The 107,921-nt window shown below is 66.5% G+C and carries 97 protein-coding genes and 2 tRNA genes; 52 read left to right on the top strand and 47 right to left on the bottom strand.

Annotation, left to right across the window (positions count from 1 at the left end; translation table 11 throughout):
- Positions 1–256 precede the first annotated feature (256 nt).
- Genes LCI23_RS02860 through LCI23_RS02785 form a run of 17 tightly spaced genes read left to right on the top strand, consistent with a single transcriptional unit; the run spans position 257 to position 20,834 of the window.
- Positions 257–1,789, top strand: coding sequence for an XrtA system polysaccharide chain length determinant (locus LCI23_RS02860; protein ID WP_224943725.1), 1,533 nt, complete (start codon positions 257–259; stop codon positions 1,787–1,789).
- A gap of 18 nt (positions 1,790–1,807) precedes the next feature.
- Complete coding sequence (locus tag LCI23_RS02855) at positions 1,808–2,797, top strand: XrtA-associated tyrosine autokinase (protein ID WP_224943719.1); 990 nt, start codon at positions 1,808–1,810, stop codon at positions 2,795–2,797.
- The gene (locus LCI23_RS02850; protein ID WP_224943714.1) at positions 2,778–4,364 is read left to right on the top strand and encodes a TIGR03016 family PEP-CTERM system-associated outer membrane protein; all 1,587 of its coding nucleotides are present in this window, start codon (positions 2,778–2,780) and stop codon (positions 4,362–4,364) included. The genes LCI23_RS02855 and LCI23_RS02850 overlap by 20 nt, the downstream gene beginning before the upstream one ends.
- A gap of 14 nt (positions 4,365–4,378) precedes the next feature.
- Positions 4,379–5,410, top strand: coding sequence for an XrtA/PEP-CTERM system-associated ATPase (locus LCI23_RS02845; RefSeq protein WP_224943711.1), 1,032 nt, complete (start codon positions 4,379–4,381; stop codon positions 5,408–5,410).
- On the top strand, positions 5,407–6,291 hold the full coding sequence (locus tag LCI23_RS02840; protein ID WP_224943708.1) for an XrtA system polysaccharide deacetylase: 885 nt from the start codon (positions 5,407–5,409) through the stop codon (positions 6,289–6,291). Before LCI23_RS02845 ends, LCI23_RS02840 begins: the two co-directional genes overlap by 4 nt.
- 19 nt (positions 6,292–6,310) lie before the next feature.
- Positions 6,311–7,408, top strand: a complete 1,098-nt coding sequence (locus tag LCI23_RS02835; protein ID WP_224943705.1) for a FemAB family XrtA/PEP-CTERM system-associated protein — start codon at positions 6,311–6,313, stop codon at positions 7,406–7,408.
- 3 nt (positions 7,409–7,411) lie between these two features.
- Positions 7,412–8,605, top strand: a complete 1,194-nt coding sequence (locus LCI23_RS02830) for a TIGR03087 family PEP-CTERM/XrtA system glycosyltransferase (protein WP_224943702.1) — start codon at positions 7,412–7,414, stop codon at positions 8,603–8,605.
- Positions 8,596–10,164: an exosortase A gene (gene xrtA, locus LCI23_RS02825; protein WP_224943699.1), complete on the top strand. Its 1,569-nt coding sequence runs from the start codon at positions 8,596–8,598 to the stop codon at positions 10,162–10,164. The genes LCI23_RS02830 and xrtA overlap by 10 nt, the downstream gene beginning before the upstream one ends.
- 1 nt (position 10,165) lies before the next feature.
- Positions 10,166–11,368, top strand: coding sequence for a TIGR03088 family PEP-CTERM/XrtA system glycosyltransferase (locus tag LCI23_RS02820; protein ID WP_224943696.1), 1,203 nt, complete (start codon positions 10,166–10,168; stop codon positions 11,366–11,368).
- On the top strand, positions 11,356–13,287 hold the full coding sequence (locus LCI23_RS02815) for an XrtA/PEP-CTERM system amidotransferase (protein WP_224943693.1): 1,932 nt from the start codon (positions 11,356–11,358) through the stop codon (positions 13,285–13,287). The genes LCI23_RS02820 and LCI23_RS02815 overlap by 13 nt, the downstream gene beginning before the upstream one ends.
- Positions 13,288–13,327: 40 nt before the next feature.
- Positions 13,328–14,566, top strand: a complete 1,239-nt coding sequence (locus tag LCI23_RS02810; RefSeq protein WP_224943690.1) for a TIGR04063 family PEP-CTERM/XrtA system glycosyltransferase — start codon at positions 13,328–13,330, stop codon at positions 14,564–14,566.
- Positions 14,563–15,747: a glycosyltransferase family 4 protein gene (locus LCI23_RS02805; RefSeq protein WP_224943687.1), complete on the top strand. Its 1,185-nt coding sequence runs from the start codon at positions 14,563–14,565 to the stop codon at positions 15,745–15,747. The genes LCI23_RS02810 and LCI23_RS02805 overlap by 4 nt, the downstream gene beginning before the upstream one ends.
- A gap of 20 nt (positions 15,748–15,767) precedes the next feature.
- The gene (locus LCI23_RS20560) at positions 15,768–15,890 is read left to right on the top strand and encodes a hypothetical protein (protein WP_268824693.1); all 123 of its coding nucleotides are present in this window, start codon (positions 15,768–15,770) and stop codon (positions 15,888–15,890) included.
- A 3-nt stretch (positions 15,891–15,893) separates the two neighbouring features.
- Positions 15,894–17,204, top strand: a complete 1,311-nt coding sequence (locus tag LCI23_RS02800) for a putative O-glycosylation ligase, exosortase A system-associated (protein WP_224943684.1) — start codon at positions 15,894–15,896, stop codon at positions 17,202–17,204.
- Positions 17,201–18,283 carry an acyltransferase gene (locus LCI23_RS02795; protein WP_224943681.1) on the top strand — a complete coding sequence of 361 codons (1,083 nt, stop codon included), beginning with the start codon at positions 17,201–17,203 and terminating at the stop codon, positions 18,281–18,283. The genes LCI23_RS02800 and LCI23_RS02795 overlap by 4 nt, the downstream gene beginning before the upstream one ends.
- Before the next feature lie 32 nt (positions 18,284–18,315).
- Positions 18,316–19,257, top strand: coding sequence for a polysaccharide deacetylase family protein (locus LCI23_RS02790; protein ID WP_224943672.1), 942 nt, complete (start codon positions 18,316–18,318; stop codon positions 19,255–19,257).
- On the top strand, positions 19,254–20,834 hold the full coding sequence (locus LCI23_RS02785) for a lipopolysaccharide biosynthesis protein (protein WP_224943671.1): 1,581 nt from the start codon (positions 19,254–19,256) through the stop codon (positions 20,832–20,834). Before LCI23_RS02790 ends, LCI23_RS02785 begins: the two co-directional genes overlap by 4 nt.
- Positions 20,835–20,847: 13 nt before the next feature.
- On the opposite strand, the gene LCI23_RS02780 is transcribed toward LCI23_RS02785, so the two are convergent.
- The 6 genes from LCI23_RS02780 to LCI23_RS02755 form a co-directional block, all read right to left on the bottom strand.
- Positions 20,848–21,918: a sugar-transfer associated ATP-grasp domain-containing protein gene (locus tag LCI23_RS02780; protein WP_224943670.1), complete on the bottom strand. Its 1,071-nt coding sequence runs from the start codon at positions 21,916–21,918 to the stop codon at positions 20,848–20,850.
- Between the two features lie 32 nt (positions 21,919–21,950).
- Positions 21,951–23,189, bottom strand: a complete 1,239-nt coding sequence (locus LCI23_RS02775) for a glycosyltransferase (RefSeq protein ID WP_224943663.1) — start codon at positions 23,187–23,189, stop codon at positions 21,951–21,953.
- A gap of 165 nt (positions 23,190–23,354) precedes the next feature.
- Positions 23,355–24,398: a polysaccharide deacetylase family protein gene (locus tag LCI23_RS02770; protein WP_224943662.1), complete on the bottom strand. Its 1,044-nt coding sequence runs from the start codon at positions 24,396–24,398 to the stop codon at positions 23,355–23,357.
- The gene (locus LCI23_RS02765; protein WP_224943661.1) at positions 24,395–25,339 is read right to left on the bottom strand and encodes a hypothetical protein; all 945 of its coding nucleotides are present in this window, start codon (positions 25,337–25,339) and stop codon (positions 24,395–24,397) included. The genes LCI23_RS02770 and LCI23_RS02765 overlap by 4 nt, the downstream gene beginning before the upstream one ends.
- Positions 25,340–25,447: 108 nt before the next feature.
- Entirely contained in the window at positions 25,448–26,683 is a 1,236-nt protein-coding gene (locus LCI23_RS02760; RefSeq protein ID WP_224943660.1) for a pyridoxal-dependent decarboxylase, exosortase A system-associated, read from the bottom strand.
- On the bottom strand, positions 26,680–28,281 hold the full coding sequence (locus tag LCI23_RS02755; protein ID WP_224943659.1) for an acyl-CoA ligase (AMP-forming), exosortase A system-associated: 1,602 nt from the start codon (positions 28,279–28,281) through the stop codon (positions 26,680–26,682). Before LCI23_RS02755 ends, LCI23_RS02760 begins: the two co-directional genes overlap by 4 nt.
- A gap of 153 nt (positions 28,282–28,434) precedes the next feature.
- Between LCI23_RS02755 and LCI23_RS02750 the strand changes: the two genes are divergently transcribed.
- Genes LCI23_RS02750 through LCI23_RS02735 form a run of 4 tightly spaced genes read left to right on the top strand, consistent with a single transcriptional unit; the run spans position 28,435 to position 32,736 of the window.
- Positions 28,435–29,640: a DegT/DnrJ/EryC1/StrS family aminotransferase gene (locus LCI23_RS02750; protein ID WP_224943658.1), complete on the top strand. Its 1,206-nt coding sequence runs from the start codon at positions 28,435–28,437 to the stop codon at positions 29,638–29,640.
- Complete coding sequence (locus LCI23_RS02745; protein ID WP_224943656.1) at positions 29,637–30,683, top strand: GNAT family N-acetyltransferase; 1,047 nt, start codon at positions 29,637–29,639, stop codon at positions 30,681–30,683. Before LCI23_RS02750 ends, LCI23_RS02745 begins: the two co-directional genes overlap by 4 nt.
- Before the next feature lie 14 nt (positions 30,684–30,697).
- Positions 30,698–30,943, top strand: a complete 246-nt coding sequence (locus tag LCI23_RS02740) for an acyl carrier protein (RefSeq protein ID WP_224943651.1) — start codon at positions 30,698–30,700, stop codon at positions 30,941–30,943.
- Positions 30,944–30,948: 5 nt separating this feature from the next.
- On the top strand, positions 30,949–32,736 hold the full coding sequence (locus tag LCI23_RS02735) for a hydrolase 1, exosortase A system-associated (RefSeq protein WP_224943649.1): 1,788 nt from the start codon (positions 30,949–30,951) through the stop codon (positions 32,734–32,736).
- Here the strand turns inward: LCI23_RS02735 and LCI23_RS02730 are convergent.
- From LCI23_RS02730 to LCI23_RS02700, 7 genes are all read right to left on the bottom strand, one after another.
- Complete coding sequence (locus LCI23_RS02730) at positions 32,691–34,133, bottom strand: right-handed parallel beta-helix repeat-containing protein (protein ID WP_224943646.1); 1,443 nt, start codon at positions 34,131–34,133, stop codon at positions 32,691–32,693. The genes LCI23_RS02735 and LCI23_RS02730 overlap by 46 nt on opposite strands.
- Entirely contained in the window at positions 34,130–35,491 is a 1,362-nt protein-coding gene (prsR, locus tag LCI23_RS02725) for a PEP-CTERM-box response regulator transcription factor (protein WP_224943644.1), read from the bottom strand. The genes LCI23_RS02730 and prsR overlap by 4 nt, the downstream gene beginning before the upstream one ends.
- Before the next feature lie 13 nt (positions 35,492–35,504).
- Entirely contained in the window at positions 35,505–37,616 is a 2,112-nt protein-coding gene (prsK, locus tag LCI23_RS02720) for an XrtA/PEP-CTERM system histidine kinase PrsK (RefSeq protein WP_224943643.1), read from the bottom strand.
- 69 nt (positions 37,617–37,685) lie between these two features.
- Positions 37,686–39,089, bottom strand: a complete 1,404-nt coding sequence (locus tag LCI23_RS02715; protein ID WP_224943640.1) for a TIGR03013 family XrtA/PEP-CTERM system glycosyltransferase — start codon at positions 39,087–39,089, stop codon at positions 37,686–37,688.
- A 52-nt stretch (positions 39,090–39,141) separates the two neighbouring features.
- Positions 39,142–40,170 (bottom strand): SDR family oxidoreductase, encoded by a 1,029-nt coding sequence (locus LCI23_RS02710; RefSeq protein WP_224943636.1) that lies wholly within the window; start codon positions 40,168–40,170, stop codon positions 39,142–39,144.
- 79 nt (positions 40,171–40,249) lie between these two features.
- The gene (locus LCI23_RS02705; protein ID WP_224943634.1) at positions 40,250–41,539 is read right to left on the bottom strand and encodes a nucleotide sugar dehydrogenase; all 1,290 of its coding nucleotides are present in this window, start codon (positions 41,537–41,539) and stop codon (positions 40,250–40,252) included.
- 991 nt (positions 41,540–42,530) lie between these two features.
- Positions 42,531–42,606 (bottom strand) — tRNA-Arg (locus LCI23_RS02700).
- A 196-nt stretch (positions 42,607–42,802) separates the two neighbouring features.
- On the opposite strand from LCI23_RS02700, the gene LCI23_RS02695 reads away from it, so the two are divergent.
- Together LCI23_RS02695 and LCI23_RS02690 are read left to right on the top strand one after the other, a co-directional pair.
- On the top strand, positions 42,803–43,675 hold the full coding sequence (locus tag LCI23_RS02695) for a cytochrome c5 family protein (RefSeq protein ID WP_224943624.1): 873 nt from the start codon (positions 42,803–42,805) through the stop codon (positions 43,673–43,675).
- Between the two features lie 361 nt (positions 43,676–44,036).
- Entirely contained in the window at positions 44,037–46,229 is a 2,193-nt protein-coding gene (locus LCI23_RS02690) for a hypothetical protein (RefSeq protein ID WP_224943623.1), read from the top strand.
- A 134-nt stretch (positions 46,230–46,363) separates the two neighbouring features.
- Here LCI23_RS02690 and LCI23_RS02685 read toward each other — a convergent pair whose 3' ends face one another.
- Together LCI23_RS02685 and LCI23_RS02680 are read right to left on the bottom strand one after the other, a co-directional pair.
- The gene (locus tag LCI23_RS02685; protein WP_224943620.1) at positions 46,364–48,415 is read right to left on the bottom strand and encodes an acyltransferase family protein; all 2,052 of its coding nucleotides are present in this window, start codon (positions 48,413–48,415) and stop codon (positions 46,364–46,366) included.
- 26 nt (positions 48,416–48,441) lie between these two features.
- Positions 48,442–49,455 (bottom strand): glycosyltransferase family 2 protein, encoded by a 1,014-nt coding sequence (locus LCI23_RS02680; protein ID WP_224943618.1) that lies wholly within the window; start codon positions 49,453–49,455, stop codon positions 48,442–48,444.
- Between the two features lie 253 nt (positions 49,456–49,708).
- On the opposite strand from LCI23_RS02680, the gene LCI23_RS02675 reads away from it, so the two are divergent.
- Positions 49,709–50,881, top strand: a complete 1,173-nt coding sequence (locus tag LCI23_RS02675; protein WP_224943615.1) for a hypothetical protein — start codon at positions 49,709–49,711, stop codon at positions 50,879–50,881.
- An 82-nt stretch (positions 50,882–50,963) separates the two neighbouring features.
- Here the strand turns inward: LCI23_RS02675 and LCI23_RS02670 are convergent, their stop codons facing one another.
- A complete protein-coding gene (locus tag LCI23_RS02670; protein WP_307727693.1) occupies positions 50,964–53,024 on the bottom strand; it encodes a M13-type metalloendopeptidase in 2,061 nt (686 codons plus the stop codon).
- A gap of 87 nt (positions 53,025–53,111) precedes the next feature.
- Positions 53,112–55,160: a M13 family metallopeptidase gene (locus LCI23_RS02665; protein WP_374041137.1), complete on the bottom strand. Its 2,049-nt coding sequence runs from the start codon at positions 55,158–55,160 to the stop codon at positions 53,112–53,114.
- Positions 55,161–55,692: 532 nt separating this feature from the next.
- On the opposite strand from LCI23_RS02665, the gene LCI23_RS02660 reads away from it, so the two are divergent.
- Both LCI23_RS02660 and LCI23_RS02655 read left to right on the top strand, forming a co-directional pair.
- The gene (locus LCI23_RS02660) at positions 55,693–57,126 is read left to right on the top strand and encodes a S41 family peptidase (protein ID WP_224943612.1); all 1,434 of its coding nucleotides are present in this window, start codon (positions 55,693–55,695) and stop codon (positions 57,124–57,126) included.
- 114 nt (positions 57,127–57,240) lie between these two features.
- Positions 57,241–58,362: a beta-ketoacyl-ACP synthase III gene (locus LCI23_RS02655; protein WP_224943609.1), complete on the top strand. Its 1,122-nt coding sequence runs from the start codon at positions 57,241–57,243 to the stop codon at positions 58,360–58,362.
- Between the two features lie 88 nt (positions 58,363–58,450).
- On the opposite strand, the gene LCI23_RS02650 is transcribed toward LCI23_RS02655, so the two are convergent.
- The 7 genes from LCI23_RS02650 to LCI23_RS02620 form a co-directional block, all read right to left on the bottom strand.
- Positions 58,451–60,493: an NADPH-dependent 2,4-dienoyl-CoA reductase gene (locus LCI23_RS02650; protein ID WP_224943607.1), complete on the bottom strand. Its 2,043-nt coding sequence runs from the start codon at positions 60,491–60,493 to the stop codon at positions 58,451–58,453.
- Positions 60,494–60,564: 71 nt separating this feature from the next.
- Positions 60,565–61,017, bottom strand: a complete 453-nt coding sequence (locus LCI23_RS02645) for a hypothetical protein (protein WP_224943604.1) — start codon at positions 61,015–61,017, stop codon at positions 60,565–60,567.
- Between the two features lie 11 nt (positions 61,018–61,028).
- Positions 61,029–61,496 (bottom strand): DUF2721 domain-containing protein, encoded by a 468-nt coding sequence (locus LCI23_RS02640; RefSeq protein ID WP_224943601.1) that lies wholly within the window; start codon positions 61,494–61,496, stop codon positions 61,029–61,031.
- Positions 61,497–61,550: 54 nt separating this feature from the next.
- Entirely contained in the window at positions 61,551–62,507 is a 957-nt protein-coding gene (pip, locus tag LCI23_RS02635; RefSeq protein ID WP_224943598.1) for a prolyl aminopeptidase, read from the bottom strand.
- A gap of 55 nt (positions 62,508–62,562) precedes the next feature.
- Entirely contained in the window at positions 62,563–63,882 is a 1,320-nt protein-coding gene (locus LCI23_RS02630; protein WP_224943595.1) for an amino acid deaminase, read from the bottom strand.
- 102 nt (positions 63,883–63,984) lie between these two features.
- Positions 63,985–64,725 (bottom strand): acetoacetyl-CoA reductase, encoded by a 741-nt coding sequence (gene phbB, locus LCI23_RS02625; RefSeq protein ID WP_224943591.1) that lies wholly within the window; start codon positions 64,723–64,725, stop codon positions 63,985–63,987.
- A gap of 45 nt (positions 64,726–64,770) precedes the next feature.
- Positions 64,771–65,949 (bottom strand): acetyl-CoA C-acetyltransferase, encoded by a 1,179-nt coding sequence (locus tag LCI23_RS02620; protein WP_224943587.1) that lies wholly within the window; start codon positions 65,947–65,949, stop codon positions 64,771–64,773.
- Between the two features lie 287 nt (positions 65,950–66,236).
- On the opposite strand from LCI23_RS02620, the gene minC reads away from it, so the two are divergent.
- The 3 genes from minC to minE are packed head-to-tail and all read left to right on the top strand — an operon-like array spanning position 66,237 to position 68,145.
- Positions 66,237–67,031, top strand: coding sequence for a septum site-determining protein MinC (gene minC, locus LCI23_RS02615; RefSeq protein ID WP_224943585.1), 795 nt, complete (start codon positions 66,237–66,239; stop codon positions 67,029–67,031).
- Positions 67,032–67,076: 45 nt separating this feature from the next.
- On the top strand, positions 67,077–67,892 hold the full coding sequence (gene minD, locus LCI23_RS02610) for a septum site-determining protein MinD (protein ID WP_224943583.1): 816 nt from the start codon (positions 67,077–67,079) through the stop codon (positions 67,890–67,892).
- Between the two features lies 1 nt (position 67,893).
- A complete protein-coding gene (gene minE, locus LCI23_RS02605; RefSeq protein WP_224943581.1) occupies positions 67,894–68,145 on the top strand; it encodes a cell division topological specificity factor MinE in 252 nt (83 codons plus the stop codon).
- A 71-nt stretch (positions 68,146–68,216) separates the two neighbouring features.
- On the opposite strand, the gene LCI23_RS02600 is transcribed toward minE, so the two are convergent.
- Positions 68,217–68,765 (bottom strand): hypothetical protein, encoded by a 549-nt coding sequence (locus tag LCI23_RS02600; protein ID WP_224943579.1) that lies wholly within the window; start codon positions 68,763–68,765, stop codon positions 68,217–68,219.
- 188 nt (positions 68,766–68,953) lie between these two features.
- Between LCI23_RS02600 and LCI23_RS02595 the strand changes: the two genes are divergently transcribed.
- The 9 genes from LCI23_RS02595 to LCI23_RS02555 all read left to right on the top strand — a co-directional run bounded on the left by LCI23_RS02595 (position 68,954) and on the right by LCI23_RS02555 (position 78,625).
- Positions 68,954–69,643 (top strand): response regulator transcription factor, encoded by a 690-nt coding sequence (locus LCI23_RS02595; RefSeq protein ID WP_224943576.1) that lies wholly within the window; start codon positions 68,954–68,956, stop codon positions 69,641–69,643.
- A gap of 104 nt (positions 69,644–69,747) precedes the next feature.
- Positions 69,748–71,037, top strand: coding sequence for a glutamyl-tRNA reductase (gene hemA, locus LCI23_RS02590; RefSeq protein WP_224943574.1), 1,290 nt, complete (start codon positions 69,748–69,750; stop codon positions 71,035–71,037).
- A 79-nt stretch (positions 71,038–71,116) separates the two neighbouring features.
- Entirely contained in the window at positions 71,117–72,193 is a 1,077-nt protein-coding gene (gene prfA / locus LCI23_RS02585; protein ID WP_224943566.1) for a peptide chain release factor 1, read from the top strand.
- Between the two features lie 93 nt (positions 72,194–72,286).
- Entirely contained in the window at positions 72,287–72,760 is a 474-nt protein-coding gene (locus tag LCI23_RS02580) for a disulfide bond formation protein B (protein WP_224943733.1), read from the top strand.
- The gene (gene prmC, locus LCI23_RS02575; RefSeq protein WP_224943565.1) at positions 72,757–73,584 is read left to right on the top strand and encodes a peptide chain release factor N(5)-glutamine methyltransferase; all 828 of its coding nucleotides are present in this window, start codon (positions 72,757–72,759) and stop codon (positions 73,582–73,584) included. Before LCI23_RS02580 ends, prmC begins: the two co-directional genes overlap by 4 nt.
- Before the next feature lie 62 nt (positions 73,585–73,646).
- Positions 73,647–75,401 carry a DUF885 family protein gene (locus tag LCI23_RS02570; protein ID WP_224943562.1) on the top strand — a complete coding sequence of 585 codons (1,755 nt, stop codon included), beginning with the start codon at positions 73,647–73,649 and terminating at the stop codon, positions 75,399–75,401.
- Positions 75,402–75,495: 94 nt separating this feature from the next.
- Positions 75,496–77,094: a glutamate--cysteine ligase gene (gshA, locus tag LCI23_RS02565; RefSeq protein ID WP_224943729.1), complete on the top strand. Its 1,599-nt coding sequence runs from the start codon at positions 75,496–75,498 to the stop codon at positions 77,092–77,094.
- Positions 77,095–77,131: 37 nt separating this feature from the next.
- Complete coding sequence (locus LCI23_RS02560) at positions 77,132–78,139, top strand: histone deacetylase family protein (RefSeq protein WP_224943559.1); 1,008 nt, start codon at positions 77,132–77,134, stop codon at positions 78,137–78,139.
- A gap of 33 nt (positions 78,140–78,172) precedes the next feature.
- On the top strand, positions 78,173–78,625 hold the full coding sequence (locus LCI23_RS02555; protein ID WP_224943727.1) for a GNAT family N-acetyltransferase: 453 nt from the start codon (positions 78,173–78,175) through the stop codon (positions 78,623–78,625).
- A 7-nt stretch (positions 78,626–78,632) separates the two neighbouring features.
- On the opposite strand, the gene LCI23_RS02550 is transcribed toward LCI23_RS02555, so the two are convergent.
- The 3 genes from LCI23_RS02550 to LCI23_RS02540 form a co-directional block, all read right to left on the bottom strand.
- Positions 78,633–78,797 (bottom strand): hypothetical protein, encoded by a 165-nt coding sequence (locus tag LCI23_RS02550; RefSeq protein WP_224943556.1) that lies wholly within the window; start codon positions 78,795–78,797, stop codon positions 78,633–78,635.
- A 116-nt stretch (positions 78,798–78,913) separates the two neighbouring features.
- Entirely contained in the window at positions 78,914–79,375 is a 462-nt protein-coding gene (locus LCI23_RS02545; protein ID WP_224943553.1) for an FKBP-type peptidyl-prolyl cis-trans isomerase, read from the bottom strand.
- Between the two features lie 113 nt (positions 79,376–79,488).
- Entirely contained in the window at positions 79,489–81,366 is a 1,878-nt protein-coding gene (locus LCI23_RS02540) for a potassium transporter Kup (RefSeq protein ID WP_224943547.1), read from the bottom strand.
- Between the two features lie 167 nt (positions 81,367–81,533).
- Here LCI23_RS02540 and rarD point away from each other — a divergent pair, with 167 nt between their 5' ends.
- The 3 genes from rarD to LCI23_RS02525 all read left to right on the top strand — a co-directional run bounded on the left by rarD (position 81,534) and on the right by LCI23_RS02525 (position 84,870).
- Complete coding sequence (gene rarD / locus LCI23_RS02535) at positions 81,534–82,418, top strand: EamA family transporter RarD (protein WP_224943544.1); 885 nt, start codon at positions 81,534–81,536, stop codon at positions 82,416–82,418.
- A gap of 84 nt (positions 82,419–82,502) precedes the next feature.
- Positions 82,503–84,170, top strand: coding sequence for an energy-dependent translational throttle protein EttA (gene ettA, locus LCI23_RS02530; protein WP_224943535.1), 1,668 nt, complete (start codon positions 82,503–82,505; stop codon positions 84,168–84,170).
- Positions 84,171–84,336: 166 nt separating this feature from the next.
- Positions 84,337–84,870 carry a transposase gene (locus LCI23_RS02525; RefSeq protein ID WP_224943531.1) on the top strand — a complete coding sequence of 178 codons (534 nt, stop codon included), beginning with the start codon at positions 84,337–84,339 and terminating at the stop codon, positions 84,868–84,870.
- A gap of 256 nt (positions 84,871–85,126) precedes the next feature.
- Here LCI23_RS02525 and LCI23_RS02520 read toward each other — a convergent pair whose 3' ends face one another.
- Complete coding sequence (locus LCI23_RS02520; protein ID WP_224943527.1) at positions 85,127–85,699, bottom strand: outer membrane beta-barrel protein; 573 nt, start codon at positions 85,697–85,699, stop codon at positions 85,127–85,129.
- 177 nt (positions 85,700–85,876) lie between these two features.
- Positions 85,877–86,473 carry an alpha-ketoglutarate-dependent dioxygenase AlkB gene (locus LCI23_RS02515; protein ID WP_224943524.1) on the bottom strand — a complete coding sequence of 199 codons (597 nt, stop codon included), beginning with the start codon at positions 86,471–86,473 and terminating at the stop codon, positions 85,877–85,879.
- 51 nt (positions 86,474–86,524) lie between these two features.
- On the opposite strand from LCI23_RS02515, the gene LCI23_RS02510 reads away from it, so the two are divergent.
- Positions 86,525–87,103: a molybdopterin-dependent oxidoreductase gene (locus LCI23_RS02510; protein WP_224943523.1), complete on the top strand. Its 579-nt coding sequence runs from the start codon at positions 86,525–86,527 to the stop codon at positions 87,101–87,103.
- Between the two features lie 7 nt (positions 87,104–87,110).
- Here LCI23_RS02510 and LCI23_RS02505 read toward each other — a convergent pair whose 3' ends face one another.
- The 7 genes from LCI23_RS02505 to LCI23_RS02475 form a co-directional block, all read right to left on the bottom strand.
- Positions 87,111–87,473 carry a hypothetical protein gene (locus LCI23_RS02505; RefSeq protein WP_224943522.1) on the bottom strand — a complete coding sequence of 121 codons (363 nt, stop codon included), beginning with the start codon at positions 87,471–87,473 and terminating at the stop codon, positions 87,111–87,113.
- Between the two features lie 117 nt (positions 87,474–87,590).
- Complete coding sequence (locus LCI23_RS02500) at positions 87,591–87,968, bottom strand: MAPEG family protein (protein ID WP_224943521.1); 378 nt, start codon at positions 87,966–87,968, stop codon at positions 87,591–87,593.
- A 25-nt stretch (positions 87,969–87,993) separates the two neighbouring features.
- Positions 87,994–88,824: a Rossmann-like and DUF2520 domain-containing protein gene (locus LCI23_RS02495; protein WP_224943520.1), complete on the bottom strand. Its 831-nt coding sequence runs from the start codon at positions 88,822–88,824 to the stop codon at positions 87,994–87,996.
- A 1-nt stretch (position 88,825) separates the two neighbouring features.
- Positions 88,826–89,404: a DUF924 family protein gene (locus tag LCI23_RS02490; RefSeq protein ID WP_224943519.1), complete on the bottom strand. Its 579-nt coding sequence runs from the start codon at positions 89,402–89,404 to the stop codon at positions 88,826–88,828.
- Between the two features lie 52 nt (positions 89,405–89,456).
- Positions 89,457–90,200: an MgtC/SapB family protein gene (locus LCI23_RS02485; RefSeq protein ID WP_224943518.1), complete on the bottom strand. Its 744-nt coding sequence runs from the start codon at positions 90,198–90,200 to the stop codon at positions 89,457–89,459.
- A gap of 10 nt (positions 90,201–90,210) precedes the next feature.
- Positions 90,211–90,477, bottom strand: a complete 267-nt coding sequence (locus LCI23_RS02480; protein WP_224943517.1) for a hypothetical protein — start codon at positions 90,475–90,477, stop codon at positions 90,211–90,213.
- Positions 90,477–92,321, bottom strand: a complete 1,845-nt coding sequence (locus LCI23_RS02475) for an aminopeptidase P family protein (RefSeq protein WP_224943514.1) — start codon at positions 92,319–92,321, stop codon at positions 90,477–90,479. The genes LCI23_RS02480 and LCI23_RS02475 overlap by 1 nt, the downstream gene beginning before the upstream one ends.
- A 143-nt stretch (positions 92,322–92,464) precedes the next feature.
- On the opposite strand from LCI23_RS02475, the gene LCI23_RS02470 reads away from it, so the two are divergent.
- Positions 92,465–92,845 (top strand): MmcQ/YjbR family DNA-binding protein, encoded by a 381-nt coding sequence (locus tag LCI23_RS02470; protein ID WP_224943509.1) that lies wholly within the window; start codon positions 92,465–92,467, stop codon positions 92,843–92,845.
- A 79-nt stretch (positions 92,846–92,924) separates the two neighbouring features.
- Positions 92,925–93,551, top strand: a complete 627-nt coding sequence (locus LCI23_RS02465) for a hypoxanthine-guanine phosphoribosyltransferase (RefSeq protein ID WP_224943506.1) — start codon at positions 92,925–92,927, stop codon at positions 93,549–93,551.
- Between the two features lie 40 nt (positions 93,552–93,591).
- Here LCI23_RS02465 and LCI23_RS02460 read toward each other — a convergent pair whose 3' ends face one another.
- The 5 genes from LCI23_RS02460 to LCI23_RS02440 all read right to left on the bottom strand — a co-directional run bounded on the left by LCI23_RS02460 (position 93,592) and on the right by LCI23_RS02440 (position 97,671).
- Positions 93,592–94,548: a nitronate monooxygenase family protein gene (locus LCI23_RS02460; RefSeq protein ID WP_224943503.1), complete on the bottom strand. Its 957-nt coding sequence runs from the start codon at positions 94,546–94,548 to the stop codon at positions 93,592–93,594.
- Between the two features lie 75 nt (positions 94,549–94,623).
- Positions 94,624–95,535 carry an MBL fold metallo-hydrolase gene (locus LCI23_RS02455; RefSeq protein ID WP_224943500.1) on the bottom strand — a complete coding sequence of 304 codons (912 nt, stop codon included), beginning with the start codon at positions 95,533–95,535 and terminating at the stop codon, positions 94,624–94,626.
- Position 95,536: 1 nt separating this feature from the next.
- Complete coding sequence (locus LCI23_RS02450) at positions 95,537–95,731, bottom strand: DUF1289 domain-containing protein (RefSeq protein WP_224943497.1); 195 nt, start codon at positions 95,729–95,731, stop codon at positions 95,537–95,539.
- 8 nt (positions 95,732–95,739) lie between these two features.
- Positions 95,740–97,206 carry a UbiA family prenyltransferase gene (locus LCI23_RS02445; RefSeq protein ID WP_224943494.1) on the bottom strand — a complete coding sequence of 489 codons (1,467 nt, stop codon included), beginning with the start codon at positions 97,204–97,206 and terminating at the stop codon, positions 95,740–95,742.
- An 87-nt stretch (positions 97,207–97,293) separates the two neighbouring features.
- Positions 97,294–97,671: a thioesterase family protein gene (locus LCI23_RS02440; RefSeq protein WP_224943491.1), complete on the bottom strand. Its 378-nt coding sequence runs from the start codon at positions 97,669–97,671 to the stop codon at positions 97,294–97,296.
- 191 nt (positions 97,672–97,862) lie between these two features.
- Here LCI23_RS02440 and LCI23_RS02435 point away from each other — a divergent pair, with 191 nt between their 5' ends.
- The gene (locus LCI23_RS02435; protein ID WP_224943488.1) at positions 97,863–98,297 is read left to right on the top strand and encodes a CopG family transcriptional regulator; all 435 of its coding nucleotides are present in this window, start codon (positions 97,863–97,865) and stop codon (positions 98,295–98,297) included.
- A gap of 21 nt (positions 98,298–98,318) precedes the next feature.
- Positions 98,319–99,452, top strand: coding sequence for a PHB depolymerase family esterase (locus tag LCI23_RS02430; RefSeq protein WP_224943485.1), 1,134 nt, complete (start codon positions 98,319–98,321; stop codon positions 99,450–99,452).
- On the opposite strand, the gene LCI23_RS02425 is transcribed toward LCI23_RS02430, so the two are convergent.
- Positions 99,449–99,637 (bottom strand): cysteine-rich CWC family protein, encoded by a 189-nt coding sequence (locus LCI23_RS02425; RefSeq protein WP_224943481.1) that lies wholly within the window; start codon positions 99,635–99,637, stop codon positions 99,449–99,451. The two genes, LCI23_RS02430 and LCI23_RS02425, sit on opposite strands and share 4 nt — an antisense overlap.
- 138 nt (positions 99,638–99,775) lie before the next feature.
- On the opposite strand from LCI23_RS02425, the gene argB reads away from it, so the two are divergent.
- Together argB and LCI23_RS02415 are read left to right on the top strand one after the other, a co-directional pair.
- Positions 99,776–100,705, top strand: a complete 930-nt coding sequence (gene argB, locus LCI23_RS02420; RefSeq protein ID WP_224943474.1) for an acetylglutamate kinase — start codon at positions 99,776–99,778, stop codon at positions 100,703–100,705.
- A 43-nt stretch (positions 100,706–100,748) separates the two neighbouring features.
- Positions 100,749–100,823, top strand: a tRNA-Thr gene (locus LCI23_RS02415).
- Positions 100,824–100,859: 36 nt separating this feature from the next.
- Here LCI23_RS02415 and LCI23_RS02410 read toward each other — a convergent pair.
- A complete protein-coding gene (locus tag LCI23_RS02410) occupies positions 100,860–101,765 on the bottom strand; it encodes a TraB/GumN family protein (protein WP_224943471.1) in 906 nt (301 codons plus the stop codon).
- Between the two features lie 38 nt (positions 101,766–101,803).
- On the opposite strand from LCI23_RS02410, the gene LCI23_RS02405 reads away from it, so the two are divergent.
- The 3 genes from LCI23_RS02405 to pabB are packed head-to-tail and all read left to right on the top strand — an operon-like array spanning position 101,804 to position 104,997.
- The gene (locus LCI23_RS02405; RefSeq protein ID WP_224943468.1) at positions 101,804–102,532 is read left to right on the top strand and encodes a pyrimidine 5'-nucleotidase; all 729 of its coding nucleotides are present in this window, start codon (positions 101,804–101,806) and stop codon (positions 102,530–102,532) included.
- A gap of 29 nt (positions 102,533–102,561) precedes the next feature.
- On the top strand, positions 102,562–103,140 hold the full coding sequence (gene slmA / locus LCI23_RS02400; RefSeq protein ID WP_224943466.1) for a nucleoid occlusion factor SlmA: 579 nt from the start codon (positions 102,562–102,564) through the stop codon (positions 103,138–103,140).
- 24 nt (positions 103,141–103,164) lie between these two features.
- Complete coding sequence (gene pabB, locus LCI23_RS02395; RefSeq protein ID WP_224943453.1) at positions 103,165–104,997, top strand: aminodeoxychorismate synthase component I; 1,833 nt, start codon at positions 103,165–103,167, stop codon at positions 104,995–104,997.
- Between the two features lie 13 nt (positions 104,998–105,010).
- Here the strand turns inward: pabB and LCI23_RS02390 are convergent, their stop codons facing one another.
- From LCI23_RS02390 to LCI23_RS02380, 3 genes are all read right to left on the bottom strand, one after another.
- Positions 105,011–105,634, bottom strand: coding sequence for an OmpW family protein (locus LCI23_RS02390; protein ID WP_224943450.1), 624 nt, complete (start codon positions 105,632–105,634; stop codon positions 105,011–105,013).
- Between the two features lie 118 nt (positions 105,635–105,752).
- Entirely contained in the window at positions 105,753–106,358 is a 606-nt protein-coding gene (locus tag LCI23_RS02385) for a glutathione peroxidase (protein ID WP_224943449.1), read from the bottom strand.
- Positions 106,359–106,445: 87 nt separating this feature from the next.
- On the bottom strand, positions 106,446–106,868 hold the full coding sequence (locus LCI23_RS02380) for a CoA-binding protein (RefSeq protein ID WP_224943447.1): 423 nt from the start codon (positions 106,866–106,868) through the stop codon (positions 106,446–106,448).
- Between the two features lie 133 nt (positions 106,869–107,001).
- Between LCI23_RS02380 and LCI23_RS02375 the strand changes: the two genes are divergently transcribed.
- Positions 107,002–107,646 carry a peptidoglycan recognition family protein gene (locus LCI23_RS02375; protein WP_224943444.1) on the top strand — a complete coding sequence of 215 codons (645 nt, stop codon included), beginning with the start codon at positions 107,002–107,004 and terminating at the stop codon, positions 107,644–107,646.
- Positions 107,647–107,921: the final 275 nt, after the last annotated feature.

Genomic DNA, 107,921 nt, shown 5'->3' with positions numbered 1-107,921 from the left:
GCATGTTGAACTAATGCTATGCAACAAGCTTCCGTTTGTTGCAATATTGTAACTAAATTCTTCGTTTTGAAGCAATTTTTGTAGCAAAATTGTTGTTGTTAAGGATTTTGTGTTGCAGGCCCCGCTTATTTCGTGGCGTCGCCTGTACATTTTTCCACCCGCAATTGCAATTGCTTAGTCAACAAGCGATCATGCAGTTTGTTTAATTGATCGATGGGCTTGCGCTAGCGCAAGTTGTTAAGGCGAGATTCAAGACATGGCAGAAATCACAGCCGCACTCCTTACCTTCTTAAAGGCAATTGGAAAATACCGCTGGCATGCGGTCGTCATTACCTGGGTCGTGGCCATCGTCGGCTGGGCGGTCGTGCTCAAGCTGCCGAACCAGTACGAAGCATCGGCCCGTGTTTACGTCGATACCCAGACCATCCTCAAACCACTGCTGTCGGGCATGACCACGGTGCCAAACGTCAACCAGCAGGTGATGTTCATGCGCAGGACCCTGCTCAGCCGTCCGAACGTCGAGCGGGTGATGCGCATGGTCGACCTCGACGTCAAGGCCACTACCGCCAAGGAACAGGAAGAACTGGTGAGCGAGGTGACGTCCCGCATCAAGCTCAGCGGTACCGAGCGGGATGACATCTACACCATCAGCTATACCGCCAACGATCCGAAGCTGGGCAAGGACGTAGTCCAGGCCTTCCTGCAGATCTTCGTCGAAGGCAGCTTTGGCGGCAAGAAACAGGATTCGGACAAGGCGGTCCAGTTCATCGACGACCAGATCCGCAACTATGAAGAGAAGCTGGCGGCGGCCGAGAATAGCCTGAAGGAATTCAAGATCCGCAACGCGGGCCTGCTGCCCTCGAGCGGCGGCGGCGACTTCACCACGCGCCTGATGAGCGCCACCGAGTCGCTCAATAGCGCGCGCCTGGAACTGGCCGAAGCCGAGCAGGCGCGCAATGCGATCCGCCGCCGCATCTCGGGCCGCTCTTCGCCCGGCGACGGCGCGCCGATCGTCGCCAACCCGGAACTCGATGCCCGTATCGCCGCCGTCACCAAGACCCTGGACAGCCTGCGCACCCAGTACACCGAGGCCCACCCGGACATCGTTGCCAATGCGCGCCTGCTCGACCAGCTGATCGAGCGCCGCAAGACCGAGGCCAAGAACCCCAGGGCCAGCGCCGATCCGGGCGCCGGCTACAGCCCCATGCTGCAGCAGCTGAACGTGGCGCTGGCCGACGCCGAAGCGCGCGTGGCTTCGCTGCAGGCCAGGGTGTCCGAACATTCGATGCGGGTAGAGCAACTGCGCGCCCGCAGCGAGCAGGCGCCGGAAGTCGAGGCCCAGCTGGCCCAGCTCAACCGCGACTACGAAGTCAACCGCGAGAACCACCAGAAGCTGCTGGCGCGCCGCGAATCGGCCAAGCTGTCGGGCGACCTGTCGTCGGTGACCGACATGCTGACCTTCCGCGTCATCGACCCGCCAACCGCGCCCACCATGCCTTCCGGCCCGAACCGGCTGCGCCTGTTCTCGCTGGTGTTCGTGATCGCGCTGGGCGCCGGCCTGGCCGCCGCTTTCCTGATGAGCCAGGTACGTCCGACCTTCCTCAGCCGGGCCGCGCTGCAGGAAGCGAGCGGGCTGCCGATCCTCGGTTCGATCAGCATGAACTGGACCAGCGAACAGACCATCCGCCGCAAGCGCCGCCTGATTGGGCTCGGCACCGCCGTGCTGCTGCTGCTCGGCCTTTACGGTGCGGGCGTCGCGGCCATCCTGGCGCGTCCCGCCGGCATGTAACGAATACAAGGAGCAGACGTGAGCATTATCGAAAAAGCGGCGCGCCGCATCGATCTGGAACGCGCCCAGGCCGTCGTTCCGGCCAAGGCCGATGCCGATACCGGCATCGAAGTCCTCCCACCCGCGGCAAGCGCGGCGCCAGCCCACACCGCCCCGGAACCAGTCCAACCCGCGGTTGCTGCAACTGCTGCAACTGCTGCAACTGCTGCAGCGGCTGCATCTGCGCCCACGCCGGACCTGGCGCAGCCGTCGCCAGCCGACGCCCCTTCCGCGCGTGTCGTCACGCGCAAGGTCGAACTCGACCTGGGCAAGATGCGCGACATGGGCATGGTCACCGCAGCCGGCGGCCGCACCGCGCTGGTGGAAGACTTCCGCATCATCAAGCGCCCGCTGCTCAAGCGCGCGTTCGCGGACAGGGCCAAAGGCGCCAACCCGGGCAACCTGATCATGCTGACCAGTTCGCTGCCGGGCGAAGGCAAGACCTATTGCGCGATCAACCTGGCGATGAGCATCGCCATGGAGCTCGACCACACCGTCCTGCTGGTCGACGCCGACGTGGCGCGTCCCTCGGTGCTGCGCACGCTCGGCCTGCCGGCCCAGCGTGGCCTGATGGACCTGCTGGTGGACGACAAGCTCGACATGTCCGACGTCCTGCTGCGCACCAATGTCGACACCCTCAGCATCCTGGCGGCCGGCACCAGCACGCCGCGCGCCACCGAACTGCTGGCCAGCTCGTCCATGGCAAACCTGGTGCACGAGATCGCCCACCGCTACCCGGACCGGATCGTCATCTTCGACTCGCCGCCGCTGCTGCTGACCAGCGAGGCGCGCGCCCTGGCCAGCCACATGGGCCAGATCGTGGTGGTGGTGGAAGCCCAGAAGACGACCCAGCACGCGGTCAGCGAAGCGCTGCGCCAGCTGGAAGGCTACACCAACGTGAATCTCATCTATAACAAGACCAGGGACATCCCGGGCATCGAAGAAACGTATGACTACAACTATGGGTGAACCGGTGGGCATGCGCAATGTACGCCTGTCTCGCCTGCCGCGCATGGCACCGCTCGCGCTGGCGGCGATGTTGCTGGCCTCGGAATGCCAGGCCGACTGGCGCGTCGTGCCGTCCGTTACCTTGACCGGCCGTTATACCGACAATTTCTGGCTCGAAAGCGGCGCCTCGAAACAGTCGCAGTTCGTTACCGAACTGGCGCCCTCGCTGGCCATACACGGCCAGGGGCCGCGCCTGGTCCTCGACGGCCGCGCACGCTGGCGCCACTTCAACTACCGCGACGAAGGCCTGCGCCGTACGCTCGACCACAGCTTCGACTATGCGGTGTCGGGACGCGGTACCGTGGTCAGGGAGATGCTGTTCGTCGATGCCAGCCTGAGCCGCTCGCCACAGAACATCTCCGCCTTCGGCCCGCTGGTCGAGGATGCGCCCTACCTGGCGGAAAACCGCACCAACATCCAGACCTGGCGTGTCAGTCCCTATCTGCAGCACCGTTTCGGGCAGACGGCATCGCTGATGGTGCGCTATACGCGCGACCGCGTGTCGGGCGGCGCCCGCGCGGGTTTCGCCAACAGCAACGGCGACAGCATTACCGCCAACCTTGCCAGCGGCAGCGCATTCGGCAAGCTGGGCTGGGGCCTGAGCTACATGCGCCAGGACCTCGAGGACAGGTTCGGTGGCGAACGCCGCTCCGAGATGACGACCGGGAACCTGCGCTACGCGCTGACCAACCGCTTTGCCCTGACCGCCAGCGTGGGCTACGACAGCTACGATTTCGATGGCCTGGGCGGGGACAGCAGGGGACGCAACTGGTCGGCCGGATTCGACTGGACGCCTTCGCAGCGCACCCAGCTCAACGCGTCGATCGGGCGCCACTTCTATGGGCAGACCGGCGCCCTGTCGCTGCTGCACCGCAGCCGGCGCACGGTCTGGAACGTCAGCTACGACGATGGCATCACGACCTCGCGCCAGCAGTTCCTGCTGCCGGCCGCGATCGATACCGCCGCCATGCTGGACCGCCTGTTCTCGGGCACGATCAAGGATCCGCTGCTGCGCCAGCAGGCGGTCGAGGCCTATATCCGCGACAACGGCCTGCCTGCCAGCCTGACCGACAACATCAACTTCCTGAGCAACCGCTACTTCCGCCAGAAGACCCTGCTGGGATCGGTGGCATACCGTATGCCGCGCAGTAATGCCGTGCTGTCGGTGTACAAGAACGAACGCATTGCCCTGTCGAGCCAGCAGACCGACAGCGACCTGCTGGGCAGCCAGTTCAGCCGGCTGAACGACAACGTCCGCCAGCATGGCGTCAACGCCAGCCTGGACTACCGGCTCAACTCACGTACCACCGCCGTGGCCTCGGCCGGCTGGAGCAAGAGCCGCTCGATCAGCACTGAACTCGACAATAACCGACGCAACTTACGGGTAGGACTGGCACGCCAGCTGGGCCGCGATGTGCGCGCAACGCTCGACCTGCGCCGCAAGACCGGCACCCGCGGCTTCTTCAGCGCGAACACCGCGCCGTACGAGGAGAACTCCATTTCCGCCAGCCTGTCCGCCCAGTTTTGAGGAGCCAGCAAGCGATGTATGAATCTTATTACGGGCTGTCCGCCAAGCCCTTCCAGCTGCGCCCGGACCCCCATTTCTTCTTCGGGTCCAAGGGCCACAAGCGCGCCATGGCCTACCTCGAGTATGGCCTGTCGCAGGGCGAGGGCTTCATCGTCATCACGGGCGAAGTCGGCGCCGGCAAGACCACGCTGGTGCGCAACCTGCTCAACAAGATCCCGCTCGACCAGATCGTCGCCGCCCACATCGTCAACACCAGCCTCGATCCGGAAGACACGCTGCGCATGGTGGTCTCGGCCTTCGGCCTGCCCTTCGAGGGCGCCAGCAAGGCCGAGCTGCTGAACCGCCTGGAGCAGTTCCTGCGCGGCGTCGACCGCCAGGGCAAGCGCGCGCTCCTGGTGATCGACGAAGCCCAGAACCTGAACGCGCGCACGGTCGAGGAACTGCGCATGCTGTCGAACTTCCAGACCGACGACCGCTCGCTGCTGCAGACCTTCCTGCTCGGCCAGCCGGAATTCCGCTCGACCCTGCACAGCCCCGGCATGCAGCAGCTGCGCCAGCGCGTGATCGCCAGCTACCACCTGGGGCCGATGGATGCGCAGGAAACCCGCGCCTACATCGAGCACCGCATGGCCACGGTTGGCTGGAAGGGCGACCCTTCGCTCGACGACGGCGCCTACGCGGCCGTGTATGCCTACAGCGGCGGCATCCCGCGCAAGACCAACACGCTGATGGACCGGGTGCTCCTGATGGGCTACCTGGAAGAGCTGCATGCGTTTTCCGAAGCCGACATCGGCGAAGTGGTGCGCGACATCTCGGAAGAATTCGAACTGCCCGAGGCGATGGGGGAACCCGATCCGGCCGCCGCCCTCGCGCACGGCGAAGCGGGCGGTGCCGAACACCGCGGCGAACGGCGCGCCAGTGTCGAGCTGCTGGACGAGCGCATGATGCGCCTCGAGAAGTCGATCGTCTCGGTGCTGTCGATCCTGAAGAAAATCGTCGCCACGCCCCAGGGCGCGGCGGCCCAGCACGTGGATGGCCAGGAATGAAACTCTACGCTCCCGCACCGCGTCCCGTGCCCGCGCCGGGGCAGCGCATCCACAACGCCATGACCTGCGACGTCGAGGACTACTTCCAGGTCTCGGCTTTCGCCCCCTACATCGACCGCGCCTCCTGGCCCAGCCGCGAGTGCCGGGTCGAAGCCAACATCGAGCGCATCCTTGCCATCTTCGAGCGCCACGGCGTGAAGGCCACCTTCTTTACCCTCGGCTGGATCGCCGAGCGCTATCCGGCGATGGTGCGCCGGATCGTGGCCGCCGGCCATGAACTGGCCAGCCACGGCTACGGACACCTGCGCGCCTCCGACCAGGACCGCGCCGAATTCGACAACGACATCCGCTCCAGCAAGGCGCTGCTGGAAGACATCGGCGGCCAGGCCGTGCTGGGCTACCGCGCGCCGAGCTTCTCGATCGGCCATGCCAACCTGTGGGCGCTGGAAACCCTGCACGAAGCGGGCTATCGCTACAGCTCGAGCATCTACCCGATCGCCCACGACCACTACGGCATGCCGGACGCACCGCGCTTCGCCTTCTATCCGCACGGCCCGGACGGCCTGCTGGAAGTGCCGATCACCACCGTGAACATGCTGGGCCGGAACCTGCCGGCCGGTGGCGGCGGCTACTTCCGCCTGCTGCCTTACGCCCTGTCGCGCTGGATGATGCAGAAGGTGAACCGCGAGGACCGCCAGCCCGCCCTGTTCTATTTCCACCCGTGGGAAGTCGACCCCGGCCAGCCGCGCCCCGAGGGCCTGGACGCCAAGTCGCGTTTCCGCCACTACGTCAACATCGAACGCATGGAAGGCCGCCTGGAACAGCTGGCGCGCGACTTCGCGTGGGACCGCATGGACCGCATCTTCCTGGACCCGAAATAACCGTCACCCGAACGCACCCATGAACTCGATCATCGAAGCCTCGCAAGCCAGGCGCGCCGCACCGGCGCCGGCCGCCGGCCCCCAGACGCTGCACCTGCTGCAGCCGCAGGAACGCGCCCGCTGGGATGCCTTTGTCCGGGCCTGCCCGGACGCCACCTTCTTCCACCTGTCGGGCTGGCAGCGGGTCATCGAGGCATCCTTCGGCATCAAGACCTGGTTCTATTACGTGCAGCAGGACGGCCAGATCCAGGGCGTGCTGCCGCTGGCGCAAATCAAGAGCCGCCTGTTCGGCCATTCGCTCGGCGCCATGCCCTTCTGCGTGTACGGCGGGGTAGCCGCCATCGACGACGGCGCGCGCCGCCTGCTCGACGAAGCCGCCGACAAGCTGGCACGCGAGCTGGGCGTGGGCCACCTCGAATACCGCGGCATGCAGCGCGCCCACCCGGACGACCCGAGCTGGCACACCAAGGAACTGTACGTCACCTTCCGCAAGGAGATTTCGGGCGACGACGAGGCCAACCTGAACGCCATCCCGCGCAAGCAGCGCGCCATGGTGCGCAAGGGGATCAAGCTGGGCCTGAAGGGTGTCGTGGAAGACAACGTCGACCGCATGTTCGAGGCCTATGCCAACAGCGTGCTGCGCCTGGGTACCCCGGTGTTCCCGAAAAAATACTTCGCCCTGCTGCAGCAGGTCTTCGGCGACGAGTGCGAGGTGCGCAGCATCTACACGAGCGACGACCGGCTGGTGGCCTCGGTGCTGTCCTTCTACTGGCGCGACGAAGTCGTGCCCTACTACGGCGGCGGCATGGACCTGGCGCGCGAAGTGGCCGGCAACGACTTCATGTACTGGAACCTGATGCAGGCAGCCAGCGCCCGCGGATGCCGTATCTTCGACTATGGCCGCAGCAAGCTGGGCACAGGCGCCTACGACTTCAAGAAGAACTGGGGCTTCACCGCCACGCCGCTGCCCTATGAATACAAGCTGTATGGTGCCGACCAGTTGCCGGACAACAATCCGCTGAATCCGAAGTACCAGCTGTTCATCAAGATGTGGAAGAAGCTGCCGCTGCCGGTGGCGAACTTCCTCGGCCCCTACATCGTGCGCAACCTGGGATAAGACGTGGAAGACCTGCTGCTCCTGATCCACCGGATCCCCTACCCGCCCAACAAGGGCGACAAGATCCGCTCCTATCACCTGCTCAAGCACCTGGCGCGCGACTACCGGGTGCACCTGGCCACCTTCGTGGACGACGCGGACGACTGGCAGCATGTGCCGACCGTCGAGAAGATGTGCGCGAGCAGCCATTTCGCGGCCCTGAACCCGCTGCTGGCCCGCGTGCGCAGCATGAAGGCCCTGGTCAGGAACCGTTCGCTCTCGCTCGACTACTACCGCGATGCCGGCCTGGCGCGCTGGGTCGACCAGACCGTCGCCGCGCACGGCATCCAGCGCGTGCTGGTGTTCTCCTCGGCGATGGCGCAGTACGCCGACAAGTACCCGAACGCGCGCCGCGTGGTCGATTTCTGCGACGTCGACTCGGACAAGTGGCGCCAGTACGCCGACAAGAAATCCTGGCCCATGAGCTGGCTGTACCGCCACGAGGCGCGCCAGCTGCTGTCCTACGAGCGCCAGGTGGCGCGCGAATATGACGCCTCGCTGTTCATGTCGGCCCCGGAGGCCGACCTGTTCCGCCAGCTGGCGCCGGAAAGCGACGCCCGCATCGGCTTCTTCAGCAACGGGGTCGATACCGATTACTTCTCGCCGGCCGCCGCCGGTCCCTCTCCGTTCAAGGAAGGCGAGCAGGCCATCGTGTTCACCGGCGCCATGGACTACTGGCCGAACGTGGACGCGGTGCAGTGGTTCGCGCTTGACGTGATGCCGCTGCTGCGCAAGCGTTTCCCGGAACTGCGCTTCTACATCGTCGGCGCCCGCCCGGCCCCGTCGGTGCTGGAACTGGCCAAGCAGCCGAACATCGTGGTCACCGGCACCGTACCGGACGTGCGCCCCTACATCGCGCATGCGCGCTGCGCGGTGGCGCCGCTGCGCATCGCGCGCGGGATCCAGAACAAGGTGCTGGAAGCGATGGCGATGGCCACCCCGGTGGTGGTGTCGCCGCAGGCGCTGGAAGGCATCGAGGCCGAACCAGGCCGCGAGCTGGTGCTGGCCCAGGACGCGGCCGGCTTCACCGACGCCGTGGCCGCCCTGCTGGCGCGCAGCGGCAACGAGATGGGCCTGGCCGCGCGCGCCAGGGTCGAACGCAAATATAGCTGGCCGAGCAACCTGGCCTGTATCGGGGAGCGACTGGAATGCATCTGACACCGCCACCCGGCCTGGCCCGGACCAATCTGGACGTTCCCGCAGCGCCGCTGCGTGCCAACTACCTGCCGCTGGTACTGGCCCTGCTGGCGCCCTTCCTGCTGTACTTCTCCACCGCCGCCTCGATGGTGGCGATCTGGAACAGCTCCGAGACCTTCGCCCACGGCTACGTGATCCTGCCGATCAGCCTGGCCCTGATCTGGCGCCAGCGCGCCTGGTTCGCGCAGCTGCCGGCGCGCCCCTGGGCGCCCGGCCTGGTGCTGCTGGCCGGCGCCGGCGCCGTCTGGCTGGCCGGCCGCATGGGCGACGTGCAGGTGGTGATGCAGTATGCCTTCGTGTCGATGTTCCCGCTGGCGGCCCTGACCCTGCTCGGACCGCGCCTGGCCTCGAAGTTCACCTTCCCGCTGCTGTTCCTGCTGTTCGCCGTGCCCTTCGGCGAGATCTTCGTTGCGCCCCTCATCAACTACACGGCCGACTTCACCGTGTGGGCGGTCCAGGCTTCCGGCATCCCGGTGCTGCGTAACGGCAACCGCTTCGAACTGCCCACCGGCAGCTGGTCGGTGGTGGAAGCCTGCAGCGGCATCCGCTACCTGATTTCCTCGATCACGCTGGGCTGCCTGTACGCCTATCTCACCTACCGGTCCAACCGCCGCCGCCTGGTGTTCATCGGCCTGTCGATCGTGGTGCCGATCGTCGCCAACTGGCTGCGCGCCTACGGCATCGTCATGACCGGCCACCTGAGCGGCATGGAGCTGGCCACCGGCGTCGACCACCTGGTCTACGGCTGGGTGTTCTTCGGCCTGATCATGTTCATCATGTTCTGGATCGGCAGCTACTGGCGCGAGGACGAGCAGACGCCGGCCGAAGCCGCTGCCGCCGCCGCACCCGTGGCGCACGAAGCAGGTAGCGCCAGCCGCGCCGCTTCGCTGGTCCCGATGGCGATCGCAGTGGTGGCCCTGGCCGCCGTCTGGCCGGCCTTCGCCGCCTTCAACGACCGCGCCAACCACAATCCGCAGCCGGTGGCGCTGGCCGAGCCGGGCGTCGCCTGGCCCCCGGGCAGCGGCTTCGCCGACTGGGAAGTGCACTACATGGCGCCGGACGCGCGCCTGATGCGCGTGTACCAGGCGCCGGACGGCCGCCCGGTGCAGCTGCAGCTGCTGTACTACCGCAACCAGAGCAAGCAGAAAGGCCTGATCAGCTCCGTCAACCGCCTGGCCGGCGAGAAGTCGCCGTGGCACGCGGTCAGCTCTTCGCTGCGCACCGAACAGGCGAACGGACGCACGCTGGCCCTGCGCGAGACTGTGTTGAACGGCCCCGGCAGCCCGCTGCTGGTGTGGCAGCTGATGTGGGTCGACGGCCAGTACACCGCCAGCAACGTGGCCGGCAAGCTGCGCCAGGCCCAGGGCAAGCTGCTGTTCCGCGGCGACGACGGCGCCCTGGTGGCGCTGGCGGCGCCGGCCGGCGACGGCCGCGACGCGGCGCGCGCCGCGCTGCGCGCCTTCGTGATGCAGAACTTCGGCGCCGTGGACGCGGCCCTGGTGGCGGCGCGGGGACCTTGAAATGAAGTCCATGCCGGACACCGTGCCGCAGCCGCCGCTGGTCGCGCACCTGATCTACCGCCTGGACATCGGCGGCCTGGAGACGCTGCTGGTCGATACCATCAACCGCATGCCGCCCGGCCGCTACCGCCACGCCGTGATCTGCCTGACCGACTACACGGATTTCGCCCAGCGCATCACGCGTCCCGGGGTCGCCCTGTTCGCGCTGCACAAGCCGGCCGGCCTGGGCCTGGGCACCCACGCCGACCTGTTCCGGCTGCTGCGCCGCCTGCGCCCGCGCATCCTGCACACCTACAACCTCGGCACCATCGAGTACGCGGCCACCGCCTGGCTGGCTGGCGTGCCGGTGCGCGTGCACGCCGAACATGGCCGCGACGCGCGCGACCCGCAAGGCGTGAATCCGAAGCACAACCTGCTACGGCGCCTGCTGGCGCCCTGCATCGACCGCTACGTGCCGGTCTCGCGCGACCTGCACGGCTGGCTGGAGCGCGTGGTGCGCATTCCGCGCGCCAGGCTGCAGCTGATCGACAATGGCGTGGACACCGAACGCTTCCGCCCCGGGCTGCCCGGTGCGAACGATGCGGCCGAGCCCTGGCAGGACGACCCGGCCGCCTTCGTGATCGGCACCGTCGGACGCCTGCAGGACGTCAAGGACCAGGCCACCCTGGTCGAGGCCTTCGCCATCCTGCGCCGCCAGCTGCCGGACGCGCCGCTGCGCCTGGTGCTGGTCGGCGACGGCCCGCTGCGCCCGGCCCTGGCGGCCCAGGTGGCCGCCAGCGGCCTGCAGGACAGCGTCTGGTTCGCCGGCGCGCGCAGCGACGTGGCGCCGGTGATGCGCAGTTTCTCGCTGTTCGCGCTGTCCTCGATCGCCGAAGGCACACCGGTCACCCTGCTCGAGGCGATGGCCAGCGGCCTGCCGGTGGCCGCCACCGCGGTCGGCGGCATCCCCGACCTGATCGAGCAGGGCGTCAGCGGTAGCCTGGTGCCGCCGCGCGATCCGCAGGCGCTCGCCGCCGCGATCGCCACTTATGTGCGCGAGCCTGCGCTGGCGCGCCGCCACGGTGCCGCCGGCCGCGCGCGCGTCGAACAGCAATACAGCATGCATGCGATGCTGGCCGCCTACGTCGCCCTGTACGACGAGCTGTGCCAGACCAAGACAACACCAAGTACCCCAAATAAGGCGATCACCCCATGTGCGGAATAGTAGGAATTTTTGACATGCAGGGCGGCCGCGCCATCGATCGCGACGTACTGCACCGGATGAACGAGAGCCAGTTCCACCGCGGACCGGTGGAAGGCGACCTGCACCTCGAGCCGGGCCTGGCCTTCGGCCACCGCCGCCTGTCGATCATCGCGCTCGAAGCCGGCCTGCAGCCCCTGTTCAACGAGGACGAGAGCATCGCCCTGGTGTTCAACGGCGAGATCTATAACTACCGCGAGCTGCGTGCCGAACTGCAGGGCCTGGGCCACGTGTTCCGCACCCCGTCGGACAGCGAAACCATTGTCCACGCCTACGAGCAATGGGGCGAGGATTGTGTCGGCCACCTGCGCGGCATGTTCGCGTTTGCCATCTGGGACCGCCCGCGCCAGACATTGTTCCTGGCGCGCGACCGCATCGGCATCAAGCCGATGCACTACGCGCTGCTGGACGACGGCATGTTCGCCTTCGGCTCCGAGCTGAAGTCGCTCCTGACCCTCCCAGGCCTGAAGCGCGAGATCGATCCGCTGGCGGTCGAGGAATACTTCGCCTACGGCTACGTGCCGGAACCGCGCACCATCTTCACCGGCGCGAAGAAGCTGCAGCCGGGCCACACCCTGACCCTGCGCGTGGGCCAGCCGTTGCCGGCGCCGAAGCAGTTCTGGGACGTGCCGTTCAAGCCGCACGGCGCCATGAGCGAGCAGGACATGGAAGCGCAGCTGATCGAGCGCCTGCGTGAAGCGGTGCAGAGCCACCTGATCGCGGACGTACCGCTGGGCGCCTTCCTGTCCGGCGGTGTCGATTCGAGCGCGGTGGTGGCCATGATGGCCGGCGTCACCGAGGGTCCGGTCAATACCTGCTCGATCGCCTTCAACGATCCGGCTTTCGACGAGTCGGAGTACGCGCGCCAGGTGGCCGAGCAGTACAAGACGAAGCACCAGTGCGAGACGGTGGACAAGGACGACTACGGCCTGCTCGACACCCTGGCCGCGCTGTACGACGAACCCTATGCCGACAGCTCGGCGATTCCGACCTACCGCGTCTGCCAGCTGGCCAGGAAGCGCGTCACGGTGGCGCTGTCGGGCGACGGCGGCGACGAGAACTTCGCCGGCTACCGCCGCCACCGCATGGCGATGGGCGAACACCGGGTGCGCTCGTTGCTGCCGCTGGCGGTGCGCAAGCCGGTGTTCGGCGTGCTGGGCGCGGTCTATCCGAAGGCCGACTGGGCGCCGCGCATGTTCCGCGCCAAGACCACCTTCGAGGCGCTGGCGCGCGACCTCACCGAGGGCTACTTCCACGGCGTGTCGATCAACAACGACCGCATCCGCGGCCAGCTGTTCTCGAACGGCTTCAAGCAGAAGCTGCAGGGCTACCGCGCGGTCGAGGTAATGCGCGGCTATGCAAGGAACGCGCCGACCGACGACCCGCTGTCGCTGATCCAGTACCTCGACATGAAAACCTACCTGCCGGGCGACATCCTGACCAAGGTCGACCGCGCCAGCATGGCGCACGCCCTGGAAGTGCGCGTGCCCCTGCTCGACCACCGCTTCGTGGAATGGGTCTCGGGCCTGCCCTCGAACAGCAAGCTGCGCAACGGCGAGGGCAAGCACATCTTCAAGAAGGCGCTGCGGCCCTACCTGTCGGACGACATCCTGTACCGCAAGAAGCAGGGTTTCTCGATTCCACTGGCGGCCTGGCTGCGCGGTCCGCTGCGCGAGGCCATGCGGCGCGCGGTGCTCAACCCGGCCCTGCTCGACACCGGCATCTTCAACCCCGCTTTCCTCAAGCAGATGGTGGACGAACACCAGTCCTCGGCCAAGGACCACAGCACGACGCTGTGGTCGGTGCTGATGTTCGACGCCTTCCTGCGCAAGAACGGCGCCACGGCAGGCGACATGGCGCCCGCCATCGCGGCCGCCGCCTGAGCCAGACCCACACACGAACAGCGCAACCGGAACACAAGACATGCGAGTCCTTCACGTCCTGGATCACTCGATCCCCCTGCACAGCGGCTACACCTTCCGTACCCGCTCGATCCTGCGCGAACAGCGCGCGCTCGGCTGGGAAACCTTCCACGTCACCGGCGCCAAGCAGAACTCGGGCGAACAGCGCGAGGAAACGGTGGACGGCCTGCACTTCTACCGCACCCCGGTCTCGACCGGCCCACTGGCCAGGCTGCCGGTGCTGAACCAGAAGGCCGTCATCGACGGCCTGACCAGGCGCCTGGCCGAGATCATCCCGCAAGTCAAACCCGACATCCTGCACGCACACTCGCCGAGCCTGAACGCGGTCGCCGCGCTGCGCGCCGGCAAGCGCTTCGGCATCCCGGTGGTCTACGAAGTGCGCGCCTTCTGGGAAGACGCCGCGGTCGACCACGGCACCAGCAGCGAGAACGGCCTGCGCTACCGCGCCACGCGTGCGCTGGAAACCTGGGCATTGCGGCGCGCCGACGCCGTCACCACCATCTGCGAAGGCCTGCGCCGCGACATCGTCGCGCGCGGCATCCCGGCCGAAAAGGTCACGGTGATCCCGAACGCGGTCGACATCGACAAGTTCTCGGTGGGCGGCAGCGCCGACCAGGAACTCAAGACGCAGCTCGGCCTGCAGGGCGCGCGCCTGGTCGGCTTCATCGGCTCCTTCTACGCCTACGAGGGCCTGGACATCCTGCTGCGCGCGGTGCCGCAGCTGGTGCAGGACGCACCGGACCTGCGCGTGCTGCTGGTTGGCGGTGGTCCGCAGGACGCCCAGCTGCGCCAGCTGGCGCAGGACCTCGGCATCCTGGACAAGGTGGTGTTCACCGGCCGCGTGCCGCACGAGCAGGTGCAGAAGTACTACGACCTGCTCGACGTGCTGGTCTACCCGCGCCTGTCGATGCGCCTGACCGACCTGGTCACCCCGCTCAAGCCCCTCGAGGCGATGGCGCAGGGCCGCATCCTGGCCGCGTCCGACGTCGGCGGCCACCTCGAGCTGATTGCCGACGGCAAGACCGGGGTGCTGTTCAAGGCGGACGACCCGGCCTCGCTGGCCGAGAAGGTGGGCGCCCTGCTGCGCGCCGAGACCCTGTGGCCGGCGCTGCGCGCGGCCGGGCGCCACTACGTGGAGAGCGAGCGCAACTGGCGGGTCAGCGTCGCGCGCTACCAGGCCATCTACGGCCGCCTTGCCAGGCAGGCGCCGGGCCGTTCCGTGGAATCGCAGGCTGCATGAAGATCCTGACTTTCAGCACCCTGTTCCCGAATACGGAAAAGCCCGGCCACGGCATCTTCGTCGAAACCCGCCTGCGCCACCTGGTCGCCAGCGGCCGGGTCGACGCGCGCGTGATGGCGCCGGTAGCCTGGTTCCCCTCGTCCAACCCGCGTTTCGGCGAGCACGCCAGGCTGGCGCGGGTGCCGCGCGAAGAGAACCGCCACGGGATCCCCGTACTCCACCCGCGCTACCCGGTGCTGCCGAAGATCGGCATGAACGTCGCGCCCTTCCTGCTGGCGCAGGCGGTCAAGCCGGCCATCGGGCGCCTGATCGACGAGGGGTTCGACTTCGACCTGATCGATGCCCATTATTTTTATCCGGACGGCGTGGCCGCGGCGATGCTGGCGCGCCACTTCAACAAGCCGCTGGTGATCACGGCGCGCGGCTCGGACATCACGCTGCTGCCGACCTTCCCCCTGCCGCGCCGCATGATCCTGTGGGCCGCGCGCCGCGCCGACCACGTGATCACGGTCTGCAACGCGCTGCGCGACGAAGTCGTGGCGCTGGGCGTGGACGCGCAGCGCGTCACCTCGCTGCGCAACGGCGTCGACCTGCAGCTGTTCCGGCCGACCGAACGCGCCGCCGGCCAGTCCTTCACCCTGCTGACCGTGGGTCACCTGGTGCCGGTCAAGGCGCAGGAGCTGATCATCGGCGCCCTGCCCCTGCTGCCGGACGTGCGCCTGGTGGTGGCGGGGGACGGCCCGAACCGCCAGATGCTGCATGACCTGGCCACGCGCCTGGATGTGTCTGGACGGGTCGATTTCCTGGGCGCGGTGCCGCAGGCGCAACTGCGCGCGCACTACGGCGCCGCCGACGCACTGGTGCTGGCCTCCTCGCGCGAAGGCTGGGCCAACGTGCTGCTCGAATCGATGGCCTGCGGCACGCCGGTGGTGGCCAGCCGCGTGTACGGCACCCCGGAAGTGGTGGCCGCGCCGGAAGCCGGCGTGCTGATGGCCGAGCGCACGCCACAGGGCGTGGCCGACGCCGTCAATGCGCTGCGCAGCAATTATCCGGACCGCAGTGCTACCCGCCGCTACGCCGAGCGCTTCAGCTGGGACGACACCACGTCCGGCCAGCTGGCGCTGTTCGACGATATCCTCAACCGGCGCCTGCGCCAGCCGTCGCGGGCGTTTGCCTGCTGACGGGTTTACCCGCAAAGACGATGGAATCAATTCTCTGGGCTCTCGACCTGTTTGCCGTGCTCTTCGTGTGCCGCTGGGCGCTCAGGGAAGACATGGCCGAAGCCGAAGCCAAGGCAGAACGCAAGCAGCAGGAGCAGAACTGAACGATGCGCGATATTCTCCTGCTGGGTCTCCTGCCCTTCCTGCTGTACACCATGGCCAAGCGCCCTTTCATCGCGCTCGGCATGTGGATCTGGACCGCGCTCTTCTTCCCCAATGCCTGGGTGTATGGCGCGGCTTCGGTGATCCGCTACAACCTGCTGTTCACGGGGGTGTGCATCCTGAGCTATCTGGTCCTGAAGAACAAACCCAAGTTCAAACCCGGCCTGCTCGGCGCCGTCGTGCTGCTGTTCTTCTTCTGGACGACCTTGTCGACGATCGGCACCATGGCGCCGCCGGAGCGCTCGTGGGACATCTGGACCCGCTTCGCGAAGGTGATCGCGCTGTTCATCTTCGTCGTGCTCATCGTGGAAAAGAAGCGCCATGTGGACTTCTTCCTGATCTGCGTGGTGCTGTCGGTGGGCTTCTACGGCAACCTCGAAGCGCTGAAATTCCTTGCCAGCGGCGGCGGGCACAAGATCGAAGGCCTGGGCGGCCATGTGCTGGGCGACCGCAACGAACTGTCAGTCGCCTTCGTGATGACGCTGCCGATCTGCTACTACCTGCTGGTCGAGTATGGCAAGCGTTCACGCCTGATCTGGCTGGCCCTGCTCGGCACCATGTGCCTGCTGGTGGCCGCCGTGATCGGCACGCAGTCGCGCGGCGGCTTCATCGCCCTGGCCGGTTTCGGTGCCTACCTGTGGTTCAAGAGCGAGCACAAGATTCCGGTGGCGGTCCTGTTTGCCGTCCTGGCATTCGGTCTCGCCAACTTCGTGTCGGACGACTGGATGTCGCGCATGAACACGATCGAGACGGCGGACGAGGATGCGTCCTTCATGGGACGCGTGGTGGCGTGGAAGCTGAGCTTCATCCTCGCGGTCAAGCATCCGATCCTCGGCGGCGGCTTCAAGTCGCTCGAGTACTTCCCGGTCTGGGCCGAACTGTCGCGCGATTTCTTTGCCTATGAATGGTTCTATACGGGCAGCGCCCTGCCGAATACCCGGGTTGGACGCGCGGCGCACAGCATCTATTTCCAGGTGCTGGGCGAGCATGGCTTCGTCGGGCTGTTCCTGTTCCTGGCCTGCCTGGGCGGCGCCTTCCTCAAGGCGAGGGCGATCGCGCGCAAGGCCAGGCAGCTCGGCGCCCCGTCCTGGCTGCGTACCCTGGTGACCATGCTCCAGCTCAGCATCTTTGCATTCGCCCTGGGCGGCGCGTCGCTCAGCTTCGCGTATTTCGACCTGATCTGGGCCATTTTTGGACTGCTGATCGTGCTGGATGCACGCATTCTTCCGGCCGTGTGCGCGGAGAAGAAGACATGAACCTGAACATCCTCAAGGGCATCCTGGTGCTACTGGTGGTGGTCGATCACAACGATTTTTCGCGTTCGCTCTTCCCGCGCTTCCTGGATGGCTTTTCCTTCCACGTGGTCGGCTTCCTGATGATTCCTTTCCTGAAGCCGGCCGCACCCTGGTCGAAAGATTTTCCAGCATACCTGTTCAGGTTGTACTACCCTTTCATGCTAATCGTGACGCTGATGGCGGTGGTCGTCGCCTGGCTTGGCCCCGTGACCGCGATCGAGCAGACCGGCCGCTGGCTGCTGGCCCTGTATAGTGCCAATTCCGGCATCCTGAAAGAGGTGACCCACATGGCGCTGCTGTGGTACCTCCCGTCCTTTATCAGTCTGGTGAGCTTGCGTATGGCAATCGAAAACAGCAGTGCCGCCACCAAGGCCTGCGCCATCGGGCTGCTGTGCATTGCGCACGTGTTCGTGGGAACCTACGCCGCCAGCATCCGCGATTATGTGCCGCTCGGCCTGCTGCCGGCGCTATATGTCCTGCCCCTGGCCTACCTCGGCGTGTTCGTGCACCGCAAGGTGTATGCGCGTTTTCCGGCGTTTGCGTCCTTCCTGGCCGCGCTGGCCATCTTCTGCCTCGTCAAGTACCTGCAGATGCGGGCGGGGCTGCGTACCGAAGTCGGTTTCGCGGAAGTGGCGGATTACCGTCGCCCCGCTGCCCTGCTGCTGAACGACCTGGAAGCGGTATGCGGCGTGCTGATGCTGTTCCAGCTGGCGCGCCTGCCGCTGGGCCGCCTGCTCGAGCTGTGCGGCCGCTACAGCCTGCAAATTTACCTGTTCCACGCCTTCATCGCGCTGGCCATCTATACAATGCTGGTGCGGTATGCGGGCCACTGGACGCCGGCATCCCTGTTCGCGCTGTCCCTGCTCGCAACCGTGGTGCTCACCGTCCTGCTGGCGCACGTGCTGTCGCGCATGCCGCTGGCAATGCGTTTCCTGTTTCCCCGCTCGCCCGCCGAGCTCCTGGGCCGTAGCACATCCCGGGCGCCGGGCCGGACCGCGGTCTCATCGTCTTCCGCAATACATAGCGACGTCCGCCAATGACAGCTCCTTACCCTTCAAGCATGACTGAACGCGTGCTCCGTTCCGCCGGCGACACGCTCGCCCTGGCTGGACGCGGAAACCGGCTGTGCGTGGTGAACTACCACCGCATCCTGGCAGCGCCCGATCCCATGCTCGACTCAGAACCCGACGTCGCCACCTTCCGCTGGCAGATGGCCCTGCTGGCACGCTGCTTCAACGTGATGGCGCTGCCCGACGCCCTGGCCGCGCTCGACGCCGGCCGCCTGCCCCCGCGCTCGATCTGCATCACCTTCGACGATGGCTACCGCTCCGTGCATGATCTGGCCCTGCCGGTGCTGAAGGAATTCAAACTGCCGGCAACCGTGTTCGTGGCCAGCGGCTATGTCGGCGAACGGAATATGTGGAACGACCGCATCATCGAAGCGGTACAGGGCCTGCCCGCCGGACAGCTCGACCTGCGCGACCTGGGTCTGGGCAGCTATCCGCTGCACAGCCTCGCCGAGCGCAGGACCTCGCTCGATGCCCTGACCGAGGCCTCCAAATACCTGCCGCCGGCCGCGCGCCATGCCCTGATCGAACGGCTCGAGTCACTGGTCGGCGACAACCTGGCGCATGGCCTGATGCTGACCACCGACATGCTGCTCGAACTCGACCGCAACGGCATCGAGATCGGTTCCCATACCGTGACCCATCCGATCCTGACCAGCCTCGACGACGATACCGCGCGCCGCGAGATCATCGACAGCAAGCGCCAGCTCGAGGTGGTCCTCGGCAAGCCGGTGACCCTGTTCGCCTACCCGAACGGCAAGACCGGCAAGGATTTCGATGCGCGCCATGCGTCCATGGCGCGCGAGGCCGGTTTCAGCGCCGCCTTCACCACCGTGCCCGGCTCGATCACGCGCAGCGACGACCGCTACCAGCTGGCGCGCAGCCGGCCATGGGACAAGACGCCGCTGATGTTCGGCCTGCGCCTGCTGCGCTGGCTGTCGGCATGAGCGGCAAGGAGCAGGACAACGCCCACGGCGAAGCCGCACAAGCAGATGCAGAGAACCAGATGAAACCCGCAGTCAAGAAACGCAGCCTCAATTCCCAGATCGCCAACGGCGCGGCCTGGATGATCGCCTTCAAGATGGCGGACCGCAGCATCGGCCTGATCAGCACCCTGGTGCTGGCGCGCATGCTGGCCCCGGAAGACTTCGGCCTGATATCGATGTCGATGGTGCTGGTGGCGGCCATGCAGCTGCTGGTGTCCTTCGGCTTCGAAGTGCACCTGATCCAGAACCCGGATGCCGGGCGCGACCAGTTCGATACGGCCTGGACGTTTACCGTGCTGTTCGCCACGCTGTGCGGCCTGGTGCTCGCGGCGCTGGCGCCGTTCGCCGCCGACTTCTACCGCGAGCCGCGCCTGGAAATGGTGGTCTACGCGCTGGCCTTCGGCTTCGCGCTCGACGGTTTCTCGAACGTCGGCACGGTGGCCTTCCGGCGCGAGATGCGATTCGACCGCGAGTTCAAGTTCTTGCTGGGCAAGCGGCTGTCCAGCCTGGTGGTGACGATCCCGCTCGCGCTCTACCTGCAGAACTATTGGGCGCTGGTGATCGGCCAGCTGGCCAGTACCGCGCTGTCGGTGGCCCTGTCCTACTACATGAGCACCTACCGGCCGCGCTTCTCGATGAAGGCGAAGCTGGAACTGTTCCATACCTCCAAGTGGCTCATCGCGAACAACCTCCTCGGCTTCCTGAGCGGACGCGCCACGCCCTTCCTGCTGGCACGCCTGACCAGCGCGCAGTGGGTCGGCACCTATTCGATCGCCGCCGAGATCGCGACCATGCCCTCGAACGAGCTGGTGGCCCCGATCAACCGCGCCGCCTTCCCCGGCTATGCCAAGGCGGCCCACGACCTGCCGACCCTGCGCGACACCTTCCTCAAGGTGATCGCCTCGATCTCCATGGTGGCCATCCCGGCCGGCGTCGGCGTGTGCATCGTGGCCGACCTGCTGGTGCCCTCCGCGCTCGGCTGGCAATGGCTGGATGCCATTCCGCTGATCCAGGTGCTGGCCGTGTACGGTGTCATCCGCGCGCTGCAGACCAACATTCCCTACGTCTACCTGGCCCTGGGCCAGCCGCGCCGCAGCACCATCATCATGAGCATCCAGGTGGTGATCTTCCTCGGCGTGTCGTATCCGGCCATTGTGCACTGGGGCGCGATGGGGGCGGCCTGGGCCTCGCTCGGCACCGCGATCGCGATGATCCCGGTGAACCAGGGCATGGTGGCGCATTGCCTGGGGCTGAGCGCGACCCAGTTCTGCCGCCCGCTGGTGCGGCCGCTGCTGGCGTCGGCCGTGATGGCGGGCGCGGTGCTGGCGGTCAAGAGCCAGCTGGTGCTGCGCCACGTGACGCTCGATTACGTGCTGGCCCTGCTGCTGTGCGCCGCCGTCGGGGCGCTGGTGTATGTGGTGACGGCCTATGTGCTGTGGCGCCTGTGGTCGCGTCCGGGCGGGGCCGAACGCCATGCCTTCGGCCAGCTCGAGAACCTGCTCGGGAAGATCGGGGTGCGGGTCAACCTGGTGCGCTGAGCGCCGCGCTAGCTCAGCCGCCGCGCATCCAGCGGTCGACGTGCTTGAGCGGCAGGTTGATGCGGGCGCAGCCGATCTGGTCGGGCCGCACGTTCAGCTCGATCATGCGTGGCCCGTCCACGCCGATGGCGACATCGACCCCGGCCACGTTCACATGCGGGAAGGCCTGCAGGGCGCGCGCCGCCACTTCCTGGCACTCGCGCCAGAACGGCAGCTGCACGCCGCTGATCTGGGCACCCGTGTCCGGATGGCGCTCCATGGTCTGCAAGGGGTTCTTCGCGTTGGCCGCGCAGCGCAATACCCCCGTCTCGAGCCGCACCGGGCAATAGATGCCGCCGCTGCTGGTATTGTCCACCATGCTGCCCTGGCGTCCCACGCGCAGGAAGGCCCCGGCGATCCTGACCTCGCCACGTGCCTGGTACAGCCAGATGCGCAGGGTGTTCACCGAGTTCGGGTGGATCGTGGCCAGGGTCGGATGCTGCTCCAGGTAGTGTTCGACGATATAGCCTTCCGGGTTGGCCTGTGCCGCCTGCCACCAGTCGCCGAGGGAGCGCTCGGCGCCGCTGAAGGGATGGACGAACACCGGTTCGCCCGCGCGCTCTTCGATGCGGTAGGCCGCAAAACCGGCGCCGCCATAGCCTTCCACCGGCTTCAGGCAGATCCTGCGGCCTACCAGTTCGCGGCACAGGCGCGCCAGGTCGTCCGGCGCGCGCAGGGGACGGCCATCGGCGCCGGCCCCGCGCTGCGGGTGCAGGAAGCCGATGAATTCCGGCGTCGGCACCTTCACCAGCTGCAGGGCGGCCTTTTCGATCACCTTGTGCTGCGAGGCTTTCTGATATGGCCGGGCGTTCCAGCGGTCGATGAAGGCGTTGTATTCCTTGCGGTTCATGTGCGCCCATTTGTCCGCGAACGGCACCGACGGACGCCACCAGCGCGCCTTCAGGTAGTAGCCGGGGCCGATCCCGCGCAGCGCCAGCAGCAGGCCCATTTCCAGCAGCTGCCGCGCGATCGGCAAATGGGCCGGCGCATCCTTGCCGCTGCGAAGTTGGGTCCAGGCCTGGCGGATATCCTTGATGGCGTGCATGTCGGTCGATATGAAGGTGATGGGAACAGGGATCAGCAGTAGGCCGGCTTGCCGGCCGGCGCCACCAGGTCCGCGATCAGCCCGGCCAGCGCTGTGGCGCGCGCGCGCCGGCTGAACTCCTCTACCGCCTGTGGCGGCAGTGAAGCCGGGACGCGCGCCTCCATGATGTCGGCGATCGCCCGCGCCAGCTCCTCGTCGTCCCAGGCGCGCTGGCAGTGCGGCAGGCGGGAACAGACGCGCGCGGTGGCGCTGCCGGCCGGGGTCACCGCCAGGATCGGTTTGCCGCTCTGGATATAGTCGTACAGCTTGCCGGGAATCTGGTAGCGGAAGATCTCGTCCTGGATCAGCATGTTGGCGGAACACTCCTGCATCTCGGCCAGCGCCTGCTGGAAGGGCACCGGCGGCGCGAACTCGACCAGGTCGGCCACCCCATGCGCCGCCAGTTCCGGATCAAAGCGGCCGGCCTTGGCGCTGCCGCGGAAACGCAGCAGGAAGTTGCCGGCGTTGATCAGCCGGCGGTCCTTCAGCAGGCGCAGGGCGCGGAAGATGCGGTTGATGTCGCGCCCGTTGCCGTACAAGGCCCCGCTGTACAGCAGCGTGAAGCGCTCCGGACTGGACGAAGGCGGCAGCGCGGCAGGCACGAAGCCGTTTTCGATGGTGCAGAACTTGTCGGCCGGCTGCGCCGGATACAGCTCACGGTACAGCTGGGCCGCCTCGACGCTGGTGGTGCACACCTTGGTGGCCGATGCGATCACCTTGCGCTCCAGGTGGCACATGACCGTGTTGAAATTGCGGTAGTGCGGATTGTAGTGGCACTGCATCGGGTCGCGGAAATCGGCGATCCAGGGCAGCTGGAAGCGTCCGGCCAGGCGGCGCGCGACCAGGTGGGCGGTCATGATCGGATAGGTCGACCAGATGCAGCCGATATCGTGTTCCCGCACCAGGCTGGCGCCGAGCCGGGTGGCGCTGAAATACCAGGGCCAGTAGCGGTCGGGCAGCGCCAGGACATCCGGCGAACGCCCCTTGAGCGAGACCAGCTTGTTGATGTTCCACGCCTTCGCGCGATGGATGCGCGCCGCCAGTTCCGGCGCCACCGGCAGTTCGCGGTCGAAACGGTCGTAGACATCGTCGCTGGCGGTGAGGATGATGGGGTTCCATCCCATTTCCAGCAGGTATTCGGCAAACCGGAACGGCCGCTGGACGCCGGCGCTGCGCGCGGGCGGGGTTTCGAAGGCGATCAGTAAGACGTTCTTGTTGTGCGGCGTATTCATCTTGTTCCGGCTGACGCGTAGCGGCCTGCTGCGCACCGACGAGGCGGCAGCAGGCTATCCAGCTAATTATTCAATTGAAATAAAATAATATTTTTACAACTAAATTGCAAATGAAATTCGTGGCGTGCTTGTAAGAAATTAGCACGGGCAGGGGCCGGCGCGGCGCTAGCGCTGAATGCGGCGTCGGCCGGTCACCATGCGCATGAATTCGAGCACACCGCTCATCTCTGCTTCGAATTCGATCATGTCGACATTGCCGCCGTCCAGAAAGCGCGGCAGGTAGTAGCGCCTGCTGCTGTCGCCAGGCGCGACCAGGCCGGGGATGCAGGTGGTTGCCGTGCGCACGCCGGCCTGCGCCAGCATGGGGCCGGCCGCCTCGTCGAACGCGCCGCTCGGATAGCAATAATGCTGAGGCTCCGGCAGGCCGGTATCGAGGATGTGCTGGCGGCAGGCGGCGATGTTGGCGAGGTTGCGCTCCGGTTCGCCGCGGTAGTACTGGTGCACGCGCCCGTGCAGTTCGATCGCGCAGCCGCGCGCAGCCGCCGTGCGCAGCTCGTCGGGCAGCATGTAGCTGAAGCGGCGCGAATCGAGGTCCAGCTCGGCCGGCGTCACGCCAAAGGCGCTGCCAAAGCGCTCGAGCGCCGCGCGCACCGTGGCCGGATCGCGCTCCAGCGAGGCGAACCAGGCATCGGCCCGGGCCGCGAGCCGCTGGCGCGCGCCGTCTTCATCGAACGCGTGGTGGCCGTCGAGCCCTTCGCCGAAGCCCTGCAGCGTGACCGTCTTGAGCGGGCTCTTCCACAAGATGTAGCGCAAGGCCACGCCGGCGACCGGCGCGCCGGTCTCGCAGATCTCGGTATGCAGGTAAAGCACGGGCGCATGGCCGTACTCGGCCAGCACCGGCAGCAGGCAGGCCTCGCTCGAATACCAGCCGTCGTCGAGCGTGATGGCGACCGGGATGCCGGATGCGGGAGCGGTGCCGGAAGCGACCTGGTCGAGGCTGGCCGGTACGAAGCCCTTGGCCTTGAGCCAGTCGAGGCGCTGGCGCAGCATCGCGGGGCGGCAGAACAGCTTGCCATTGAACAGGTATTCGTCGCCGAGGGCGCCGCCGTGGTAGCACAGGATGCGGGCGTGACGGCGGGTCAGCCCGCGGAACAGCGCGAACAGGCCGGCGGCCCGCGCAATGCGCAGGACCGTAAACTTCATGTTCATGCCGCGCCCTCCGCCCGCGCCCAGGCGATCTGGTGCGCACGCGGCCACAGCAGCACATAGCCGGCCGGCCGGTACTGGCCCGACTCGACCAGCTTGCGGCGCGTCGCCGAGGCCGCAACCGCATTCCCGGCCGCTTCCTCGTTGAAGGAATCGAACAGCACATGGGCGCCGCCCCGTTCCGGCACCTCGCGCAAATACGCCAGGCGCGGGCTGATGCGGGCCACCACGGGGTCGTAGAACCAGCTGCCGGCCATCATGCCGCGCACTTCCGGATGCAGCGCATACAGCTCAGCGCAGCAGCGATAGCATTCGTTGCGGCCGGCCTCGTTGAATTCCGCCATGTGGAACTTGTGCGCGTGGATCTCGAAAAAAGGACGGAACCCGCCAAGGCGGGCGAAGATCGCCAGGCGGCGCGGCAGGTCGCGCAGGCCGTTCTTCCACAACAGGGAACGCCCTACGCCGGAATTGACATCGACCAGGTTCGAGCCGGCGGCAACCATGCGCAGCGAAGCCAGCCCGAATTCCTTCAGGAACAGGTCGCTGTCCAGCACGCAGGCCCGCATGGTCGGCTCCGGATCGCTCACCATCCGCTCGTAATGCCTGAGCTGGTGCGCCAGTACCCGGGCTGGCAGCTGCTGCAGTCGCGGCGACGCCAGGCTGCGCTCCAGCGCCACCAGCAGGGCGACGAACAGGAAAGCGGCGGCACCCTCCTGGCCATTCCGGCCGAGCACGTCCGCATGCAGCGCGCGCGCCTCGGGTGGCAGGTACTTGAAGCCGGCGCCTACCGGCGGCGGCGCATCGAAACTGTCAACGAAGCGTGTTGCCGCCTGCAGTGCGGCCTCGGTCCCCACAGCCTCGTGGCGAGCCCGGGCGGCCGCCAGCAGGTCTGCCACCGAAGCGAGCAGGCGCGCGATGGGGTCGGGGTGGATCATTACACGCATCGTTTTCCTTGAATATCGATCGCAATCGATTCATGAAATTATAGACGATTAACAATTTGGCACGTGTTAGTTATCAACAATTCCGCGAAGCAATATTTAGCGAGGACCTCAAACGAGGACTTCGAGCACCTCCGGATGGCTGAGGAAACCCGCCGGACTGGCCGAGCGCCCATAGGCGCCGGACTGGAATACCACGACCAGGTCACCTTCCTGTGCCTCTGGCAGGGCCATACGCTCGGCCAGGATGTCGAGCGGCGTGCACAGGGGCCCCACGACCGACACCGGTTCCGCGGCCGGCCCATCCATCCGGTTGCCGATCGCCACCGGATAATTCTTGCGGATCACCTGGCCGAAGTTGCCGGACGCTGCCAAATGATGGTGCAGGCCGCCATCGGTCACCAGGAACACCTGGCCGCGCGACAGCTTGCGGTCCACCACCCGCGCCACGTAGATGCCAGCCTCGCCCACCAGGTAGCGGCCCAGTTCGATCGAGACCTGCGCCTCCGGCAGCGCGCCCCGGACCGCCGGCAGCGCGGTTTCCAGATGGGCGCCGATCGGCGCCAGGTCGAGCGCGGCCTCGCCCGGGAAATACGGGATGCCGAAACCGCCGCCGATGTTCAGCTCGCGCACGGCGATGCGGCCCTCCTCGCCAAGGCGCCGGGCCAGCGCGAGGGCCTGCACCTGAGCCTCGATGATGGCATCGGCCTTCAGGCTCTGCGAGCCGCTGAAGATGTGAAAGCCGCGCACCTCGAGCCCCATGGCCGCGGCCAGCGCCATCACGCGCGGCGCGTCTTCGGCGTCGATGCCGAACTGCTTGGCCCCCCCGCCCATCTTCATGCCGGACGACTTCAGTTCGAAGTCCGGATTGATGCGCAGGACCAGCCGCGGCGCGATGCCGAGCTGCTCGCCCAGGCGCGCCACGACGCGCACCTCGCGCTCCGATTCGGCGTGGATGCAGGCGCCGGCGGCGATCGCCTGCGACAGTTCCGGCTCCGACTTGCCGGGACCGGCAAAGCTGATGTGTTCCGGCGCCATGCCGGTGTCGAGCGCCACCCGCAACTCGCCGCCCGAGGCGACGTCGATGCCGTCCACCAGGCCGGCCATGTGCTGGACCAGGGCCGGCATCGGGTTCGCCTTCATCGAATAATGCAGCGCCAGGCCGGACGGCATGTGGCGGCGCACGTGGCGCACGCGCTCGCTCAGGAGCGCGCGGTCGTAGGCATAGAAAGGGGTGGCGCCGACGCGCCGGGCGAGGCGGGTCAATGCGATGCCTCCGACCTGCAGGCAGCCGTCGACCACCGGGAACAGGGTCTGCGCTGCGTGGACTGGTTTTGCGCCGCTCATGGATGTGGTCCTGCTTCGAACATGGTGAGATGGGATTGCTGCAGCAGCTTGCGGTCGATCTTGCCGTTCGGGTTGCGCGGGAACGGACCGTCGTGCAGCGCCAGGTGGGCCGGGACCATGTAGGCCGGCAGGCTGCGCTGCAGGGCCTTGCGCAGCGCCTCCGGTTCGAGCCCGGCTGCGCGCGCCACGGCCAGCAGCACGATGGCCTGGCCCAGCGCCGGATGCGGCACGCCGAAGGCGGCCGCCTCGGCCACCAGGCCGCTGGCATGGGCCGCTTCCTCGACCTCGGTCGGGCTGATGCGGTAGCCGGACACCTTGATCATGTCGTCGCTGCGGCCAATGAAGTACAGGTAGCCCTCCTCGTCCATGCGCACCGTGTCGCCCGACCAGACGGCCATCTCGGCCAGCGGCAGCGCCGGGTCCTGCCCGGGCGCGGGGCGGAAGCGCTCGGCCGTCTTGGCCGGGTCGTTCCAGTAGCCCAGCGCCACCAGCGCACCTCGGTGCACCAGCTCGCCGGGCTCGTTCGGCGCGCACAGGCTGCCGTCCTGGCGCACCACCATCACCTGCGCGTTCGGGATCGCGCGGCCCATCGAATCGGGACGGCGCTCCAGCTGTTCCGGCGGCAGGTAAGTGGAGCGGAAGGCTTCGGTCAGGCCATACATCAGGAACAGGCGCGCATCCGGCAGCGCCGCGCGCAGGGCCGCCACCGTCGGCAGCGGCATGGCGCCGCCCGAATTGGTGAGGTAGCGCAGCGTGCAGGCCGCCGGCCAGTCGAGCGCGGCGAGCTGGATCCACAGCGGCGGCACGGCCGCCAGGCCGGTGATGCGCTCGTCCTGCACCGCCTTGACGATATCGCGCGGGAACAGGTGATTGATCAGCACCGCGGTGGCGCCGGCCAGGAAGGCGGTGCTCAGCTGCGACAGGCCGTAGTCGAAACTGAGCGGCAGCACCGCCAGGATGCGGTCTTGCGCCGTCAGTTCCAGGTAGGCGGCGACGCTGGCGGCACCGGCCACCATGTTGCGGTGCGAGAGCACCACGCCTTTTGGTTTACCGGTGCTGCCGGAGGTATACAGGATGGCCGCCATGTCGGCGTCGATCGCGCGGCGCGCCTCCAGCACGCCGGGCGCGGGCGCGGCCTGGGCGGTGTCCCAGGACAGCAGGTCCAGGCCCGGGAGCGTAGGCAGCGTGGCAGCGTCCGGGACGGCCCCGCAAACGTAGACGGTGCGCAGGTCCGGGCACTGCGCCAGCGCCGGCGCCAGCTGGGCCAGGCGTTCGTGCGAGGTCACCAGCACGCGCACGTTGCAGTCGGCCAGGATGTAGGCCACCTGCTCGGCCTTGAGCAGCGGATTGACCGGGACGAACACGGCGCCAGCCAGCGCGGCGCCGTACATCGCAGCCACGTTCTCGACGCGTTTCTCGAGATAGACCGCGACCCGCTCGCGGCGCGCCAGGCCGGTGGCCAGCAGCGCGCCGGCGGCGCTGGTGACGGCGCCGGCCAGGGCCGCGTAGTCGAGCCGGCGCGTGCCGTGCACCAGCGCTTCGGCGCCTGGCGTGCGGCGCGCGGAATCGAAGAGGTAATCGTGGATCAGGTCGGGCATGAAGCTCTTTCAGGAGCGCGGCCGGGCCGCAGCACAGAGGCGCAAGTTTAACAGCTTGGCGCCGGCGCCACCCCGCACCGAATGCGAAAAGATGTTGAGTAACCAACATGCGTGACCAAGTTTTCCCATCACCGTTTATACTCGGTCATGTCCATGACCAACGCCGCTGTGAAACCCGCTTCCCGCACCCAGGTGCCGATCGCGCCGATCCTGTCGGCCGCGTCGTTCCGCCGCGCCGGTAGCGGCAGCGTCCGTGTCCGCACCGTGCTCGACGCCGGCGCCGCGAAGCTGGTCACGAGCGGGCGCATCGCGATCGGCCTGGCCCTGCGCGAGATCGGCGCCGGCCCCGGCGACACGGTGCTGGTACCGGCCTACCACAGCCAGTCGATGGTGCCGCCGGTACTCTGGACCGGCGCGCGTCCCGTGTTCTACCGGCTGCGGCCGGACACTGCGATCGACCTGGACGACCTGGCCAGCCGCATCGACGCCAGCACCCGCGCCGTGATGGTCACCCATTACTTCGGTTTCCCGCAGGAGCTCAAGGCCCTGCGCGCGCTGTGCGATGCGCGCGGCGTGGCGCTGCTGGAAGACTGCGCGCACTGCTTCATCGGCGAGAACAATGGCCTTCCGGTGGGTGCGATGGGCGACTACGCGATCGCCAGCAGCATGAAGTTCTTCCCGATCTACGAGGGCGGCGCGCTGGTGTCGGCACGGCACTCGCTGCAGGGGGTCGGGCTGCGCTCGGCCGGGCCGGGCTTCGAAGCCAAGGTCGCCCTCACCTCGCTCGAGAACAGCTTCGCCTGGCGCCGCCTGGGCGGCGTGCGCGCCGCGCTGTGGCTGCCGCTGAAACTGAAGGACGCGCTCTGGGCCGCGCTGAAGAAGCGCTCGGCCCGGCCGGCGGCCTCCGCGGCGCTCGCGCCCTCCTCGTCCGACAGCAGCTTCAGCTTCGATCCCGCCTGGCTCGACAAGCGTTCCTCGCTGTTCGCGCGCACCCTGCTGGCCCTGGTGCCGGCCACGCGCATCATGGCGCTGCGCCAGCGCCACTACCGCCAGCTGGAGGCGGCGCTGCGCGGCCTGCCCGGCCTGCGCCCGCTCTATCCGTCCCTGCCGGACACGGTCTGCCCCTGGGTGTTCCCGCTGCTGGCGGACGACCCGGAACCGCTGTTCGCGCGCCTGAAAGCGGCCGGGGTGCCGGTGGTGCGCTTCGGCTGGCCGCTGTGGCCCGGTGTCGACGAGAGCGTATGCCCGGCCAGTGCGGAGCTGTCGCGGCGCGTGCTGGCTTTCCCCTGCCACCAGGAGCTGCGCCCGGCGGAACTGGACTGGATGACCGGCGCCATCCGCGCCGCGGCCGCGCCATGAAGTGGAGCCTGGTCCCGGCCGCCCGCTTCGCCGAATTCGGCGCGCAGTGGACGCAGCTGCACGCCCGGGCCGGCGCCCAGGCGCTGCTGGCCGACGATTTCGTGGCGCCGCTGCTGGCGGAATTCGCCAGCGGCCGCGAACTGCTGGCCTGCTGCACGCAGGGCGGCGAGACGGTGGCGATGGCCTTGCTCAAGCCGGCCGGGCGCGGCGCCTGGACCACCTTCCAGCCGGCCCAGGCGCCGCTCGGCCTATGGCTCCAGCTGCCCGCGGCCGACACCGCGGCCCTGCTGCGCACCCTGGTGGGCGAACTGCCCGGCTTCGCGCTGGTGGTCGGACTGACGCAGATGGACCCGATGCTGATGCCGCGCCCCGCCGACCACGGCTGCATCGCCACCCGCGACTACATCGCGACGGCGCGGGTGACCTTGGGAGGCGGCTTCGAAGCCTACTGGAACGCGCGCGGCAAGAACCTGCGCGCCAATCTCAAGAAGCAGCGCGCCCGCCTCGACAAGGACGGCATCGTGCCCCGGCTGGAAGTCTGCCGCGCGCCGGAACAGGTGGCGGCGGCGGTGGCCGACTACGGCCGGCTGGAGTCGAGCGGCTGGAAAGCCGGCCAGGGCACCGCCGTCAGCGCCGCCAACGCCCAGGGGCGCTACTATACGGCGATGCTGGAAGCCTTCTGCCGGCGCGGCGCAGGTAGAATCTACCGCTACTGGTTCGGCCAGCGCCTGGTGGCCATGGACCTGTGCGTCGAGGACGGCGACAGCATCGTCGTGCTCAAGACCAGCTATGACGAGAGCGTGCCCGGCAACCTGTCGCCGACCCTCCTGATGCGCGAGGAGGCCTGCCGCCAGCTGTTCGGCCAGGGGGCTTTCTCCCGCATCGAGTTCTACGGCCGCGTGATGGAGTGGCACCTGCGCTGGACGGACGAAGTGCGTACTATGTACCATCTCAATTACTACCGGTGGCCCGCCCTGGCGCGCCTGCATGCGCTGCTTGCGGCGCGCCGTGCGGCGCGGCCGCGGGCCGTCGCGGCAGACTAGCGAAGAAAGAAACCATGTACCTGAACGAAGTGAAAAACGTCCTGATCGACGTGCTGAACCTGGGCCCGGCCGGCCAGGCCCTGGAAGCCGACTCACCCCTGCTGGGCAGCCTGCCCGAGCTCGACTCGATGGCGGTGGTCAGCCTGATCGGCGCCCTCGAAGAACAGTTCGGCATCGCGATCGACGACGACGACATCAGCGCCAGCACCTTCGCCACGCTCGGCAGCCTGGCCGACTTCGTCGCCGCCAAGGCCGCCTGAGCGCGATGCATCCGGCCGCCGAGCCCTTCTTCCTGGACGGCCCGGCCGGTCCCCTGTTCTGCCTGTTCCACCCGCCGCACGGTCCCTGCCGCGGCGCGCTGGTCCATGTTCCGGCGTTTGGCGAGGAAATGAACCGTTCGCGCCGGATGGTGGCGCTTGCCGCACGTGCGCTGGCGGCGCAGGGGATCGGCGTGCTGCAGCTCGACCTGTATGGCTGCGGCGACAGCGCCGGCGAATCGGGCGAGGCGCGCTGGGAAGGCTGGAAAGCGGACCTCGCTGCCGCCTGCGCCTGGCTGTCCGCGCGGCTCGGCCGGCCGGCAGGGCTGTGGGGACTGCGCCTGGGCGCCCTGCTGGCGCTCGATTACGCCAGGGATGCGGACCAGCCGCCGGCGCGCCTGCTGCTGTGGCAGCCCGTGACCAAGGGAGCCACCTGGTTGACCCAATTCCTGCGCCTGCGCCTGGCCGGCGCCATGCTGCAGGAAGGAGAGACCGAAGGCGGCACCAGCGCCCTGCGCGCCACGCTGCAGGCCGGCACGCCGCTGCAGATCGCCGGCTACGAACTGGCGCCGGCGCTGGCCGCGGCCATCGATGGCGTGGCGGCGGTGGCGCTGGCGCCGCGCGCCTGCCCCGTGCACTGGTGCGAAGTCGTGGCGGCGCCCGATCGTCCGCTGCCGCCGGCGGCAGCGTCGGTGGCGCAGGGCTGGCGCGCCGCCGGGGTGGACTTGCAGGTGCGGCTGGTGGACGGTCCGGCCTTCTGGACCACGCCCGAAATCACGGAAGCACCGGCGCTGCTGGAGGCGAGCCTGCGGGCCTGTGCCGGCGAATGGCCGCCGGTGCCGGCAGCGGCGTGGCCGGCTCCGGCCCCCGAACCCGTGCCCGCCGGCGCCGTTGAACGCGGCATCGCGTTCTCCTGCGCGGCCGCGCGGCTGTACGGGGTCCTGCACCAGTCGCCCGCGGCGCAGCAGCATGGCGTGATGGTGGTGGTCGGCGGCCCGCAGTACCGCGCCGGCAGCCACCGCCAGTTCACGCTGCTGGCGCGCACCCTGGCCCGGGCCGGCATCCCGGTGTTGCGCTTCGACTACCGGGGGATGGGCGACAGCGAGGGAGAGATCCGCGGCTTCGAGGCGGTCGAAGCCGACCTGCGCGCCGCGCTCGACGCCTTCTTCGCCGCCGTGCCAGCCCTGGAGCGGGTCAGCCTGTGGGGCCTGTGCGACGGTGCCACCGCCGCCGCCCTGTATGCGCCGGGCGACGCGCGCGTGGACGGCCTGGCCCTGCTCAACCCCTGGGTGCGCACCGAGGATGGCGCCGCCAGGGCCACGCTGAAGCATTATTACCGCCAGCGCCTGTTCGATCCCCGGTTGTGGAAGAAGATCGTGCACGGACGCTTCGACCTGATGGGCGCCGTGGCATCCTTCCTTGGCCTGGCCGGCAAGGCGTTGCGACGCACGGCACCAGCCGTGGCGACAGCAGAGGCGCCAGTCCTGCCTCTGCCGGAGCGGATGCTGGCGGCGCTGCGCCGTTTCGATGGGGAGATACTGGTCATGCTGTCGGGCGCCGACCTGACGGCCCAGGAATTTGCCGGCCTGCCCGCGGCCTCGCCCGCGTGGCAGCAGCTGCTGGCGTCAGCGCGCGTCGTGCGCAAGGAGCTGCCAAAGGCCGACCATACCTGCTCGCGCCCGGAATGGCAGCAGCAAGTGGAGAACTGGACGTGCGACTGGATGCTGGCGCGCCGCCAGCGAAGCGCGGCTCAGGGCGGCGCCATGCAGGCGCCGAAGTTCTCGAACGCGCCGTAGGCCGCCTGTTTCGGCCGCGCTGCGCCGCACAGGTCCGGTCCCGGGGCTGCATGTGGCCCCGCGCGGCGTGGCGCCGCCCTCTTCCAGCGCAGGTCGAGGCGTGCCGGGTCGGCGAACAGGCCGCGCTGCGCATGCAGGCCGGCATATTGCAGCACCAGCGGCGTCTGCAGGTTGTCGGTGGCGCGCAGCTGGCCACCATTGCGGGCAAGGACCGCGCCATCGACCAGGTTGCCTTCGATCTCCGCGCTGCTCGTCGGGAAGCGCACATGGATGCCGGCCGTGTCGAGCAGGGTATTGTGCGCGATGCTGCTGCGGGCCGCGCCGTTCAGGTAAATGCCGACGTCGGAACAGGATGCGACAAGGTTGTTGCGCATGATGCCGTCCTCGTGCTCCGTGATGCAGCGGCCGTCGCGGCAATAGCGGCGCCCGCTGCCGCCGCCGCCGAAAGACAGGCCCACCCGCTGCCCGGGCAGGCCATGCAGGCGCTGCTCGCACACGACCATGTTGCGCTCGAACAGCGTGCGTTCGGCGGCCCCCTTGGCGAACGCGCCGTAGCTGACGCCGTCGCCGCCGAGCTTGACGAAATCGGCGATCAGGTTGCCGCGCACGACCCAGTCGCTGGCCGCCACCAGGTCGACCGGCGTGACCGGGCTGCCGGTTTTCCTGGGCGTCTCGTTGCGGATCGTATTGCCTTCGATGAGACCAGCGTCGGGAAAACTGCCGCGCAGGCCGTTGATCTTGAAGTGGGCATTGAAATCGAGCAGGGTATTGTTGCGCGCGGCGAAATGCGCGCCCTTGCCGAAGACGTGGAAGGCGTGTTCGCAGCCGCCGGCAGGCCGGCAGGCGCCCTGCAGTACCAGGTTCTCGAAGCGCCAGTAGGGTGCCGCCACCTCGATGCCGACGCGGGTGACGATGTCCAGCACGGCGCTGCCGGGCTGCTCGGCGCGCACCACGATCGGCTGTCCAGGCTCGCCGGGGCGGCGCGCCGGTAGCGCCGCCTTGCGCACACGGTAGCTGCCCGGCGCCAGCGTGATCACGTCGCCCGGCGCGGCATCCTGCATGGCGGCGCGCAGCTCCGCCACGTCGGTCACCGGACGCAGGCGGCCCGGCGGCGCCACCAAACCCTGCTGCTGCGCCCCCAGCGCAAGCGGCGGCAAGGCGTAGGCCTGCGGCGCACCGCGGTCGAGCCGGGTCAGCACCGACGCGGCCCAGCTGCCGCTGCCCGTGATCAGGGGATTGTGGCCGGCGCTGCGCTTGGCGATATAGGGCGCCAGCGTGCGCGGCGCGATGGCACGCTCCTGCAGCAGCCACAGCGCCAGCGCGCCGCCAGCCAGGGCCAGCAACACCAGCAGCACCAGCGCCGCCGGCAGCGCCGACAGGCGCCGCCGGCCTTTCATGCGCCGGTCTTGATGCCGTGTCGTCCCATCAGGTCGTACAGCGTCGGCCGGCTCACGCCGAGGATCTCGGACGCCTTGACGATATTGCCGTCCACCCGCGCCAGCGCCTTCACGATGGCCTTGTATTCGGCCTCGTCGCGCACCTGGCGCAGGTTGATCGGCTCTTCCTCGGCGCCCTCGCCCGGCAGTCCGAGGTCATCGGCCACGATGGTGTTGCCATCGGCCATGATGACCGCGCGCTTGATGTAGTTCTCCATCTCGCGTACGTTGCCCGGCCAGGCGTAGGATTCGATGGCGGCGATCGCGTCCGGCGCGAAGTGCAGCGAGGCGCGCCCTTCCTGCGCGCAGAACTTGTTCTTGAAATGGTGGGCCAGCAGGGCCGCGTCGCCTTCGCGCTGGCGCAGCGGCGGAATGGTGACCACGATCTCGGACAGGCGGTAATACAGGTCTTCGCGGAAGCGCCCCTGGGCGCACAGTTCCTTCAGTTTCTGGTGGGTGGCGCAGACGATGCGCACGTCCACGGGAATCTCTTCGTGCCCGCCGATGCGCTCGATCACGCGCTCCTGCAGGAAGCGCAGCAGCTTGGCCTGCAGCGGCATCGGCAGGTCCCCCACTTCGTCGAGGAAGAAGGTACCGCCGTGCGCCAGTTCGACCTTGCCCTTGGTCTGCTTGGCCGCGCCGGTGAAGGCGCCCTTTTCATAGCCGAACAGTTCGCTCTCGAGCAGGTTTTCCGGAATGGCGGCGCAGTTGATCGCCATGAAGCGCTCCTTGCTGCGCGGCGACAGCTGGTGCAGCGCGCGCGCCAGCACTTCCTTGCCGGTGCCGGATTCGCCCAGCAGCATCACGGACGCGGAAGTGGGCGCCACCTTCTCGATGTTGCGGCACACCTTGAGCATGCCGGGGTCGCGCGAAATCACGCCGGCCAGCGGCGAATCGGCTTGCGCCTGCTGCATGCGGCGGTTTTCCTGCTGCAGGTTGTGCAGGAAGAAGGCGCGCTGGATCACCAGGTTGAGCACCTCCGGGTCGCAGGGCTTGTGGTGGAAATCGTAGGCGCCCATGCCGATCGCCTTGACGGCATTCGCATGGTCCTGGTTACCGGTCAGGACGATGACGCGAGTGTCCGGCGCCAGCGCCAGGATCTGCTGCAGCGTCGCCAGGCCTTCGGTGGAACCGTCCGGATCGGGCGGCAGGCCGAGGTCCATGGTGCACACGGCCGGTTCATGGCGCCGGATCTGGGCCAGCGCCGCTTCGCGGTCACCGGCCACCACCACGTCGTAGGCGTCGAGGCTCCAGCGAAGCTGCTTCTGCACCCCGGGGTCGTCCTCGATGATCAGGAGTTTTGGTTTGTTCTGGGTCACGTCGTTCCTCGCGTCAGGCGGCGCCCTGCGCACGTGGGGCACGCTGCATGCCCCCGTCCGCCGGCGTTTCCTGTTGGTGTAGCGGCAGCAGGACCCGGAAGGTGGTGCCCGCGCCAGGCGTGCTGCTCACCTCCAGGCTGCCGCCCAGTTCATGGATGTATTCACGGCTTTCGAACACGCCAATGCCCATGCCCGCCGACTTGGTCGAATCGAAGGGCTTGAACAGGCGCTCGCGGATGAATTCCTCGCTCATGCCCTCGCCAGTGTCGGCGATCTCGACGACGGCGCTGTGGCCCTTGCGCAGCAGGCGGATCGCCACCTTGCCGGTGCGCGGCGTGGCCTCGATCGCGTTCTGGATCAAATGCCCGACCACGCGTTCAAGGCGCTCGCGGTCGGCCAGCACGCGCAGCGCGGGATCCTCGACCAGCAGCTGCGGGCGCGGCTCGAAGGCCGCCTTCAGGGCCACCGCCTGCGTCACCACCTGGTCCAGGGCGAGCGCCAGCGGCTGTTCCGCGTTGTCGGTGCGGCTGAGCTTTTGCAGCATGATCTTCATCTTCTGCACCGAGTAGTCGACCGTCTCCAGCATGTCGGCCTGGAACTCGGGGTTGTCCTTGTGCTTGGCCGCGTTGGCGTTCATCAGCGACAGCTGCAGCACCAGGTTCTTCAGGTCGTGCACCACGAAGGTCGACATGCGGTTGAAGGATTCGAACTGGCGCGCCACCATCAGCGCATTGGCGGCGTCCTGCTGCGCCAGCTGGCTGGCGGCCTGGCTGCCCGCGATCTCGAGCACGTCGATCACTTCCCAGTTCAACTTGACCGGGCTGCGCGGGTTCTGCAGCAGCACGAAGCCGAACAGGCGCCCGTGCAGGATCAGGGGCACGATCAGCCAGGCGCGCGGGTAGCCGGCCAGCCAGGCCGGCAGCACCAGGGTCTCGTATTTTTCCGGATGGTCGGCGTATTCGTGCAGGTCGACCACCCACTGGCTGGTCTCGAGGAACTGGCAGAAGGCGGAATCGGCAGGCTCGGAAGCGGCCAGCGCCGGCCCCTGCCAGCTCGCCACCGGCTCGAAACGGGCGCCGCCTTCGGCGCGCTGCCACAGGGCCCCGCCCGGGCTCTCGACCAGGGCGGCAACCGCCTCGATGGCGCGCTCGCCCAGGTCCGGGCCCGGCTTGGACAGGGTACGCGTAAAACGCATCCACTCTTCGCGGTAGTCGTAGTTATAGCGGTAGAAGTGCTTGCTGATGAAGACCTTCAGGCGCGCCCGGAAGCTGCCCGAGAACAGCACCCCCGCCAGCAGGATGACGGCGGCGAACAGGAAGGTCACCTGCATCACCGTGCCCCAGCTGCCGCCGAAGTAGCGCAGGTAGTAGCCGGCCGAGCCCATCGCCAGCAGGTACAGGGCCGAGCCGAACAGGGTGGCCGAGTGGAACATCGCGCGGCGCGATACCGCCAGCGGCGAGGACCACAGCTTGCTGCGGCCGAGCGAGATCGCGATCAGGGGCACCGTCAGCGCGTTGACCAGGCCGCGCGCGGCCCAGATCTCGGCATCCACGCTGCGGAACAGCAGGGTGTGGCTGTACAGGTAGAAGTCGTAGGCGAACATGGCGCCGATGCCGATGCAGGCGAACTTCACGGCCCAGCGCTCGTGCAGGGTGCGGTTGCGGTACACCAGTTCCACCAGCAGCATGCCGGATACCGCCATCGCCACCCGCAGCGCGATCGGCAGCGCGCCGGGCCGGCCTTCCTGGACCAGGCTCCAGTGGCCGCCGAACACCGCAGCCAGGCAGACCAGGTAGACCAGTCCACCCAGCACCAGCGCCGGCTGCAGGCGCAGCGGCATGCGGCTGGCGGGATCGGTGAAATGGCCGTGCAGGACCAGCAGGAACACCGACCAGGCGGCGTTGCGCAGCAGCTCGGCGCCATCGGCCAGGGGCGACCATACATTGCCATAGGCGGCTTCCCAGGCCAGCGCCACGCCCCACAGGACGCTGGACAGGCAGGCCAGGCCGAGCGCGACGTCGTGGCGGCGCCGCTGGCGCACCGCCAGTGGCGCGCCGAGCACGAGGAAACAGGCGGCCACCAGCGCATAGCTGTAGGCCGCGATGCTGGTCAGGGAAACATCCATGTGGTCGAGGTCAGCGGCGCGGGTGCGGGCTCGGGGTCGGGACGGATACGCACGGGCCGGACTACCGGCTCAGCGCCCGCTGCGAAACAGCACGACCTTGAGCGTGTTGATCAGGATGAGCACATCCAGGAACAGGCTGTTGTTCTTCACGTAGTACAGGTCGTACTGCAGCTTCTGCAGCGCGTCCTCGGCCGAGGAGCCATAGCCGTAGCGCACCTGGGCCCAGCCGGTGATGCCCGGCTTGACGCTGTGGCGCACGTTGTAGTACGGGACGACTTCGATCAGCTGCTCGACGAAATACGGGCGCTCCGGACGCGGGCCGACGAACGACATCTCGCCCTTGAACACGTTGACGATCTGGGGCAGCTCGTCGATGCGGGTCTTGCGCATGAAGTTGCCGACCCGGGTGACGCGCGGGTCGTTCTGCGCGGCCCACTGCGGCTGGCCGGCCTTTTCGGCGTCGGCGCGCATGCTGCGGAACTTGTGGACGAAGAAGGTCTTGCCGTCCTTGCCGACCCGTTCCTGCGAATAGAAGATCGGCCCGCGGTCTTCCAGCCACACGGCCAGCGCGGCCAGCAGCATCAGCGGGAAGGCAGCGAGCAGGATCAGGAAGCTGCACACCAGGTCGAAGGTGCGCTTCATGAAGGTACGCACGAAGCTCTGGTCGAAGCCTCCGCCGAACACCAGCCAGGAAGGCTGCAGCGAGTCGACGCGGATCTGGCAGGTCTCGCGCTCGAAGAAGGTGGCGGCGTCGGTGACCTTGATGCCACGCAGCTTGCAGTCCAGGAGTTCCTTGATCGGGAAGCCGCTGCGGCGGTTCTGCACCGACACCACGATTTCCGACACGTTATATTGGCGCACCAGCGAGATCAGCGAATCGCCGTCGCGCACCTTCAGCAGTTTGCCCTCCGGTACGCACATTTCTTCGCTCGGGCTGGGGATGAAGCCGGCGATGTCGTAGCGGTTGCAGTTCGAGGTCTTCATGGCCAGTTCGCTGCATTCCTTGGCCAGCGGGCCACCGCCCAGGAACATGATGCGCGACTTCAGGAAGCGCGCTTCCGACGACTTGAAAATGGCCATGCGCGCCAAAAAGATGCCGATCCCGGCCAGCATGAACACCAGCGCCATGGTGCCGCGCCCGAACGACAGTTCCGGCGCCATGTAGAACACCAGCGCCAGGATCACGAAGCCCATCAGGAAGGACGGCATCAGCTTCATGAAGAAGGGATGGCGCAATCCTTCGTCGAAGTCGAGCTGGTACATGCCCATCGCGCTCATGCTGAAGATGATGGCTACCGTGAACGCAACCGCCGAGGTGAAGAAGTGCTCGAGGTGGGCCGTGCGCGCGGCGTCCTCGAATTCGAGCATGCGCACCGCCGCGCCGACATAGGCTGCGCCCAGCAGCACCAGAACTTCGACGAACAGCAGCAGGAAGACGATCTTCGACACATAGTGGTTTGAGATCCTAAACACGGTAGCCTCCGAAATTCTTGTTTCTTTTCTGGATATGCATGGTGCCCTGTTCCTAGTGCGACAGGCTGCGGACGTACCAGTCCATCGCCTCCTTCAAGCCGTCGCCGATGCGGTGCGTGGGCTGGTAGCCCAGCGCCGCGCTGGCCTTTGAAATATCCGCCTGCGAGTGGCGCACGTCGCCGCGCCGGAAATCGGCGTATTCCGGCTGGTGCTGCGCGACATGCGGGAAGCGCTCCTGCAGCGCCGTCGTCATCATCCGGTACAGCTGGTTGAGCGAGGTGCGCTCGCCCAGCGCCACGTTGTAGACCGCATTGGCCGCTTCCTTGCCGGCCAGCGCCGCCAGCAGGTTGGCCTGGACCACGTTGTCGATGTAGCAGAAGTCGCGGCTGGTCTCGCCGTCCCCATTGATGCGCAGCGGCTGGTTGCGGATCAGCGCGGCGATCCATTGCGGGATCACGGCGGCATAGGCGCCGTTCGGATCCTGGCGCCGTCCGAACACGTTGAAATAGCGCAGGCCGATCGATTCAAGGCCGTAGGTCCGGCCGAACACGTTGGCATACAGCTCGTTGACGTACTTCGTCACCGCGTAAGGTGACAACGGATTGCCGATGCGTTCCTCGATCTTTGGCAGGTCCGGATGGTCGCCGTAGGTCGAGCTCGATGCCGCATAGACGAAGCGGCGTACGCCCGCGTCGCGCGCCGCCACCAGCATGTTCAGGAAACCGCCGATATTGGTGGCATTGGTCGTCAGCGGATCGTTGATCGAGCGCGAGACCGAACCGAGCGCCGCCTCGTGCAGGACGAAATCGACACCCTGGCAGGCAGCCTGGCAGGCGGCGGCGTCGCGGATATCCGCTTCGATGAAATTAAATTTCTCCCACGCCTCTTTTTTGACAGATTCTTTCACCTGCTCGAGGTTGTGGCGGTGGCCGGTGGCGAAGTTGTCGAGGCCCGTGACCTGCTGGCCCAGCTGAAGCAGGGTCTCGACCAGGTTCGAACCGATGAAGCCGGCCGCACCCGTCACCAGCCAGTGATAGCGATGCTGCAGAAGGTGTTGCTGGATTTCTTGGTACTTGTTCACTCTCAGACACTTTCACGGTCACGCCGGCGGAACCGGCAGCGTCCGCCGCGCGGCCGCGCGGCGGTCATTGGCCTCGCGATCAGAGGCGCCAGACGCAGTAGCCGGCTTCCTGCAGGGCGTTCGGATCGAACTGCGACTTGACGTCGATGAAGCAGCCGCTCGGGTTGAGCTTGGACTGGAAATCGGTCAGCGACAGGGCCAGCACTTCCTTGTGCGGCACCGCCACCACCAGCGCATCGGCCTGCGGCAGGCTGTCCCAGCTTTCCAGCTTGATGCCGTACTCGTGCTGGGCTTCCCCGGCATCGGCCTGCGGGTCGAACACGTGCACTTCGACGCCGTAGCTTTCCAGCTCGTGCACGATGTCGGCGACCTTCGAATTGCGCAGGTCGGGGCAGTTTTCCTTGAAGGTCAGGCCGATCACGTTGACCTTCGAGCCCTTGACGTGGAAGCCCGACGAGATCATCGACTTGACGGTTTTCTCCGCCACGAACTTGGCCATGCCGTCGTTGATGCGGCGGCCGGCCAGGATCACCTGCGGGTGGTAGCCGATCATCTCGGCCTTGTGGGTCAGGTAGTAGGGATCGACGCCGATGCAGTGGCCGCCCACCAGGCCGGGACGGAAGGGCAGGAAGTTCCACTTGGTGCCCGCCGCCTTCAGCACTTCGAGGGTATCGATGCCGATCTTGTCGAAGATGATGGCCAGTTCGTTCATCAGGGCGATGTTCAGGTCGCGCTGGGTATTCTCGATGACCTTGGCTGCCTCGGCGACCTTGATGCTGGAGGCACGGTGCACGCCGGCGGTGACCACCGACTCGTACAGCGCGGCGACGCGCTCGAGGGTGGCTTCGTCGTCACCCGAGACCACTTTCAGGATGGTGGTCAGGGTATGTTCCTTGTCGCCCGGGTTGATGCGCTCCGGCGAGAAGCCGACGTGGAAATCTTCCTTCCACTTCATGCCCGAATGCTTTTCCAGCAGCGGGATGCAGACTTCCTCGGTAGCGCCTGGATACACGGTCGATTCGAAGATGACGATGGCGCCACGCTTCATGTGGGTGCCGACGGTCTTGCTGGCGCCGGCCAGCGGGGTGAAGTCGGGGTTGTGGGCGTTGTCGACCGGGGTTGGGACCGCTACCACGATGTAGTCTGCCTCGCCCAGGACCGAGGGGTCGGTGCTGACGCTCAGGTGGCGTGCAGCCTGCAATTGTTCGGTCGACACCTCACCGGTAGGGTCGATGAATTTCCGGTAGTTCTCGATCTTGGCTTCCGACAGGTCGAAGCCGATGGTTTTTGACTTCTTGCCGAATTCCACTGCCAGTGGCAAGCCAACATATCCCAGTCCCACTACCGCGACGACTTCATCTGCTTTCATTATCGAATTCCGTTCTCGAATAAAGTTTTGCTATTATGATAACTTTCAATATAACATGGAAACAAGGACACGTTCAACACTGCCATGCATTTTGTAGAATCACAACGACAGTGTGGCCAGTTTCTTGTAGATATTGCAAGCTCCAATAGGTGTAGTTGCATTGTGGAATGGTTACATACAGGAAAGTGCAATTTGCTGTCGCACACTTTCTTTAAAGTATGTTCGTACCTTTTACACGTTGCATAGCGCTTACTCAGTGCATGTTTGCAAATATGATTTTAACATTTTCTAAAAATCAAGTTATTTGCGAATCGTAACGTGCGCACCAGAACTAGTTACTTTATTGGCAAGATCGTTTCTTTTGTGGCAATGCCAAGACAGGAAGCTTGCTATCCACCTGGCATAGCCCAGCCTGTTCCTACTCTTCACCTTGGTCGCACGTCGTGCATTGCATGGATCCGCCTGGATCAAGTGCGCCATCGCGGGGCGCGGAAAAAAGCAGCGGACTTCAGTCAACACGTTCGCATGAGCTTGGGCGAATGCCTGCGGAGAGGCACCCTGTGCGGGCTATCTTGTTTGGATTACTGACAGAGATCATTGGCTGCTGGCATGTCGTCTCCCTCTTCATGGTTTGCCGAGGATGTCGGCTGAACAATCAGTCGCGAAGCGGACTGCCAGGAATGTCCGCTTTGGTGGAGGCAAATTCGTACAGGAACGCCTCCATGGCCGCTGGAGAGCGCGCGAACTCAGCAAGCGTAGCGCTCGTTAGGCTCGCCGGCGTACAGCATGTCACGCAGCGCTGTCACCAGGCTGGTGATGGTGAACCCAGCTACAGTTAGCTTGCTGGTTCGAATGCCGATGGGTACATGCGAATGATCGCATCAGGATGCATGCGAATATAGCATGTATTTACTGCGCACCGAAGCAGTTATGTTCCAGATTCGGGAAGGCGTCCGCCCAGGAGGCAGGCAGGTTCTGCAGGATTGGAAAGTGGCGCGGCTGGCGGGGATCGAACCCACGACCCTTGGCTTCGGAGGCCAATACTCTATCCACTGAGCTACAGCCGCATAGGGGAAGAACTGAAGTGACCCGAAGGATACAGAATTTCTTCGCTGGCGTCCATGGATAGTATCCCGACAATTTGCGTTCCACAGCGAATTACTTTCCGTCTATAATCGGCCGTTTGGCGGCGTTTCCAGAAATGCACGCGAGTGTGCAGGCGCCGGAAGGTAAGCAGGTTTTTTTAATAGTATTAAGGAAATCATGAGCGACGCACACCACGAACACGATTCGATCATCCGCACGCCTAAGCAACTGATTGTCGCCGTCGCGGGCTTTTTCCTCGTCATCGTCATCGGTATCATCCTGCTGGTCGTGTTCGCCACCAGCGACAGGCTCACCGGCGCAGGCACCAAGTCCCAGGAGGCGGAAGCCGTCGCGGAACGCATCCAGCCGCTCGCCGAGCAAGGCTTTACCCTGGTCGACGCCAACGCGCCGAAAGTGCTACAGGCGGGCAATGCTGTTTACGCTGCCGTGTGCGCCGCCTGCCACGACACCGGCGCCGCAGGTGCTCCCAAGACAGGCGACACTGGCGCATGGAGCGCCCGCCTCGGCCAGGGCTATGACACCCTGTACAAGCATGCCGTCGAGGGCATCCGTGCAATGCCCGCCAAGGGCGGCAACCCTGACCTGGACGACCTGGAAGTCGCGCGCGCCGTCGTCTTCATGACCAACAAGAGCGGTGCCAGCTTCAAGGAACCTGCCGCGCCGGCCCCGGCCGCGGCGCCGGCCGCTTCAACGGCAGACACTGCCACGCCAGCCGCACCCGTCCCTGCCATCGCAGCGCCGGCCCAGCCAGCCCCGGCCGCGGCGCCCGCTGTGTCCCAGGCGTCGGGCCAGAACGTCTATAACGCGGCTTGCGTGGCCTGCCATGGTGCAGGAGTTGCCGGCGCACCGAAACTGGGTGACAAGGCGGCCTGGACCCCGCGTATCGCCCAGGGCAACGCCATCCTCTATGAACATGCGATCAAGGGCTTCCAGGGCAAGGCCGGCGTCATGCCACCAAAGGGCGGCGCCAGTGTGCCGGACGCCGATGTCAAGGCCGCTGTCGATTTCATGGTGGCCGCTGCCAAGTAATTATTACGCATTGGATTCCAGCCCGGCCGATGTGCCGGGCTTTTTTTTAACTTTTAAGAGTGGCAACATTTATTTAGTCAAAGCAACAATCAATCTGTTTTACGAATAACAATACCCGTGAAATACCGAACAATATTGTGTGGTATCTCGCCGAACAATGTCACAGGAAGTAGATTTTTCCGTGTGGAATTATTTTCCGTGGAGTATGATTTAACGACTGAAGTGGACAAAAAATTGGTTCACGGCAACTCCAAAGAGATTCCTCATGACTTCCCTTACTCGCACTACTTTCGCACTTCGCGTGCTGTCTACCCTCGTTTGCGCAAGCTTGGCTGCATGTGGCGGCGGGAATGAATCCGATATGAACCTGGCGTCGAGCAGCGCGGTAGCGCCGGTTCCGCCTGTCCTGCCGCCGCCGCCGGTGTCGAGCTCGGAGCTGGCTGCTCCGGTACAGACCGAGCCAGCCCCCACCGTGATGACCCAGCAGGGCGCCATGGGCTCCTCGTCCTCCCTCGTCAGCCGCGGCCTGATCAGCCGTGAGACGACCAATGTCATTGCCTCCGATGCGATTACCGACATCCGCCTGGAAAGCACCAATAGCCTGACATCGCAAACCAATGTCCCGGTGACTTTCGGTCAGGTGTTCGCCGTCGGTGCCTTGCTGCCGAGCAATGGCCTGACGGGCCGCCTGGACGACGGCACCCAAGTGCCGCTGCAGGTCGACGTCAAGGCGACCCACCCTGATGGTTCCGTGCGCCATGCCGTCATCTCGGCCGTGGTACCGAGCCTGGGCAATGCCTATGTGCGCACCATGTCGCTGATCAAGTCGAACGCCGCAGCAGCCGGTTCGGCCGTCACCCCGGCCAATGCCCTGAACAATGGTTTCACCACCTCGGTCCAGGCAAGCATCAACGGCGTCCAGTACACGGCGTCGGCGGACAGCCTGCTGCGCCAGGGCGCGCGCATGACCTGGCTGTCCGGCGCCGTGGCCAATGAATGGCATGTGAGCGCTCCGCTGGTCACCTCCAGCGGTGTGGCCCACCCGCACCTGACGGCGCGCTTCGCGATCCGCTGGTACGACAGCATCAAGAAAGCCCGTGTCGACGTGACCGTCGAGAACAACTGGGCCTATGAAGCGGCGCCGCAAAACCTGACCTACGATGCCAAGGTGACTGTCGGCGGCGTGCCGGTCTATACGAAACCGGGCATGACCCATTATCACCATGCACGGTGGCGCAAGCTGTTCTGGTGGGGCGGCGTGGAACCAGAAGTCAACGTCAAGCACAATACGGCTTACCTGATCCAGACCAAAGCGGTTCCGAATTACGACCAGACCATCGCCGTTGCCGAAACCAGCCTCGCGAAAGCGAAAACCGGCTGGGTGGGTGCGAAAACCGAACCGATGGGCATTGGTGAAGCCGCAAGCTACATGCCGCAGACCGGCGGACGCGACGATATCGGGCTTCTTCCGGGCTGGGCGACGCGCTATCTGCTCAGCATGGACAAGCGCGCCAAGGAAGTAACGCTGGGTACCGGCACCCTGGCTGGCAGTTGGTCTTCGCACTACCGCGACAAGAAAACGGACCGCCCGATCAGCATCATCGATTACCCGTACATGACGCTGCTGGGCAATGCCACCGACACCCGCAACCCGGCGACCGGCCAGCGTGAAGCCTTCCCTGCCTGCGCGGCCTCGACCCTGTGCACGAATCCCAACAAGCACGATGCCGCACACCAGCCTTCGCTTGCCTACGTGCCCTACCTGGTAACCGGTGACTATTATTATCTGGAAGAACTGCAGTTCTGGACCTCGTTCAACCTGCTGTCTCCCAATCCGGGTTACCGGGGTTATGCGAAAGGCCTGGTCTACCGCGACCAGGTGCGTGCGCAAGCCTGGAACCTGCGCACCCTGGCGCAAGCCGCGTATATCACACCAGACAATGACAGGTTGAAGGGACACTACAACCAGATCATGTCGAACAACCTGGACTGGTATTCGAATACCTTCCTGAACCCGGCGACGAGCAACCCACTGGGCGTGCTCACCAGTGGTTCGGCGCTCGTGTACAGCAGCAAACTCGCCACCAGCCCGTGGCAGGATGACTTCTTTACCGCAGCCCTCGGCTATACCCTGGATCTCGGCTTCACCAAAGCGGATGCCCTGCTGAAGTGGAAGACGAAGTTCGTGGTGGAACGCATGGCAGGTGAAGGCGCGTGCTGGATTGGCGCAACGATGTACTCGTTCAAGGTTCGTGCAAGTACCAGCAGCCCGATCTACTCGACGATCGCCGAAGCCTATCGCGAAAGCGATCCAGTGTATGGCTCGATGGCGTGTGGCAGTGCCGGGATGCTGACTGCGCTTGGCCTGAAGCCTGGTGAGATGCTTGGCTATGCCAGCAATGCGACCGGCTATCCGTCCAACATGCAGCCTGCCCTGGCATATGGCGCCCGCAGTGGCGGTGCTATCGGCCAGAAGGCGTGGGAAATCTTCGCGGCACGGTCGGTGAAGCCGGATTACAGCAAGGCGCCGCAATTCGCGATCATTCCGCGCTGAGCCAGCGCCTCCAGGCCGGCGCAGCCGGACCTGGCTGAGTTTCCGTAAGCAGCTGCAGGCCGGCCCGGCCTCACCAACGCCCGATGCAATCCATCGGGCGTTTCTTTTTTTTATAGTGCAAATGCGCGCCCGGCTTACCTGGCTTGTCCCGCGGAAGCAGTGGCATGGCGCAGCCCCAGGCTGCCTCGGGTGGGGTTACCAGCCTGCCTTTCCGGCCAGGCGGCATTGATGTGGTCGCGCAGTACCGGCGAAATTTTTTGCGCATACGTCGCCGTGATGTGGTGAGGATCACGGTACACCGCGATGCCGTCCTTGACGGCCCAGCAGTATTTACTGTCACAAAAATAGTCGGTCATGTCGACGATCCTGACCTTCGGTGGGATGCCGAGCAGCGCGCGCTGGAAGCCGGCATCGTCCAGCACCCTGTCCCGTTCGTCACCGCAACGTGTCTTGTCGAACACGATCGGCGAGTACACGCAGCGGGGCGGATCCTTCTGCATCCAGGGATTGTCCCTGATGGCTACGACGGGAATTCCCGCCGCGCTCAACTGGCGGAACCTGCCTTGGTATCCAGCAGGAATGTATTCGATCCGGCGGCCGCCTTCATCGCGCCAGCGCGTGGCGATCGACAGCACCAGGTCTGGTTTGAGTTCGATGACCTGTCGCATCGCATCGGCATTCCACTGGGCGCAGGATCGGTCCAAGTCGCCAAATAGCGCCTGGTCGGCAGGATCGGCGAACAGGCAGCCGGATTTCGTGATCGAGATGATCTTCCAGTTTTCGGCACCCGCATGCTGAGTCAGGGCGGGCAGCCATTGCGCGGAATGCGAGCCACCGATCAGCACAATCGTCCTGCCATCGCGCTCGCCGAATTCGCACTTGTTGACCTTGGGAGACACGATGTCCTGGTGGCATTTGGATTTGTAAACCACCGCATTGTCGCTCCGGATCCTGAACGGGCCAGGCGCGACGAATCCTGCCTCCCCGAGCCGATGTTGGTCCCACATCACGCCATTTTCAGAAATATTCCTGCGCGCCATGTCGGTCGATACCCCAACCAGCATCAATAATCCGAGCACGCCTAAAGCCGGCATATTCTTCCGTTCCGGGAAGTGGAGTAGGCGCAGCAAGGCATCGGCCAGTTTCTTGCTCATGACCGCAAGGCCGATCGAGGCAAGGAGAATGATGAGTCCCGCCACCAGATGGTTTCCCTGCGAACGGTAGGCGGTATCTTCATACAGGGCATACAAGGGCCAATGCCACAGATAGATGCCATACGAATACCCTCCCAGCCTGACAAGCAGGGGGTGGGACAAGACCCGTCCGGCATTGAAGCGTCCGGATGGCTGACCGTATTGAATGATCAGCATGGCTGCGCTGACCGGCCACAGCGCGGCGAAACCGGGGAAGTTCAGGCGCGATCCGATCAGGAAGCCACAACTGAGCAGCAGCCCGGCACCGATCCAGGAAAACAGGGCCGCGCTTCTCGTGCCGGCCTTCCTGTCCTGGGCGCCAAGCAAGCCAAGCAAGGCGCCGGCACCGAATTCCCAGAAGCGGGTGAAGAAGTCGAAGTAGGCCCGGGCCGGCGTCGCGCTGGTCGCATAGACCGACCAGCAGAATGACAACACGGACAAGGCAACCAGCAGCCGGGTCAGCATCGTCAGCGGGTTCGCCGCCAGCCTGCGCGATACCGCATTGGTTGCGGACACGAGCAGCGGCCAAACCAGGTAAGACTGTCCAATCAGCGACATTGCCCAGAAATGCTGCGTCAGGCTGAGCGATTCGCTGCGCGCCAGGTAGTCCTGGCCGCGCGAGATCAGCCACCAGTTTTCCAGATACAGGGCACTCACGCCAATGCTGCGGAAATTCATCGCCCAGCTCATGGGGGAGCTGAACCAGTAGACCAGGGCGGCAATGCCGATGAGCGCAATCGCCGCCTGCGGCGCCACCCGCAACAGGAAGCCCTTGTAGAACGCAAGGATATCGACCTGGCCGCCGACACTCTTGCTCTTCAGGGCGTTGCGCGCCATGAAATATGCGGAGACGACGAAGAAGACGTCAACGCCGCCCGACACACCATTCAGGTAGACGTGGAAGACAAACACCAGCAGCGCGCCAAGCGCGCGCACGCCCTGGATATCGTCACGCAATGCTGTTTTCCGCTGTACAGGTGGTACGGGCGCCATGCGAAATTTCCTGAATAAATGCTGGATTAGTCGGCAACAGGCCCCTGCCTGCCCCTGAACACCGAGACAATCGAACGTAGGGTGCTTTTTGGATCGGCAAGGATGCGCCTGACGACGTTCTGCTTCGCCTGTCCCGGAATCCTCCCCATGTAATCCAGGTAGGACGTCAAACCGAGTACCGAAGACTGGTAACGCAACAGGGCGATGCGCTTCTCGATGAATTGTTCGACTTTCCTTTTTTGCGGCGGATCGACGGTAATTCCCAGCCTGCCGTCCAGGATCGCGTGGTAGCCGGCCAGCTTGGCCATCGAGGTATCGGCGGCGGACCCCGGCTTGGTCAGGTTCTCCGGATGCCGGTGCACCACCGACACGTCTTCCTGCACGAAGATGAAATCGCCACGCTGCGCCAGTCGCAGCCAGAACAGCCAATCGGATCCCATCCGGTAGCCGACCGGCATGCCACCAACCGCGAGTGCCTCGGCGCGAACGAAGCATGCGGAGCAGGTAGCGATCAGGCTCGCTTTCAGGAAGGTTTCCTTGGGATTGCGCAGGCGGAAGCGGCCGCTGTCCCCGCCCGGCACCGGGTCGGCGATCGTCAGGATATCGATCTTCGCACCGAACATGGCGTTAGGAATCGTCTTTTCAGGCGTCACCTTGGTCGCGTCGCCGAACGCGACCACCGCCCCGGGCGTGGCTTCAAGCGCACCGACCAGCAGGGCCAGGGTATCGGGCAAGTGCTCATCGTCCGAGTCGAGGAAGGAGATGTAGCGCGTCGTGGCCAGTTCCATCGCACGGTTGCGCGCTGCTGCCACACCGCCGTTCTTCGCCAGCTTCTCGATCCGGACCGGAAAACCGGTGCGCTCGCGCCATGCCTCCACCTGCGCCACCGTGTCGTCGGTGGACGCATCGTCCACGACCAGGATTTCATGTGGCATGGCGGTTTGCTTGCGCACGCTCTCCAGCGCGCGCGTGATCAGCGCGGACCGGTTGAACGATGGCATGACAACAGTGACATCAAGCCTTGGACGATGTGTATTCATGGATTCCCCACATTGGTCTGCTGTTCTCGACTAGCAGATTTGGCAATTGTTACATTTTTATTATCGCATAGAAAAATTACGATTCGTGTCGTTTCTCAATCGTGTCGTGCCTCGACAACTCTTCGCTTTCTGATGCTTCATAGGAGAAAGACAGTCTGTTACAAACGCTTACTTCTTTTCCTGGCGGCAGTCTTTATGCTGATAAATGTTTCGCCGCAAAAATTTCGCGACACATTTATAGAGAGACAAGTTCATGTACCTGCGTTATTCCAGCCTCCTGGCCCTGCTGCTCGCCTCCGGCGCCGCTTCGGCCGCTACCCTCAGCGTTGGCCCGGGCAAGACCTATACGACGCCCTGCCGTGCCTTTGCCGCCGCCAAGACGGGCGACGTGATTGAAATCACAGGCAATACCACCTATAGCGGCGATGTCTGCGCCATCTACCCAAGCAACCTGACCATCCGCGGCGTCAACGGCCGTCCCCGCATCGATGCCGCAGGCAAGAATGCCCAAGGTAAAGGTACCTGGGTTGTGGTTGGCAACGACATCGTCATCGAGAATGTCGAAATGCTGGGAGCGAAAGTACCGGACGCGAACGGCGCCGCCCTGCGCCTGGAAGGTACCAATTTCACCCTGCGCTCGGCCTTCATCCACGACAACCAGAACGGCATCCTGAGTGGCGTAAAGACCGCCAGCAATATCCTGATCGAGAAGAGCGAATTCGGCTACAACGGCGGCGGCACCGGTCAGACCCACAACGTGTACATCGGCAATGTGGGCCGCCTGACTTTCCGCTACAACTTCTCGCACGATGCCAACGTCGGCCACAACCTGAAGTCGCGCGCCCGCATCAACATGATCGCGTACAACCGCTTCTCGAGCACGCCGGCCGGCCAGACCGGCACCACCAGGACGGGCAAGCCGAGCTACGAGATCGACCTGCCGAATGCCGGCACGTCCTACATCATCGGCAACGTCATCCACCAGCCGTCCGCCCACAGCAATCCGAACATGGTGGCCTATGGTGAAGAAGGTGCGAGCAATCCAGGACACGAGCTGTACCTGGTCAACAATACCTTCCTGAACGACGACAGCACGCGCGGCAATGGCGTACTGGTCGGTTCCGGCGTGACCAAGAAAATCTTCCTGCAAAACAACCTGTTCGCGGGCACCGGCACCCTGACCAACCAGAGCGGCGCGATCCAGAAGACCAACTACCGCGCCCTGGCGCCGGGCTTCGTGAACCGCGCCGCGTTCGACCTGCGCCCGACCGCGAACCCGCTCGTGATCAACGCCGGCTCGACGCCGGGCATATCGGCTACGGGCGTGTCGCTCAAGCCGACCGCCGTGTACAAGCACAGCGCGTCGAGCGCCGTGCGTCCGGTGGTCGGTGCGCTGGATATCGGCGCCTACGAATCGGCACTGTAAGCTGCGGCGCCCTCACCCGGCGCCTGGAAGCAAAAGGGCCACCCATGCGGGTGGCCCTTTTTTCACATCCGGCGCGACGCGCTTACCAGATGATCACGCGGTCCTGCGGCGCCAGGTACATCTTGTCGCCTTCCTTCACGCCGAAGGCTTCATAGAAGCCCGGCTGGTTCTTCAGGGTGCCGTTGGCGCGGAACTGGGCCGGCGAGTGCGGGTCGGTCTTGACCTGGTTGATCTGCGCCGGTTCGCGCATCTTCGCGCGCCACACCTGGCCCCAGCCCATGTAGAAACGCTGGTCGCCGGTGAGGCCCTTGATGACCGGCGCCGGCTTACCGTTCAGCGACAGCTTATAGGCCTTGTAGGCGATCGCCAGGCCCGAGTTGTCGCCGATGTTCTCGCCCAGGGTCAGCTCGCCGTTCACGTTGTAGCCAGGCAGTGGGCTGTAGCTGGCGTACTGCTTGACCAGGACCTTGGTTTTCTCGGCAAACTTCTTGCCGTCTTCCTCGGTCCACCAGTTGCGCATATTGCCGTCACCGTCATACTGCGAACCCTGGTCGTCGAAGCCGTGGCTGATCTCGTGGCCGATCACGGCGCCGATGCCGCCGTAGTTCACCGCATCGTCGGCCTTCGCATCGAAGAACGGCGGCTGCAGGATCGCGGCCGGGAACACGATCTCGTTCAGTTCCGGGTTGTAGTAGGCGTTGACGGTCTGCGGCGTCATGCCCCATTCGTCGCGGTCGATCGGCTTGCCCAGCTTGTTCAGCTCGCGGTTGTACTCCACTTCACGCGAACGCATCACGTTGCCGAGCAGGTCGTCGCGCTTGACGACGAGGCTGGAATAATCCTTCCACTTGTTCGGGTAGCCGATCTTCGGGGTGAACTTGGCCAGCTTGGCCTTGGCTTCCGTCTTGGTGGCCGGACTCATCCAGTCCAGGGTGTCGATGGACGAGCGATACGCTTCGAGCAGGTTCTTCACCAGCACTTCCATGCGCGCCTTGCGCTCGGCCGGGAAGTGTTCCTTCACGTACAGCTTGCCCACCGCGTCGCCCAGCGAACCCTCGACGGTCGACACGCCGCGCTTCCAGCGCGGTTCCAGCTTCGGCGCGCCCGACAGCGTGGTGCCGTGGAAGGCGAAGCGCTGGTCGACGAAGGGCTTCGACAGGTAGTTGGCGTAGCCGTTCACGGCATGCAGCTGCAGGTAGACCTTCCAGGTCGCGAGCGGCACGCGGTTCACGATCTCGGCCATGCCCTTCAGGTAGCTCGGCTGGCTGACGATGACATAGCCGGTCTTGCCGGCGATGCCCGCTTCCTTCAGCCAGGCGTCCCAGGCATAGCCCGGCGCCAGCTCGGCCAGCTTGCTGAGCTCGACCTTGTTGTAGGTCTTGACCGGGTCGCGGTTCTCGACCTTGGTCCACTGCACCTTGGCCAGTTCGGTCTCCAGGTCGACCACCGCCTTCGCGCTGGCCGCCGCGTTGGCGTCGCCCGACAGGGCCAGCATCTTCTCGACATGCTGCTGGTACTTGGCGCGGACATCGGCCATCTTGGCGTCGTCCAGTTTCAGGTAGTAGTCGCGGTCCGGCATGCCCAGGCCGCCCTGGTACAGGTCGGCCACGTACCGGGTCGAATCCTTGGCGTCCTGGTGGATGTAGAAGCCGAAGGGCGTGGTCACGCCCAGGCGGTTCAGGCGCGCGAAGGTGGCCGGCAGTTCGGCCTTGTCCTGGATGGCGGCGATGCGCGCCAGCTCACCCTTGAGCGGAGCGATGCCCAGCTTTTCCAGGCGCGCCTCGTCCATGTAGCTGGCGAAGAAGTCACCGATCAGCTGCTCTTCCGAGCCGGCGCGCGCGCCCTTGGTGGCGGCGGATTTCTCGATGATGGCGCGCAGCTGCGGCTGGGTGTCGTCGTGCAGCTTGTGGAAGGCGCCCCAGCTCGACTTGTCGGCCGGGATCTCGACGCTCTTGAGCCACTTGCCATTCAGGTGTTGGAAGAAGTCGTCCTGCGGGCGTACGCCCGGCTCGACGTATTCGAGGGCGATGCCGGTCGCCAGCGGCGCCCTGGCCGCGCCCTTGGCGGTGCTCTTCGCCGATTCGGCCTGGGCCATCGAAGCCACCAGCACCAGCGCAGCGGCGCTCAGCAGATGTCGTTTCATTCTGTCTCTCCTTGTTATTGTCTTGTGCCTGTCGTAATGGACAACGGGCCGGAAGCTTGCGCCGCCGGCCCGTCCGTCAAGGCCCGATTACCAGATCAGGACGCGGTCCTGCGGTGCCAGGTACATCTTGTCGCCCGGTTTCACGCCGAAGGCTTCGTAGAATTCCGGCATGTTCATCACGGTGCCGTTGGCGCGGAACTGGCCCGGCGAGTGCGGGTCGGTCTTGACCTGGTTGATCTGCTGCGCTTCGCGCATCTTCGAACGCCACACCTGGCCGAAGCCCATGAAGAAGCGCTGGTCGCCGGTCAGGCCGTCGATCACCGGGGCCGGCTGGCCGTGCAGCGACAGTTTATAGGCCTTGTACGCGATCGACAGGCCGGCGTTGTCGCCGATGTTCTCGCCCAGGGTCAGTTCGCCGTTGACGTTATAGCCGGGCAGCGGCGAGAAGCCGTTGAACTGCTTGACCAGCTTGTCGGTACGGCTCTTGAACGCGGCGCGGTCGGCGTCGGTCCACCAGTCGCGCAGGTTGCCGTCGCCGTCCGACTGGCTGCCCTTGTCGTCGAAGCCGTGGCCGATCTCGTGGCCGATCACGGCGCCAATCGCGCCGTAGTTCACGGCGTCGTCGGCGCGCATGTCGAAGAACGGCGGCTGCAGGATCGCGGCCGGGAACACGATCTCGTTGGTCGTGCTGCGGTAGTAGGCGTTCACGGTCTGCGGCGTCATGCCCCATTCGGTGCGGTCGACCGGCTTGCCCAGCTTGTTCAGCTGGTAGTTGTAGCGGAAGGTCGCGGTGCGCATCGCGTTGCCGACCAGGTCGTCACGCTTGATGGAGAGCTTCGAGTAATCGCGCCACTTGTCCGGATAGCCAATCTTCGGGGTGAACTTGGCCAGCTTGGCGCGGGCTTCCTTCTTGGTATCCGGGCTCATCCATTCCAGCTTGTCGATCGACTGGCCGTAAGCAACGATCAGGTTCTTTACCAGCTCTTCCATGCGCGCCTTGCGCTCGGCCGGGAAGTGATCCTTCACGTACAGCTTGCCGACCGCTTCACCCATCGCGCTTTCGACCGCGCCCACGCCGCGCTTCCACAGCGGGGCCTGTTCCGACACGCCGGAAAGCGCGGTGCCGTAGAACGAGAAGCTCTGGTCCACGAAGGCCTTGGAGAGCAGCGGCGAGTATTCGCGCAGCAGCTGCCATTCGAAGTAGGACTTCAGGGTCGACAGCTCGGTCTTGGCCAGCACCTCGTTCAGGCCCTGGAAGTAGCTCGGCTGGTTGACGATGATGGTATCGACCTTGTTGCCGATGCCGGCCGCGCCCAGCGCAGCCTGCCAGTCATAGCCAGGCGCCAGCTTGCCCAGCTCGGCCACGCTCATCTTGTTGTAGCGCTTGACCGGGTCGCGGTTCTCGACGCGGGTCCACTGCACCTTGGCCAGCTCGGTTTCGAAATCGACGATGGCCTTGGCCTGGGCCGCGGCATTCTTCTCGCCGGCCAGCGCCAGCGTCTTCTCGACGTGGGTCAGGTACTTGGCGCGCACTTCGGCCAGCTTGGCGTCGTCCTGCTTCAGGTAGTAGTCGCGGTCCGGCATACCGAGGCCGCTTTGCGAGATGTACACGACGTGCTCGCTCGACTTGCGCATGTCCTGGCTGACATAGATGCCGTACGGGGTCGACACGCCGATCTTCGACAGGTGGCCCACCAGCGCCGGCAGGCCCTTCTTGTCCTTCAGGGTGCGGATCTTCTGCAGCTCGCCGTTCAGCGGCTTGGTGCCCAGCGCTTCGCGGCGCGCTTCATCCATGTAGCTGGCGTACAGATCGCCGATCTTCCGGGTCTCGCTGCCGGCTTTCGCCGACTTGTCGGCCTGGGCCGCCTCGATGATGGCCTTGATCTGCGGCGTGACGTCGTCGCGCAGCTTCATGAAGGTACCCCAGCTGGCCTTGTCGCCCGGGATCTCGGTCTCTTTCAGCCACTTGCCGTTCAGGTAAGTGAAGAAGTCGTCCTGTGGACGCACGCTGGTATCGATGTACTGCGTGTCGACGCCCGAGATCGGGGTGCCCGGCTTGGCCGGCGCCTTGTCCGCCGCATTGGCAAAGGCTGCTGCCAGGGACAGCGTCAGGGTGCTCAAAAGGATACGCTTCACGGAAATGGTCCTCGTCTACTTGGATTGCTGAGTTGGGAAAAAGCGGCCGGCTCATGACCGGTCTCGAATAGGCATCCGCCAGCCGTCCCCGACGGCAAAGGCTCAGGGCATTCTAGCGGCTGCGCCCGAGGCGGCAACCTCGCCGGAAGCTTTTTTACTTTTCGATACATGCAAAGGGGCCGTATCGCATATGCATGTGTTGGTACGCCACCACACAGCGCCGGTCCGGGGCCGGACCATAAAAAAGCCCGCGGAGGGGGCCGCGGGCAAAGACCACTTCAAGAGTGGAGAGAGAAAAACTGGAAACGACTATAAAACTGCCCCTTTGCGTCCGCTTGGACTCTTACAATTGCTTACCAGGCCAGACTGCGCAATCTGGATCGCGCGTTTTTGCCGCCGCCTTTGTTCCGCTGCGGAGCAGCGCCCCGCATTCAGGTTTATACTGGACTTGCGCTATCTCATGGGCAGCAGCTGATAGCAAGCGCTTACATCGGCAGCGTTGACATCTGCAGTGTTTACCTCTGGTCACCCAATGGGCTCCACTTTCAAGAATTCCTGTCTCGTCGGCCTCGGCGCCATCGCCGGGGTAGCGCTCACCATGCAGTTCTCCGCACTGGCCCACAAGCCGGTCGACGCCGGCATGCCGCTGGCGGAACTGCGCCAGCTGGCCGATGTGTACGGTGTCATCAAGTCCACCTATGTCGAGCCGGTCGAAGACAGGGCGCTGCTGTCGGAAGCGATTTCCGGCATGGTCGCCTCGCTCGACCCGCACTCGGCCTACCTCGACCCGCGCGCCTACCGTGAGCTGCGCGAGGGCACCGAAGGCCGCTTCGTCGGCCTGGGCATCGAGATTTCCGAGAGCGAGGACGGCTACGTGGAAATCGTCGCCCCGATCGAGGATTCGCCTGCCTGGGAAGCCGGCATCAAGGAAGGCGACCTGATCACGCAAATCGATGGCCAGCCGGTGCAGGGCCTGCCGATCGACGAGGCGATCAAGCGCATGCGCGGCGAACCGGGCAGCAAGGTCACCCTTACCATCGCGCGCAAGGGCAGCCCGATGCCCCTGCGCTTTACCATCGCACGCGGCGAGATCGTCCAGAAAAGCGTCAAGGCGAAGATGGTGGAGCCGGGCTACGCCTGGCTGCGCATCGCCCAGTTCCAGGAACCGACCGTGGACGACATGGTGGCCAGGCTGCGCGCCCTGTACCGCGACAATCCGGACATGAAGGGCCTGGTCCTCGACCTGCGCAACGATCCGGGCGGCCTGCTGCCGGGCGCGATCGGCGTCGCCGCCGCCTTCCTGCCGAAGGACGCCGAGATCGTCTCGACCAACGGCCAGCTGCCCGATTCACGCCAGCGTTTCTACGGCCGTCCCGAGTTCTACATGCTGCGCAGCGGTGCCGATCCGCTGGCCACGCTGCCGGCGGCTTTCAAGCACATGCCGATGGTGGTGCTGGTGAACACCGGCTCGGCCTCGGCTTCGGAAATCGTGGCCGGCGCGCTGCAGGACTACAAGCGCGCCACCATCCTCGGCAGCCAGACCTTCGGCAAGGGCTCGGTGCAGACCATCCGCCCGATCGGCCGCGACGCCGCCGTCAAGCTGACCACGGCGCGCTACTACACCCCGGCCGGCCGTTCGATCCAGGCGCGCGGCATCGTGCCCGACTTCCCGGTCGACGAGACGGCGCATGGCGACGGCCTGAATGCGCTGCGCATGCGCGAGGCCGACCTCGAACGCCACCTGTCGAACGACCGCGACAAGGAAGCGGCCACGCGCCAGGAAGACATCGAGGAACAGATGCGCCTGTGGGCCGAAGCGCGCGCGGGCAAGCCGGTCGACTACGGCAGCGCCGACGACTTCCAGCTGGCCCAGGCGCTGCGCCACCTCAAGGGTCAGCCGGTGCAGCTGTCGCGCCGCTCCGGCAAGGGCGTGGCGGAAGCGACCCTGGCGCAGCACGCGCGCTGATGCCGCCTGGATGAAGCGGCAGTGCCGATTCCGACAATTCCCAGCTCCGGCGGGAGCGTGTAGAATCGCCGTATCTCCGGGGAAACGCCCCTCATTTCCATTGAAAGTCCCAACATGAAACCTGTCGTGATCAGCGGCACCGGCCTGTTTACGCCGACCCACTCCATCTCCAACGATGAGCTGGTGACGGCCTACAATGCCTACGTCGACCTGCATAACCAGGAACACGCGGCCGCGATCGCCGCCGGCGAAACCACCGCGCTGGAGCATTCCAGCAGTGCCTTCATCGAAAAAGCCTCCGGCATCAAGTCGCGCTACGTGATGGAGAAGGAAGGCATCCTCGACCCGACCCGCATGACGGCCCGCATTCCCGAGCGCGGCGACGACCAGGTCTCGCTGCAGGCCGAGATGTGCGTGGCCGCCGCGCGCGAAGCGCTGGCGCGTGCCAACAAGCAGGCCTCCGATATCGACATGGTGCTGGTGGCCTGTTCCAACATGCAGCGCCCCTACCCGGCCATGGCGGTCGAGGTGCAGGAAGCGCTGGGCATCGAGGGCTTCGGCTTCGACATGAACGTGGCCTGCTCCTCGGCCACCTTCGGCATCCAGACCGCGATGGACGCGGTGCAGAGCGGCCGCGCGCGCGCCGTCCTGATGCTGAACCCGGAAATCACCAGCGGCCACCTGAACTTCCGCGACCGCGACAGCCATTTCATCTTCGGCGACGCCTGCACCGCGGTGATCGTGGAAGCGGCCGAGACGGCCACCAGCGCGCACCAGTGGGAAATCCTGGACAGCAAGCTCAAGACGAAATTCTCGAACAACATCCGCAACAACTTCGGCTTCATGAACCGCTTCGACGAAGCGGGCATCGGCGCGCCGGACAAGCTGTTCCGCCAGCAGGGCCGCAAGGTGTTCAAGGAAGTGTGCCCGATGGCGGCCGAGATGATCGCCGAGAGCGTCAGGAACGCCGGCCTGGAGATCAAGGACGTGGCGCGCTACTGGCTGCACCAGGCCAACCTGAACATGAACCTCCTGATCATGCGCACCCTGCTGGGCCGCGACGCCGAGCCGGGCGAAGCGCCGGTGATCCTCGATTCCTATGCCAACACCTCGTCGGCCGGCTCGATCATCGCCTTCCACAAGTACCAGGACGACCTGCCGAGCGGTGCGAACGGCGTGATCTGCTCGTTCGGCGCCGGCTATTCCATCGGCGCCGTGGTGGTGCGTAAAAAGTAATCACCCCACGGGTTCAAACCACGGCAAGACAGCCCGTGCGGTATATCATCCGCTAACTATCACCGCGTGGGCGGGAGACCCGCCCACCCTACAACTTCGCAGCTAATTCAGCTCCCTCGCGGATCGCCCGCTTCGCATCCAGCTCCGCCGCCAGCGCCGCGCCGCCGATCTTGTGGAAGCGCGGCCCGCCCTGCCCCGGCTGCGCCGGCATCAGCTCCGCCAGGCTTTCCTGCCCGGCGCAGATCACCACATTGTCCACTGCCAGCAGGCGCGCCTCGCCCCCCACGGTGATATGCAGGCCGGCGTCGTCGATGCGCTCGTACTGCACGCCGGCCAGCATCTGCACGCCGTTGCGCACCAGGGTCGCGCGGTGCACCCAGCCCGACGTCTTGCCCAGGCCCGCGCCCGGCCGCGTGCTCTTGCGCTGCAGGAGCCAGACCTCGCGCGCCGGATGCGGCGGCACCGGCGGCGCCAGGCCGCCGGCCGCGTTCGAGGCCGGATCGACGCCCCACTCGCCCATCCAGTGCGCTTTCGGCACCGGCAGCGGCACGGCAGGGTCGTGCACCAGGAACTCGCCCATGTCGAAGCCGATGCCGCCGGCGCCGATGATGGCCACGCGCCGGCCCACCGGCCTGCCCTCGCGCAGCACGTCGAGGTAGCTCAGCACCTTCGGATGGTCGATGCCGTCGATGGCCGGCTTGCGCACCTTGATGCCGGTGGCGACGATCACCTCGTCATAGCCTTCGGCCAGCAGTTCCTCGCGCGTGACGCGCCGGTTCAGGCGCACCTCGACCCCCGTGAGCGCCAGCTTGCGGCCAAAGTAGCGGATGGTCTCGGCGAATTCCTCCTTGCCGGGCACGCGCATGGCGACGTTGAACTGGCCGCCGATGCGGTCGAGCGCGTCGAACAGCGTCACCTGGTGGCCGCGCTCGGCCGCCACGGTGGCCGCCGACAGGCCGGCCGGGCCGGCGCCGACCACCGCCACCCGGCGCGGACGCGCCGTCCTGCGGTACACCAGTTCGGTCTCGTGGCAGGCGCGCGGGTTGACCAGGCAGCTGGCGCGCTTGTTTGAAAAGGTATGGTCGAGGCAGGCCTGGTTGCAGGCGATGCAGGTGTTGATCTCGTCGGCCCGTCCCGCGGCCGCTTTCGCCACCCAGTCCGGATCGGCCAGGAAGGGGCGCGCCATCGACACCAGGTCGGCGCTGCCCTGCGCCAGCAGGGCTTCGGCATCATCCGGCATGTTGATGCGGTTCGAGGCCACCACGGGGATGCCCACTTCGCTGCGCAGGCGCCCGGCCACCTCGGCAAAGGCCGCGCGCGGCACCGAGGTCACGATCGTGGGAACGCGCGCCTCGTGCCAGCCGTAGCCGGTGTTCAGGATCGTCACCCCGGCCGCTTCGAGGGCCCTGGCCACCGCCACCACCTCGTCCCAGGTATTGCCGCCCTCGACCAGGTCGAGCACCGAGTGACGGTACATCAGGATGAAGTCGGGGCCGACCTCGGCGCGGATGCGCCGCACCACCTCGACCGCCAGCCGCATGCGGTTCTCGATCGAACCGCCCCACTCGTCGCTGCGCTGGTTGGTGCGCGCGCACAGGAACTGGTTCAGCAAATAGCCTTCGCTGCCCATCACCTCGACGCCGTCGTAGCCGGCCATGCGCGCCAGCTTCGCGCAGCGCGCGTAGGCGGCGATGGTCGCTTCGATGCCGCCCGCATCGAGCGCCTTCGGCCTGAACTTCGAGATCGGCGACTTCAGGCTGGAAGCCGACACCACGAAGGGCTGGTAGCCATAGCGGCCCGCGTGCAGGATCTGCAGCACGATCTTGCCGCCCTCCTCGTGCACGGCGCGCGTGACGCGCCGGTGGTTGGGCACGTCGCCGATGAAGTTCAGGGTGCCGCCGAAGGGCAGCAGCCAGCCCTGCCGGTTGGGCGAGATGCCGCCGGTGACGATCAAACCGGCCCCGCCGCGCGCGCGTTCGCGGTAGAACGCGGCCAGCTTGCCGTAGTGGTAGAAGCGGTCTTCGAGCCCGGTGTGCATCGAGCCCATGATCACGCGGTTCTTCAGCGTGGTAAAGCCGAGGTCGAGCGGCGCGAGCAGCCGCGGATAGCGTGGGTGCGGGGTAGTGTCCATAGCACGGCATTACACCGTGATTTCGTGGAAGGATGTTACTAAACCGCTGCCACCGGCTCAGGACTGCTGTCTCAGGAAAGCTGAAAATCGCGCGCGCGCAGCTCCGCGAAGGCTTCGATGCTGCCGATGTTGACGACGACCGGGTTCAGGCTCGCGTTCGGCGACATCGAGCGCCAGGCGAACTGCCATTCCTTTTCGCGCGACAGGCCCAGGCTCTTCGAGAACGCGGCGCCCAGCGGCGACCGGCTTCCGTATTCGACCTTGCCGTCGATGCCGGCCCAGTTGGGCAGGGTGCGCTGGACCGCGCGGTGCAGGCGCTCGCCGAATTCCTCGGTGTTGTGGATCACCAGGCAGCGGTCGGCGGGGCTGAACACATCGAACAGCGCCTTGTCCCAGGCGGTCGAGAACGATAGCGCCAGGAAGCCGCCGTCGGGCAGCAGGCGGAACTGGCCGCGCAGCGCGGCTTCGAGCTCGTCCTGCGGGGCATAGCGGTAAAGGGTCGGGGGGCGTTGGTAATCGTGCATGGTTGACTCGGTCATTCGGTGGGCGCGGGCTGGCGTGGCTGCTGCTGCAGCGACAGCATGTGCTGCATGCGCATGAAGCGCGAGGCGATGAAGATCTCGCGCAGGAAGTAGACGAAGCTGCTGATCAGGCCGATCATCGCGCACACGAACAGTCCGGCGATGTACTGGTCCAGCGGGATGTTGGTGGTGTCGCCCAGGAACAGCAGCGCGATTACCAGGCAGACCATGAGGCCGCAGGCGGTGCTGGAGGTGATCGCGGTGTTGATCAGGTGCGCGCGCACGTACAGCGTTTCGAGCTCGGACGTATCCTCGGCGCTGCTGCGCAGCCTGAGGCGGTCTTCGAGCACGCGGGTGCGGTCGATGATGCGCGCCAGGCGGTTGGTCAGCACCGTGAGCTTGGTGGCCACGCCGGTCAGCAGGAAGACCGGCGCGATCGCCAGCTGGATGACGTGGCCGATGTCGCTGATCTGGATATTCATGGGTTGCGCTGCGTTGCGGGTTGTCGTCGTTGGTCCGTAGTGTAACAGCCGGGCTCAGTCGAAGCGGCGGTGACGCTTGAACTGTTCGGTCGCGTTCACCAGCGCACGCGCGATGCCGGTCTCCAGCGCGCCGTGGCCGCCGTCGGGCACCATGTGCAGCTTCGCGCCGGGCCAGGCCTGGTGCAGGCGCCAGGCAGACAGCGGCGGGCAGATCACGTCGTAGCGGCCCTGCACGATGGTGGCCGGCAGGTGGGCGATGCGCCCGATATCGCGCACCAGCTGGTCTTCTTCGAGGAAGGCGCCATGCAGCATGTAGTGCGATTCGAGCCGGCCCACGCCCAGGTCGAGCGCGTCGGACGTGGCTTCCTCGGGCTGCGGCAGCAGGAACACGCGGCGCCCTTCGAAGCGGCTCCAGGCACGCGCCGCCGGCCAGTAGACGGCCGGGTCCTCGCACAGCAGGCGCTCGCAGTAGGCCTTGAGCAGGTCGCCGCGCTCGGCGCCCGGAATCGGCGCCACGAATTCCTCGTACAGCTCGGGATAGAACCACTTGACGCCGTTGATGAACCAGTCGACTTCGGCTTTCGTGCACAGGAAGATCCCGCGCAGCACGAAGCCGAGGCAGCGTTCGGGGTGGGCCTGGCCATAGGCCAGCGCCAGCGTCGAGCCCCAGGAGCCGCCGAACACCAGCCACTGCTGGATGCCGAACATCTGGCGCAGGCGCTCGATGTCGTCGATCAGGAGCTGGGTGGTGTTGTTGCGCCACTCGCCCAGCGGCGTGGACTTGCCGGCGCCGCGCTGGTCGAACAGGATCACGCGATAGGCGCTGGGGTCGAAGAAACGGCGGTGCTGGGGCGACAGGCCGGCGCCCGGGCCGCCGTGCAGGAATAGCACCGGAATGCCGTCGGGGTTGCCGACTTCTTCCCAGTAGATCGTGTGCAGCTCGTCGACGGCAAGCATGCCGTGGCGGAGGGGCTGGATCGGCGGGAACAGCGACGGCGGCGTGGCGGGCATGTGGCGTGACTCTCTCTGCGGGTGACAGCCGATTGTAGCCTACCCGCCCGCCGTTTCAGAAGAAGGTGTTGAGTGCCTGGGTCACGTGGTAGGCGTCGTCCACCGCCAGCAGCACGGGCCACTTGTCGAAGGTGGTGCAGGGGTGGGAAATGCCGCAGCCGACCAGGTCGCCCACCTGCAGTGCCGCGCGGATCGCGCCCTCGGGCAGGCGCAGGTAGGCGTGCTGGTCGTTCATCTTGACGATCTCGCAGCCGGGCGGCAGCACGGACGGCGCACTGGCCGCGCTGCCGGGTCGGTGCATGAACAGCGGCGCCGGCAGCGTTTCGTCGTAGGAGGCGTCGCGCTTGCCCATCGTGAGGATGGCCAGGCCGGGCTCGGGACGCGACTGCACGCTGCTCCAGACTTCCAGCGCCGGACGCAATCCGTCGGCGTGGGCCTCGCGCGCATCCAGCTGGGCCAGCAGGCGCTGGTAGGAGCCGTGGTCGCTGGTGAGGTAGCAGCCGCTGCGCAGCACCGCGCGCACCGGGCGCGACAGGCCGTCGATGCCGGCGAAGCCGCGCGCAACCAGGTCGAAGTAGGACGAGCCGCCGGCCGACAGCAGGATCTCGGCGGCGCCGAACAGGCCCTCTCCATCGGCGGTTTCGACCAGGTCCACCAGCTCGGCCAGGAAGGCGCGCACGGCGCGCAGGTCGGCATCGCGGTCCTGGCTGACGAGCAGGCCTTCGTAGCCTTCGAAGCCGGCCAGCGCCAATCCTTCGGCCGCGGCGACCGCGCGCGCCACCGCCAGCGCCTGTTCCGGGGTGCGGCAGCCGGCGCGCTTGCCGTCCAGGCCGAGTTCGACCAGCACCGGCAGCGGGCGTGCCAGCGCGTGCGAGGCCCTTGCCGCCGCCAGCAGCGCCACGCCCTCGAGCGAATCGGCCAGCACGAAGCATTCGAAATCCGGATCCGCATGCAACAGCGCCAGCACGGCCGCGATGTCGGCGCGCGCCACCAGCTGGTTGGCCAGCAGCACGCGGCGCACGTTGAAACGGTGCGCCACCTGCACCTGGGTGGCGCTGGCCAGCGTGATGCCCCAGGCGCCATTGGCCAGCTGGGCCGCGAACAGCTGCGGGCTCATGGTGGTCTTGCCGTGCGGGGCGAGCGTGACGCCGTGGCGCGCGCAAAAAGCCTGCATCCAGGCCAGGTTGTGCTGGAGCGCCGATGTCTTCAGCACGGCCACCGGGAAGGAGGTATCGCCGCGCAGCACGTTCCAGCCCTGCACCCCGACCGCGCCCTGGCGCAGGGGTTCGGTGATCGGCAGGCCCTTGGTACCGGGCAGCAAGAGTTGTTCGTCGAGGCTGGACAGGGCGAGGCCGTCGCGGGGCAAGGTGTGCATGGCGCTTCGTGATGGGTGGCGATAGGGCTATTCTAGCGGGCCTGGTATCCAAAAAAAAAGCACCGCCCCAGCGGTGCTCCGGCCGGCTTCACGCCACGGCCATTACTGCATGTGCTGGCCGCCGTTGATCGCGATGTTGGCGCCGGTCACGAACGCCGCCTCTTCCGAGGACAGATAAGCCACCAGGCCGGCCACTTCTTCCGGCTTGCCGAGGCGGCCCATCGGGATCTGCGGGATGATCTTGGTTTCCAGCACTTCGCTCGGGATGTCCATCACCATCTTGGTGCCGATATAGCCGGGCGAGATGGTGTTGACGGTCACGCCCTTGCGCGCCACCTCGTAGGCCAGGGCCTTGGTGAAGCCGTGCATGCCGGCCTTGGCCGCCGAATAATTGGTCTGGCCAAAGGCGCCCTTCTGGCCGTTCACCGAAGAAATGTTGATGATCCGCCCCCAGCCGCGCTCGACCATGCCATCGCAGACCGGCTTGGTCATGTTGAACACGGAATCCAGGTTGGTCTTCATGACCGCGTCCCAGTTCGGCTTGTCCATTTTCTTGAAGGTCATGTCGCGCGTGATGCCGGCGTTGTTGACCAGCACGTCGACCGGGCCGACGTCCTGCTCGACCTGGCGCACGCAGGCCTGGGCCGAGTCATAGTCGGAGACGTCGCAGGGATAGGCCTTGAAGTCATAGCCCTGTTCCTTCATCTGGCCGAGCCAGTTGTCCACCTTCGTGTTCCCCGGCGAATACGTCGTGACAACCTTGTACCCCAGGGCGGCCAGCTTGATACACACCGCTTCGCCCAGGCCGCCCATGCCGCCCGTCACCAATGCTACTCGTGCCATTGTCTTCTCCAGTTATTGTCAGTCACTGTTTCCCTACAAAAATCTTCAGTCGCGCTCGACCGCCAGCGCCACGCCCATGCCGCCGCCGATGCACAGGCTGGCCAGGCCGCGCTTGGCGTCGCGCCGCACCATTTCGTGCAGCAGCGAGACCAGCACGCGGCAGCCGGACGCGCCGATCGGGTGGCCCAGGGCGATCGCGCCGCCGTTTACGTTGATCTTCGATGTATCCCAGCCCATTTCCTTGTTGACCGCGATGGCCTGGGCCGCGAAGGCCTCGTTGATTTCCATCAAGTCGATGTCTTCGTGGGTCCAGCCGGCCTTCTGCAAGCACAGGCGGGTGGCCGAGACCGGCCCCATGCCCATGATCGACGGGTCCAGGCCGGCCGAGGCATAGGCCTTGATGCGTGCCAGCGGGGTCAGGCCCAGCTCGCGCGCTTTCGAGGCGCTCATCATGACCACGGCGGCGGCGCCGTCGTTGATGCCGGAAGCGTTGCCGGCGGTGACGGTGCCTTCCTTGTTGAAGGCCGGGCGCAGGCTGCTCAGCGCTTCCAGGGTCGAGCCATGCTTCGGATATTCGTCGGTGTCGAAGATGGTCGGGCCTTTTTTCGAGGGGATCTCGACCGGGATGATCTCGTCCTTGAACTTGCCCGCCTTCTGGGCGGCCTCGGCCTTGAGCTGGGACTGCAGCGCGAACTCGTCCTGCTCGGCGCGCGACACGTCGTACTTGCGCGCGACGTTCTCGGCGGTGACGCCCATGTGGTACTGGTTATATACATCCCACAGGCCGTCGACGATCATGGTGTCGACCAGCTTGGCGTCGCCCATCCGGAAGCCGTCGCGCGAGCCGTTCAGCACGTGCGGCGAGGCGCTCATGTTTTCCTGGCCGCCGGCGATGACGATCTGCGCGTCGCCGCACTTGATGGCCTGGGCTGCCAGGTGAGTGGCCTTCAGGCCGCTGCCGCACACCATATTGATGGTCTGGGCCGGCACCATGTCGGGCAACCCGGCCTTGATCACGGCCTGGCGCGCCGGGTTCTGGCCGGCGCCGGCGGTCAGGACTTGTCCCATGATGACCTCGCTGACCGCGGCGGGATCGATGCCGGTTTGCGCCAGCAGCTGGCGGATCACGTGCGCGCCGAGCTCGGCGGCAGGAATCTTGGCCAGTGTGCCGCCGAACTTGCCGACCGGCGTGCGGCCAGCGGCCACGATGACGACGTCTTCCATGTTGATCTCCCTAGTTCCGGCCTCGGCCGGGGATGTTGAGATGCCAGGCTTGCAAAGCCATGCATCTTACGGTTGGTATGGTGCTGATGTTTAAGCAAAATCAATCTTATCAGCTTATTCACCGAATACAACCGTGCGATCGCCCATGCTTTTGGTGGGCCCGCGCCGCCCGCTTTTTCGAACAACGCAGGAACATTTCTTTCTACTAGGAATGATGCTCGTCCAACTGTCCTTTCGGTCAATTTTCACAGTAGAATGCACGAGCGCAACGCCAACCAGACCGTTTTATGCCGAAAACCCCGACCTCGCTGCCCATCGAAATCAAGATCTCCACGGTCGTCGCCATTTCGACGATCCTGCATTCGGCCGACCCGGCCGCGATCGACGCCGCGCTGCACCAGATGACTGGCGGCGTCTCCGACTTTTTCGAGGACGAGTTCGCGGTGATCGACATCGCCGCCATCGCGCACGAGCAGCCCGCGATCGACTGGCCGGCCCTGGTGGCGCTGCTGAAGAAATACCGCCTGAACGCGGTCGCCGTGCGTGGCGCCGGCCCCGACATGGCCGACGCGATCCGCGCGCACGGCCTGTCGCTGGACGACGGCGCCAGCGGCGTGCGCGCGCCGGAAACCCACGCGGCGCCGGCGCTACAGGAACCGCCAGCGCAACAGGAAGCCGTGCCCGCCCCGCCGGCGGCTGCCCCGGCGGCGGCCCCTGCGCCTGCCCCGGCTGCGGTCTCGACCATGATCATCGATACCCCGGTGCGCGCGGGCCAGCGCATCTATGCGCGTGGCGGCGACCTGATCATTACTGCCGTTGTCAACAATGGCGCGGAAATCATTGCCGACGGCAGCATCCACGTGTATGCGCCGCTGAACGGCCGGGCGCTGGCGGGCGCTTCCGGCAATCCCGATGCGCGCATCTTCGCCCTGTCGATGCAGCCGGAACTGGTGTCGATCGCCGGGGTGTACCGCACTTTCGACGACGGCTTCCCGAACGACCTGGCGCGCCAGCCCGCACAGATCCGGCTGGTCGGCGACCGGCTCGATATATCATCGCTGGCGCCGCCTTCGCGCGCTTAAACCATTTGACCCGCAGATACTGCTAGAAACGTAAAGGACCTTTTTGTGGCAAGAATTATTGTTGTGACGTCCGGCAAGGGCGGTGTGGGCAAAACCACTTCGAGCGCGAGCTTTTCCAGCGGCCTGGCCCTGCGCGGCCACAAGACCGCAGTGATCGACTTCGACGTCGGCCTGCGCAACCTCGACCTGATCATGGGTTGCGAACGCCGCGTGGTCTATGACCTCATCAATGTGGTCAACGGCGAAGCGACCCTGAACCAGGCGCTGATCAAGGACAAGCACACCGACAACCTGTTCATCCTGCCGGCCTCGCAGACGCGCGACAAGGATGCGCTGAGCGAAGAAGGCGTCGAGCGCGTCCTGAACGACCTGGTGCAGATGGGCTTCGAGTTCATCATTTGCGATTCGCCGGCCGGCATCGAACACGGCGCGCTGATGGCGCTGACCTTCGCCGACGAGGCCATCATCGTCACCAACCCGGAAGTGTCCTCGGTGCGCGATTCGGACCGCATCCTCGGCATCATCCAGGCCAAGTCGCGCCGTGCCCAGAGCGGTTCGGAGCCGGTCAAGGAGCACCTCCTGATCACCCGCTACTCGCCGAAGCGCGTCGACGCCGACGAAATGCTGTCCTACCAGGACGTGCAGGAAATCCTGCGCATCCCGCTGATCGGCATCATCCCGGAATCGGAATCGGTGCTGCACGCCTCGAACCAGGGCAACCCGGCGATCCACTTCAAGGGCACCGACGTGGCCGAAGCCTACGAGGACGTGATCGCCCGCTTCCTGGGCGAAGACCGTCCGCTACGTTTCACGACCTACGAAAAGCCGGGTTTGTTCCAGCGCATCTTTGGAGCCAAGTGATATGCCACTGCTCAATTTCCTTTTTCCGAAAAAAGAGAAGAGCGCGACAGCCGCCAAGGAACGCTTGCAAATCATCATTGCGCGCGAGCGCACCAACCGCGCCGGTCCGGACTTCCTGCCCGCCCTGCACCGCGAGCTGATCGAAGTGATCTCGAAGTACACCAAGGTGAATGCGGACGACATCAAGATTTCGCTCGACCGCCAGGGCAACCTGGAAGTGCTCGACGTGAACGTCGTGCTGCCGGATGCCTGAGCCCCGGATGTTCGCTATTTAAACAAATGCCCGCGTCAGCGGGCATTTGTTTATCCAGCAGCGATGTAGCCTCAGACCGGTACCTGGGCGGTCCCGGCATCGGTCACCTGGATCTTCTGCAGTTCGCGCGCCACCTCCGCGCAGGCCTCCACGTGCTGGTTGCCCATCTTGCGAAACAGCGCGAAACCGATCGCCGCCGAAGCCACCTGGCCCGCGATCGGCACCACCTTGGTGACGGTCTTGGCCGCGATCCGGATGCCGGCCCGCTTGAACAGCTGCAGCACCAGCGTCTTCGTCACCAGCTTGCCGACCAACATGCCGCCAACCGAGGCCGCCGCCTGGTAAGCCAGTATCCGCATGCGCGGATGGAGGCGTTCGATCTGCTGCTGGCTCAGGCCGAATTCGCGGTTCACCTCTTCCACCAGCACGGTAAACGTGGTCAGGTCGGACAGGATGTCCACACCGGGCAGCGGCACCGCCGCCACCCCGGCCGATACCAGTGCGCGCTTGCGCACCATCTCGCGGCAGCGCGCACGCACGATCTCGATCTCGGCGCCGCGCACCGGCTGCACCGGCGGTTCGGCCGCGGCTGCTTCCTTTTTTTTGCGTCTAAACAACATATTCCCTCCGGGTCAGCTGATAAAGACAAGTGTAACGCCCAGGGTCATTTCTCCTTAACACAACAGATGTAATTTCTAAAACGCAAATTCATTATTTTGCTGTAGCGCTATTTTGTGAATGTCTGCTATATTCGGTTTAACTCTTGTAGGAGCGTTCCTACAAAGGCAACCTTACCTGTAGATGTCCTATGAAGATCGCCGTTCTCGAACAAGACCGTAGCCAGGCCGAACTGATTTGCCAGGTGCTGACCTCCGCCGGTCATCATTGCCAGCCTTTCGACAGCGCCAGGGAGTGCCTGGCGCAGTTGCGCAAAGAGAACGCGGACATGCTGGTGCTGGACTGGAACGTGCCCGACATGGATGGGGCCGAAGTGCTGCGCCGCGCCAAGGAAAAGCTGGCCGCGAACGCACCCGTGATCTTTTTGGTCGGCAACAATGCCGAGGACGACATCATCGCCGGCGTCACTGCCGGCGCCGACGACTACCTGGTCAAGCCGCTGCGCCGTGGCGAACTGGTGGCGCGCGTTTCGGCCCTGCTGCGCCGCGCCTACCCGTCGCAGAACAGCGCCGAGCAGCTGCAGTTCGGCCCGTTTACCTTCGAGACCCGTCCGGGCCGCCTGCTCAAGGATGGCTCGATCATCGACGTCACCCAGAAGGAATTCTCGCTGGCGCTGCTGTTCTTCCGTAACATCGGCCGCCCGCTGTCGCGCGCCTACATCCACGAATCGGTTTGGGTGCGCGATACCGACGTGCCTTCGCGCACGATGGACACCCACGTTTCCCGTGTACGCAACAAGCTCAGCCTGCGTCCGGAAAACGGTTTTCGCCTGGTACCGGTCTACAGCTACGGCTACCGCCTGGAAAAACTGGGCGCCTGAGTCCTTGCCAGGGCGCCAACGGGGCCGGCAAGCCCTGCCGGCGCCCCTGAAACCCTGCTCCCATCAGGGTATAATGCCGCATACCCGTCGACCCGCCTCCCACAATGCAACTGCTTGCCGTTGGCCTGAACCATACCACCGCACCGGTCTCGCTGCGCGAGCAGCTGGCGCTCGCGCCTGACCAGCTCGGCAAGGCGGTGCAGGCGGCGCGCGGCTGGTTCGCGCGCCATGGGGCCGGCAGCGCCGGTGCGCACGGCGGCAACGAAGCGGCCATCCTGTCCACCTGCAACCGCACCGAGATGTACGCGGCCAGCGACATCGCCCACCCGCTCGACGCCTCGGCTCAGTTCCTGGCCCATTATCACGCGCTGAATTTCGCCGAACTGCGCCCGCACCTGTACATGCTGCCGCACGACAGCGCGGTGCGCCATGCCTTCCGTGTCGCGTCGGGGCTCGATTCGATGGTGCTGGGCGAGCCGCAGATCCTGGGCCAGATGAAGGATGCGGTGCGCACCGCCGAGGAAGCCGGCGGCCTGGGCACCTACCTGCACCAGCTGTTCCAGCGCAGCTTCGCGGTGGCGAAGGAAGTACGTACGACCACGGAAATCGGTGCCCACAGCGTGTCGATGGCCGCGGCCGCGGTGCGTCTGTCGCAGCGCATCTTTGATCGCATCGCCGACCAGCATGTGCTGTTCATCGGTGCCGGCGAGATGATCGAGCTGTGCGCCGCCCACTTCGCGGCGCACAAGCCGAAATCGGTCACCATCGCCAACCGCACGATGGAGCGCGGCGCGGCGCTTGCCACCCGCTACGAGGGCCAGGCCATGCGCCTGGCCGACTTGCCCGAGCGCCTGCACGGCTTCGACATCGTGATCTCCTGCACCGCCTCGACCCTGCCCCTGATCGGCCTCGGCATGGTCGAGCGCGCCGTCAAGGCGCGCCGCCACCGTCCGGTGTTCATGGTCGACCTGGCCGTGCCGCGCGATATCGAGCCGGAAGTCGCGCGCCTGGACGACGTGTTCCTGTACACCGTGGACGACCTGGCCCAGGTGGTGCAGACCGGCCTGGAAAGCCGCCAGGCCGCGGTGGCCCAGGCCGAAGCCATCATCGAGAACCGCGTGCAATCCTTCATGCACTGGGTTGGCGACCGCGCCATGGTACCGGTGATCCGCGACCTGCAGGACGCCAGCGAGGCGCTGCGCCTGGCCGAACTCGAACGCGCGCGCAGGCTGCTGGCGCGCGGCGACGACCCGGAAGCGGTGCTGGAAGCGCTGTCCCGGGGCCTCGCCGCCAAGTTCCTGCATGGTCCGCAGCAGGCGCTGCACCAGGCCCAGGGCGACGAGCGCGCCCGCCTCGCCGCCCTGCTGCCCCAGCTGTTCCGCGGCCGCCGTTAGCGGTCCTCTTCGTTTTGTCGTGCGCTCCTTCCCGGGGCGCGTCCCGGCCCGCAGCGGCCACCCAGACTCTTTCACACCCATGAAACCATCCATGCTGGCCAAGCTGGACCAACTGGCCAACCGACTCGTCGAACTGGACGAACTCCTGATGTCCGAAGGCGCCACCGCCAACATGGACAGCTATCGCAAGATGACCCGCGAACACGCCGAGCTGTCGCCGCTGGTCGCCCTCTACCGCCAGTATGGCGCGGCCCAGGAAGACCTCCATGCCGCCCAGGAGATGGCGCAGGACCCGGACATGAAGGACTTCGCGCAGGAAGAGATCGAGGCCGCCCGCGCGCGCCTGGCCGCGCTGGAACTCGATCTGCAAAAAATGCTGCTGCCGAAGGACGAGAACGACGAGCGCAACATCTTCCTCGAGATCCGCGCCGGTACCGGCGGCGACGAATCGGCCCTGTTCGCGGGCGACCTGCTGCGCATGTACACCCGCTTCGCCGAGCGCAACCGCTGGCAGGTCGAGGTGGTGTCGGAATCGGCCTCGGACCTGGGCGGCTACCGCGAAGTCATCGTGCGCATCATCGGCAACGGCGTGTATTCGAAGCTCAAGTTCGAGTCGGGCGGCCACCGCGTGCAGCGCGTTCCCGCCACCGAGACCCAGGGCCGGATCCACACCTCGGCCTGCACCGTGGCCGTGATGCCGGAAGCGGACGAAGTGGAGGACGTGAACATCAACCCGGCCGACCTGCGCATCGACACCTACCGCGCGTCCGGAGCGGGCGGGCAGCACATCAACAAGACCGATTCGGCGGTGCGCATCACCCACCTGCCGACCGGCATCGTGGTCGAGTGCCAGGACGACCGCAGCCAGCACAAGAACAAGGCGCAGGCCCTGAAGGTGCTGGCGGCGCGCATCAAGGACGTGCAGCTGCGCGAGCAGCAATCGAAAGAGGCGGCCACCCGCAAGAGCCTGATCGGCTCGGGCGACCGCAGCGAGCGGATCCGCACCTACAACTTCCCGCAGGGCCGCCTGACCGACCACCGCATCAACCTGACCCTGTACAAGCTGGACTTCATCATGGATGGCGACCTGCAGGAGCTGGTCAATGCGCTGGCGGCCGAGCACCAGGCCGAGCTGCTGGCGGCGCTCGGGGACTGATGTCCCGATGCGCGAGACGGCATGGGTAGTGGCGGCGGCGGCTTCGTGCGAGAATGCCCGGTCCGAACCACACCAGATAAAAATCCACCGATGCTGCCCTCCAACCGCCAGATCCTGTTCGCCATCTCGTCGATCTGCTTCGCACTGATCGCCGTCGCCCTCTACCTGCAGCACATCCAGCATATGCTGCCCTGCCCGCTGTGCGTGATCCAGCGCTACCTGTTCCTGGCCATCGGCGTGGCCAGCCTGGTGGCGGCGATCAGCGGCAGGCTGCGCCAGGGAACGATCCTGGCCCTGCTGGCGGCGCTGGGCGGCCTGTACGCGGTCGGCAAGCACCTGTACGTGATCGCCCACCCGGGTTTCAGCTGCGGCATCGATCCGATGGAGACTTTCCTCAACAAGATCCCGACCGCCGAGTACCTGCCCTGGGTGTTCCGCGCCGACGGCCTGTGCGAAGGCGCCACCGACTCGCTGATGGGCCTCGCGATCCCGCAATGGTCGGCGCTCTGGTTCGGGGTGCTGACCGTGTTGCTGGCCTTCGTCCTGGTACGCAAGCAGCGCGCATGAAGCACCTCGTCGAGGCCGGCGCCACCCTGGGCCAGCTGCAGGCCGCGCTGCCGCTCGATCCGCTCGAGAACCGCATCCTGCTGTGCCATGCCCTTGGCCTGGCGCGCGTGGCCCTGATCACCCAGTCCGAACGCGCGCTCACCGGCGACGAAGCGGCGCGCCTGGAGGCGCTCCTGCGGCGGCGCCTGGCGGGCGAGCCGATCGCCTACATCGTGGGCCGGCGCGAATTCTTCGGGCTGCCGTTCCAGGTCGGGCCGGGCGTGCTGATCCCGCGCCCGGACACCGAACTGCTGGTGGAACTGGCATTGGCGCGCCTGCCGCCAGGTGGGCACATGCTCGACATGGGCACCGGCAGCGGCGCCATCGCGGTCGCCTGCGCCCACAGCCGCAAGGATGCGCGGGTCACCGCGCTCGACCTGAGCGAGGATGCGCTCGCGATCGCGCGCGCGAACGCCGCCGCGAACGGCGCCGCCGTGCGCTTCCTGCGCAGCGACTGGTATGCGGCCGTGGCCGGCGAGCGCTTCGCGCTGGTCGCCTCGAACCCGCCCTACATCGCCGCCGGCGACCCGCACCTGGCCGAGGGCGACCTGCGCTTCGAGCCGGTCGGGGCGCTCACGGACGGCGCCGACGGCCTGTCGGCCCTGCGCCGCATCGTCGCCGATGCGCCGGACCACCTGGAAAGCGGCGGCTGGCTGCTGCTCGAGCATGGCTACGACCAGGCCGCGGCGGTGCGCGACCTGCTGGCGGCGCGCGGCCTGCAGGAGGTGCAGAGCTGGCGCGACCTGGCCGGCATCGAACGGGTCAGCGGCGCGCGCCTGCCCTAGCCTGCGCGGTCCCCGGGGCGCCATTGCTACAATGGCCAGTCCCTGACCCGTCATCCATGCGCATGCGCACACTGCTTGCCTCGCTCATCCTGTTCGCGCCCATCGTTTGCGGTGCGGCCGACACCCCGGCCGACACGGCGCGCCGCCTGTTCGAACGCGAGTGGGAATGGCAGCTGCGCCAGCAGCCGGAATACTCCACCGCCATCGGCGAGCACCGCCACGACGCGCTGCTCGCCGACACGTCGCTCGCCGCGCGCGCCGCCAGCGCCGGGCACGCGCGCGAGGTGCTGGAGGAAGCGCGCCAGATCGACCGCGGCCAGCTTGCCGGCCAGGACCTGCTGTCCTACGACCTGTTCGTGGCCGCCCGCGAACGCCAGCTGGAAGCGCTGGCCCTGACCCCCTTCGACCCGCAGCCGATCAGCAGCTGGGACGGCCTGCACCTGCGCCTGCCGCGCCTGGCCGCCCAGATGCCCTTCTCCACCGAAGGGGATTACCGCAACTACCTGGCGCGCCTGGCGGCGCTGCCGGCCCACGTCGACGGGCTGGTCGAACAGATGCGCGCCGGGCTGCGCGCCGGCTGGACGGTGCCGAAGCTGGCGCTGGCGCCGGTGCCGGACGCGCTGCGCCGCCTGCACGAAGGGATCGCCGGCGGCCCGCTGCATGCGCCCCTGCAGCGCATCCCGGCCACGATCGACGCGGACGTGCGCGAAGACCTGCTGGACGAGGGCATCGAGGCGCTGGCGACGGCGGCGCTGGCCCTGCAGCGCCTGGAAGACTTCCTGCGCAATGAATACCTGCCGGCCGCGCGCGAGAGCATTGGTGCCGCCAGCCTGCCGGGCGGCGCGGCATGGTATGCCTTCCAGGTGCGCAAGGTCACCACGACCCCGCTCAGTCCGGCCGAGGTGCATGCGATCGGCCTGAAGGAAGTGGCGCGCATCCGCGCCGCGATGGCCGCCCTGGTGCCGCGCACCGGCTTTCGCGGCGAACTGGAACGCTTCCTGGTGTTCGCGCGCAGCGACCGCCGCCTGTTCTTCAGCCAGCCCGAGGCCCTGCTGGCGCGCTACCGCAAGGCGCTGGCACGGGCCCAGGCCAGGCTGCCGAAAGTGGTGGCGACGGTGCCGGAGGCGCCGCTCGCGGTCAAGCCGATGCAGGAACTGCCCGGGCTGCAAGGCCAGCCGGTGGCCTATTACGAAGCCGGCAGCGAGACCCGCGCCGCGGCGCTGGTGGTCAACCTCTCGCAACTGGCCACGCGTCCGGTATGGCAGGTGGACGCCGTGGCCCTGCATGAAGGCGTGCCGGGCCACCACCTGCAGGTGGCGCGCGCCCAGGAGCTGGCGCTGCCGGCCTTCCGCCGCCATGGCTGGTACCAGGCCTACGGCGAGGGCTGGGCCACCTATGCCGAGGGCCTGGGCCAGGAACTGGGCTTCTTCGGCGACCCGTTCACGCGCTTCGGCCAGCTCAACGAAGAGATGCTGCGCGCCGCGCGCCTGGTGGTCGATACCGGCATCCATGCGCTGGGCTGGTCGCGCCAGCAGGCGCTCGACTACCTGAACACGCATACCGCCAATCCGCCGCAGGAAAACGCCGCCGAAGTCGAGCGCTACATCGCGCAGCCGGCCCAGGCGCTCGCCTACAAGATCGGCCAGCTGCGCATCGCCGCGCTGCGCAACGCGGCGCGCGCGGCCCTCGGTCCACGCTTCGACCAGCGCCGCTTCCACGATGCGGTGTTGCGCAACGGCGCGCTGCCGCTCGACCTGCTACAGCGCGAGATCGAGCGCTGGGTGCAGAGCGAACGACAGGCCGCCAGGCGGGAATGAGGGGCTGCCCGGCGCGCCGCGCGTTTTTCGGTTACTCTCTGCTCCAATCCGGATTGGCAGTATAAGAAAGGAAACACCCGTGTCGAATCAACCAGTGTCGAACCAACTGCAGCGCCGCCTCGCCCTGCTCGACGACGAGGACCACCGCGCCCTGCTTGGCCAGGGCCTGCGCGGCATCGAACGCGAAACCCTGCGCGTGGACCGGCACGGCCACCTGGCGCGCACCCCGCATCCGCGCGCGCTCGGTTCGGCACTGACGCATGCCCAGATCACCACCGACTACGCCGAGGCCCTGCTGGAGTTCATCACCCCGGCCGAACACGACATCTCGACCGTGCTGAACCACCTGGACGCGATCCACCGCTATGCGCACGCGCGCCTCGGCGACGAAATACTGTGGAGCGTGTCGATGCCGGGCGAGCTGCCGCCGGAAGAAGCAATCGAGATCGCCTGGTACGGCAAGTCCAACCTGGGCATGCTCAAGCACGTCTACCGGCGCGGCCTGGCGCTGCGCTACGGGAAGGCGATGCAGTGCATCGCCGGCATCCACTACAACTACTCGCTGCCGGAAAAGCTGTGGCAGCTGGTGGCTGCCAGCGAAGGCATCGTGGAAGAGCGCCGCCATGCGCTGCGCGACTTCCAGTCCGAGAGCTACATTGCGATGATCCGCAATTTCCGCCGCTACAGCTGGCTGCTGATGTACCTGTTCGGCGCCACGCCGGCCCTGACCACCAGCTTCCTGCGCGGCCGTCCGCACCAGCTCGAGACGCTGTCCGATGACACCCTCTACCTGCCCTACGCGACCAGCCTGCGCATGAGCGACCTGGGCTACCAGAACGATGCCCAGTCCGGCCTGCGTCCGCACGAGAACAGCCTGGAAAGCTATGTCACCAGCCTGATGTCGGCCGTGAACACGCCCTACGAACCGTATGCGGCGGTCGGCACCCGGAAGGACGGCGAATGGATCCAGCTGTCCACCAACGTGCTGCAGATCGAGAACGAGTACTACTCGACGATCCGGCCGAAGCGCGTGATCCGCACCGGCGAGCGTCCGGTGCAGGCGCTGTGCAACCGCGGGGTGCAGTACATCGAGGTGCGCTGCCTGGATGTCGATCCGTTCGAACCGGTCGGCATCAGCCTCGAGACGGGCCGCTTCCTGGATGCCTTCCTGCTGTTCTGCGCGCTCGAGGAAAGCCCCCCGATCAGCCCCGAGGAAGGCCAGGTCCATGCGCGCAACTTCGCGCGCACCGTGAAGCAGGGACGCGATCCAGGCCTGACCCTTACCCGCGATGGCGCCGAGCTGCCGCTCAGGGACTGGGCGCTGGAGCTGGTCGAGCGCATCCGCCCGCTGGCCCGGCTGCTGGACCAGGAACACAACGACGGCGATGTGCACACTTCCTCGCTCGACCTGCAGCAGGCCAAGATCACCAATCCGGCACTGACCCCGTCGGCGCGGGTGCTGGAAGAGATCCGCAGCCTGGGCTCGGCGGCAGCGTTCGGGCTGCGCCAGAGCCAGCTGCATGCGGCCAGCTTCCGTGACAGCCCCCTGATGCCGGCCGAGGAAGCGCTGTTCGACGAGATGGCGCGCAAGTCGCTGGAGGAACAGGCGCAGATCGAGCGCAGCGACAGCGGCAGCTTCGACGACTTCGTCGCGGCCTACAACAGCAGCACCTTGTGCGGCAACCACCACTGAGCGTGCCCGCCACCGCTGCTACCGCCACCCGCGCCGCATGCTCACGTTCTACAACGAACACCACGGCCTGCAGCCGGCCTGCGCCGGCGCCGCGCCATGGGACGGGCAAGCCGCTGCGGTCGGCCTGACGCTGGCCGAACTCGAGCGCCGCGGACTGGGGCGCATCGTCACCCCGCACGCCGTGTCGCTGGCCTCGCTCGAGCGCGTGCATGCGCCGCGCTACCTGCACTTCCTGCGCAGCGCCTGGAGCGACTGGAGCGCATATGGGCCGGACCACGGCGAGGCACTGCCGGCCCCGCTGCTGGCCCGGATTTGGCCGCCATGCGGCGCGCCCGGCGCGGCGGAGCCGGAGGACTTCATCGCGCGCCTCGGGCTGTTCGCCGCCGACAGCTGCACGCCGCTGGGCGCCGGCACCTGGCGCGCGGCCAGGCAGGGCGCCGACTGCGCCATCAATGCCGCCCATGCGCTGCGCGTGGGCGAGCGCGCCAGCTTCGCGCTGACCCGCCCGGCCGGCCAGCATGCGCGCGCCGCCGGTTTCGGCGGCGGCTGCTTCCTGAACAATGCGGCGCTGGCGGCCCAGCACCTGCTGGACGACGGCCTGGGACGGGTGGCGATCCTCGACCTCGCATCCCATCACGGCCACGGCACCCAGGACATTTTCCATGAACGTGCCGATCTGCTGTTCGTGTCGCTGCACCTCGACCCGCGCCGGGACTACCCCTACTATGCCGGCCATGCCGGCGAACAGGGGGCCGGCGCGGGCCTGGGCACCACCATGAACCTGCCGCTGGCGCGCGGCTGCGGCGCCGCGGCCTGGCACGCGGCGCTGGAAAGCGCCTGCCTCAAGCTCGCCATGTTCCGCCCCGAGGCGCTGGTGGTCTCGCTCGGCGGCGGCCTGGGACCAGCCTTCGGCCTGCAGGGCGGCGACTGCCTGCGCATCGGCGAACGGCTCGCGCACCTGGGCCTGCCGGCCGCCTTCGTGTTCGAAGGCGGGAACGGGAGCGGCGCCGTGCACATCCTCGAAGGTTTCGAAACCGCCGCCTGAGCCTCGCGCCACGCGGCCTTACCCTTGCTTACCATGATCGACTGGCAGTTTTCCCATTTCAACGACCTCAGCACCGCCGACCTGTACGAAGTGCTGGCCCAGCGCCAGGATGTCTTCATCCTCGAACAGACCTGCCTCTACCCCGACATCGACGGCCTCGACCCGCGCGCCCACCACCTGCTCGGCTGGCACAGCGTGGACGGCGTGCGGCGCCTGGCCGCCTACCTGCGCGTGCTCGGCCCGGGCGTGAAGTACGAGGAAATGTCGCTCGGCCGCGTGATCACGGCCAGGTCCGCGCGCGGCCTGGGCGCCGGGCGCGCGCTGCTACAGGAAGGAATTGCGCGGGCCGAAGCCCTGTATCCGGGCCACCGCATCCGCATCGGCGCCCAGCAGTACCTGGAGCGTTTCTACCAGGGCTTCGGTTTCCGGACCGTGTCGGCGCCCTACGATGAGGACGGCATCCTGCACATCGACATGCTGCGCTGATGCGGAATCAATGTGGCCGGTGCATGGCGAATTTTCCCGCGGCATAGAGCACGAGGGCGGCCAGCAGCAGCCAATAATCGGGCTCTTCCTGGAGGGTCGTCGGGCGCGGGCAAGCCAGGACCGGCGTGGCCAGCTGGGACAGGAAGGAAAGGCGGAAAGAAAGGCGGGGCATGGCGGCGGATGTGCAGGTCGTTGGAACCTGCAGCATCGGCCATGCGGCGAGGCCGGCGTGTGCGCCAGCGCAGGAGTGCGCGCTGCGCCGGGACGCGTGTCCCGGCGCGCCTTACATCAAGGCAGTTTGCACTGGGCCGAGGTGCCGGCGCAGGTCAGGGTGATTTCGAACACCAGGCCGTTGTTGGGCGGGATGCCGTTGCCGCCGCGCGCGCCGTAGGCCAGGCTGGCCGGGACTTCGACGGTGCGCTTGCCGCCCACTTTCATGCCGGTCACGCCCTGCTGGAAGCCGTCGATGATGCCTGGCGCGCCCAGGTCGAAGGAGAAGCTGCCGTTTTCCAGGCGCGTGCCCTTGTGGTCGGCGGCCGAGGCGCTGTACAGCCACAGGATGTAGCTGACGGCGACGTGCTTGCCGGCGGTCGCTTCGGCGCCGGTGCCGAGCGCGTTGTCGGTCTTGACCAGGGTGGTCGGGTTGTTCGGGTTGACGACCTCGGCGCCGGAATCACCGCCGCCACCGCCGCAGGCGGTCAGGCTCAGGATGGCGACAAAGGCGGCGATCAGGGGGAACTTCAGCTTCATGTTAATCCTTCGGGTAGATGCGGGAAAATGTAAACCTTGAAACCACGCACCTTACCCTACGGCAGTATCACTGTGTGTCCAGCCTTTGTATTTTTTTGTAAGTCGGGCCAGGTTCAGATCTCGACCTGGGTGCCCAGTTCGATCACCCGGTTCGGTGGAATCTGGTAGTAGTCGGCGGCGGCGCGCGCATTGCGCGACAACATCGCGAACAGGTGCTCGCGCCACGGCGCCATGCCGCGTCCCGGGGTCGAGATCACGGTCTGGCGCGCGATGAAGAAGGACGTCTCCATCATCTCGAAGCGCAAACCGAGGCCGCCGCACTGGCGCAGGATGCCCGGAATGTCCGGTTCGTCCTTGAAGCCGTACTCGACGTTGAGCTGGAAGCAGTTGTGGCCCAGTTCCACGATGTCCACCTGTTCCTCTGCCGGCACCCAGGGCTCTTCGCGCATGTGCACCGTGAGGAAGACCACACGCTCGTGCAACACCTTATTGTGTGAGAGATTGTGCAGCAGCGCATGCGGAACGCCATCGCTTTCGCCGCGCAGGAACAGTGCGGTACCTGGCACGCGCGCCGGCGGCGCCACGAACAGCGAATCCATGAAGGCGTCCAGCGGGATCGCGTGCTTTTCCAGGTTCTCGAACACCAGCTCACGCCCCCGCTTCCAGGTCAGCATCAAGGTCAGCAGCACGCTGCCGAGCAGCAGCGGGAACCAGCCGCCATGGAACAGCTTGAGCGTGGTCGAAGAGAACAGCAAGATGTCGATCACCAGGAAGAAGCCGGTCGCGCCCAGGCACAGCGCCAGCGGAAGGTGCCAGCGGTAGCGGGTGACGAAGAAAGTCAGGATGGTGGTCGCCATCATGGTGGCGGTGACCGCGATGCCGTAGGCGCCGGCCAGCTCGTCCGAGGAACCGAAGCCGATCACGGCGATCAGCACGATGGCGAGCTGCGCCCAGTTCACCGCCGGGATGTAGATCTGGCCGATCTCGCTTTCCGACGTGTGCAGGATCCGCATGCGCGGCAGCAGGCCCAGCGCGATCGCCTGCTTCGTCATCGAATAGGTGCCGGAAATGGTCGCCTGCGAGGCGATCACGGCCGCCATGGTCGACAGCAGCACCAGCGGGATCACGCTCCAGGTGCCGAGCTGGTGGAAGAAAGGATTCTCGACCGCGCCAGGGTCATTGATCAGGAGGCCACCCTGGCCAAGGTAGTTCAGCGCCAGCGCCGGGAAGCAGATCGCGAACCAGGCCAGGCGGATCGGCTTGCGACCGAAATGGCCCATGTCCGCGTACAGCGCTTCGGCCCCGGTAATCGCCAGCACCACCGCGCCCAGCGCGACAAAGGCGAGCAGCTTGTTATCCAGCATGAAGCGCAGCGCGTGCCAGGGATTGAGCGCGTTCAGGACCACCGGCGCTTCGGCGATGTTGATGACGCCCATCACGGCCAGCGCGATGAACCAGACCAGCATGACCGGCCCGAAGAAACGCCCGATGCCGGCGGTGCCATGACGCTGCACGCTGTAGAGAAGCACCAGCACCACCACTGCCAGCGGCACCACATAGTGCGACATGCCGGGCGCCGCGACTTCCAGGCCCTCGATCGCGCCCAGCACCGAAATGGCTGGCGTGATCACGCTGTCGCCGTAGAACATGGTAGCCCCCAGCACACCGATGACCAGTAGCGGGAAATGCCAGCGCGAGGACCTGCTGACCGACGTGGTGGCCAGCGCCATCAGCGCCATGATGCCGCCTTCGCCGCGGTTGTCGGCACGCAGTACCAGGGTCACGTACTTGAGCGAAACGATGATCGTCAGGCTCCAGAAGATCAGGGACACGATGCCGAGGATGTTCGGCGTGGTGAGGGGCAGGCCGTGTTCCGGGTCAAAGATCGCGCGCAGGGTATAGAGCGGGCTGGTGCCGATGTCGCCGTAGACGATGCCGACGGCTGCCAGCGTGAGCGCTGCAACACTGCTTTTTTTATTTTGGGTACTCAATTTTGCCCCGTACGAGGATTTGGTGCAGCGCACCATAAATTAGAGGAAAGGAAATTGCAAGTACATTCTGCACTAAGGTGCGCGCGGCGGGAAACGCCGACCGTGTCTGCAGAGATTGTGCGCATCGGGGATAATGGCGACCTAGCAATCGCCCCCCTTCCCTCTCCATGCGTTCCGGTATCCTGTCCGCCGCCCTGGCCTTCCTGTGCTGGGGCCTGTTCCCTATTTACTTCCATGCGATCGGCGAAGTGCCGCCGGTGCAGATCCTGGCGCACCGGGTGCTGTGGTCGCTGGCCTTTCTCCTGGTCGTACTGGCGTTCCGGCGCCAGTGGGGCTGGCTGGCGCAGGTACGCCAGCCGCGCGTGTTCTGGAGTTTCGTCGCCTCCGCCTTGCTGCTTTCGACCAATTGGCTGGCGTATATCTGGGCAGTGAACAATGGCCATGTCATCGAGGCCAGCCTCGGCTACTTCATCAACCCGCTGGTCAACATCATGTTCGGCTACCTCATCCTGAAGGAGCGCCTGCGCCAGGTGCAGTGGGGTGCGATCGCGATCGCCGCGCTGGGCGTGGGCTGGCTGACCTGGCAGTCCGGTTCGGTTCCCTGGATCGCGCTGTTCCTGGCCGCTTCGTTCGGCGGCTATGGCCTGCTACGCAAGACCGCGGCCCTGGGCGCGCTCGAGGGACTGTCCTTCGAGACCATGGTGCTGTTCCCGTTCGCAGCCGCCTATGTGGCCTGGCTGAGCATGAGCGGCGAGAATGCTTTCCTGAATACGGCCTCGGACGGCACCCGCCTGCTGCTGGCCGCGGCCGGGCCGATCACGGCGATTCCGCTGCTGCTGTTCGCCAGCGGCGCCCGCAGGATCCCGCTGTCGATCCTCGGCCTGCTGCAATACCTGTCGCCGACCCTCCAGTTCCTGCTGGGCGTGTGGCTGTTCCACGAGCACTTCGACAATGACCGCCTGGTCGGCTTCCTGATGATCTGGGCCGCGCTGGCCCTGTTCGCGGGCGAAGGCCTGTGGCGCAGCCGCAAGCTGCCTGACAGGAAAGCATGACGCACCCTGCGGGACACAAAAACCTGTGTCCCGCGCGGGTTCTGTCGTATCCTCTGCACCTTGATTCAACACCAGAGTTAAAACATGGCCAACTACGTCTATACCATGAACCGCGTGGGCAAAATCGTCCCGCCAAAGCGTCAAATCCTGAAAGATATCTCGCTGTCCTTCTTCCCGGGCGCCAAGATCGGCGTGCTGGGCCTGAACGGCTCGGGCAAGTCGACCCTGCTCAAGATCATGGCCGGCATCGACACCGACATCCAGGGCGAAGCGCGCCCGATGCCGGGCCTGAACATCGGCTACCTGCCGCAGGAACCGCAGCTCGACCCGGACAAGACCGTGCGCCAGGAAGTGGAATCCGGCCTGGGCGAAGCGTTTGAAGCGCAGGCCAAGCTGGAAGCCGTGTATGCCGCCTATGCGGAAGAAGACGCGGACTTCGACGCCCTCGCCAAGGAACAGGAGCGCCTGGAGTCGATCATCGCCGCGGCCGACGGTGGCAACCTGAACCTGCAGATGGAAATGGCCGCCGACGCGCTGCGCCTGCCGCCCTGGGACCAGAAGATCGGCGTGCTGTCGGGCGGCGAGAAGCGCCGCGTGGCGCTGTGCAAGCTGCTGCTCTCCAAGCCCGACATGCTGCTGCTGGACGAGCCGACCAACCACCTGGACGCCGAATCGGTCGAGTGGCTGGAGCAGTTCCTGCTGCGCTTCCCGGGCACCGTGGTGGGCATCACCCACGACCGCTACTTCCTGGACAACGCCGCCGAATGGATCCTGGAACTGGACCGCGGTTCGGGCATCCCATGGAAGGGCAATTATTCCTCGTGGCTGGACCAGAAGCAGGCGCGCCTGAAGCAGGAAGAAGCGACCGAATCGGCGCGCCAGAAGGCGCTGGCCAAGGAACTCGAATGGGCGCGCCAGAACCCGAAGGCACGCCAGGCCAAGTCCAAGGCTAGGTTAGCCCGCTTCAACGAGCTGAGCGAATTCGAATACCAGAAGCGCAACGAGACGCAGGAGATCTTCATTCCCGTGGCCGAGCGCCTGGGCAATGAAGTCATCGAGTTCAAGAACGTCTCGAAGGCTTTTGGTGACCGCCTCTTGATCGACAACCTGTCCTTCACCGTGCCGCCGGGCGCGATCGTCGGCATCATCGGCCCGAACGGCGCCGGCAAGTCGACCCTGTTCAAGATGATCGCGGGTAAAGAGCAGCCGGACAGCGGCGAAGTCGTGATCGGCAAGACCGCCAAGGTCTCGCTGGTGGACCAGAGCCGCGACGAACTGGCCAACAACAAGACCGTGTTCGAGGACGTCACCGGCGGCGCCGACCTGCTCAGCGTGGGCCGCTTCGAGATGCCGTCGCGCGCCTATCTCGGCCGCTTCAACTTCAAGGGCTCGGACCAGCAGAAGATCGTCGGTAACCTGTCGGGCGGCGAACGCGGGCGCCTGCACCTGGCCAAGACCCTGCTGCAGGGCGGCAACGTGCTGCTGCTGGACGAACCGTCGAACGACCTCGACGTGGAAACCCTGCGCGCGCTGGAAGACGCCCTGCTCGAGTTCGCCGGCAGCGTGATGGTGATCTCGCACGACCGCTGGTTCCTGGACCGCATCGCGACCCACATCCTGGCCTTCGAAGGCAATTCGCAAGTCACCTTCTTCGACGGTAACTATCAGGAATACGAAGCCGACAAGAGGAAGCGCCTGGGTGAGGAAGGCGCCAAGCCGAAGCGTATCCGCTACAAGCCGCTGACCACCTGAGCATCACCCAAGCGTTTGTTTCGTAAAGGAAATCCCCGCATCGCGGGGATTTTTTTTCGCGCGGAAACGAACGCGGCAAGCCCGAGGCGGTGTGTAGAATCCTTGCGATGAGGGCCGGTTGGCCTGGATGTCCGTTGCCTTTGCAAGGCGCGGACTGACGGAACCCATGACTGATTACCGCCACAACCGCGTCCCGGGTGGGACATTCTTTTTTACGGTGCGCCTGCTCGAACGTGGCAGCACCTTGCTCACAGACCATATCTCCGCCTTTGGTGAAGCCATGCGGCTGGCGCGCACCCGCAAGCCTTTCCATGTCGATGCCTGGGTCGTGCTGCCGGACCATGCACATGCCATGTGGACCCTGCCGCCGGGCGACCATGACTGTTCCAGCCGCTGGCGCGCGGTCAAGATCGCGTTCTCGAAAGCGCTGCGCAAGGCCGCGGTGCCGCATGCCAGCGATGGCAGCATCTGGGAGCGGCATTACCAGCACTACCGCGTCGGCGACGACGAGGAGTACGCGGCACTGGTCGACTACACCCACCTGGACGCCGTGCGCCACGGCCATTGCAGCCACCCGCGCGACTGGCCCTGGTCTTCGCTGCACCGCTTCGTCAACGCCGGCCATGCGGCACCGGCGCCGGAGCTGATCGTGCCGCCCTGGGTACTGCGGCCACAATCGCAGGGCTTTGCCCGGCTCTAGTACACGGACAAGAAAAAAGGCCCCGCAGGGCCTGAATGCCGTTCAGTTAAGGGGGCGTAGGGTGGGCGGCTACGCCGCCCACGCGGTGATAGTTAGCCGATGGATAGCCGTACGTGATGATTTCGCAGCTGGTTGACCGCGTGGGCGGGAATCTAGTCCACTGGACTAGATTCCCCCGCCCACCGTACAAATACTCCCAGCACTGCTTAACTGAACGGTATTACCCGCAGGGCCTTTTCCTTGGTTGCCGTCAGGCTCAGAAGGCGTATTTCGCGCCGATGGTCCAGACGTCGGCCTTGGCGCCGACATCCTTGCTCTTGCCGTAGCGCTCGTATTCGCCGATCAGCGACACGTTCTGGTTCAGGCGGTACTCCGCGCCCAGCGCGCCGTAGGCTTCGGTCTTGCTGCGGCTCATGTTTTGCAGCGCATTGACCGTTTCCAGTTCACTCTTGGTGCGCGCCGCGCCCAGCTTGCCATACACCGAGAACTGCTCGTTGACCGGCACACTGGCCTTGGCCGCCAGGTAGACGGCGTGGCCGCTGGTCTCGCCGCGGGTATTGACGCCGCCGATCGAGTAATTCACGTCCGACTTGCGGAAATCGGTGTAGCCCGCTTCCACGCCCCAGTTCTGGTTGAAATCATAGCCACCGAAGAGCTTGCCCGAAGCCTTGTAGCCTTCGGTATCGACATTGGTGGCGCCAGAGCGCTTGAACGCATGATCGGCGCTGGCAACGCCGGCACCGACATAGGCGCGCGGCGCAGTCGTCTGGGCCTGGGCCGCTGACATGGCAGCGGCGGAAGCGATCAATGCAACGATAAGCTTTTTCATGCGTGAATCCTTTACTTGTCTTGGCTGGTTCACGATTCCGTATGAATCGCGATATCCCAAGATAGCATCCACGCAAGATCGAAACCGTCCCAATCCCGTAAGAACTGTAAGAAAATGTAAATTACTGACCGATTAGTCAAATATACACAACAGAAAATGCCGAACAAAGGCACAGTGTTAGATGATGTTACGGAAAGTTAGGTTGATACGCGCGCCCAGTGGCTTGCTTGTTTTGTTGATCCCATGCAACCAGTTGGCTTGCAAGGCTCCTCCCATGAACAGCAGGCTGCCATCGGTCAGCGCCAGTTTCAGCGTTTCTCCACTGCGCCTGTGCCGCAGGATGAAGGTACGCGTAGCGCCGAAACTGAGCGAAGCGATGGCCGGCTCCGGGCCCAGTTCCGGTTCGTCATCGCTATGCATGCCCATGCTGTCCCGGCCATCGCGGTAATAGTTCAGCAGCACGCTGTTGTAGACGTGGCCGGTTGCGGCCTGCGCGGCGCGGCGCAGCGTGTCGAGCAAGGGAGTGAAGGGCAAGGGCGCCAGCGCCAGCCCCGCATAGCGGTAGCCCTTGTCGCCATGCCAGGCGCTCAGGCGCGGCTGCAGGTGGCGCTTGCCGTAAACGACCACGGTTTCCGCGCGCCACGCGGTCTCCTCGACCAGGCGCGCCAGCACGGTCTCGTTCGGCCAGGGCAGCGCCAGCTGTGCCAGGAACGCCAGCTCGCCGTCGCGGATGGGGATGGGCGTGAGCGCCGCGGCTTCAGAAAACAGATCCATGCTGCGGTTTCACGCCTATGATGTCGATTTTCCACATGAACGCATTTTCGCATGGATAAACGTCATTTCCTGGGCGCGGCGCTGGCTTCCGGCACCCTGCCCCTGGCCTCGGCCGCCAGTCCGCGCCCGCCCCGGGGGCCGGCCCTGCTGACCATCACCGGCGCCATCGGACGCAGCAATCGCGGCCCGCGCGACCCGGTGCGCGACCAGATGATGTTCAAGCAGAAGCTGGATTTTACCCGCGCGTTCGCGCTGGATTTCGACACCGTCGCGGCCTTGCCGGCCAGGACCATCCGGCCGACCCTGGAGTACGATGGCAAGCCCCATGCGCTGCGCGGCCCGCTGCTGGTGGACGTGCTGGCCCTGGCCGGCGTCCGGACCGATGGCGCCGCGCAGGTAGTGCTGCGGGCAGTGGATGGCTATGCCGCCGCGGTCCCGATGGCCCGGCTGCGGGCCTGGAACTACCTGGTGGCCACCGAACTCGACGGCCAGCCGATGGCGCTCGGCGGCCTCGGTCCCCTGTGGGCCGTCTACGACGCCGACCGCGTGCCGGACATGGCGGCGCGGCCGGTGCAGGAACGGTTCGGGAACTGCCCATGGGCGCTGTACCACATCGAGGTACAGGCGTGAGCTGCGCTCAGGCGTAGGCTTCGGCCAGGCTCATTACGCGCGGGGTGACAGCGATGCCGACCCCGGTGAACAGGGCCTCGATCGCGGCCAGGTTGGCGCTGCACTCCTCGGCCTTCCAGCCGTTGAACAGGTCGCTGCCATCCTTCTGGAAATGCAGGTCCAGCACCTTGCCCTTGTCCTTGTGGACATAGCTCTGCTGGTGAGTATTCTTGAAGCCAAGCTGCGCCAGGCCGGCCAGGACGGCTTGCGGCGGATGGTCCGGATCGGTCGCCAGGAACACACCAAAGGTCTTGCCCGGCGGCTTGGCAGCGACGTCGACTTCGTAGATGCCGGGGGACCTGGTGACACTGGTGCTCTTCAGGAACAGCATGTTCTCTCCTTCTCCTGGTATCCGCGACGCCTGGCTGGCGGCACCGCATGGGTTATCAACGTCCTAGCTTATTGCTCTCTAGGAACTTTGTCGATCTCCATGTGGTCTTTTTTCGCTTTAGCGCAGCACCAGGCCCCATACAGTGCCGCCAATTAACAACGCACTGGCCAGCATGCCGGTCACGAAGCCGATCTCCCGGCGTGCCGGATCGCGGTAGTAGCCGAGCGCGTAGGCCACCCGGCCCAGGCCCCACAGTAGCCCGCCGGCGGCGGCCCAGGCATCGCCCAGGAAGAAGGCGCACAGCCACAGCGGCACCAGCACCAGCGGCAGCTGTTCCAGCGTGTTGGCCTGCACCCGCTGGCAACGCTGGAAGGCTTCCGGGCCTTCCATCGAAGGCGCGGGGATGCCGTGGCGGATACGCGCGCGGCCGGCGTTCACGCCAGTCCAGAAATACACGCCGAGGGCGGCCAGGGTGGCCCAGGCAGTCAGGTACATCGCAACTCCAGTCAGTGAGGAAAGTTCAGGAAACGCCGCGCTTGCGGCGGGCCAGGTCGGCGGTCGGGGCCACCAGCGCCTCGTACAGCTGCCCGGTGGCCGGGTGCCAGCGGCTGACGGCCTCCTGCTGGCGCGCCACCGTGGCATGGTCCCCGCGCGCCACCGGGCCGCTGAGCGCGGCTTCCGGTCCGAGGCGGAACACATTGGCCAGCGCCTCGCTTGCCAGCGGGCGCGCCAGTTCGCGCGCCACCTGTTCCGGGACCCCGGCCGCGACGTAGGCGCGCAGGGCCGCGTCGAGCACCGTTACCAGGTAGTTCGATGCGAACACGGCGGCCGCGTGATACACCGTCTTTTGGGCAGGATCAATGCGCACGGTGCGCGCCCCGATCGTGCCGAAGCCTGGTTCCAGCACGGCCAGTGCGGCGGCATCGCCTTCCACGCCGCAGTAGGTGCCGGCAAAATCGGCAGCCACCGCTTGCGGGTCGGCGAAGCTGCGCACCGGGTGCACGCTGGCCACCAGGGCACCGGCCGCACGCGCCGCCGCCAGTTCGCTGGAAGCCTTGGCGCCGCTGCAGTGGAACACGATGGCGCCGTCCAGCTGGGCGGCGGCGGCCAGGCGTTCGCAGGCCGGGACGATCGCGTCGTCGCCCACCGCCAGCATCCACACACTGGCCGGGCGCATCGCCTCCACCGATGCACATACGCGGCCGGCGCCGATGAAGGCGACCGCCGCGCGCGCGCTGTCCGCGCCGCGGGTCAGCACGTCCTGCACCGTAAAGGCGCCGCTGGACGCGAACAGGCGCCCCAGCACCCGGCCCACATGGCCGGCGCCGACCAGGTTCAGCGTCGGCGCCACCTCAGAAGCCGGCGCCGGGCAGGGCCAGGTAGGCCAGTTCTTCCGGCGTGGATGCGCGGCCGAGGATCGGGTTACGGTGCGGGAAGCGGCCGAAGCGCGCGATCACGCCGCGGTGGCGGTGCGCATAGTCGAGCGCTTCGCCGAAACCCTCGTGGGCGGCGGCCAGTTCGGTAAACAGGGTCACCGCCTGTTCCTGCATGCGCGCGTCTTCCGCGTGCTCGAAGGGCATGTAGGCGAACTGGCGCTCGACCGGCGGCAGGGCCAGGTGCGTGCCGGACTCCACCAGCTGGTGCGCCGCCGCCAGCGCCAGCGTGTCGCCGCCGAAGGACTCCGGCTGGCCGCGGTAGGCGTTGCGGGTGAACTGGTCGAGCACCAGGATGCGCGCCAGGATGCCGCGCGGGCCCTGCTCATCCCATTCGCGCAGTCCGCCAGCCACCGCCTGCTTGATCAGGCCGTCGAAGCGCTCGCGCAGCGCGGCATCGAAGGCGGCGTCCTTGCGGAACCATTCGATGCGCTGTTTGCCATGGCCCTCGCTGCCCTCGGGCAGGAACCAGAAATCGAGAACGTCTTGTGCTTGCATTGGAGTCACCCCAATTATGGATTAGCCGAAGCTATCGTTGTGATTGTTATGCTTAATTGCGGGCGTGGGACAGCTGGAAGGCTTCCAGTCCCTCGAACGCGGCCAGCTCCTCGGCCAGCTCGGCCAGCGAGGCGCCGCTCTTGCGCGACAGCGCCAGCGCCACGAAGCGCCATTCCTGGCGTCCGGCATCGCTGCTGATCGTGAGCGAGCTGCCGGCGATCTCGTAGCCGCGCTCGAGCGCGGCCTGGCGCAGCACATCCTCGCGCGGCATCACTTCCGGCTTGAAGCGCATGCGTACCGCCACCGCGTGGCGCGAAGGCAGGATGGTTTCCAGCCGGTTCAGGTAGATCATGATCATCCCCGAAAAGAAGGCCAGGCCCATCGCCGCCAGGTAAAACCCCACGCCGACCAGGATCCCGATCGCGGACGAGGCCCAGATCGAGGCCGCGGTGGTGAGGCCGCTGATATTGAAACCTTCGCGCATGATGACGCCGGCGCCGAGGAAGCCGATGCCGGTCACCACGCCCTGGATGATGCGGGTCGGATCGACCGGCGCCAGCACGCCGGCATGGCCGCCATACCATACGTCCGGATAGCCGGCCAGGATGGTCAGCGCGGCCGATGCCATGCACACCAGGCCATAGGTGCGCATGCCGGCCGCGCGGCCGTGGTAGGCGCGCTCGTAGCCGACCAGCAGGCCGAGCGCCAGCGCGCCCGCCAGGTGCAGCAGGATCAGCGCATTGATGTAAACGCTGGATTCGGACCAGTAAGTGGCAAGCAGGGGATTGGAGGGCATAGGCCTGGCGTCACGCTCCCGGCTTCTTGCGCACCAGCTGCTTCTCGAAAGCCTCGTCGTGCTTGCTGATGCGCTTGACCTCCTGCGGACCGAGGCCGTTGACGAAGGCGACGAAGTCGTTTAGCTCGAGCGGCGCGTTCAGCGCCGGCGCGCCGGGCGCCTCCGACAGGTAGAACAGGCCATCGCCGGTACGCGCCATCGAATACGTGCTGTTCCCGGTACGCTTCTTGAGGCGCTCGACGGCCGCGCTGGCGCGGGTGGAACGGGCGCCGGCCATCAGATCGCCTCCGTGCGCAGCATCAGCCAGTCGCGCGCCGCGCCCTCGACCAGCGGCGCCAGGCGCGTACGCACCATCGCGTGGTAGGCGTTGAGCCATGCCGCCTCGTCCTCGCGCAGCAGGGCGCGGTCGAGCGGGCGGGTGTCGATCGGGCACAGGGTCAGGGTCTCGAAGCCCAGGTAGTCGCCGAACTCGGTCGTGTCCACCAGCTGGTTCAGCACCAGGTTCTCGATCCGGATGCCCCAGCGCCCGGGGCGGTAGATGCCCGGCTCGATCGAGGTGATCATGCCCGGCTCCATCGCCGTGTGCGGGTCGGGCGGCACGCTTGGCGAAATCGTCTGCGGGCCTTCGTGCACGTTCAGGAAGTAGCCGACGCCGTGGCCGGTGCCGTGGCCGTAGTCGATGCCGGCGGCCCAGATCGGCGCGCGCGCGATGGCGTCCAGCAGCGGCGCGCGGGTGCCGCGCGGGAAGCGCGTCGAGGACAGGTTGATCAGGCCCTTCAGCACCAGCGTGTAGTCGCGCTTTTGCGCATCCGATGGGGTGCCGACCGGGATCACGCGCGTGATGTCGGTGGTGCCGCCCAGGTACTGGCCGCCCGAGTCGATCAGCAGCAGGCCGTCGCCAGCGATGGTCGCGCAAGTCTCCTGCGTGGCGCGGTAGTGCATGATCGCGCCATTGCTGTTGAAGCCGGCAATGGTGGAAAAGCTCGGGCTCACGAAGTGCGGACGGCGCGCGCGGGCGGCCGTGATATGGGTATCGATCGCCACTTCGTCCAGCGAAGTACGGGCACCAAGAGCGCGGCCGCCGTCGGCCAGTTCCGCTTCCAGCCAGGCGAAGAATTCGCACAGGGCCGCGCCGTCCTGCTCCATGGCGGCGCGCACGTTGGCCGCTTCGCTCTCGCTCTTGCGCGACTTGGCGAAGGTGGTCGGATTGATCGCCTCCACCACGTGCACGCCCTCGGCGACGGCGGCGCGCATGCCGGCGGTGACGCGGCGCGGGTCGAGCAGCAGGGTGGCGCCGTCCGGCAGCGCGCCCAGGGCGGTGGCGGCGTTGGCGTAGGGCGCCAGGTGCACGCCGTCCGCTTCCAGGCGCGCGCGCAGCTCGGGCGGTACCTTGCCTTCGCCGACGAACAGGGTGGCGTCGGCGCGTCCGAGCAGCGCATGCGCCAGGAACACCGGGTTGTAGCTGACGTCGGCGCCGCGCAGGTTGAACAGGTAGGCGATGTCGTCCAGCGTTGAAATGACGTGGTAGCCGGCGCCATGCTGTTCCATCGCGGCGCGGGTCGCGGCCAGTTTATCCGCGCGGCTGGTGGTGGCGAAGGGCGGCAGGTGCTCGAACACCGGGTCGGCCGGCAGCGCCGGGCGGTCGTCCCACACCTCGTCCAGCAGGTCGAGGTCGGTGCGCAGCGCGATACCCTTGGCCGACAGCGCATCGGCCAGCAGGCGCGCGCCGGCCAGGCCGAGCACGCGCGCATCCACCGCCACCGTCTGGCCAGGCCGCACATTGGCCGCCAGCCAGTCCACGTGCAGCTGGCTGGCCGCGCCCGGGATCTTCATCAGGGCGATCCGGTCCGCTCCTTCGCCGCCGGCCAGTTCGGTCTCGGCCTGGGTCCAGTAGCGGCCATCGGTCCAGACGCCGGCGAAATCGGCGGTGGCGATGAAGGTGCCTACCGAGCCGGTGAAGCCGGACAGCCATTCCCTGCCCTTCCAGTGGCCGGGCAGGTATTCCGAGAGATGCGGGTCGCTCGAGGGCACGACGCAGGCGTCGATCCCGGCGCGCGCCATCGCGCTGCGCAGGCGGGCGAGTTTCTGGGCGCGGGCTTGTTCGAATTCGGGGGTGGACATGGCTTGTGGTTCAGTTGTTCTCCAAGCGACGTATGATACGCCGCAAAGCCCCGGCGTGGCGCGTCGACGTATTGCGCTACGACATCATCCGCTACAATGCGCCATCGACAGCACGACCGGCCCGGCCGGCACAGGAAACAGGCATGGATTTCGACGCGGCCAAGACGCTCTGCCGCAGCTTCCCCGGCTGCACCGAAGACTGCAAATGGGACCACGACACCGTGTTCTCGGTGGGCGCGAAGATGTTTGCCGTGACCAACCGCGACGGTCCCTCGACGGGATTCAGCCTGAAGGCGGACGACGCGCGTTTCCTCGAGCTCAGCGACCGTCCCGGCATCGTGCCGGCGCCCTACCTGGCGCGCGCCAAATGGGTGTTCGTCACTCCCGAGGCGCAGCTGGAAGACGCCGAATTCGCCGCCCTGCTGCGCCGTTCCTACGAGCTGGTGTTCGCCAAACTCACGCGCAAGCTGCAGCGTGAGATCCTGGACCGCCACGCGGCAGGCAGCCCCACCGCCGGCGCCTGAAGCCGCGCTTCCAACAGGAACGCAGCGGCCCGGACGAATGGCGCATAATCGACCCGATACTTTTTCGACCAGAGTGAACATGCAAGACTACCACTATGACCGCGCCCGCGCGCTGCTGGCCAACGCCACCCAGATCGTCACGCCCGAGGAAGTGCAGGCCGCGGTAGCGCGCGTCGCCAGCGCGCTCAATGAGCGCTTCGGCCATCCCGAACAGAAGTCCTTCCCGCTGGTGCTGGGGGTGATGGGCGGCGCCGTGGTGTTCACCGGCCACCTGCTGCCGCAGCTCGACTTCCCGCTCGAATTCGACTACATCCACGTCAGCCGCTACGGCGACGCCGACCGCGGCGGAGAGATCGTCTGGAAGGTGATCCCGCGCCAGGACGTGGCCGGACGCACCATCGTGGTGGTGGACGACATCCTGGACGAAGGAGAAACCCTGGCCCATGTGAAGCAGCGCCTGCTCGACATGGGCGCGGCCGAGGTGATCGTCGCGGTGTTCGCCGACAAGGACCTCAAGCGCGCCAAGCCGATCCAGGCCGACCTGGTGGGCTTGACCCTGCCGAACGAGTTCGTGGTCGGCTTCGGGATGGACGTGTACAACTACTGGCGCAATCTGCCGGGACTGTGGTCGATCAACCAGAAAGACCTCAGCGCGGCCGAGCCGGCACCGGCATTCCCGGTGCCGGACGCGAAGCGCCTCGACTGACATTCCAGCGTGGGCGGGTTTCCTGCCCACGCGCCCGACTTCAGCGCAGCGCCAGGCGCGCGCGCGCCGCCGCGTATTCGCGCTTCAAGCGTTCCACCATGTCCGCCACGCTCGGCACGTCGTCCATCAGGCCCACGCCCTGCCCCGCGCCCCAGATGTCGCGCCAGGCCTTGGCGCTGCCCGAACCGAAGCTCATCTTGCTCTTGTCCGATTCCGGCAGATTGTCCGGATCCAGCCCGGCCGCGACGATCGATTTCTTCAGGTAGTTGCCGTGCACCCCCGTAAACAGGTTGGTGTACACCACGTCGGCCGCCGTCGATTCCACGATCGCTTCGCGGTAGGCATCGGACACGTTCGATTCCCGGGTCGCCAGCCAGCGCGAGCCGATGTAGGCGAAATCGGCGCCCATGGCCTGGGCCGCGAGGATGGCGTCGCCGGTGGCGATCGAGCCGGACAGCGCCAGCGGACCCTGGAAGAACTTGCGCACCTCGCCCACCAGCGCGAACGGCGACAGCGCGCCCGCATGGCCGCCGGCGCCGGCCGCCACCAGGATCAGGCCATCCACGCCCGCCTCCAGCGCCTTCTGCGCATGGCGGATCGACACCACGTCGTGCAGCACGATGCCGCCATAGGCGTGCACCGCGTCGAGCATCTCCTGCGGCGGCGCGCGCAGCGACGAAATGATGATCGGCACCTGGTGCTTCACGCACACCTCGACGTCGTGCGCCAGGCGGTCGTTGGAAGCGTGCACGATCTGGTTTACCGCGATCGGGCCGACCTTCGCGCCCGGATTGGCGGCTGCGTAGTCGGCCAGCTCGCGCTGCAGGTCGGTCAGCCAGGTGTCGAGCAGCTCGGCCGGACGCGCGTTCAGGGCCGGAAAGGAGCCGACGATGCCGGCCTTGCACTGGGCCGCCACCAGCGCGGGGCCGCTGGCGATGAACATCGGCGAGGCGATGACGGGAAGGGTCAGGTCTTGCAGCACGGTGGGCAGCGTCATGGAAGGCTCTCGGTGGTCGGTGGATGAAAGGGCATTATGCCGCGAAAAAAGAACGATCGTGCTAGATTCCGGACTCTAAACATCGACCAGGCGCGCCTCCTCGATGCGCGCGGCGCCGGCCCGCAGCAGCGCGGCCGTGGCCCATTGGGCCAGCGCGTGTGGTGTCATCGGCAGCAGCGTGCGGCGCACCCGTTCCACCAGCGGGATCGACACCAGCAGGCCGGGCAGCGCCTCCAGCGCCAGCGCGCGCCGCTCCAGCAGCAGGAACTTGAGCAGCACCTTGACCGCGTTCTGCGCATTGCGCACCGGGTCGGCCGCCAGGTAGTCCAGCCGCGCCCGGGCGCGCGCCAGCGCGGCGCCGACCTCGCCGAACACGGGGCCGTGGCCGGGAATGACGAGGCGGACGTCGAGGCTGGCGACCAGGTCCAGCGTGGCGCCGACTTCCGTGAAGCCGGGTTCGCCCGCCAGTTCCGGAAACACCACCCCGAAGCCGTTCTCCCACAGCGCGTCGCCGGAGATCAGGATGCCCTCCAGGGCGCAGTAGAACAGCAGCGCATGCGGATCGTGGCCGGGCGCGGCCAGCACCTGCCAGGGCAGGTCGCCCAGCTGCAGGGTGTCGCCCGGGGCCAGGGTCGCATCGAAGCTGAAACGCGCGCACTGCTGGCCCGTGGCGCGGTAGCTCAGCGCCTCCTCGTCCCAGGCCGCCACCCTGGCCGCCTCCTGCGCGGGAATCGCGGTATGGCAGGCATAGGCCTGCTGCAGCAGCGCGTTGCCGCCGCAATGGTCGGAATGCAGGTGGGTGTTGAGCAGGCGTTCGAGCGGACGCTCGCCGAGCCGGCGGCGCACCAGGGCCAGGGTCTGCGCCGCATGGGTCACATAACCGCTGTCGACCAGCGCCGTGCCGCCCTCCCCGCTGAACAGGATATTGTTGGACGAAAGCCAGCCGCGCTCGAACACGTGGACCGACGGCGGCAGGCCCAGGTCCACCTCAGCCCCAGTCGATCGCGGCCTCGCGGCGCCGGATCTCGTTCCAGACGGCGCGCTTGTAGTCGTCTCCCGCAGCGCCCCAGGCGACGATCTCGTCGATCGTGCGCAGGCAGCCGCGGCACAGGCCGGTGGCGGCATCCATCTCGCACACGTTGATGCAGGGCGAAGGAACAGGGTGTGGCAGTTCGGGGGTCATGCCGGGGTTCATCCGATCAGCGCCTTCACGTCGATGTAGTGGGCGCAAATGGCCACCACGACCATCAGGCCGAGCGCCAGCCGGCTGCCGCGGTCCTTCAGCGCGTACAGCACCGGGTCGTCGTCCATCTCGCCGCGCGCGGTCTTGATCCACAGGCGGCCCAGCCAGTAGATCATCAGGGCCGCCAGGCCCCACAGCAGCACCGGGCTGGCATAGCGCGCAGCGGTCTCGGACGCGTTGATGAACAGGCCCAGCACCACCACCGCGGCCAGCGCCGAGGCCAGGCCCATCGGCCACAGCACGGCCAGGTCGACCACGCGGTAGTCGCGCCCGTGCGCATTGGCCTGGCCGCGCTGCTGCATCAGCTGCAGTTCGGAACAGCGCTTCACCAGCGCCAGGCTGAGGAACACGAACAGCGAGAAGGCCAGCAGCCAGGACGTGGTATGGATGCCCACCGCCACCGAACCGGTCACGATGCGCAGGGTGTACAGCACCGACAGCATCAGCACGTCGAGCAGGACGCGCTCCTTGAGCCACCAGCTGTAGGCCGTGGTCAGCACCACGTAGGACGCCAGCATCGCGACGAATCCGGTGTTGATGGTGAAGGCCAGCGCAAAGGCGGCCAGCATCAGGAGCAGCGCCGCGCCCACCCCGCTGCTGATCGGCAGCGCCCCGCTGGCGAAGGGCCGCAGGCGCTTGCGCGGGTGGCGGCGGTCGTTGCCGAGGTCCCACAGGTCGTTGGCGATATAGGTGCCCGATGCCGCCAGCGAAAAGCAGAAGAAGGCCAGCAGCATGGTGGCCAGGTCTTCGGGCAGGAAGGAGAACGCGGTCAAGAGGGGCACGAACAGCAGCACGTTCTTGGCCCACTGGTGCATGCGCAGCGCCTTGCGCCAGGTGCCCAGGCCGGCGGCGGGGCGGGCGAATTCCTTTTCCACCGGGTGCTGCGCGCGCACCGTGCGCGCCACCGCCGTCGAGGCGCCCACCAGCACCGCGGCCCGGGCGCCCTCCCACACCGGCAGGTCGGCCGCGCTGTCGCCCGCATAGGCGAAGGCCGGCCCGACTTCGGCGCGGATCGCGGCCAGCTTGTTGACTCCCTTCAGGTTGGTCGCGCCGTCGGTGGCCAGCACCCGGTCGAACAGGCCCAGGTGGCCGGCCACGCCTTCGGCGATCGAACGGTGGGCGGCGGTGGCCAGCACCAGCGTGCGCCCGGCCGCCTTCTCGGCTGCCAGGTAGTCGAGCAGGTCCTGGCGGTAGGGCAGCTGGTCCGGCGCCAGGCTGACCCGGCTGGCGATCTCGGATTTCATGACTTCGCGCCCGCGCGCCAGCCACAGGGGCAGCTTGAACAGGGCCAGCGGCGCGGCCTTGGCCAGGAGCAGCACGGATTCGACCAGGGTATCGGTCGGGGTCAGGGTGCCGTCGAGGTCCACCACGAGGGGGACGGCGGCGGCGCGCGGCGGCGGTATGGAATCCAGCATGGAAGTATCAGCCGAGGTCATCAGGTTTCACATTCGGTAAGGGCAAGGCCATCGCGCATTATCGCTCATCGCGCAGGGGGGGCATGCTCAGGCCGGCGGAGCGGCCGCGCGCCACTGCGCCTGCTTGCGCGCCAGCTTGTCCGCGAAGCGCGCCGGATCGATCAGGTGCCGTTCGTGGATGCCTTCGCATACCTTCTCCACCTCGTCCCAGGCCTCGACCTGGAAGCGCACCCGGCGCCCCTCGACTTCCAGCACGCTGCCGCGGATCGTGAGCGTCATGCCGGGCGGGGTTGGCGCCAGGTGGCGAAAGCTCACCATCGTACCCAGGCTCTGCTCGGCGGGCCAGTCCATGAAGGGCATCAGCCCGTGCAGGCAGGCCAGTTCCATCATGCCGACCAGGTAGCCGGTGGCCAGCACCGCCGGCATGTCTCGGCAGAACGGCGTGTCGTGGTAGAGCTCGGGCACCGTGGCTCGCCGCGGGACCGTGTAGCGCCATTCAAAGCAATGGCCGAGTTGTATTTCTGCGCGCATGTGCGCAGATTAACTCAGCCTGGCGCATTTGGTGAAATCGCGCTTGACCCGGCTGGCCAGGGGTGTACACTCCAGAGACCATCCAGGTGGATGGTGAAAGCTGGCTGTAAGCCATGAAAGGCAATATGAGCAAGGACCTTGTCAAAGCGGTCGCGGCCAGGGAAACGGCGCGGCCGGCGGATTCGGAGAAGATCACGATCAACCTGGGGCCGATCGACCTCGGGCAGATCGACCTCCTGGTGAGCGAAGGCTTCTATGCCAACCGTTCCGACCTGATCCGCACGGCGATCCGCAACCAGCTGCAGGCGCATGCCGATGTGGTGCGCCAGACGGTGGCGCGGCGCAGCCTGGTGCTCGGCATGCACCATTACACGCGCGCCGACCTGGAACGGGCGCGCGCCGCCGGCGAGCGCCTGCAGATCCAGGTGCTGGGCCTGGCCAGCATTGCCCACGACGTCACGCCCGAGCTGGCGCTGGACACCATCGATTCCATCCTCGTCCTGGGCGCGCTGCATGCCAGCAGCGCGGTCAAGACGGCACTCGCCGCGCGCATCCAGTAAGCGCGCGGCCAAAGGACAGCCATGAAACTGAACAAGCAGCTGCTCGCCCACATGCGCAAGGCGACCCGGACACTCCTGAACAAGGGCCCGGTCGATACCGCAGCCATCGTGCAGGAAGCGATGAAGCATGCCAACGCCTTCCAGCGCCCCGCTGCCTCTCCCGGCGCCCCGCCGCTGCGCGACCTCAACCCACCGCCCTCGAACGGCACGGCCAGGCAGGCCTCTTCCGCCGGCACGATGCCGGACATGCTCGCCAACCTGCAGCGCAGCATGGAGGCGGTGCGCGCGCAGTTCGGCGGCCTGGGCGGCACCGAAGCGCAGGCGTCCTGGCCGGGCAGCTTCATCAGCGGCAGCCATGCCAACGCGGCCGGCGCGCGCGACTACAAGCTGTACGTGCCGAGCACGCTGGGAGAAGGGCCGGCCGCGCTGGTGGTCATGCTGCACGGCTGCACCCAGGACCCCGACGATTTCGCGCACGGCACCGGCATGAACGCGCTGGCCGAGGAATTGCGCTGCCTGGTGGTCTATCCGGCCCAGTCGCAATCGGCCAACCCTTCGCGCTGCTGGAACTGGTTCAACGAGGCGGACCAGCAGCACGGGCGTGGCGAACCGTCGATCATCGCCGGCATCACGCGCGACGTGATGGCGCGCTACCCGGTCGATGCGCGCCAGGTCTTCGTGGCCGGGCTGTCGGCGGGCGGCGCGATGGCCACCATCATGGGCACCCTGTATCCGGACCTGTACGCCGCGGTCGGCGTGCATTCGGGCCTGCCGTTCGCGGCGGCGAACGACCTGCCTTCGGCGCTGGCGGCGATGAAGGGCGAGTTCCGGCGCAGCCAGGCGCCGGGACGGCCACTGCCGGTCATCGTGTTCCATGGCGACCGCGATACCACCGTGCATCCGGCCAATGGCGACGCGCTGGTGGCGCATGCGCGCGCCGCACGCAAGACGGCGGAGCCGGGCCAGGTGCCCGATGGCCACGCGTATACCCGCACCACCCACCACCACGCGGACGGCACATTGCATGCCGAGCACTGGCTGATCCATGGGGCGGGCCACGCCTGGTCGGGCGGCAACGCGCGCGGCAGTTATACCGATGGCAGGGGGCCGGACGCGAGCCGCGAAATGATGCGCTTCTTCCGTACCCGGCGCTAGGACCCAGGCTGGGTGTTCGCCAGCGCGGCCGCGATATGCGCGCGCAGGCAGGCCGGACACCAGCAGCCGGCCGCCTCCTGCGGCACCGGCACGGCCGGCGGCAAGGCCGTGCACCAGCAGGGCGCGGGGCTGCCGTCCACCATGGCACAGCCGAACTGCGCGCCGCAGCGGGTGCAGGTACTCATAAGGTGTTCCTGTGTGGAATGGTTTGCATGGCTTGGTACAGTGGGGAACAGCCCATAAAATACAACAAGACGCCATATAATCAGCACAAGGACTACCCTGTTGCCTTAAAATCTTGCGACATTTATTTTGGACTACCCATGAACCCAAGCCTGAGCAGCCTGAATACCGACGACCAACCCAGCGATCTGACCAAGGTGTCGCCGCAGATCAAGGCGCAGATCCTGGCCGAAGCGCTTCCGTATATCCGTAATTTCCACGGCAAGACCATCGTCATCAAATACGGCGGCAACGCCATGACCGATGAGCGCCTGAAGCACGGCTTCGCGCGCGACGTGATTCTGCTCAAGCTGGTGGGCATGAATCCGGTCGTGGTACATGGCGGCGGTCCGCAGATCGACAATGCGCTGCGCAAGATCGGCAAGCAGGGCACCTTCGTGCAGGGCATGCGCATCACCGACGAAGAGACCATGGAAGTGGTCGAATGGGTGCTGGGTGGTGAAGTCCAGCAGGACATCGTGATGCTGATCAACCACTACGGCGGCCAGGCCGTGGGCCTGACCGGCAAGGACGGCGGCCTGATCCGCGCACGCCGGATGAGCATGCCTGACAAGGAAAAACCGGGCGAGTTCCTCGACATCGGCTTCGTTGGCGAAATCGAGGCCATCAACCCGGCGGTCGTGAAAGCGCTGCAGGACGATGCCTTCATCCCGATCATCTCGCCGATCGGCTTCGGCCAGGACGGCCAGGCCTACAACATCAATGCCGACGTCGTCGCCGGCAAGATCGCCGAGATCCTGAAAGCCGAGAAGCTGATCATGATGACCAACATCGCGGGCGTGCAGGACAAGGCCGGCAACCTGGTCACCGACCTGTCGGCGCGCGAGATCGACGAGATGTTCGAAGACGGCACGATTTCGGGTGGCATGCTGCCGAAAATCTCGTCGGCGCTGGATGCGGCGAAGTCGGGCGTCAATACGGTCCACATCATCGACGGACGTATCGAACACAGTTTGTTGCTGGAAGTCTTGACCGAACAGGCTTTTGGCACTATGATCCGGTCTCACTAAATTTTTTGTGGCGGAAACATCCGCCACGGAGAATGACCTGAATGCCCTTGTAGCTCAGTGGTAGAGCACTCCCTTGGTAAGGGAGAGGCCACGTGTTCAATCCACGTCAAGGGCACCACTTTCCTCCTGCCGTACTCCTCCTGCACTACCCTCTCTAGTAGATCCGCTCCACCTTGATGCCGCGTTTGCGCAGCAGCTCGGGCAGGCTGTGCTTGCCGATCAGGTGCAGCAGGCCCACCGCCACCACCGCCTTGTCCTCGCGCGCCAGCAGCGAAGCGATCTTGTCCGCCATCGGTTCGTTGCGCTCGTGCAGCACCACCTGGCGCAGGTAGGCGCCGCCGATGCTGTCATCGCTGTCGATGCGCCGTGCGATCGCCTCCAGCCCCTCCTGGTCGGCGCGTTCGTAGGCGTCGAACAGTGCACGGGTGTCCTGCCGCTGCCGGCCCGAGGCCATCTCGGCCAGCGTTTCCTCCAGCAGGCGCCACTGCTGTTCGTCGGTGAGCCGGTCGAACAGCGCCAGCTGGTATTCCCAGGTCTCGAGTTCGACCACGCGCAGCGGACGCCCGCGGCGTTCCCTGCCCTCATGCGCCAGCCGTGCCAGGTGGACGTCGACGCCGTATTCGGCCACATAGCCGAGCGCGGCCGCTTCACGCTGCGCCAGCATCGTCACCAGCATCCAGGGTTTCAGGCCGGCGATGTCCTCGCGCGCGATCCCGTGCCGCCTCAAGGCGGCCTCGATGCGGGAGCGCCGCTCGGGGGCCAGGGCGGCGATCCCGGGGCTGCCGGGTGCGAACACGGCGTAGCGGGACAGGGTCGCCGTCATCGCGGGCGTATACGCGGACGGGTCGATTTCCAGCGCCAGCGCGGGCGCGGCCGCCATGGCCTGGCCGATGCGCGACTCGAGCGGATAGAAGCCGGCGCGGCCGGCGTGGATGGTGCCGTACAGGTGCAGGGTGTGGCCATGCCCGGTCACCCGGAACAGGGCGCCGCGCTCGGCGCCCACGGCCTGGCAAGCCATCAGGAACAGGGCGAGGAAGACCACTATAATCGGATGTCGCATCCCTTACTCCGTTCGTCTGGAATCCGTACCAAATAACCGTGCCAAATCATACCCTGCCCTCACCCGTCTGGCTGTTTGACCTCGACAACACGTTGCATGACGCGTCGCACGCGATTTTTCCTGCGATCAGCGCCAACATGAACACGTATATCGCGCGCGTGCTGGGCGACGGCGACGCTCCCGCCAGCCAGGCGCATGTGGATGCGGCCCGCCTCGGCTACTGGAAGCGCTATGGCGCCACCCTGCTCGGCATGATCCGCCACCACAGTGTGTCGGCCGCCGACTTCCTGCACGTGACCCACGACATCGGCGCCCTCGACAAGCTGGTGCGCGCGGAAAAAGGCCTGGGCACCCTGCTACGGCGCCTGCCGGGGCGCAAGATTCTGCTCACCAATGCCCCGACCCGCTATTCGACCGAGGTGATGCGCCACCTCGGCCTGAGCCGCCACTTCGCGCACCATGTCGCGATCGAGCACATGCACGTGCACCGCCAGCTGCGTCCGAAACCATCGGGCCTGATGCTGCGCCGCCTGCTGCGCAAGCACGGCGTGGCGGCGCGCCGCTGCATCCTGGTCGAGGACACGCTGGCCAACCTGAAAAGCGCCAGCCGGCTCGGCCTGCGCACCGTGTGGGTGACCCAGTACCTGCGCATGAGCGATCCGATCGGCAAGGCCCCCTTGCCGAGGACCCTGAAACGCCCCGGTTACGTCGATGTCAAAGTAAAATCCGTCCGGCAGTTGCCCGCACGCCTGCACCGGCTGCGCTAACAAAACCAACGACACAGACTAGGGATCACATGGCAAGTTCCAAGCCGGGCCAGCGCAAGCTGCAAATCCTCCAGGCGCTGGCCTCGATGCTCGAGCAGCCGAAAGGCGAGAAGATCACCACGGCGGCGCTGGCGGCGCGCCTGTCGGTCTCGGAGGCCGCGCTGTACCGCCACTTCGCCAGCAAGGCCCAGATGTACGAGGGACTGATCGACTTCATCGAGTCCAGCGTGTTCGGCCTGATCAACCAGATCGCCGAGCGCGAGGAAAACGGCGTGCACCAGGCGCACGCCATCCTGCAGATGCTGCTCTCCTTCGCCAGCAACAATCCCGGCATGACCCGGGTCCTGATCGGCGACGCCCTGGTGGGCGAGGACGAGCGGCTGCAGCTGCGCATGAACGGCTTCTACGACCGGATCGAGCTGGCCTTCAAGGGCGCGCTGCGGATCGCCGTCACCCAGGGCCACGGCGACGAGGCCGACGTCGGCGCGCGCGCCAGCATGCTGGTGAGCTACGTGACCGGCCGCTGGCACCGCTACGCCAAGAGCGGTTTCCGCCAGAACCCGGCCGAAGGCACGGCGCTGCAGCTGTCGCTGCTGCTGGCGGCCTAGGATCCCTCGCAGCCACACGCACGCATGGACACCCAGGAAGTCTTCGCCCTGCTGGACGACGCCGGCGCTGCCGATGAGGCCCGCTCGCGCCTGTACAGCCGCCACGCCGGCACGCTCGCTTGCCTTGACGCGGCCGGCTGGCCGCAGCTGCTGCGCGAGATGCAGGAAGCGCTCGGGCGCGGCCTGTACGCGGTGCCGCTGCTGAGCTACGAACTGGGCGCGCAGCTGCAGGGCCTGCCCGCCCATGCGAGCGCCGCGCCACTGGCCCGGGTACTGCTGTTCGAGACCTGCGAACACCTCGACGCGGCCCAGGTCGAGGCCTGGATCGCCACCCGCGCTGCTCCTGGCGAGCCGGCCGGCGTGGCGGGCATCGAAGCCAACGTGGACGAAGCCGCGTTCAGCGCCGCGATCGGCAGCATCCGCGACTACATCGCGGCCGGCGACACCTACCAGGTCAACTACACCTACCGCCTGCGCTTCGATGCCTACGGGCCGCTGGTCGGCCTGTACGCGCGGCTGCGGGCGCGCCAGCGCGTGCCCTACGGGGCGCTGGTGGCCCTGCCGGACGGCGGCGCGGTACTGTCCTTCTCGCCCGAGCTGTTCGTGCGCCTGGACGGCGGCACCCTGCTGGCACGTCCGATGAAGGGCACGGCGCCGGCCAGCGGCGCGGACGCGGTGGACGAGGAACGCGCGCGCGCCCTCGCGCGCGACCCCAAGAACCGCGCCGAGAACCTGATGATCGTCGACCTGCTGCGCAACGACCTGGGACGGGTGGCACAGACCGGCAGCGTCACGGTGCCCGCCCTGTTCGAAGTGAAACGCTATGGTAGCGTCCTGCAGATGACCTCGACCGTGCAGGCGCGCCTGCGGCCGGACGCCAGCCTGGAGCAGCTGTTTGCCGCCCTGTACCCTTGCGGCTCGATTACCGGGGCACCGAAGCGGCGCACGATGGAGATCATCCACGAACTCGAGCCGGACGCGCGCGGCATCTACACGGGCGCGATCGGCTGGTTCGATCCGCCCGCGTCCGGCGCGGCCATCGGCGACTTCTGCCTGTCGGTGCCGATCCGTACCCTGGCGCTGGAGGCGCCGCAGGGACGCACCCGCAGGGGGGAACTGGGGGTCGGGGCCGGCATCGTGTACGACAGCGACGCCGCTTCCGAATACGCCGAATGCCAGCTCAAGGCGCGCTTCCTCACCGGCCTGCCCAATGCCTTCACCCTGTTCGAGACCCTGCGCGCCTCGCGCGACGAAGGCTGCCGCCATCTGGACCGGCACCTGGCGCGCCTGGCCGCTTCCTGCCGCTATGCCGGCCATGCCTTCGACCCGGCCGCCGCGCGCGCGGCCCTGGATGCCGCCTGCGCGGCGCTGCCGCCCGGCCAGCTGCACCGGCTGCGCCTGGCCGTCGCCCCGGACGGAGAACTGCAGCTGCAGGCGGCGCCGCTCGCGCCGCTGGCCGAACCGGTGCAGCTCCTGCTGGCGCGGGAAGGCACGCATGCGGGCGACGCCCTGTTACGCCACAAGACGGCGCTACGGGCCGGCTACGACGCCGCCTGGCGCGCCGCGGAGGCGCAAGGCGCGTTCGACGCCCTGTTCTTCAACGAGCGGGGGGAATTGACCGAGGGGGGACGCAGCAATGTGTTCGTGCGCTTCGGCGCCGCGTGGTACACGCCGCCGCTGTCGAGCGGCGTGCTGCCGGGCGTGATGCGCGCCGTGCTGCTGGCGGCGCCGGCCTGGAACGCGAGCGAACGCGTGATCACGCGCGCCATGCTGGCGCAGGCAGACGACATCGTCGTCTGCAACGCGCTGCGCGGGCCGCTGCGGGCAGTCCTGCTGGACGACCCGCGGCGCGACTAAGACGCTTCGGCGCTCAGAAACGGTAGCCGACGCCGACGCCGAACAGCACCGGGTCGACCTTCACCGTACTGGCGTGTGCACCGCCGAGCAGCAGGTCGCTGCGCAGGTTCAGCTTTTTCACGTCCACGTTCAGCGACCAGCGCGCATCGAGACGGATGTCCACGCCGGCCTGCAGCGCCAGACCCCAGCTGTTCTTTTCGAGGTCGGCCGCGCCGTTGAGCAGCTTGACGTGCGAGATGCGGGTGTAGTTGACGCCGACGCCGAGGTAGGGATTCAGCGCGGCCTGCGGCGCGAAGTGGTACTGGGCGCTCAGGGTCGGCGGCAGATGGCGCAGGCTGCCGATGCGGGCGCCATCGAGCATCACGTCGTGCTTCTGGGGATACGTCAGGATCAGCTCGGCCGCCAGCTGGGGCGTGAAGAAGTAGCTGATGTCGATTTCCGGAATGGTCTTGTTGGACACGTGGATGCGGTCGCTGCCGCCGGTGCCGGCCAGCGGCGTGGAACGGTCGGCCGGGTCGATATGGACGGCGCGCGCGCGCACCATCCAGCCGCTTTCCTGGGTCTGGTCCTGGGCCAGGGCCTGGCTACCGGCAAGGGAAAGTACCAGGACCAGGCCATGCTGCAACATCGTTTTCATGCTGTTTACCTTTCGTCATGTCATCAGTGACGAGGTAAGCATATTGATGCAGCGCAAAAAAATCGTTGATGTGGATCAAATAACCACAATACCAGCAAGGTTATTCAATTCGATTCGATCACAGTGCCTGTTCGATCCTGCCGACCAGTGCCGGGTCCTCGGGCGTGACCTTGCTTGGGAAATGCGCGAGCACCTTGCCGTCGCGGCCGATCAGGTACTTGGTGAAGTTCCACTTGGGCGCCTGGCCGGTGGCCTGGGCCAGGCTGGCGTGCAGCGGGTTCGCTTCCGGCCCCGTGACCGAGCTCTTGGCGAACATGGGGAACTTGACGCCATAGGTGTTGAAGCAGAAGTCGGCGATCTCCTTGGCGCTGCCCGGCTCCTGCTTGCCGAAGTCGTTCGAGGGGAATCCCAGCACCACCAGGCCGCGCCCGCCATACTTGGCGTACAGCTTCTCCAGTCCCTCGTACTGCTTGGTGAAGCCGCAATAGCTGGCCGTGTTCACCACCAGCACCACCTTGCCGGCGTACTGGCACAAGTCCTGCGGCGCCTCGTCCTGCAGGCGCTTGAAGTTCTGCTTGAGGATGGCCGGGCAGGCGGCCGGCATGCGCGCGGCGGCCGGCACCGGGCTGGCCGCGTTGGTCGCCTGCGCGGCGGCCGGCTGCGACAGGGCGGCGCCGGCCAGGGCCGCCAGCACGGCGACGGACAGGAAGGTGGTCTTGGACATGGCGAGGCTTTGCGCTGGTTGGGATGCCACGATTGTAACGCAGGCAAGCGCTGTCATGACCGGCGCCGCGGGTGCAGGTGCGGGTCCTTAGCCGTTCAGGCTGCGGTGCTCGATCTTGATGCAGTGGTTCATCACCACGTCGAGCCCGGCCGCGCGCGCGAGGTCGGCCGCGGCCTGGTTCTCGATGTCGAGCTGCATCCACAGGCAGCCGGCACGCACGGCGATGGCGTCGCGCGCGACCGGCGGGATGTCGTCCGACTTGCGGAAGCAGTCGACGATGTCGATGCGCTGGCCGTCCGCGGCCAGCGCATCGGCTGCTTCCCGCAGCGTGGCGAACACCGGCTCCCCGAGGATGGCCTGGCCGGCATGGTTTGGATTGACCGGCAGGATGCGGTAGCCATGCTGCTGGAGGTAGGCCGCCACTTCGTGGCTGGCGCGCTCGGGCTTGTCGGACAGGCCGACGATGGCGATGGTCTTGCTGTCGCTGAGGATCTGGGCAATGCTTCTCATGGTCTCGATGGATGGTGGATGGGGGGAGCCTGGCGCTGGACGCCAGCTTAGCAGGTTTGCATGCGCTGGCGCGGCGCGCATAAACATGGAATGATGCTCACCTTCCCAACCCAGGTCCCGACCAATGCCGCCAATGCGCCAGACTTTTCCTGCCGCCTTCCTTGCCGCCTTCCTCGCCATCCCGGCCCTGCCGCTGCCGGCCGGCGCCGCCACCCCGCGGGACCTGCCGCTCGCCGCGGTCGAACGCGCCATCGTGCCAGTCGCCGCCTGGGGCGGCAGCCCGGCCGACCCGGCCCGGGCGCGCCGCCACACCATCCGCCACATCACCCTGCACCACCAGGGCGAGCCGTTCAAGCCCGGCACCGACCCGCAGGCCTACCTGCGCCGCCTGCAGGACTGGTCGCGCAGCGCCAAGGGCTGGCTCGACATCCCCTACCACTACGTGATCGACCTGGACGGCCGCATCTACGCGGCGCGCGACATCGGCTTCGCCGGCGACACCAACACCGACTACGACCCAGGCGGCCATGCCCTGATCGAGGTGGTGGGCAATTTCGAGGAAGTGGAACCGAACCAGCGCCAGCTCGACGCCGTGGTCGACCTGATGGCGCTGCTGGCCGCGAAGCACCAGGTGCCGCTGGACGCCATCCGCAGCCACCGGGACTATTCCAACAAGACCGTGTGCCCAGGCGCGAACCTGTACCGCTACGTCGCAGGCGATTATTTCCGCCACAAGGTGGCCCTGCGCCTGGCGGGCGAACAGGCCGCCCGGCGCTGAATCCCATTCATTCAAGCGTTGTCGGGTCAATCGTAGGGTGGGCGGGTCCCCCGCCCACGCGGCCAAACCCGGGCGATGCTGCCCATGCGGCTCTCACATCCTTGCTCCGCCGCCCCTACCCGCCCGCACCAATCAAAGCTTGCGCCCGGGCGTGCTACGCCCACCCTTGTATTATCCCTTCTGAGCCAACCGCTCACTTCAACCCGAGGGTCACCTCGGGTTCGAGCAGCTGGATGCCGAGCCCACCCTTTGGCAAATAGCCAGTGATTTGTAGA

It is taken from the genome of Massilia sp. MS-15 (assembly GCF_020176695.1).
Taxonomy (GTDB): domain Bacteria; phylum Pseudomonadota; class Gammaproteobacteria; order Burkholderiales; family Burkholderiaceae_D; genus Telluria; species Telluria hydrophila.
The sequence above is the reverse complement of the archived record's forward strand: the minus strand, read 5'-3'. Positions and strand labels throughout refer to the sequence as shown.

Coding starts and splice junctions, on each gene's coding strand:
- LCI23_RS02860 (WP_224943725.1), top strand. CDS start 257: ATGGCAGAAATCACAGCCGCACTCCTTACCTTCTTAAAGGCAATTGGA.
- LCI23_RS02850 (WP_224943714.1), top strand. CDS start 2,778: ATGACTACAACTATGGGTGAACCGGTGGGCATGCGCAATGTACGCCTG.
- LCI23_RS02845 (WP_224943711.1), top strand. CDS start 4,379: ATGTATGAATCTTATTACGGGCTGTCCGCCAAGCCCTTCCAGCTGCGC.
- LCI23_RS02840 (WP_224943708.1), top strand. CDS start 5,407: ATGAAACTCTACGCTCCCGCACCGCGTCCCGTGCCCGCGCCGGGGCAG.
- LCI23_RS02835 (WP_224943705.1), top strand. CDS start 6,311: ATGAACTCGATCATCGAAGCCTCGCAAGCCAGGCGCGCCGCACCGGCG.
- xrtA (WP_224943699.1), top strand. CDS start 8,596: ATGCATCTGACACCGCCACCCGGCCTGGCCCGGACCAATCTGGACGTT.
- LCI23_RS02820 (WP_224943696.1), top strand. CDS start 10,166: ATGAAGTCCATGCCGGACACCGTGCCGCAGCCGCCGCTGGTCGCGCAC.
- LCI23_RS02815 (WP_224943693.1), top strand. CDS start 11,356: ATGTGCGGAATAGTAGGAATTTTTGACATGCAGGGCGGCCGCGCCATC.
- LCI23_RS02810 (WP_224943690.1), top strand. CDS start 13,328: ATGCGAGTCCTTCACGTCCTGGATCACTCGATCCCCCTGCACAGCGGC.
- LCI23_RS02805 (WP_224943687.1), top strand. CDS start 14,563: ATGAAGATCCTGACTTTCAGCACCCTGTTCCCGAATACGGAAAAGCCC.
- LCI23_RS20560 (WP_268824693.1), top strand. CDS start 15,768: ATGGAATCAATTCTCTGGGCTCTCGACCTGTTTGCCGTGCTCTTCGTG.
- LCI23_RS02800 (WP_224943684.1), top strand. CDS start 15,894: ATGCGCGATATTCTCCTGCTGGGTCTCCTGCCCTTCCTGCTGTACACC.
- LCI23_RS02795 (WP_224943681.1), top strand. CDS start 17,201: ATGAACCTGAACATCCTCAAGGGCATCCTGGTGCTACTGGTGGTGGTC.
- LCI23_RS02785 (WP_224943671.1), top strand. CDS start 19,254: ATGAGCGGCAAGGAGCAGGACAACGCCCACGGCGAAGCCGCACAAGCA.
- LCI23_RS02780 (WP_224943670.1), bottom strand. CDS start 21,918: ATGCACGCCATCAAGGATATCCGCCAGGCCTGGACCCAACTTCGCAGC.
- LCI23_RS02775 (WP_224943663.1), bottom strand. CDS start 23,189: ATGAATACGCCGCACAACAAGAACGTCTTACTGATCGCCTTCGAAACC.
- LCI23_RS02770 (WP_224943662.1), bottom strand. CDS start 24,398: ATGAACATGAAGTTTACGGTCCTGCGCATTGCGCGGGCCGCCGGCCTG.
- LCI23_RS02765 (WP_224943661.1), bottom strand. CDS start 25,339: ATGCGTGTAATGATCCACCCCGACCCCATCGCGCGCCTGCTCGCTTCG.
- LCI23_RS02760 (WP_224943660.1), bottom strand. CDS start 26,683: ATGAGCGGCGCAAAACCAGTCCACGCAGCGCAGACCCTGTTCCCGGTG.
- LCI23_RS02755 (WP_224943659.1), bottom strand. CDS start 28,281: ATGCCCGACCTGATCCACGATTACCTCTTCGATTCCGCGCGCCGCACG.
- LCI23_RS02750 (WP_224943658.1), top strand. CDS start 28,435: ATGACCAACGCCGCTGTGAAACCCGCTTCCCGCACCCAGGTGCCGATC.
- LCI23_RS02745 (WP_224943656.1), top strand. CDS start 29,637: ATGAAGTGGAGCCTGGTCCCGGCCGCCCGCTTCGCCGAATTCGGCGCG.
- LCI23_RS02740 (WP_224943651.1), top strand. CDS start 30,698: ATGTACCTGAACGAAGTGAAAAACGTCCTGATCGACGTGCTGAACCTG.
- LCI23_RS02735 (WP_224943649.1), top strand. CDS start 30,949: ATGCATCCGGCCGCCGAGCCCTTCTTCCTGGACGGCCCGGCCGGTCCC.
- LCI23_RS02730 (WP_224943646.1), bottom strand. CDS start 34,133: ATGAAAGGCCGGCGGCGCCTGTCGGCGCTGCCGGCGGCGCTGGTGCTG.
- prsK (WP_224943643.1), bottom strand. CDS start 37,616: ATGGATGTTTCCCTGACCAGCATCGCGGCCTACAGCTATGCGCTGGTG.
- LCI23_RS02705 (WP_224943634.1), bottom strand. CDS start 41,539: ATGAAAGCAGATGAAGTCGTCGCGGTAGTGGGACTGGGATATGTTGGC.
- LCI23_RS02695 (WP_224943624.1), top strand. CDS start 42,803: ATGAGCGACGCACACCACGAACACGATTCGATCATCCGCACGCCTAAG.
- LCI23_RS02690 (WP_224943623.1), top strand. CDS start 44,037: ATGAACCTGGCGTCGAGCAGCGCGGTAGCGCCGGTTCCGCCTGTCCTG.
- LCI23_RS02685 (WP_224943620.1), bottom strand. CDS start 48,415: ATGGCGCCCGTACCACCTGTACAGCGGAAAACAGCATTGCGTGACGAT.
- LCI23_RS02680 (WP_224943618.1), bottom strand. CDS start 49,455: ATGAATACACATCGTCCAAGGCTTGATGTCACTGTTGTCATGCCATCG.
- LCI23_RS02675 (WP_224943615.1), top strand. CDS start 49,709: ATGTACCTGCGTTATTCCAGCCTCCTGGCCCTGCTGCTCGCCTCCGGC.
- LCI23_RS02670 (WP_307727693.1), bottom strand. CDS start 53,024: ATGAAACGACATCTGCTGAGCGCCGCTGCGCTGGTGCTGGTGGCTTCG.
- LCI23_RS02660 (WP_224943612.1), top strand. CDS start 55,693: ATGGGCTCCACTTTCAAGAATTCCTGTCTCGTCGGCCTCGGCGCCATC.
- LCI23_RS02655 (WP_224943609.1), top strand. CDS start 57,241: ATGAAACCTGTCGTGATCAGCGGCACCGGCCTGTTTACGCCGACCCAC.
- LCI23_RS02650 (WP_224943607.1), bottom strand. CDS start 60,493: ATGGACACTACCCCGCACCCACGCTATCCGCGGCTGCTCGCGCCGCTC.
- LCI23_RS02645 (WP_224943604.1), bottom strand. CDS start 61,017: ATGCACGATTACCAACGCCCCCCGACCCTTTACCGCTATGCCCCGCAG.
- LCI23_RS02640 (WP_224943601.1), bottom strand. CDS start 61,496: ATGAATATCCAGATCAGCGACATCGGCCACGTCATCCAGCTGGCGATC.
- pip (WP_224943598.1), bottom strand. CDS start 62,507: ATGCCCGCCACGCCGCCGTCGCTGTTCCCGCCGATCCAGCCCCTCCGC.
- LCI23_RS02630 (WP_224943595.1), bottom strand. CDS start 63,882: ATGCACACCTTGCCCCGCGACGGCCTCGCCCTGTCCAGCCTCGACGAA.
- phbB (WP_224943591.1), bottom strand. CDS start 64,725: ATGGCACGAGTAGCATTGGTGACGGGCGGCATGGGCGGCCTGGGCGAA.
- LCI23_RS02620 (WP_224943587.1), bottom strand. CDS start 65,949: ATGGAAGACGTCGTCATCGTGGCCGCTGGCCGCACGCCGGTCGGCAAG.
- minC (WP_224943585.1), top strand. CDS start 66,237: ATGCCGAAAACCCCGACCTCGCTGCCCATCGAAATCAAGATCTCCACG.
- minE (WP_224943581.1), top strand. CDS start 67,894: ATGCCACTGCTCAATTTCCTTTTTCCGAAAAAAGAGAAGAGCGCGACA.
- LCI23_RS02600 (WP_224943579.1), bottom strand. CDS start 68,765: ATGTTGTTTAGACGCAAAAAAAAGGAAGCAGCCGCGGCCGAACCGCCG.
- LCI23_RS02595 (WP_224943576.1), top strand. CDS start 68,954: ATGAAGATCGCCGTTCTCGAACAAGACCGTAGCCAGGCCGAACTGATT.
- hemA (WP_224943574.1), top strand. CDS start 69,748: ATGCAACTGCTTGCCGTTGGCCTGAACCATACCACCGCACCGGTCTCG.
- prfA (WP_224943566.1), top strand. CDS start 71,117: ATGAAACCATCCATGCTGGCCAAGCTGGACCAACTGGCCAACCGACTC.
- prmC (WP_224943565.1), top strand. CDS start 72,757: ATGAAGCACCTCGTCGAGGCCGGCGCCACCCTGGGCCAGCTGCAGGCC.
- LCI23_RS02570 (WP_224943562.1), top strand. CDS start 73,647: ATGCGCACACTGCTTGCCTCGCTCATCCTGTTCGCGCCCATCGTTTGC.
- LCI23_RS02560 (WP_224943559.1), top strand. CDS start 77,132: ATGCTCACGTTCTACAACGAACACCACGGCCTGCAGCCGGCCTGCGCC.
- LCI23_RS02555 (WP_224943727.1), top strand. CDS start 78,173: ATGATCGACTGGCAGTTTTCCCATTTCAACGACCTCAGCACCGCCGAC.
- LCI23_RS02550 (WP_224943556.1), bottom strand. CDS start 78,797: ATGCCCCGCCTTTCTTTCCGCCTTTCCTTCCTGTCCCAGCTGGCCACG.
- LCI23_RS02545 (WP_224943553.1), bottom strand. CDS start 79,375: ATGAAGCTGAAGTTCCCCCTGATCGCCGCCTTTGTCGCCATCCTGAGC.
- rarD (WP_224943544.1), top strand. CDS start 81,534: ATGCGTTCCGGTATCCTGTCCGCCGCCCTGGCCTTCCTGTGCTGGGGC.
- ettA (WP_224943535.1), top strand. CDS start 82,503: ATGGCCAACTACGTCTATACCATGAACCGCGTGGGCAAAATCGTCCCG.
- LCI23_RS02525 (WP_224943531.1), top strand. CDS start 84,337: ATGACTGATTACCGCCACAACCGCGTCCCGGGTGGGACATTCTTTTTT.
- LCI23_RS02520 (WP_224943527.1), bottom strand. CDS start 85,699: ATGAAAAAGCTTATCGTTGCATTGATCGCTTCCGCCGCTGCCATGTCA.
- LCI23_RS02515 (WP_224943524.1), bottom strand. CDS start 86,473: ATGGATCTGTTTTCTGAAGCCGCGGCGCTCACGCCCATCCCCATCCGC.
- LCI23_RS02510 (WP_224943523.1), top strand. CDS start 86,525: ATGGATAAACGTCATTTCCTGGGCGCGGCGCTGGCTTCCGGCACCCTG.
- LCI23_RS02505 (WP_224943522.1), bottom strand. CDS start 87,473: ATGCTGTTCCTGAAGAGCACCAGTGTCACCAGGTCCCCCGGCATCTAC.
- LCI23_RS02500 (WP_224943521.1), bottom strand. CDS start 87,968: ATGTACCTGACTGCCTGGGCCACCCTGGCCGCCCTCGGCGTGTATTTC.
- LCI23_RS02490 (WP_224943519.1), bottom strand. CDS start 89,404: ATGCAAGCACAAGACGTTCTCGATTTCTGGTTCCTGCCCGAGGGCAGC.
- LCI23_RS02485 (WP_224943518.1), bottom strand. CDS start 90,200: ATGCCCTCCAATCCCCTGCTTGCCACTTACTGGTCCGAATCCAGCGTT.
- LCI23_RS02480 (WP_224943517.1), bottom strand. CDS start 90,477: ATGGCCGGCGCCCGTTCCACCCGCGCCAGCGCGGCCGTCGAGCGCCTC.
- LCI23_RS02475 (WP_224943514.1), bottom strand. CDS start 92,321: ATGTCCACCCCCGAATTCGAACAAGCCCGCGCCCAGAAACTCGCCCGC.
- LCI23_RS02470 (WP_224943509.1), top strand. CDS start 92,465: ATGGATTTCGACGCGGCCAAGACGCTCTGCCGCAGCTTCCCCGGCTGC.
- LCI23_RS02465 (WP_224943506.1), top strand. CDS start 92,925: ATGCAAGACTACCACTATGACCGCGCCCGCGCGCTGCTGGCCAACGCC.
- LCI23_RS02460 (WP_224943503.1), bottom strand. CDS start 94,548: ATGACGCTGCCCACCGTGCTGCAAGACCTGACCCTTCCCGTCATCGCC.
- LCI23_RS02450 (WP_224943497.1), bottom strand. CDS start 95,731: ATGACCCCCGAACTGCCACACCCTGTTCCTTCGCCCTGCATCAACGTG.
- LCI23_RS02445 (WP_224943494.1), bottom strand. CDS start 97,206: ATGCTGGATTCCATACCGCCGCCGCGCGCCGCCGCCGTCCCCCTCGTG.
- LCI23_RS02435 (WP_224943488.1), top strand. CDS start 97,863: ATGAGCAAGGACCTTGTCAAAGCGGTCGCGGCCAGGGAAACGGCGCGG.
- LCI23_RS02430 (WP_224943485.1), top strand. CDS start 98,319: ATGAAACTGAACAAGCAGCTGCTCGCCCACATGCGCAAGGCGACCCGG.
- LCI23_RS02425 (WP_224943481.1), bottom strand. CDS start 99,637: ATGAGTACCTGCACCCGCTGCGGCGCGCAGTTCGGCTGTGCCATGGTG.
- argB (WP_224943474.1), top strand. CDS start 99,776: ATGAACCCAAGCCTGAGCAGCCTGAATACCGACGACCAACCCAGCGAT.
- LCI23_RS02410 (WP_224943471.1), bottom strand. CDS start 101,765: ATGCGACATCCGATTATAGTGGTCTTCCTCGCCCTGTTCCTGATGGCT.
- slmA (WP_224943466.1), top strand. CDS start 102,562: ATGGCAAGTTCCAAGCCGGGCCAGCGCAAGCTGCAAATCCTCCAGGCG.
- pabB (WP_224943453.1), top strand. CDS start 103,165: ATGGACACCCAGGAAGTCTTCGCCCTGCTGGACGACGCCGGCGCTGCC.
- LCI23_RS02390 (WP_224943450.1), bottom strand. CDS start 105,634: ATGAAAACGATGTTGCAGCATGGCCTGGTCCTGGTACTTTCCCTTGCC.
- LCI23_RS02385 (WP_224943449.1), bottom strand. CDS start 106,358: ATGTCCAAGACCACCTTCCTGTCCGTCGCCGTGCTGGCGGCCCTGGCC.
- LCI23_RS02380 (WP_224943447.1), bottom strand. CDS start 106,868: ATGAGAAGCATTGCCCAGATCCTCAGCGACAGCAAGACCATCGCCATC.
- LCI23_RS02375 (WP_224943444.1), top strand. CDS start 107,002: ATGCGCCAGACTTTTCCTGCCGCCTTCCTTGCCGCCTTCCTCGCCATC.